Source organism: Mesorhizobium australafricanum (genome assembly GCF_033977265.1).
Classification (GTDB): Bacteria; Pseudomonadota; Alphaproteobacteria; order Rhizobiales; family Rhizobiaceae; genus Mesorhizobium; species Mesorhizobium australafricanum.
In genome coordinates this window covers 57,512-172,854 of sequence record NZ_JAVIIT010000011.1, presented here as the reverse complement: position 1 = coordinate 172,854, position 115,343 = coordinate 57,512, and the positions used below count along the sequence as shown (strand labels likewise).

At 59.3% G+C, this 115,343-nt stretch carries 92 protein-coding genes, 13 pseudogenes and 2 riboswitches (2 of these 107 running past the window's edge); of the genes and pseudogenes, 56 read left to right on the top strand and 49 right to left on the bottom strand.

Annotation, left to right across the window (positions count from 1 at the left end):
* The 7 genes and pseudogenes from RFM98_RS21470 to RFM98_RS21440 all read left to right on the top strand — a co-directional run.
* Nucleotides 1–136, top strand: a pseudogene (locus RFM98_RS21470) (transposase domain-containing protein) (its annotated part extends 113 nt beyond the left edge of the window); the annotation flags it as partial.
* A 384-nt stretch (nt 137–520) separates the two neighbouring features.
* Entirely contained in the window at nt 521–2,107 is a 1,587-nt protein-coding gene (locus RFM98_RS21465; protein WP_320310716.1) for an ABC transporter substrate-binding protein, read from the top strand.
* A gap of 22 nt (nt 2,108–2,129) precedes the next feature.
* Nucleotides 2,130–3,068, top strand: coding sequence for an ABC transporter permease (locus tag RFM98_RS21460; RefSeq protein WP_320310715.1), 939 nt, complete (start codon nt 2,130–2,132; stop codon nt 3,066–3,068).
* A gap of 1 nt (nt 3,069) precedes the next feature.
* Nucleotides 3,070–3,963: an ABC transporter permease gene (locus RFM98_RS21455; protein ID WP_320310714.1), complete on the top strand. Its 894-nt coding sequence runs from the start codon at nt 3,070–3,072 to the stop codon at nt 3,961–3,963.
* Nucleotides 3,960–4,976, top strand: coding sequence for an ABC transporter ATP-binding protein (locus RFM98_RS21450; protein WP_320310713.1), 1,017 nt, complete (start codon nt 3,960–3,962; stop codon nt 4,974–4,976). The genes RFM98_RS21455 and RFM98_RS21450 overlap by 4 nt, the downstream gene beginning before the upstream one ends.
* The gene (locus RFM98_RS21445) at nt 4,973–6,019 is read left to right on the top strand and encodes an ABC transporter ATP-binding protein (RefSeq protein WP_320310712.1); all 1,047 of its coding nucleotides are present in this window, start codon (nt 4,973–4,975) and stop codon (nt 6,017–6,019) included. Before RFM98_RS21450 ends, RFM98_RS21445 begins: the two co-directional genes overlap by 4 nt.
* 321 nt (nt 6,020–6,340) lie before the next feature.
* A pseudogene (locus tag RFM98_RS21440) lies at nt 6,341–7,153 on the top strand (IS110 family RNA-guided transposase); the annotation flags it as partial.
* 14 nt (nt 7,154–7,167) lie between these two features.
* Here RFM98_RS21440 and RFM98_RS21435 read toward each other — a convergent pair.
* Nucleotides 7,168–7,464: a hypothetical protein gene (locus RFM98_RS21435; RefSeq protein WP_320310740.1), complete on the bottom strand. Its 297-nt coding sequence runs from the start codon at nt 7,462–7,464 to the stop codon at nt 7,168–7,170.
* Nucleotides 7,465–7,546: 82 nt separating this feature from the next.
* Nucleotides 7,547–9,892, bottom strand: a complete 2,346-nt coding sequence (gene metE, locus RFM98_RS21430; protein ID WP_320310711.1) for a 5-methyltetrahydropteroyltriglutamate--homocysteine S-methyltransferase — start codon at nt 9,890–9,892, stop codon at nt 7,547–7,549.
* Nucleotides 9,893–9,988: 96 nt separating this feature from the next.
* Nucleotides 9,989–10,188: riboswitch (cobalamin riboswitch) on the bottom strand.
* Nucleotides 10,189–10,508: 320 nt separating this feature from the next.
* Between metE and RFM98_RS21425 the strand changes: the two are divergent.
* Nucleotides 10,509–10,724: pseudogene (locus tag RFM98_RS21425) on the top strand (IS630 family transposase); the annotation flags it as partial.
* A 128-nt stretch (nt 10,725–10,852) separates the two neighbouring features.
* Nucleotides 10,853–11,137, top strand: a pseudogene (locus tag RFM98_RS21420) (IS5/IS1182 family transposase); the annotation flags it as partial.
* A 35-nt stretch (nt 11,138–11,172) separates the two neighbouring features.
* Here the strand turns inward: RFM98_RS21420 and RFM98_RS21415 are convergent.
* The 3 genes and pseudogenes from RFM98_RS21415 to RFM98_RS21405 form a co-directional block, all read right to left on the bottom strand.
* Nucleotides 11,173–11,457 (bottom strand): annotated as a pseudogene (locus tag RFM98_RS21415) (transposase); the annotation flags it as partial.
* An 87-nt stretch (nt 11,458–11,544) separates the two neighbouring features.
* A complete protein-coding gene (locus tag RFM98_RS21410; RefSeq protein ID WP_320310710.1) occupies nt 11,545–12,639 on the bottom strand; it encodes a saccharopine dehydrogenase family protein in 1,095 nt (364 codons plus the stop codon).
* Nucleotides 12,636–13,874, bottom strand: coding sequence for an ATP-grasp domain-containing protein (locus RFM98_RS21405; RefSeq protein ID WP_320310709.1), 1,239 nt, complete (start codon nt 13,872–13,874; stop codon nt 12,636–12,638). Before RFM98_RS21405 ends, RFM98_RS21410 begins: the two co-directional genes overlap by 4 nt.
* Before the next feature lie 525 nt (nt 13,875–14,399).
* On the opposite strand from RFM98_RS21405, the gene RFM98_RS21400 reads away from it, so the two are divergent.
* The 3 genes from RFM98_RS21400 (at nt 14,400) to RFM98_RS21390 (ending at nt 17,005) form a co-directional block, all read left to right on the top strand.
* A complete protein-coding gene (locus RFM98_RS21400; RefSeq protein ID WP_320310708.1) occupies nt 14,400–14,780 on the top strand; it encodes a 50S ribosomal protein L11 methyltransferase in 381 nt (126 codons plus the stop codon).
* Between the two features lie 341 nt (nt 14,781–15,121).
* Nucleotides 15,122–16,183: an ATP-grasp domain-containing protein gene (locus RFM98_RS21395; RefSeq protein WP_320310707.1), complete on the top strand. Its 1,062-nt coding sequence runs from the start codon at nt 15,122–15,124 to the stop codon at nt 16,181–16,183.
* 36 nt (nt 16,184–16,219) lie between these two features.
* Nucleotides 16,220–17,005, top strand: a complete 786-nt coding sequence (locus tag RFM98_RS21390) for a class I SAM-dependent DNA methyltransferase (protein ID WP_320310706.1) — start codon at nt 16,220–16,222, stop codon at nt 17,003–17,005.
* A gap of 474 nt (nt 17,006–17,479) precedes the next feature.
* Here the strand turns inward: RFM98_RS21390 and RFM98_RS21385 are convergent.
* Nucleotides 17,480–17,875 (bottom strand): annotated as a pseudogene (locus RFM98_RS21385) (transposase); the annotation flags it as partial.
* Between the two features lie 4 nt (nt 17,876–17,879).
* Here RFM98_RS21385 and RFM98_RS21380 point away from each other — a divergent pair.
* Nucleotides 17,880–18,796, top strand: a pseudogene (locus RFM98_RS21380) (IS110 family RNA-guided transposase).
* 272 nt (nt 18,797–19,068) lie between these two features.
* Here the strand turns inward: RFM98_RS21380 and RFM98_RS21375 are convergent.
* Nucleotides 19,069–19,626 (bottom strand): annotated as a pseudogene (locus RFM98_RS21375) (transposase); the annotation flags it as partial.
* A gap of 290 nt (nt 19,627–19,916) precedes the next feature.
* Here RFM98_RS21375 and RFM98_RS31420 point away from each other — a divergent pair.
* Nucleotides 19,917–20,617: pseudogene (locus RFM98_RS31420) on the top strand (transposase); the annotation flags it as partial.
* A gap of 1,217 nt (nt 20,618–21,834) precedes the next feature.
* Here the strand turns inward: RFM98_RS31420 and RFM98_RS21365 are convergent.
* Nucleotides 21,835–22,755, bottom strand: a complete 921-nt coding sequence (locus RFM98_RS21365) for a LysR family transcriptional regulator (RefSeq protein WP_320310704.1) — start codon at nt 22,753–22,755, stop codon at nt 21,835–21,837.
* A gap of 130 nt (nt 22,756–22,885) precedes the next feature.
* Here RFM98_RS21365 and lysA point away from each other — a divergent pair, with 130 nt between their 5' ends.
* From lysA to RFM98_RS21285, 16 genes are all read left to right on the top strand, one after another.
* Nucleotides 22,886–24,232: a diaminopimelate decarboxylase gene (lysA, locus tag RFM98_RS21360; RefSeq protein WP_320310703.1), complete on the top strand. Its 1,347-nt coding sequence runs from the start codon at nt 22,886–22,888 to the stop codon at nt 24,230–24,232.
* A 13-nt stretch (nt 24,233–24,245) separates the two neighbouring features.
* Nucleotides 24,246–25,136 carry a diaminopimelate epimerase gene (gene dapF, locus RFM98_RS21355; RefSeq protein ID WP_320310702.1) on the top strand — a complete coding sequence of 297 codons (891 nt, stop codon included), beginning with the start codon at nt 24,246–24,248 and terminating at the stop codon, nt 25,134–25,136.
* A gap of 42 nt (nt 25,137–25,178) precedes the next feature.
* Entirely contained in the window at nt 25,179–26,171 is a 993-nt protein-coding gene (locus RFM98_RS21350) for a M14 family metallopeptidase (protein WP_320310701.1), read from the top strand.
* Between the two features lie 196 nt (nt 26,172–26,367).
* Nucleotides 26,368–27,618, top strand: a complete 1,251-nt coding sequence (locus RFM98_RS21345; RefSeq protein WP_320310700.1) for a sarcosine oxidase subunit beta family protein — start codon at nt 26,368–26,370, stop codon at nt 27,616–27,618.
* A gap of 9 nt (nt 27,619–27,627) precedes the next feature.
* Nucleotides 27,628–27,918: a sarcosine oxidase subunit delta gene (locus RFM98_RS21340; RefSeq protein ID WP_320310699.1), complete on the top strand. Its 291-nt coding sequence runs from the start codon at nt 27,628–27,630 to the stop codon at nt 27,916–27,918.
* Entirely contained in the window at nt 27,915–30,848 is a 2,934-nt protein-coding gene (locus RFM98_RS21335; protein ID WP_320310698.1) for a sarcosine oxidase subunit alpha family protein, read from the top strand. The genes RFM98_RS21340 and RFM98_RS21335 overlap by 4 nt, the downstream gene beginning before the upstream one ends.
* Nucleotides 30,841–31,401 (top strand): sarcosine oxidase subunit gamma, encoded by a 561-nt coding sequence (locus tag RFM98_RS21330; RefSeq protein ID WP_320310697.1) that lies wholly within the window; start codon nt 30,841–30,843, stop codon nt 31,399–31,401. Before RFM98_RS21335 ends, RFM98_RS21330 begins: the two co-directional genes overlap by 8 nt.
* Nucleotides 31,402–31,840: 439 nt before the next feature.
* On the top strand, nt 31,841–32,725 hold the full coding sequence (gene dapF, locus RFM98_RS21325) for a diaminopimelate epimerase (protein WP_320310696.1): 885 nt from the start codon (nt 31,841–31,843) through the stop codon (nt 32,723–32,725).
* A 101-nt stretch (nt 32,726–32,826) separates the two neighbouring features.
* Nucleotides 32,827–33,921: an ABC transporter substrate-binding protein gene (locus tag RFM98_RS21320; RefSeq protein ID WP_320310695.1), complete on the top strand. Its 1,095-nt coding sequence runs from the start codon at nt 32,827–32,829 to the stop codon at nt 33,919–33,921.
* 99 nt (nt 33,922–34,020) lie between these two features.
* Nucleotides 34,021–35,016 (top strand): succinylglutamate desuccinylase/aspartoacylase family protein, encoded by a 996-nt coding sequence (locus RFM98_RS21315; protein ID WP_320310694.1) that lies wholly within the window; start codon nt 34,021–34,023, stop codon nt 35,014–35,016.
* 445 nt (nt 35,017–35,461) lie between these two features.
* Nucleotides 35,462–37,231 carry an ABC transporter permease subunit gene (locus RFM98_RS21310; RefSeq protein ID WP_320310693.1) on the top strand — a complete coding sequence of 590 codons (1,770 nt, stop codon included), beginning with the start codon at nt 35,462–35,464 and terminating at the stop codon, nt 37,229–37,231.
* 10 nt (nt 37,232–37,241) lie between these two features.
* On the top strand, nt 37,242–38,312 hold the full coding sequence (locus RFM98_RS21305; RefSeq protein ID WP_320310692.1) for an ABC transporter ATP-binding protein: 1,071 nt from the start codon (nt 37,242–37,244) through the stop codon (nt 38,310–38,312).
* 499 nt (nt 38,313–38,811) lie between these two features.
* Nucleotides 38,812–40,242, top strand: coding sequence for a KamA family radical SAM protein (locus RFM98_RS21300; RefSeq protein ID WP_320310691.1), 1,431 nt, complete (start codon nt 38,812–38,814; stop codon nt 40,240–40,242).
* A 46-nt stretch (nt 40,243–40,288) separates the two neighbouring features.
* Nucleotides 40,289–40,612, top strand: a complete 324-nt coding sequence (gene fdxA, locus RFM98_RS21295) for a ferredoxin FdxA (RefSeq protein WP_320310690.1) — start codon at nt 40,289–40,291, stop codon at nt 40,610–40,612.
* 19 nt (nt 40,613–40,631) lie between these two features.
* The gene (locus tag RFM98_RS21290) at nt 40,632–41,972 is read left to right on the top strand and encodes an aspartate aminotransferase family protein (protein WP_320310689.1); all 1,341 of its coding nucleotides are present in this window, start codon (nt 40,632–40,634) and stop codon (nt 41,970–41,972) included.
* 262 nt (nt 41,973–42,234) lie between these two features.
* Entirely contained in the window at nt 42,235–43,338 is a 1,104-nt protein-coding gene (locus tag RFM98_RS21285) for a GlxA family transcriptional regulator (RefSeq protein ID WP_320310688.1), read from the top strand.
* A gap of 293 nt (nt 43,339–43,631) precedes the next feature.
* On the opposite strand, the gene RFM98_RS21280 is transcribed toward RFM98_RS21285, so the two are convergent.
* Both RFM98_RS21280 and RFM98_RS21275 read right to left on the bottom strand, forming a co-directional pair.
* On the bottom strand, nt 43,632–44,567 hold the full coding sequence (locus tag RFM98_RS21280; protein WP_320310687.1) for a LysR substrate-binding domain-containing protein: 936 nt from the start codon (nt 44,565–44,567) through the stop codon (nt 43,632–43,634).
* Between the two features lie 88 nt (nt 44,568–44,655).
* Entirely contained in the window at nt 44,656–45,087 is a 432-nt protein-coding gene (locus tag RFM98_RS21275; RefSeq protein ID WP_320310686.1) for an Lrp/AsnC family transcriptional regulator, read from the bottom strand.
* 126 nt (nt 45,088–45,213) lie between these two features.
* Here RFM98_RS21275 and RFM98_RS21270 point away from each other — a divergent pair, with 126 nt between their 5' ends.
* The 8 genes from RFM98_RS21270 (at nt 45,214) to RFM98_RS21235 (ending at nt 53,588) form a co-directional block, all read left to right on the top strand.
* Nucleotides 45,214–46,329: a saccharopine dehydrogenase family protein gene (locus RFM98_RS21270; protein WP_320310685.1), complete on the top strand. Its 1,116-nt coding sequence runs from the start codon at nt 45,214–45,216 to the stop codon at nt 46,327–46,329.
* Between the two features lie 290 nt (nt 46,330–46,619).
* Complete coding sequence (gene hglS, locus RFM98_RS21265; RefSeq protein ID WP_320310684.1) at nt 46,620–48,080, top strand: 2-oxoadipate dioxygenase/decarboxylase HglS; 1,461 nt, start codon at nt 46,620–46,622, stop codon at nt 48,078–48,080.
* A gap of 183 nt (nt 48,081–48,263) precedes the next feature.
* Nucleotides 48,264–49,820, top strand: coding sequence for an L-piperidine-6-carboxylate dehydrogenase (gene amaB / locus RFM98_RS21260; RefSeq protein WP_320310683.1), 1,557 nt, complete (start codon nt 48,264–48,266; stop codon nt 49,818–49,820).
* A 728-nt stretch (nt 49,821–50,548) separates the two neighbouring features.
* The gene (gene tnpA, locus RFM98_RS21255; RefSeq protein WP_320310682.1) at nt 50,549–50,986 is read left to right on the top strand and encodes an IS66-like element accessory protein TnpA; all 438 of its coding nucleotides are present in this window, start codon (nt 50,549–50,551) and stop codon (nt 50,984–50,986) included.
* Nucleotides 50,983–51,333: an IS66 family insertion sequence element accessory protein TnpB gene (tnpB, locus tag RFM98_RS21250; RefSeq protein ID WP_320310681.1), complete on the top strand. Its 351-nt coding sequence runs from the start codon at nt 50,983–50,985 to the stop codon at nt 51,331–51,333. Before tnpA ends, tnpB begins: the two co-directional genes overlap by 4 nt.
* A gap of 72 nt (nt 51,334–51,405) precedes the next feature.
* Nucleotides 51,406–51,999: an IS66 family transposase zinc-finger binding domain-containing protein gene (locus RFM98_RS21245; RefSeq protein WP_320310680.1), complete on the top strand. Its 594-nt coding sequence runs from the start codon at nt 51,406–51,408 to the stop codon at nt 51,997–51,999.
* 9 nt (nt 52,000–52,008) lie between these two features.
* Entirely contained in the window at nt 52,009–52,989 is a 981-nt protein-coding gene (tnpC, locus tag RFM98_RS21240) for an IS66 family transposase (RefSeq protein WP_320310739.1), read from the top strand.
* Nucleotides 52,986–53,588 (top strand): UPF0149 family protein, encoded by a 603-nt coding sequence (locus RFM98_RS21235; protein WP_320310679.1) that lies wholly within the window; start codon nt 52,986–52,988, stop codon nt 53,586–53,588. The genes tnpC and RFM98_RS21235 overlap by 4 nt, the downstream gene beginning before the upstream one ends.
* Before the next feature lie 107 nt (nt 53,589–53,695).
* Here the strand turns inward: RFM98_RS21235 and RFM98_RS21230 are convergent, their stop codons facing one another.
* On the bottom strand, nt 53,696–54,466 hold the full coding sequence (locus RFM98_RS21230) for an IclR family transcriptional regulator domain-containing protein (protein ID WP_320310678.1): 771 nt from the start codon (nt 54,464–54,466) through the stop codon (nt 53,696–53,698).
* 107 nt (nt 54,467–54,573) lie between these two features.
* Between RFM98_RS21230 and RFM98_RS21225 the strand changes: the two genes are divergently transcribed.
* The 4 genes from RFM98_RS21225 (at nt 54,574) to glmS (ending at nt 59,727) form a co-directional block, all read left to right on the top strand.
* Nucleotides 54,574–55,431, top strand: a complete 858-nt coding sequence (locus tag RFM98_RS21225) for a CoA transferase subunit A (protein ID WP_320310677.1) — start codon at nt 54,574–54,576, stop codon at nt 55,429–55,431.
* Nucleotides 55,428–56,231, top strand: coding sequence for a CoA-transferase subunit beta (locus RFM98_RS21220; RefSeq protein WP_320310676.1), 804 nt, complete (start codon nt 55,428–55,430; stop codon nt 56,229–56,231). The genes RFM98_RS21225 and RFM98_RS21220 overlap by 4 nt, the downstream gene beginning before the upstream one ends.
* Nucleotides 56,232–57,437, top strand: coding sequence for a 3-oxoadipyl-CoA thiolase (pcaF, locus tag RFM98_RS21215; protein ID WP_320310675.1), 1,206 nt, complete (start codon nt 56,232–56,234; stop codon nt 57,435–57,437).
* Nucleotides 57,438–57,903: 466 nt separating this feature from the next.
* Nucleotides 57,904–59,727, top strand: a complete 1,824-nt coding sequence (glmS, locus tag RFM98_RS21210) for a glutamine--fructose-6-phosphate transaminase (isomerizing) (protein ID WP_320310674.1) — start codon at nt 57,904–57,906, stop codon at nt 59,725–59,727.
* Between the two features lie 405 nt (nt 59,728–60,132).
* Here the strand turns inward: glmS and RFM98_RS21205 are convergent, their stop codons facing one another.
* Nucleotides 60,133–61,125, bottom strand: coding sequence for an adenosine kinase (locus RFM98_RS21205; protein ID WP_320310673.1), 993 nt, complete (start codon nt 61,123–61,125; stop codon nt 60,133–60,135).
* 264 nt (nt 61,126–61,389) lie between these two features.
* On the opposite strand from RFM98_RS21205, the gene RFM98_RS21200 reads away from it, so the two are divergent.
* Nucleotides 61,390–61,569 (top strand): hypothetical protein, encoded by a 180-nt coding sequence (locus tag RFM98_RS21200; protein WP_320310672.1) that lies wholly within the window; start codon nt 61,390–61,392, stop codon nt 61,567–61,569.
* A gap of 296 nt (nt 61,570–61,865) precedes the next feature.
* Here RFM98_RS21200 and RFM98_RS21195 read toward each other — a convergent pair whose 3' ends face one another.
* From RFM98_RS21195 to glyA, 3 genes are all read right to left on the bottom strand, one after another.
* Nucleotides 61,866–62,723 carry a sterol desaturase family protein gene (locus tag RFM98_RS21195; protein WP_320310671.1) on the bottom strand — a complete coding sequence of 286 codons (858 nt, stop codon included), beginning with the start codon at nt 62,721–62,723 and terminating at the stop codon, nt 61,866–61,868.
* Nucleotides 62,724–63,449: 726 nt separating this feature from the next.
* Complete coding sequence (gene metK, locus RFM98_RS21190) at nt 63,450–64,646, bottom strand: methionine adenosyltransferase (RefSeq protein ID WP_320310738.1); 1,197 nt, start codon at nt 64,644–64,646, stop codon at nt 63,450–63,452.
* A 56-nt stretch (nt 64,647–64,702) separates the two neighbouring features.
* Nucleotides 64,703–66,040: a serine hydroxymethyltransferase gene (gene glyA / locus RFM98_RS21185; RefSeq protein WP_320310670.1), complete on the bottom strand. Its 1,338-nt coding sequence runs from the start codon at nt 66,038–66,040 to the stop codon at nt 64,703–64,705.
* 901 nt (nt 66,041–66,941) lie between these two features.
* Between glyA and RFM98_RS21180 the strand changes: the two genes are divergently transcribed.
* The gene (locus tag RFM98_RS21180) at nt 66,942–67,082 is read left to right on the top strand and encodes a hypothetical protein (protein ID WP_320310669.1); all 141 of its coding nucleotides are present in this window, start codon (nt 66,942–66,944) and stop codon (nt 67,080–67,082) included.
* Here the strand turns inward: RFM98_RS21180 and RFM98_RS21175 are convergent.
* The 8 genes from RFM98_RS21175 to thiC all read right to left on the bottom strand — a co-directional run bounded on the left by RFM98_RS21175 (nt 67,063) and on the right by thiC (nt 73,334).
* Nucleotides 67,063–67,419, bottom strand: a complete 357-nt coding sequence (locus RFM98_RS21175; RefSeq protein ID WP_320310668.1) for a hypothetical protein — start codon at nt 67,417–67,419, stop codon at nt 67,063–67,065. The two genes, RFM98_RS21180 and RFM98_RS21175, sit on opposite strands and share 20 nt — an antisense overlap.
* Before the next feature lie 149 nt (nt 67,420–67,568).
* Nucleotides 67,569–67,763: a hypothetical protein gene (locus RFM98_RS21170; RefSeq protein WP_320310667.1), complete on the bottom strand. Its 195-nt coding sequence runs from the start codon at nt 67,761–67,763 to the stop codon at nt 67,569–67,571.
* A 406-nt stretch (nt 67,764–68,169) separates the two neighbouring features.
* Entirely contained in the window at nt 68,170–68,928 is a 759-nt protein-coding gene (locus tag RFM98_RS21165) for a hydroxymethylpyrimidine/phosphomethylpyrimidine kinase (RefSeq protein ID WP_320310666.1), read from the bottom strand.
* Complete coding sequence (locus RFM98_RS21160) at nt 68,919–69,524, bottom strand: thiamine phosphate synthase (RefSeq protein ID WP_320310665.1); 606 nt, start codon at nt 69,522–69,524, stop codon at nt 68,919–68,921. Before RFM98_RS21160 ends, RFM98_RS21165 begins: the two co-directional genes overlap by 10 nt.
* On the bottom strand, nt 69,521–70,294 hold the full coding sequence (locus RFM98_RS21155) for a thiazole synthase (RefSeq protein ID WP_320310664.1): 774 nt from the start codon (nt 70,292–70,294) through the stop codon (nt 69,521–69,523). Before RFM98_RS21155 ends, RFM98_RS21160 begins: the two co-directional genes overlap by 4 nt.
* 3 nt (nt 70,295–70,297) lie before the next feature.
* Entirely contained in the window at nt 70,298–70,495 is a 198-nt protein-coding gene (gene thiS / locus RFM98_RS21150) for a sulfur carrier protein ThiS (protein ID WP_320310663.1), read from the bottom strand.
* Complete coding sequence (thiO, locus tag RFM98_RS21145; protein WP_320310662.1) at nt 70,464–71,486, bottom strand: glycine oxidase ThiO; 1,023 nt, start codon at nt 71,484–71,486, stop codon at nt 70,464–70,466. The genes thiS and thiO overlap by 32 nt, the downstream gene beginning before the upstream one ends.
* 3 nt (nt 71,487–71,489) lie before the next feature.
* The gene (thiC, locus tag RFM98_RS21140; protein WP_320310661.1) at nt 71,490–73,334 is read right to left on the bottom strand and encodes a phosphomethylpyrimidine synthase ThiC; all 1,845 of its coding nucleotides are present in this window, start codon (nt 73,332–73,334) and stop codon (nt 71,490–71,492) included.
* A gap of 102 nt (nt 73,335–73,436) precedes the next feature.
* Nucleotides 73,437–73,553, bottom strand: a riboswitch (TPP riboswitch).
* 793 nt (nt 73,554–74,346) lie between these two features.
* On the opposite strand from thiC, the gene RFM98_RS21130 reads away from it, so the two are divergent.
* Nucleotides 74,347–74,934: a hypothetical protein gene (locus RFM98_RS21130; protein WP_320310660.1), complete on the top strand. Its 588-nt coding sequence runs from the start codon at nt 74,347–74,349 to the stop codon at nt 74,932–74,934.
* Between the two features lie 492 nt (nt 74,935–75,426).
* Here RFM98_RS21130 and RFM98_RS21125 read toward each other — a convergent pair whose 3' ends face one another.
* The 3 genes from RFM98_RS21125 to RFM98_RS21110 all read right to left on the bottom strand — a co-directional run bounded on the left by RFM98_RS21125 (nt 75,427) and on the right by RFM98_RS21110 (nt 80,876).
* On the bottom strand, nt 75,427–76,971 hold the full coding sequence (locus RFM98_RS21125; RefSeq protein WP_320310659.1) for a Fic family protein: 1,545 nt from the start codon (nt 76,969–76,971) through the stop codon (nt 75,427–75,429).
* A 720-nt stretch (nt 76,972–77,691) separates the two neighbouring features.
* Complete coding sequence (locus tag RFM98_RS21120; protein WP_320310658.1) at nt 77,692–78,846, bottom strand: porin; 1,155 nt, start codon at nt 78,844–78,846, stop codon at nt 77,692–77,694.
* A 1,073-nt stretch (nt 78,847–79,919) separates the two neighbouring features.
* On the bottom strand, nt 79,920–80,876 hold the full coding sequence (locus RFM98_RS21110) for an omptin family outer membrane protease (RefSeq protein WP_320310657.1): 957 nt from the start codon (nt 80,874–80,876) through the stop codon (nt 79,920–79,922).
* Between the two features lie 1,607 nt (nt 80,877–82,483).
* Here RFM98_RS21110 and groES point away from each other — a divergent pair.
* The gene (groES, locus tag RFM98_RS21105) at nt 82,484–82,798 is read left to right on the top strand and encodes a co-chaperone GroES (RefSeq protein WP_320310656.1); all 315 of its coding nucleotides are present in this window, start codon (nt 82,484–82,486) and stop codon (nt 82,796–82,798) included.
* A gap of 57 nt (nt 82,799–82,855) precedes the next feature.
* The gene (groL, locus tag RFM98_RS21100; protein ID WP_320310655.1) at nt 82,856–84,487 is read left to right on the top strand and encodes a chaperonin GroEL; all 1,632 of its coding nucleotides are present in this window, start codon (nt 82,856–82,858) and stop codon (nt 84,485–84,487) included.
* Between the two features lie 39 nt (nt 84,488–84,526).
* Here the strand turns inward: groL and RFM98_RS21095 are convergent, their stop codons facing one another.
* The 11 genes from RFM98_RS21095 to RFM98_RS21045 all read right to left on the bottom strand — a co-directional run bounded on the left by RFM98_RS21095 (nt 84,527) and on the right by RFM98_RS21045 (nt 95,805).
* Nucleotides 84,527–85,564 (bottom strand): MBL fold metallo-hydrolase, encoded by a 1,038-nt coding sequence (locus RFM98_RS21095; protein ID WP_320310654.1) that lies wholly within the window; start codon nt 85,562–85,564, stop codon nt 84,527–84,529.
* A 203-nt stretch (nt 85,565–85,767) separates the two neighbouring features.
* Nucleotides 85,768–86,220: an aspartate 1-decarboxylase gene (gene panD / locus RFM98_RS21090; protein WP_320252922.1), complete on the bottom strand. Its 453-nt coding sequence runs from the start codon at nt 86,218–86,220 to the stop codon at nt 85,768–85,770.
* 66 nt (nt 86,221–86,286) lie between these two features.
* Nucleotides 86,287–87,270, bottom strand: coding sequence for a 3-oxopimeloyl-[acyl-carrier-protein] synthase BioZ (bioZ, locus tag RFM98_RS21085; RefSeq protein ID WP_320310653.1), 984 nt, complete (start codon nt 87,268–87,270; stop codon nt 86,287–86,289).
* Nucleotides 87,267–88,532, bottom strand: a complete 1,266-nt coding sequence (locus tag RFM98_RS21080; RefSeq protein WP_320310652.1) for an adenosylmethionine--8-amino-7-oxononanoate transaminase — start codon at nt 88,530–88,532, stop codon at nt 87,267–87,269. The genes bioZ and RFM98_RS21080 overlap by 4 nt, the downstream gene beginning before the upstream one ends.
* Complete coding sequence (bioD, locus tag RFM98_RS21075; RefSeq protein WP_320310737.1) at nt 88,532–89,167, bottom strand: dethiobiotin synthase; 636 nt, start codon at nt 89,165–89,167, stop codon at nt 88,532–88,534. Before bioD ends, RFM98_RS21080 begins: the two co-directional genes overlap by 1 nt.
* A gap of 16 nt (nt 89,168–89,183) precedes the next feature.
* Nucleotides 89,184–90,332, bottom strand: coding sequence for an 8-amino-7-oxononanoate synthase (locus tag RFM98_RS21070; RefSeq protein WP_320310651.1), 1,149 nt, complete (start codon nt 90,330–90,332; stop codon nt 89,184–89,186).
* Nucleotides 90,332–91,270: a biotin synthase BioB gene (gene bioB / locus RFM98_RS21065; RefSeq protein WP_320310650.1), complete on the bottom strand. Its 939-nt coding sequence runs from the start codon at nt 91,268–91,270 to the stop codon at nt 90,332–90,334. The genes RFM98_RS21070 and bioB overlap by 1 nt, the downstream gene beginning before the upstream one ends.
* 135 nt (nt 91,271–91,405) lie before the next feature.
* Nucleotides 91,406–92,260 carry a carboxylating nicotinate-nucleotide diphosphorylase gene (gene nadC / locus RFM98_RS21060; RefSeq protein WP_320275857.1) on the bottom strand — a complete coding sequence of 285 codons (855 nt, stop codon included), beginning with the start codon at nt 92,258–92,260 and terminating at the stop codon, nt 91,406–91,408.
* Nucleotides 92,260–93,801: an L-aspartate oxidase gene (locus RFM98_RS21055; protein WP_320310649.1), complete on the bottom strand. Its 1,542-nt coding sequence runs from the start codon at nt 93,799–93,801 to the stop codon at nt 92,260–92,262. Before RFM98_RS21055 ends, nadC begins: the two co-directional genes overlap by 1 nt.
* Nucleotides 93,798–94,772, bottom strand: a complete 975-nt coding sequence (gene nadA / locus RFM98_RS21050; RefSeq protein WP_320255964.1) for a quinolinate synthase NadA — start codon at nt 94,770–94,772, stop codon at nt 93,798–93,800. Before nadA ends, RFM98_RS21055 begins: the two co-directional genes overlap by 4 nt.
* A 64-nt stretch (nt 94,773–94,836) precedes the next feature.
* Complete coding sequence (locus RFM98_RS21045; RefSeq protein WP_320229316.1) at nt 94,837–95,805, bottom strand: NUDIX hydrolase; 969 nt, start codon at nt 95,803–95,805, stop codon at nt 94,837–94,839.
* A gap of 167 nt (nt 95,806–95,972) precedes the next feature.
* Here RFM98_RS21045 and RFM98_RS21040 point away from each other — a divergent pair.
* Nucleotides 95,973–96,154 (top strand): annotated as a pseudogene (locus RFM98_RS21040) (3-methyl-2-oxobutanoate hydroxymethyltransferase); the annotation flags it as partial.
* A gap of 284 nt (nt 96,155–96,438) precedes the next feature.
* On the opposite strand, the gene RFM98_RS21035 reads toward RFM98_RS21040, so the two are convergent.
* Nucleotides 96,439–97,620, bottom strand: coding sequence for an ATP-binding protein (locus RFM98_RS21035; protein WP_320310648.1), 1,182 nt, complete (start codon nt 97,618–97,620; stop codon nt 96,439–96,441).
* Nucleotides 97,621–97,941: 321 nt separating this feature from the next.
* Between RFM98_RS21035 and RFM98_RS21030 the strand changes: the two genes are divergently transcribed.
* Nucleotides 97,942–98,157, top strand: a complete 216-nt coding sequence (locus RFM98_RS21030; RefSeq protein WP_320310647.1) for a DNA -binding domain-containing protein — start codon at nt 97,942–97,944, stop codon at nt 98,155–98,157.
* Nucleotides 98,158–98,399: 242 nt separating this feature from the next.
* Nucleotides 98,400–99,374: a hypothetical protein gene (locus RFM98_RS21025; protein ID WP_320310646.1), complete on the top strand. Its 975-nt coding sequence runs from the start codon at nt 98,400–98,402 to the stop codon at nt 99,372–99,374.
* 392 nt (nt 99,375–99,766) lie between these two features.
* On the opposite strand, the gene RFM98_RS21020 is transcribed toward RFM98_RS21025, so the two are convergent.
* Nucleotides 99,767–100,018, bottom strand: coding sequence for a helix-turn-helix domain-containing protein (locus RFM98_RS21020; RefSeq protein ID WP_320310645.1), 252 nt, complete (start codon nt 100,016–100,018; stop codon nt 99,767–99,769).
* A gap of 442 nt (nt 100,019–100,460) precedes the next feature.
* Here RFM98_RS21020 and RFM98_RS21015 point away from each other — a divergent pair, with 442 nt between their 5' ends.
* On the top strand, nt 100,461–100,709 hold the full coding sequence (locus tag RFM98_RS21015) for a DUF6074 family protein (protein WP_320310644.1): 249 nt from the start codon (nt 100,461–100,463) through the stop codon (nt 100,707–100,709).
* 600 nt (nt 100,710–101,309) lie between these two features.
* Nucleotides 101,310–101,465 carry a hypothetical protein gene (locus tag RFM98_RS21010; protein WP_320310643.1) on the top strand — a complete coding sequence of 52 codons (156 nt, stop codon included), beginning with the start codon at nt 101,310–101,312 and terminating at the stop codon, nt 101,463–101,465.
* A gap of 1,467 nt (nt 101,466–102,932) precedes the next feature.
* On the opposite strand, the pseudogene RFM98_RS21005 reads toward RFM98_RS21010, so the two are convergent.
* Together RFM98_RS21005 and RFM98_RS31415 are read right to left on the bottom strand one after the other, a co-directional pair.
* Nucleotides 102,933–104,079: pseudogene (locus tag RFM98_RS21005) on the bottom strand (IS1380 family transposase).
* 179 nt (nt 104,080–104,258) lie between these two features.
* Nucleotides 104,259–104,648 carry a hypothetical protein gene (locus RFM98_RS31415; RefSeq protein ID WP_430682332.1) on the bottom strand — a complete coding sequence of 130 codons (390 nt, stop codon included), beginning with the start codon at nt 104,646–104,648 and terminating at the stop codon, nt 104,259–104,261.
* 494 nt (nt 104,649–105,142) lie between these two features.
* Between RFM98_RS31415 and queC the strand changes: the two genes are divergently transcribed.
* The 4 genes and pseudogenes from queC to RFM98_RS20980 form a co-directional block, all read left to right on the top strand.
* Entirely contained in the window at nt 105,143–105,841 is a 699-nt protein-coding gene (gene queC / locus RFM98_RS20995) for a 7-cyano-7-deazaguanine synthase QueC (protein WP_320310641.1), read from the top strand.
* On the top strand, nt 105,841–106,197 hold the full coding sequence (gene queD, locus RFM98_RS20990; protein WP_041003134.1) for a 6-carboxytetrahydropterin synthase QueD: 357 nt from the start codon (nt 105,841–105,843) through the stop codon (nt 106,195–106,197). Before queC ends, queD begins: the two co-directional genes overlap by 1 nt.
* Complete coding sequence (gene queE, locus RFM98_RS20985) at nt 106,194–106,928, top strand: 7-carboxy-7-deazaguanine synthase QueE (RefSeq protein WP_320310640.1); 735 nt, start codon at nt 106,194–106,196, stop codon at nt 106,926–106,928. The genes queD and queE overlap by 4 nt, the downstream gene beginning before the upstream one ends.
* 98 nt (nt 106,929–107,026) lie before the next feature.
* A pseudogene (locus RFM98_RS20980) lies at nt 107,027–107,277 on the top strand (transposase family protein); the annotation flags it as partial.
* 201 nt (nt 107,278–107,478) lie between these two features.
* Here RFM98_RS20980 and RFM98_RS20975 read toward each other — a convergent pair.
* The 8 genes and pseudogenes from RFM98_RS20975 to hypF form a co-directional block, all read right to left on the bottom strand.
* Nucleotides 107,479–108,530: pseudogene (locus RFM98_RS20975) on the bottom strand (HoxN/HupN/NixA family nickel/cobalt transporter).
* Nucleotides 108,531–108,609: 79 nt separating this feature from the next.
* Entirely contained in the window at nt 108,610–109,515 is a 906-nt protein-coding gene (gene hypB, locus RFM98_RS20970) for a hydrogenase nickel incorporation protein HypB (protein ID WP_502572761.1), read from the bottom strand.
* A 164-nt stretch (nt 109,516–109,679) separates the two neighbouring features.
* On the bottom strand, nt 109,680–110,018 hold the full coding sequence (locus RFM98_RS20960) for a hydrogenase maturation nickel metallochaperone HypA/HybF (RefSeq protein ID WP_320217099.1): 339 nt from the start codon (nt 110,016–110,018) through the stop codon (nt 109,680–109,682).
* Nucleotides 110,019–110,024: 6 nt separating this feature from the next.
* Nucleotides 110,025–111,089, bottom strand: coding sequence for a hydrogenase expression/formation protein HypE (hypE, locus tag RFM98_RS20955; RefSeq protein WP_320310735.1), 1,065 nt, complete (start codon nt 111,087–111,089; stop codon nt 110,025–110,027).
* A complete protein-coding gene (gene hypD / locus RFM98_RS20950) occupies nt 111,086–112,234 on the bottom strand; it encodes a hydrogenase formation protein HypD (RefSeq protein WP_320310638.1) in 1,149 nt (382 codons plus the stop codon). Before hypD ends, hypE begins: the two co-directional genes overlap by 4 nt.
* Entirely contained in the window at nt 112,231–112,923 is a 693-nt protein-coding gene (locus RFM98_RS20945) for a D-sedoheptulose-7-phosphate isomerase (RefSeq protein ID WP_320310637.1), read from the bottom strand. The genes hypD and RFM98_RS20945 overlap by 4 nt, the downstream gene beginning before the upstream one ends.
* A gap of 11 nt (nt 112,924–112,934) precedes the next feature.
* Entirely contained in the window at nt 112,935–113,216 is a 282-nt protein-coding gene (locus RFM98_RS20940) for a HypC/HybG/HupF family hydrogenase formation chaperone (RefSeq protein WP_126092853.1), read from the bottom strand.
* A protein-coding gene (gene hypF, locus RFM98_RS20935) for a carbamoyltransferase HypF (protein WP_320310636.1) crosses the window boundary here: on the bottom strand, nt 113,186–115,343 show its 3' portion. It continues 299 nt past the right edge of the window; only the last 2,158 of its 2,457 coding nucleotides appear in the window; the start codon falls outside the window, past its right edge — the gene reads right to left on this strand; it ends in the stop codon at nt 113,186–113,188. The genes RFM98_RS20940 and hypF overlap by 31 nt, the downstream gene beginning before the upstream one ends.

Genomic DNA, 115,343 nt, shown 5'->3' with positions numbered 1-115,343 from the left:
GCATGGTTGCGCCACGTTCTCACCGAACTGCCTCAATATCGATACTGATATCGACGACCTGCTGCCCTTCAACTTCGCCAAAACCGCTGCAGCCTCGAGTGGAACAGAACGCGTCCGTGGGCGTGGCGGAAGCTGAGCCATGTTGCGCCAAGATGGATCGATCGACCGCGACGGCTTCTGCGCACTGGAAAATTCGGGGAAGAGGTTATCTGATCGACGCTCCTATATATATATATCGAAATTGGATTAAGGAACTTAACAATTTCCATTTCCGGAACGGAGATTTGATGGAAATATCCGGTGGGAACAACGAGTTGCACTGCAACAAGAACTCGTAGCCTGCGCTCAGGGAGAGCGCCCCGCCGCCATTGCCTCGGGCTGCTACCAGTGAAGTAAACTAACCGCGATAGAGGCAACACCAGGCAGATGCGCCGGTGCGCAATATAAGCATACGCAACCAAGACGAAAGCGGTCCTAACGAGTGGAAAGCGCGTCAACGGAATAACGGGAGGACCAGATTATGAATGATGCCGTGGGCGGCGTGACTCGCCGTACCTTTATTAAGACAGGCGCCGCGCTCGGCGGGGGCATTGTCGCTGCCGGCATGCCCTTGTCTCAAGCCATTTGGGCAGCCCAGGGCAGGGTACTCAAGGTCCGTTCCCTCACAGAACTCAGCACGCTTGACCCTGCTTGGTACTTAATCACGAGTGTCGACGTGATGAACTGCATCTATTCGAAGCTCACACACTACAAGTCGGGCACGGACTGGGGCTGGGAACTGGAGGCGGCAGAAAAGATCGAGCAGGTCGATCCCACCCACGTCCGCTTCCGTCTAAAAAAGGGCATCAAGTTTACTGGCGGCCATGGCGAGTTGACTTCGAAGGATGTGAAATTCTCGTTTGAGCGCGTCATCAAGCTCAATGCGCCATCCAAGCCCGATTGGGGTCCGCTCGATCGCGTCGAGATTGAGGATGACTACACGGGCGTGATTGTACTCAAAGCGCCGTTCGTGCCGCTCTGGAACGTCGCACTCCCCTTTGGTGTTGGCCACATCGTTTCTGAGCATGCAGTGATGGCGGCAACCAAGGATGGCGGTAACTTCGGCACCAAGCCGCCGGCTTTCTCCGGCCCATATGTGCTCGCCGACTGGCAGTTAAATCAATATATGCTGTTGACACGCAATCCGGACTGGTCTGGGCCAAAGCCGGGTTATGACGAAATACGCATCATCCCGATTAACGACGACAAGGCGGCGGAGCGCGCCTATCAGACGGGTGATATCGATTTCACTCGCATCAGTCTGGATTCGCTGGCGAACTTCAAGAGCAATCCGCGCGCCGACACCAAGGTTGAGGAAAAGCCCTCGCTCCGTTTCATCTGGATCGGCATGAATATGGATCACCCGAAGCTGAAGGACATCAATGTCCGAAAGGCTATTCAATGGGCGATCAATGTACCTCAGATCCTGGATGCCGCCTATGCGGGCCAGGCTGCCGTAGCCACAGGCGCTATTTCTCCAGGCATTGTCGGATATCGCGAGAAGGCGCTCGTCGCACCGGAAGGCGATCTCGAAAAGGCCAAGGAATTCTTGGAAAAGGCCGGTGTGAGCGATCTGACCTTGACCATCGATTGCCTGAACGAGACCACCTATTCGACCATAGCACAAACGGTGCAGGCGCAACTGTCGCAGATTGGGATCAGGCTCGAGGTCAATGTCCAGGATTCCGGCTCGTTCTGGACTCTCGGTATGGAATCGGAAGGCGATCGCTGGAAAGAAATGCAACTCACCGTCATGTACTTCGACAGTCTGCCCGATCCCCATTATGTTACGTCGTGGTTCGTACAAGATCAAGTGGGCATCTGGAACTGGGAGCGCTTCCGCAGCCAGCGTTTTGACGAGCTTAGCGCTAAGGGGAGCACCGTCAGCGATCCGAATGAGCGGGCGAAAATCTACCGCGAGTTGCAGGATCTCATGGAGGATTCCGGCGCGTACCGGTTCCTTACCCATGGTGCCACTCCGTTCGTGTATCGCACCACGCAGACCCAAGCCGCGACCCGTGCGGATGGTCGCCCCCTTTATATTGATTTCAAGCCGGTTTGGGCTTGAGCGACGTGGTCTGACTAAGAAGATGTGGCTCTACCTCCTCAGGCGAACCGCTCTCGCGATCGCAATTATTGCGGTCGCGGTGACGCTATTGTTTCTAATGATCAGGGCTGTGCCAGGCGATCCTGGCGCGGTCCTGCTCGGCCCGCGGGCGACGCCCGAGATGAAGGCGCTGCTGCATCAGCAGATGGGGCTAGACAAGCCACTCGTTGTGCAGATCGTTACGTTCTTCGGCGGGCTGCTCCACGGCGATCTCGGCTTCGACGTATTCAGCCAGAGGCCTGTTGCCCACATTGTCTTTGAGCAATTGCCATTTACGATCGAACTGATTTTGGTGTCAATCTTATGGGCGGTCGTGATAGCAGTGCCGCTCGGCTGCTACTCGGCGACAAGGCGTAACTCGGTGGTCGACCAGGTGGCCGGCGTAGTGACGGTCGCCACGATCGGAATTCCTTCCTTCGTGATGGCAGTCTTTGTGCTGCTGATTTTTGCCGTGACTCTGCGCTGGTTGCCAGCGATTGGAGCGGGTAGTGGCTTCTGGGACGGGCTTATCCATCTCATTCTTCCGGCCTTCGCCATCGGGATTGGCTGGGTTGGCTACATTTCCCGGCTGGTACGGGCATCCATGCTTGAAATCTTGGCCGAAAATCACGTGCGCATGGCTCGTTCCTTCGGGATCTCAGAATGGCGTATCGTTGCGCGCTATGCGCTTCCGCTCGCGATCCTGCCGACCGTGACCATACTCGGGGTGGGCATCGCTTGGCTTCTTTCGTCTGCGGTCTTTATCGAGGTGGTCTTTGCGAGACCTGGCGTTGGCGCTTTGATTGTGAACGCCGTCAATACGCGCAACTACCCGATTGTGATGGGTGTTGTGCTCGTCACCACCTTCCTTATTGTTTCTGCTACGATGCTCTCGGATCTTGTCAACGCATTCCTCGACCCTCGAACGCGGGAAAAGCTTTGACATGGTCAGCACTGAAGCCATCCGATCCGAACCCAACGATGCAATGGGTACAGGCGCCTTTCGCAGCTTTTTGGGGCAATTTCGCAAAAACCGCCTGGGCGTGCTCGGAGCAGTGCTTGTCATTGTCATAGTCGCAACTGCGATCTTCGCTCCGCTGATTATCACGCACGATCCGACCCAAATCATGATGGGGCCGCGTCTGGCCGCACCTTCAATCGATTTTTTGCTGGGGACAGACCAACTGGGCCGTGACACGTTTTCTCGCATTATTATGGGCGGTCGCATCCCGCTCCTTGTTGCTTTCGCGGCGCTCGGTAGTTCGCTGGCAGTCGGCCTCGTACTTGGTTTGATTGCAGGGTTCGGTCCTCGCTGGCTCGACAATGTACTCTTGTTGCTCTTCGATACGATCCGCTCGTTTCCAGGTATCATTTTCGCGCTGGCCATGATCGCGCTTCTGGGACCAAGCTTGACGAGTGTCATTTTAGTTATCGCGATAACGTCTATGCCGATTTACGCGCGTGTCGTGCGCACCCAGACAGAAGCGCTGCGTAGCAGTGAGTACATCGCCGCGGAGCGCAGCATGGGTGCCGGCACGACACGCATCCTCGCCGTGCACGTGCTGCCAAATGTTGTCAGCCCGCTTCTAATTCTGGTGAGCATGGACGTTCCGGCCGTCATCGCCGTAGAGGCGGGTCTCAGCTTTCTCGGCATGGGCGTGCGACCACCAACGCCTGATTGGGGAGCTATCCTAAACGATGGCTATAGCTACATCGGTCAGACGCCCTGGCTCGTCATAGCCGGCGGCATTCCCATCGTTCTCGCAACACTCGGCTTCACGTTCCTCGGGGAGGCGCTGCGCGACATATTCGATCCCAAACTACGGAAAGACCTATGAGACACGACCGTCTGACACAGCATACGTCCGCCCGGCCGCTTCTTGAGATCCGTGATCTGAATCTCGATTTTGGCACACCACGTGGGCACGTCCACGCCCTGCGTGACGTTTCGCTCGTAGTTCCGGCGGCACAGGTGGTCGGCATAGTTGGCGAGAGTGGATCTGGGAAATCCACGCTTGCATATACGGTGATGGGCCTGCTTCCCGAAAATGCCGATGTCACAGCCGGCAGCATCGTGTTCGAAGGTCGAGAACTGCTCAAAATGCCCGCTTCCGAGCATCGGAGCCTGCTCGGCGACCGTCTTTCGATGATTTTCCAAGACCCGATGACCGCACTCAATCCGGTGCGGACCATCGAGAGCCAGATGATCGATATTCAGCACCACGAACAAGGAAGCCGAAGCGAAAAGCGCGCTCGTGCCCTCGAAATGCTTCACCGGGTCGGAATTCCTGATCCGGAGAGCCGTATCGGCGTCTATCCTCATCACTTCTCGGGCGGCATGCGTCAGCGCGTTTGCATTGCCATGGCGCTTCTTGTGAAACCCACGCTCCTCGTCGCCGATGAGCCAACCACCGCGCTCGATGCAACCCTTGAGGTGCAGATCATCCATCTCCTCAAGGATCTGCAAAAGGAGATCGGCTGCTCGATTCTGTTCGTCTCCCACCACCTCGGAGCGGTGGCCGAGTTGTGCGACCGGGTCGCCGTCATGTATGCGGGCGAAGTGGTGGAGCAGGGCGCCGTTCGGGACATCTTCCATAATCCCGCTCATCCCTACACGCGCGCGCTGCTTGAGTGCGATCCCGGGCGTATCAAAAAGAGCACGCGCACTTTGCCGACTATTCCCGGTGAGGTGCCTAGTCTCCTGGGCAGCAAGGTGGGATGCATCTTCCGCGCGCGGTGCCCACAGGCATTTGATCGGTGTGCGCACGACAATCCGGTTGAGTATCGCATCGGCCTGGACCAAGTCGCGCGATGCCATCTCCTCGACGAAGAACGGTTGGTGTCGGCATGAGCGCGCTGCTTCGGGTTGAGAACCTGCGCGTCCGCTTCCGCACCATGGGTCCACTGAAGGCGCTGGCAACCGGGACGAAAGCGCCTTTTTTCGACGCGGTATGCGGTGTGACCTTTGAAATCGACAAGGGCGAGACACTCGCCCTTGTCGGTGAAAGCGGCTCAGGCAAATCCACCATCGCGCGCACGATAATCGGCTTGCAGCGAGCTGTGAGCGGCAGCATCAATTTCGACGGACAGGAGATTGAGGATATCACGGGGGCTGATCGCAAGCCGTACCTGCGCCGGATGGCGATGACGTTCCAGGATCCGGTCGGCTCGCTTTCGCCAAGACTGACAGTGCGATCGCTGTTGATGGAGCCTTTTCGTATCCATCAGCTAAAGGATCGCGATGCCGGTGCCGAGGCGGCGCGCCTGCTGCGCTTGGTCGGCTTGCCAGATGATTTCGCTCGCCGCTATCCCCATCAGCTTTCCGGCGGTCAGGCCAGGCGCGTAGGCATCGCGCGAGCCCTTGCGCTGAATCCGGACTTGATTATTGCCGATGAGCCGACCGCAGGCCTCGACGTCTCGGTGCAGGGCGAGGTGCTCAATCTCCTCGCGCGGCTTCAGGACAAACTCGGCATGGCGATCCTAATTATCACGCACAATCTCAATGTCGTACGCCACATGACCGATCGAATGGCGATCATGTATCTCGGCCGCTTTATAGAGGTCGGCTCGACCGAGCGTATCTTTGAACACCCCTGTCATCCCTACACCGAGGCGCTGCTTGCGGCCAATCCTGAGCCTGACCCGGATGCTGTGCTCAATAGGATCGAGCTCAAGGGTGAGGTGCCGAGCCTGATGCGGCGGCCATCCGGCTGTGAGTTCCACACCCGTTGTCGCTATGCACAGGATATCTGCAGCCGCGTCTTCCCCGAACCTTCGATAAACTCGGATGACACGAAGCACAGCTTCAGATGCCATCTCCCGCTTGGGCGGCGCGAGGCCGACCCGCCATTAGAACAGCGACTGCATCTCCAGTTGCACCAACTCCCACGATAACGAGTCGTGATCGCGCCGGTGCGTCTCACGGCTATCCATAAAGTGGTACTAGAACCCTGTAGCTTCCATTCCCTTCGTACGGTGACGCGTGTGTCGGACAAGCATAGTGAGTCGCCCGTGAGGTATCGGCAAGCCATTGATCTGGCTTTCTGATTGAGGAGGATTGCGGATTTGGTCTTGCAAGATGTTCTGTATTGGGCCGCTGTTTTCTTGCAATTCGATTTTCTCTGCTGCTGCCGGGCGTGATTATGAGATGGCCCGCCCCTCTCTGGAGCGATCGGTTAAGATCGCTCTGTTTTGGAATGAGAGAGGAACGGACCGATGTCGATTTTCGTGCTTGGAATTGATCTTGGCAAGAACGTGTGCAGCCTCGTCGGGCTGGATGAGGCTGGCGCCGTCGTCCTACGTCGACGGCATCGTCGCGACGGCGTAGCGGATTTTGTCGGCTCCTTGCCGGCTTGCATTGTGGCGATGGAAGCCTGCTGCGGCGCGCATCACTCGGCCGGGTGCTCGGCGCTGCTGCTGGTCACACTATCCGGTTGATGTCGCCGTACGATTCGCCCCTACGTGAAGGCCAACAAGAATGACGACCGCGATGCCGAGGCGATCGCGGAGGCAGCCACGCGGCCGGCGATGCGCTTCGTGCCGGTAAGAGCGCGGCGCAATCGGACATTCAGGCCTTGCATCGGGCGCGCTCGCGTCTGGTGGCGGAGCGCACGGCGCTGATCAACCATCTGCGCGCGCTATTGTTGGAACGCGGGATCGTGGCTCCGAAGGGACGGAAGCAATTGGAAGCCCAGCTGGGGGTGTTCGCGGACGAGGACGATCCCCGACTATCGCCGTGTATGCGCCTGCTGGTCGAGGACCTGCGTGCCGAATGGCGCAACCTTGATGAGCGGATTGCCGCCTTTGATGCGGAGTTCATGCAGATGGCGCGCACGGACGAAGCAGCGCGTCGGCTTGCGACGATCCCCGGGATCGGTGTCATCAATGCCACTGCGCTTGTCGCGGCCGTTGGTGACGCGCGCAGCTTCCGGGCGCGGCCGTGACCTCGCCGCCTGGCTGGGCTTGGCGCCTCGACAGGCGACCACCGGAGGCAAGCCGCGACTGCTCGGCATATCCAAGCGCGGCAACCTGCGGCGCGGCAATCAACGTGAGAGCGCGTACCAAAACGACGACGACATCCTGCAGGGTGGTATCGACCAGCCTATTAGATCAGTAGCGCATTGCAGTATCGTCTCAGTCTGCGCCCGATCGGGAGAACTCACCACGACTCTGCCCATAAGGTCTCGAAAATCGCCCTTCCTGACGATCGGCGTATTGGGCGTAACGTACATTTGGACTTCGGCGACACCTGGCAAGGCAGCCGCCTCATTTACGCCGCTGATCCATTCCAGGATGCCATCATCATTAGGGACCAGATTTCGCGAGGCTGCGGTATGCAAATGCGTTCTGCGAACCGAGGCGTTTTCGCGAAATTAGCGGCAGCAGTAGCTGTCGACTAGCCACGCGAGAATTCGGCAAGCGTCAGACCTGCACTTTCTCCCGGAGCGCGCGTGCTGCAGCGACCATGTTCACGAGGGCAGGGCGGGCCTCCTCCCAGTTGCGTGTTTTGAGACCACAGTCGGGGTTTACCCATAGTTGAGCGTCAGACAAGCGCTCGCGGGCAAGCATGAGGAGGGCCGAAATCTCGGCGACTTCCGGAACGCGCGGTGAGTGGATGTCATAGACTCCGGGACCGATTTGGTTCGGATATTTAGAGTTCGTAAAGGCGTCAAGCAGTTCCATTGCCGAGCGCGATGTCTCAATCGAAATTACATCCGCGTCCAGCTCAGCGATCGCGTCGATGATCTCGTTGAACTCCGAATAGCACATGTGGGTATGGATCTGAGTCGAGTCCTTTACACCTGTTGAAGCGATCCGGAAGCATTCGACCGACCAGTCGAGATAGAACTTCCAGTCGCACTTGCGCAGTGGCAAGCCTTCGCGAAACGCGGCCTCGTCGATCTGGATCATCCTTGCGCCGGATCTTTCGAGGTCCGTCACTTCATCGCGAATAGCGAGCGCGATCTGGCGGCAGACCTCGGAGCGGGGTACGTCGTCGCGAACAAAAGACCAATTGAGAATGGTCACTGGGCCTGTAAGCATTCCCTTCACAGGGTTTTGCGTAAGCGACTGGGCGAATTGCCACCAGCGCACCGTCATCGGATTGGGGCGCGATACGTCGCCGAAGATGATGGGGGGGCGCACGTAGCGCGACCCATAGCTCTGCACCCAGGCATGTTCGGTGAAGGCGAAGCCGGAAAGTTGCTCGCCGAAATGCTGTACCATGTCGTTTCGTTCGAACTCGCCATGCACCAGCACGTCCAGCCCGATCTCCTCCTGCCAGCGAATAGCAGCCTCGATCTCCTTCTTCAGAAAGGTTTCGTAATCGACATAGCTGAGCTGGCCCTTCGCGTGAGCGGACCGCGCCTTGCGCACCTGAGGCGTCTGCGGAAAGGATCCAATGGTCGTCGTCGGGAACGGCGGCAGGCCGAGCGTGCGGGCCTGGACCCTGGAACGCTCGGCAAATGCGCTCTTTCGTTGCTTCATAGCGCCGTTGATGTCGGCGATCCGCCCTTCAACGAGCGGGTCATGGACCTTCGTGGATGTTGCGCGAGTCGAAGCAGCCTCGTCAGAAGCTTTCAACTCGCCAGCCACGGCATCTCTACCTTGGGACAAGGCCCGAGCCAGGATGACCAGTTCGTCGGTCTTCTGGGCCGCGAAGGCGAGCCACGACCTGATGTTCGCATCCAGTACCGTCTCCATACGCAAGTCCATCGGCACATGCAGCATCGAGCACGAAGGCGCGATCTCGACTCGGTCCAAGGGCCAGCCCGCGACGATCGGCTTGATGCGGTCGAGAATGGCAGTGAGGTTCGCGCGCCAGACGTTGCGGCCATTGATCAAGCCAAGCGATAACACCAGATCCTTAGGCGCGAGCCGACCAGCCGTCTCCAACTGTTCGGGAGCACGCGAGAGATCAAGATGCAGGCCGGCCACAGGCAGCGATATCGCCGTCTCGAGATTGTCCCCCAGCGGTCCGAAATAGGTAGCCAGCATGATCTTCAGCTCGGGCGCGGCCTTCGACAGCTGCCCATAGGCAAATTCAAGTGCGGCTCGTTCGTTCGGGTTTAGATCGAGCACAAGGGCTGGCTCATCGATCTGCACCCAATCGGCTCCCGAAAATTTCAACCTCCGCAGGAGTTGTTCGTAGACGGGCAGAAGCCGCGGCAGGAGCGCGAGGGGATTGAAACCTTCGGCAGGTGACTTAGCCAGCTTGAAAAAAGTGACCGGTCCGAGGATGACCGGGCGTGTATGAATGCCCAGGGCTTTAGCCTCGAGGAAGTAATCAACCGGTTTCGTCGACGAGAGTGTGAACGCCTGATCGTCGTCAAGTTCCGGCACAATGTAATGATAGTTGGTGTCGAACCATTTGGTCATTTCCATCGCGGTTAGAGCAGGGCAAGCCGCATGCTCCCGACCAGAGTCGCAGTTCCCCGTCTGACCTTGGTTGCCGCGGGCCATGGCGAAATAGATGTCGAGTGGGACCTCGCCGCCATTCCATGCGTAGCGGGACGGCACGGCGCCGACCATGGCGGCGGTGTCGAGTACATGGTCGTAGAGCGAAAAGTCGTTCGACGGGATTTTCGACACACCGCGATCGCGCTGCTCCTCCCAGCTCGCGGCACGGAGCGCCTTTGCCGTCGCGAGAAGCTCGGCAGCGCAAGATTTTCCGGACCAATAGCTTTCAAGCGCGAATTTCAATTCCCGCCCGCGACCGATACGCGGCACACCAAGCGTTGCTACAGGAATTTGCTGAGAGAGAGACATGCGATACCCCGATGGTTGGGGCGTGGGGGACAACGAAGGCGCCAGTAGGCCGGTACGAACGCCGGGCTGCAGCGGCCACCGAGACACCCCGCCCGTGGACAATAGCTCGCCGTGGCAGGTCTCCTGGCTCGGGGGTCATAGCCGCTACCCGTCTTCCCAAGGCTGTTCGCCTCAGTGACATGAGTGGGGTCGGCTCGCCTCTAACAGTTGCGGGGGCAGCGCCGGCATCGCACCGGCTTCCCTCTTAGCTCCGCTGCGGCAGCGCCGTACGGAGAACCATGGCTTAGACACAATCACAGCAGCCCGCTCTTTTGTCAACCTTGCATAAAGAAATCTTTATGTCATTATGTGAACACTTTGTACTATCGCAGTGATTTCCAAGTCGCGTGGAGGGACGAACAAGGGGCGTTTGGATCGTGAATATATTTAATTCGGCACGCGGTAAGGCAGATTGGCTACATGAAGCCAGACCTTGGCTGCTGCTGGGCCCGGGCCAAATCGGACAAATGGGCGCGCTGTGCAGAACTGTGACAGACGGCGGTTCGGCCCGGCTGCGCAAGAGTTGTTAACCGCGCCTTTGGTCGAACGGATTGGGGCGCGAAGGCAGGGTGTCTGGCTCGACCCCGTCGAGGGCTTCTTCGCCGAGCTGTCGAGCGACGCCTCAAGCGAGGCGGCTTTCATCCTGTCGTCGACCTGCAGGCGGCCATCCGTCGCTTCCTCGCCGAGCACAATCAACAACCCAAATCCCTGAATCGCCGACCCCGACAAAATCATCGCCGCCGTCAAACGTGGGCACCAAGTGCTAGATTCAATCCACTCTCATGATTGCTGACAACGGCCTTTGGCGTAGAAATTGGCCCGCCGAACCCGATCGGCGGTCGAGGTAGTGTACGGCGGATGTGAGGTGCAAGAGGCGGGACTTGAACGTTGGTCAACAATCTCTCATCCGCGGGTCGGGCCACCGTGCAGCCGAAGAACGTCATGTTCCCGACCGACGCCAAGCTCATCTACCGGGCGCGCGAGCGGCTGGTGCGGCTGGCCAAGCGGAAGGGACTCTATTTGCGCCAGAGCTATGTGCGGGTCGGCAAGCTGGCGCTGATCAGCCATCAGCGCTATGCCCACGCCAAGCAGTTCAAGCGGGCCAACAAGGCGCTGCGCAGGCTCAAGACCTATCTCGGCCGGACCATTCGCGACATCGCTCGCCAGACCGCCGGCGATGCGGGGCTGGACGCGCTCTTCAAATGGGACTGTCAGGAATTCTGTGCGCGAGGCCGGTTTCGTCACTGGCTGACGAACCTTTCGCCGAACACGACGGCGAATTGAGTCTTGGCCTCGAACCACTCGCGCGGCGGTCGTTTCCATTCCTCGGCCGCGTGGTTGAGCACCAGATATAGCAGTTTCATGGCCGCGTCGTCATTGGGGAAGTGGCCGCGCGTTCGAACGGCGCGACGCAGCTTGGAGTTCAATGCCTCGATAGCATTGGTAGTATAGATGATGCGGCGCACGCTCTCGGGATAAGCGAAGAATGGCACGACGTGCTCCCAGTTGCGCCGCCAACTCTGGGATGGATTCGTCGTGACCACAGCATTCTTACGGGCGCCGGGCTGGTCATTTCCATCACGATATCTTCCAAAATGTCGGGGACATTGTCGCTATCGGCCGGATCGGTCTTTCACCCGGTAACAAACCCCAAAGCGATTCCCCAAGAACGCATCCAGTTCGATGTCTTCCTGCCGCACGAAGCCCTTGGCGGGAATTTTACCCGCGGCAAGCAGGTCGAGCACCGCGCAGATGCTCGAGGCGGTGGTAGCTTGGATCGCGCTAGTGATACGCCCGCCAATTTGGGTGCTGTAGATCTTGTTTGCGTACGTCTCCTGGGTGAGGCATCCATTCTTGCTCCCGGAGACGGTTACCAAAACGACGACGACATCCTGCAGGGTGGTCGGCAGCGCGTATTCCAGGACGTCTTTCAAGACGTCGCGACGGTGCCGCAGTCCTAGGTCATCCAAGAGCGCCTTCATGATTACCGCGTGTCCAGGATAGCGTATGGTTCGGTAGTTGAGTGTATTGACCTTGCCCTCCAGCGTCTCGCAGAGTGTTCCAAGGCCTCCAGAAGTGTTGAAGGCCTCGTAGGCGACTCCATCAAGGGAGAACTCTTCGCGTTGTTCCATAGCCTGAACTTCGACCAGTTTGCCATTGATAACGGCTTCGCAGGGCTGGCAATACTCGTTGATGACTCCGTCGGTGCTCCAGGTAAGATTGTAGTTCAGGGCGTTGCTTGGAAACTGCGGAAGTGCACCAACGCGGAGGCGTACGCTATCAACGCTATCGAACCCACGCACAAGGTCATTTGCGACGATTGAAACGAAACCGGGTGCAACCCCGCATTGTGCGATGAATGCAGTTTTGGCCATGTTTGCGATCCGTTTCACTTGCCGCGTGGACGCAACATCTTCCGTGAGGTCGAGATAATGCGCGCCGGCGCTAGCCGCGGCCGCAGCAATCGCCACGGTGACCTGAAAAGGTGCCGCGCTTAAGACCGCGAACTTGCCCGACAACCTAGCGGTGAGAGCCTGCTGGTTGGAAACATCGAGGCTAGCTGTCGAAAGTGTCGGACTAAGCTCGATCTCCGCCAGTTTTTCGGCGCTACGGTCGAGAACCGTAACATGATAGTCACCCGTACTCGCCAACAATCGCGCGATCGTAGGACCAATTTTGCCCGATCCGATTACAACGACGCGTTTCATTCGCTGACCACCGGCATTGGCTTGATCGACCAGCCTATTAGATCAGTAGCGCATTGCAGTATCGTCTCAGTCTGCGCCCGATCGGGAGAACTCACCACGACTCTGCCCATAAGGTCTCGAAAATCGCCCTTCCTGACGATCGGCGTATTGGGCGTAACGTACATTTGGACTTCGGCGACACCTGGCAAGGCAGCCGCCTCATTTACGCCGCTGATCCATTCCAGGATGCCATCATCATTAGGGACCAGATTTCGCGAGGCTGCGGTATGCAAATGCGTTCTGCGCAAATCCCATTTATCGCCGATTATGAGTTTGACGTGCTCAGCAATGAGATCGACACCGAACGCCAACTGGATTAGCTGAGGATCTGGTGCCCCAGCAAGACGGGGATTTACTTCGATGACGACGGGACCACGATCGGTCCACCTCAGTTCAATGTTTGTTGGCCCCCAGCCAAGGTCGAGAGCTCGCAGACAGCTTCGCGAAACCTCGGTGATATGTTTCCCACCATAATCAGTCAGCGCAGCCGGAACAGTCGTGTCCCGGTATACGAAATGTGGTGGGGGACTAAACTCGGCCGCCGCAACCCCAACTATCTCATGCCCCATAAGGTTGACGCAATAGTACGGCCCTTGCGCGAACTCTTCGACTAGAACCTTCGGCAGAGAGAGTGCCTCGCGGTTTCCGTCAAGAAGATCCGTCTTGTGGTTGGCCACCTCTTCCATGGTCCTGCAAAGGCGAACGCCGATGCTGCCAATCCCGATGGCTGGCTTAAGTACTACCGGCAGCCCAAGTTCTGCAACTAACTGTTCTATTTCCTCCGGGTTATTTGCGACGCGGAACGCGGGTACTGGAACGCCCGCCTGCTCCAGTAAACGCCGTTGAACACTTTTGTCATAGCACGCTAAAACGGATGTGGGATTGGGTCCCGGCAGATCGAAATATCCACAAAGCTTCCCGACCGTCGCATAGACCGACTCGTCGTCTCCCGAAAAGCCGGTAATTCCCGCAATGCCGTGGGCCACACGAACCGCATTGCATTTGCTGATCAGCGCATCAATGTTGTTTGTGTCAACTCGGATTACCTCACTTCTCTCCGCTTCAAGATAGCGATATTTAGTCGGATCATTCGATAGAGTGACTGGATAAAGACCAAGACGACGGGCCGCTTCCACGTACCGGGGCCCGTTGCCTCTCGCATGGCCTTCAATCAGGATGAGCGCTCGCGCTAGCATTTGCGTTTTGAACCTCCGTCGTTCTGTTTTGGGGCGCTACCAACTGAACCAGCGTCCCTCGCTTCCGATCCAGCCAACGTCCGATCCAGCCAACGTCTCTTTCCGTCACTCTAGCATTGGATCATCAGCAGCAAGGTGACGTTTCCGCAAAATATCTTTGCAGCATTGTTACAATTGACAAGCGCACGCGGACGTCACCCGTTCCCAGTCCTCCCTCCCCAGGATGCCCTCAAAGAGCCTTCATATGCTACTCAACCGTCGCGCCATTCGTCGAGTTACACGAGTTCGCTGGCGCGTGTTTATGTAACGCGATGCGGCCGTAGCATCCTATGAGGCGTCGTGAAAGACTTGTTATATTTAGAAACCAAATCTTCTTATTTATGTAACTTGACGCCGCGCCTCGGGTGGAGCACGGTAACCGCCAATTAAAGACGATTTCAATATCGATCGAAATCCAGGACCCGGTAGGCATGCTTGCAAGTCGTTAGTGAGAAGGTAGCCTGAGGCATCGGCGCGAAAGTGACTATGATGGAGCTTAACGCCATAAGGGAAAGGCTGACGCTCAGCCAAAATAAGACTTTTCCGGTGTACATCCGGGAATTTGGATTGGACATCACTGTAAATGAAGGCGTGTTACCTCCGCAGGAGTTCGAGAACTGGCGGTGGCTTACAGTGAATTTTCTTCCCGTTGGAGGCAAACTTGTGCTCGAATTTGGCTGCGGATTCGCTCTTCCGAGGCTGTACCTCGCGAAAAGCGCCGCATTGTCAGTCCTAGCTTGCGACATTGATCCGAAAGCCGTAGAAAACTCTCTCGAGAATGCGGTAAGAAATCGAATTCACAATATCGAAGTTATTCAAAGCGACATTAATAGAGAGACGCCATCGATCCTGGTTACGGGTTACTAAGCCGCTTCCTGTCGGAAGGACCGCTCTTCCTCAAAGAAGCTGGCAGCATTCTCCTTGGCTCGCAGGGAGCGGTCGTGACGATCTCCTCTGGCGAACGATCTTGACCGCGCCCTTCTGAGAGCCGGCACCAACCGCCAGAGGAACTATATATACGATGTTTGCACTTCGGAAGAAAACCCCCGCGTGAAGCGCGGTGTGAAATGCTCCACATTAGTTCACTGATACGCGATCGCGCGCGCTGACAATATAGATGTCGTTGGCAATGCTGGTCAATTTAGATCACGCTTGAACAGGGCTCCACTATGCCTCGCACTATGTCATTTCTTTTCGGCGGAATTTCTGTGGAATACGACGGGTCCGTCTCGTCGTTGACGCACATTATATCATCTTATCTGGCCCTAAATGATCTTGAACGCCCTTTCATAGCTAAAAACTTGTACCACCTGAGCCGCGACGACGGCTTGGTGCGCACGATACCATTGCATGACGCATTTACAATTGCGGATCTCCAGTCATTTATATTTGACCACAAAGAACACATCGGGCACCCTCTGATCTCCGCGCTTGACAGCAATGTTTGTCGCGGCGAATACATTGTGAACTTGTTGCACGGGCAGTTTGGGGAGGACGGAGGTGCGCAGACGCTCGCGACACTTTTAGGTCTAAGAGGAACGTTCGGAGATCCGAACGTTGCATCTTTGACCATGGACAAGTACGCCATGTCTGCGTTTGTCTCCTCACACTTTACTGGCGAAGGCTTGAAAGTACCTATAACGAAGTTTCTACCAGAACGAAATGGTGACAACTGGCGTCCGTTTGCGAGGGCGATCAAAGGTCCTATCGTTGTAAAGCCTAATTCGCTTGGCTCCTCCCTGTTTGCTAAGCTGTTCGACAATGCGACTGACTCAGAGGCGGAAATTGACGCTCTTCTTCGCACGATATTTAGGTACGATAGCGCGGCATTGATACAGGAATTTGTTCCCGGAGATGAATACACTTGCGGCTGTATACTCAGCGCCTCCGAGGTAATCCCGCTTCCGGTCGTGAAAATTGATGCCGACATGCAATTTTTTGGGCGGGACCAGAAGTATTCTGGGAAGATCGCACGAAAGTGCATAGTTCGTTCCGAGGACGCTCTCTCGAAGCGGCTGCAGGCCATCGCCAAGTCGCTTGCATCGTCGCTGCCTTTTTATAACATGGTGCGTTTCGATTTTCGCGTCTGCGATAACTGCGATGTTTGGTTTTTGGAGTGCAATTATATTCCTGGATTGGACAAAGACGGTTCATTCGACAGAATGCTAGGTCATTTTGGCATGTCGGTCGTCGATTTGATATCCTGGATCGCGGTCAACGCAACGCCGTTCGCGAAGAAGGACCATTATATTGAATACGAGAGCCTCTGATATTGAGAATGATTTCTGAAACTCAGGGGCGGCTCCATGCCACTTGGCGCAGCCGTAGAAACCAGCTTTAGATGGATAAGCAAGGTGACAAATTTCTTCAGCTATGGTGAGACTTGGGCTCCATTTTATGATAAATTTAGCAGGGTCCGAGGGAAGTGCGCTGAGGCGCCGGCGACCGCAGCGTTTCTTGAGAGATATTCCGGCGGAGGAACTGCTCTTGAGCTTGGTATCGGAGACGGACGTGTGGCGGTGCCGTTGAATGAATTCGGTATCAGGGTCGAAGGGATAGATAATTCCACCAGTATGTTGGAAATGCTGGCGAAGCGCACCAGTGCTATCAAGGCTTGGAGAGGAGACATTGGCAATTTCAAATCAAATAAGCGCTATGCCTTGATTTATTGTGTTTTTAACACTCTCACTTTGCTATTCACCAGGGAGAGGCAATTAGGCTGCCTACGATCGGCCGCGGATGCGATGGACGAGAACGGGATGCTTGTATTGGAATTGGGTGTGCCTGTTTTTGATGGTTTTGTTGACGGCGAGAAGACAACTACGGTGTTCGTGGACGATGAGAATACCATTTTGAATGCGAGTGTGCACGATTCGGTGAATCAGACGTTAGTTTCATCTCTCCTCTGGTTTTCTGAAACATCCGTCAGACGTTTGCCCTATCAGGTTCGCTACCTCTATCATCAGGAACTCGATACCATGGCCGAAAGCGTCGGCTTGCAGCTGGCGGAGCGTTGGGGCGATTGGGCCAAAGGGGCGTTTACGGGAAGTTCCAAGCGCCATATTTCTGTTTATCGCCGTGTCGGTGCGTAGGCGCCCCAGTCTTGCCATCGCGCCGATGGTTGGGCGAGCACGAAGCTGGCGAGCGTCGTTGATGGAAACCCGCGGTCAAGATTTCCATGGCGCGACAACATGGAACGGACAATGGAGCGTAGTTGCAACGTTGCAACAGGTGTCGCTGTTTGCACAAAAGTTCGACCGGTCACCGGACTTGGTTGGCCACGAAGATATTCGGACCTAACCTATCTATGTGTCTATCTGCTCAATGAGAACGGCAGATCGCCGAAACGCCCACGTGGATCGATCCCGGCGGGACCTTGTGCGGAAAATACGGCGCTAGCCCGCTTCTCTCACCGCGCCCAGGCTCGAGGCGCATCTTGACTGGCGCGGGTCGGTGCTGCTCATCCCCGTTTTGAGGACGAGCGCAGCCAGCGCCGCGGAGAGCCGCGGTGCTGGGCTCTGCAATTTTCCTCTGTCGTTTGCGGGAAGGGTTCAGGTTCGGCGGCGTCAGCGGGCCGCGGCGCATATTCGAGCGTGGGCCAGGGCAAATTCGTCCGCGTATGGACAGGCTGAAGCCATTGCGACCTTGATCCGACGCACCGAGACACGGACCTGCGCACCGATCTTCAGTAGCTTCAGCCTGATCGTGCCGCAGGTGGCGTTGGCGAGCCTGGTGTGGGCGAGGCCAAGGCGGCGCAAGGCGCAGATCAGGACGTAGGCAAACGAGGCGAACCAGAGCCGCAGCTGATTGGCGCGCATGGTGTGAGCGCTGGTGCGGTCGGCGTAGAGGTCGAGCTGGCACTCCTTGATCCGGTTCTCCATGTCGCCGCGGGCACAGTAGAGATCCTCGTAAAGCCCCCGTGCCGCCCAACGCTTTGGCTTGAGCGAGGTGGAAAGGAAGCGCAACATGAAGCATTTTGTTGGCCTCGATATCTCGGTGAAGGAAACCGCCGTTTGCGTTGTCGACGAAACCGGCAGGATTTGTCGTGAGGTGAAGGTGGTCAGCCACCCTGACGATATCATTGCGGTGCTGAAGGACTCGACTTGGAACGTCAAACGGATCGGGCTCGAAGCCGGGCCCTTGTCGCAGTGGCTATTCGAGGGGCTCGCCAGGGCCGGGCTGCCGGTCATCTGCATCGAAACACGTCGTGTGAAAGCATTCCTGAAGGCGCAGCCGAACAAGACAGATCGCAATGATGCGCGCGGCATAGCCCAGATGATGCGGGTCAACCTATTCCGCCCGGTGCATATCAAGACGCTGACGAGCCAGAAACGTCGGGCGCTGCTGACGGCCCGCAAGATCTTGCAGGAAAAGGCGATCGCGATCGAGAACGACATGCGCGGTCTTCTGCGCAACTTCGGGCTCAAGGTCGGCGCCGTGGGAACGGCGAAGTTCGAAGACCGCATCCGTGAGCTTGTCGAATGCATGCCCGATCTCGAACAGATCATGGAGCCACTGCTAGCCACCAGGCGGAAGCTGCGCGAGGAATTTGCGCACCTGCACAGACAAGTACTGGCGATCACCAGGGACGACGCTACCTGCCGGCGCTTGATGACGGTCCCAGGTGTCGGCTCCATAGTGGCGCTCGCGCACACCGCGACGATCGACATTCCACAACGGTTCAGAAACTCCAAGGCCGTGGGGCCGATCCTGGGGCTGACGCCGAAGCTCGACGAGTCCGGAGAAAGCAAGCGCGTCGGGTGCATATCCCCAAGAAGGCGATCGTCGCGCTCGCACGTCGCCTGGCGGTCATCATGCATCGCATGTGGCTGGACGGCACCGCGTTCCGCTGGCCGCGGGAAACCACGACGTCAGCCATCTGATCCAGACGGCCGGGAAGGAGAGAAACCGAGAGTTCCGCCAGCCGGCGGAAAGACGTCCTTCGCAGGACGATGGATGGGGCGAGTTCGCATAACTGCTTGTGCCGACCGCAATGCGCAGTCAGGACGCGCAGTAGATTGGGCCACCCCATTCCACTGATCCCATGGAGGGAGGGCGAAACGCCGATCCCGGAGAGAAGCAAGGCCTGCGAAAGACGTCAAATGCCGGAGACACGGAAAACTCAATTGCGCTTGACCCCAACACGCCGAATAGAGAAGCAGTTGTAGTAGCCGTGGAAGAACCGGCCTTCTTGGTGACCGTGCAGCGGGTCATCGGTGGCGTCGAGATCGAGCACGATCTCGCCCGGCGACGTGTCGTGGGCTTCCAGGAACAGGTCGACGAACAGAGCTTCGATCGCCTGCGTCTCGTGGCCGATCTTGTGGTAGCGCGTCGGCTCCCCGACCCGGCTAAGCTCCAGCCGGTTGAGCGTCGACTTGCCGGCAAGCACCGCGCAATCCTCCCGCTTCGGCGTCAGGCTTTCCGACACAAGGGCCAGAACGGGATCGTGGCGGAGCGTGTCGTGGTCGTCGACGTCCTCATATCCCAGCGCGATCGCCGCGATGCGCTGTCCCACCAGCGTCTGTACGCTGTGCACCGTGTAGTCCGGATCGCGTCGGTCGATGAAGCAGGCAGCCACCCGGCGGAACAGCCCGACGATTTTGTCAACGTGGCGCACAAGCAAGGCACCGGCATCTGAGGTGATCGCTCCGCCGTCGAAACCGGCGACCACTTTGTGGCCGTCGAAGCCTTCAAATTCGAGCTGGTCGGAGATACAGTGTGTGCATCGGACCCCGTTCCTGAATCTGGTAACTCTTTGTCACAAAAGCGGTTTCTCAGATTCTTGGGGCCGATGCACCCCTTACCTTGAGATATTCAGGCTAGCCCCGCCATCTGACCAGCACTTCGCGAGGCTGCGCGCATATCTTGCCATATCCCGCGAGGATAGGACGGCTGGGCTGTTTGCAGCCCTTATTCCATCGGGCAGAGGGGACTCAACTGTGCCGGCGCATGTGCGGCGAGAAATTTGTCGCAAAACTCAAAGAGCGGCGGCTCAAACTGGGTGCCCGTGAGGTGATCGGCCTCGGTCATGAGGTGAAGCTGATTGCGCCGCATTACGTGAAGCCATTTGTGAAGCGGCAAAAGAAAAACGCGGCAGAGGCCGAGGCTATCGTGATCGCGGCCCAGCGGCCGGAAATGCGCTTCGTCGAGCCAAAGTCTGCTGAACAAGAAAGCAGAGCCATTTTGTTTTGCGCCCGAGAGCGGCTCGTCCACCAACGTACCAAACTCGTCAACGCGCTCAGGGCGAGCCTCTATGAATATGGCCATGTTGTTCCGCAGGGATCAAGGCGCTGGCGGCTGAAGCTGACAAGGCGTGACCGCTTGCAGACCATTCCCGGGGTCGGCCCATTGACCGCTTTGGCAGTTGAAGCTTTTGCCCCCTCGATGGAGTGCTTTAGCTGTGGTCGCGACTTTGCGGCTTGGCCTCGTTTCACGCCAGTTCTCCTCAGGTGGTAAAGAGCGACTTGGTCGCACGTCCAAGGCGGGGCAGGCTGCTGATCATCGGCGCGATGTCACGTCTTAAATTAACTGGATGGGCCATAAATCAATCCCGCAGGGTTCGTGGCTGGCGCGCATCGCAGCGCGAAAGCCGCGTATGCTTGTAGCCATCGCTTTAGCCAAGATGGCGCGGACTATGGACTATGCAGGCTACGCTGACGAAGAATGAGGATTATCGAGTTCCGGCGCAGGTGGCAGCAGCATGAACAACATGCTGCAAAATCTGCCTGAGGCCGAATATAAAGGGGGGTGTAGGAAGGCGATGACCCGAACGGGCACAATGATCCAACAGATCTGGGTCAGAAAAACCAGTTCAGGACTCTGAGCGTTACAGCTCGCCAATGAGATTTGGATCTGATCCGCAGATCACCATGCCGGCCAGCGGCCTATGACAATGCCGCATCCAAAGGCCTTACAGAAGACCGCACTCGATCACTCGCAAACTCGGATCAAAAACTTCTTGAACCACGGGCGGCAACCACAGAATCGCCCAGGTGCAGCAGGGTGAGATCGATTTCGCCGACGCTATTTCACCCAAACAGGTTGGCCGGCTTTCGTAACTAGTTGAAGTCCAAACGGCGCGCAACATGAACGGCACGAACTTTTTGCATCTGAACAACCGCAGCAACAGCGTGCTTAGCGATGTGCGCATCCGGCAGGCGGTCGCGGCGGCTATTAATCGCTAACAGATTAATCAAGTCGATTATGCGGGGCGGAATCAGCCTGCGCTTTTGCTAGCTCCTCGAAGTACTATACCCAATTCCTATCCGCAGATCCCAGCATTAACCGAGCCAGGGAGCTTCTCGTCGGCACTCGTTGTGCCAATGGATGCGAGGGCAGGCTCATCGTTAGTAGCGACAGTGAAGAGGGGGTGACACCGCGATTGTGGTCCAACAAAACTTGAAGGCGATAGGCATCTGCTCCGATACCATTCTCTGGACCGCTGGAAGGTGGAGTTTCCCGGCTTCCAGGCCGATATCGAGCGGGCCGATTCAGCCACGACACTCAAATGGAGTGAGGACGGAAATTTCGACGTTTATGTCACGGGTTCTTACGAGTTCAGCGATAGTCCTGGTCTATACAAAAGCAGTGACTGGGTGCTCGGTCCCGGCCACACTGGCTATGCAAATCCCGAAATGAAAGATCTGATCCGTCAGCTGGGAATCGCAACAGGGCCCTCGCGCCACGTTGCGGCTGCTACAGTCAGCGCACTGTTCGAGAAGGATCTACCATATATCCCGACTGGAGAATATGCTGAGATTTCGGCCGGTCGTATCCCCTACGAGCGTTTCCACACTGGTTCAACATATCTATACTACGTCAAATGGCAGTCGAGTAAAACGCGCCGCTGGGCCGAAGCGCGGCTCATCCAATGCCTGCCCAGCGGCCGTGGCTCGAACGATGGATGCGCAATGGTCTTCATTTATTTCGTCAACAGTACCTTAAATTCCTGCTTTTTTTCCTCCGTTACTTGGCGGAGCACTCGAACGAACTGATCGGCTTGGGCTGACCTAAGTCCCCTTGCTGGTCTCCAAAGGTATATATGGTAGGGCACCCGAACGCTTAGCTTTCGCAATACGATTCCGCGCTTGGCATAGTGGGCGGCGGTGAACGGGTTCACGACCGAAACGCCTACTCCGGCGGCGACCATGGAGCAAAGTCCCGTGGCGGTGGTCGTCTCGACGGTATAGTGACGCGTCACACCGGCAGTATCGAAAACCTCGTCTAGCTTGCGCCTGTAGGGGTCCTCCTCGGAATAATATACGAAAGCGACTCCCTCGAAGTCTTTCGGCTCGATAATGGGCACTGCTGCCAGACGATGTCCCGCAGGAAGAACGCAGAGGAGTTCGCCGACGTCAATTTTCTCGGTGGTGGCGTCGTCGTAATCATAGCTCCCCTCCGTCAGACCGATGTCGAACAGTTGCGTCGTCATGTCATGTCGCAGCGCCACCTCTCCCAAGGAATGCACCAACAGGTGGACCTGCGGCCGGGTTTTCAAGAACCGTTGCGCTACATCTGGCAGAAACGCTTCCGCATAGGCCGGTAGGCACGCAATTCGTAGATGCGCGGCGTTTCGGCCCTTAATGGCCGTGGCTACGCGACTGATTTCTTCCATTCCGACGAACGATCGTGCAACGACTGTATGCAGGAGCTGAGCCTGGCTGGTAGGGGTTAGTCGTTTGCCGAACCGATTGAACAGGTCAAATCCGATCTGCTTCTCCAGGTCACGCAGCTCGCGGCTAACGGTCGGCTGCGACGTCCTCAATGAAGCAGCCGCTGCCGTGACGCTCTTGTACACCATGATGGCGTTGAAAATCTCTATTTGGCGCTGGTTGAGACGCACGGTGCCGCTCTCCCATATATCAAATCTAAATTAGACCACTACGACAATCTATTTTTCTGACCAAGCGTTTTCTGAAATTCTCGTGTTCAAGAGATTGGGAAAGTCTCATCCTCAAGCGACAGGATCGCGGATGGCTGCGCATGCGACGACAATGAATGCTGCTTCACGGAAGAGTGCCGGCTCAGGTCCGCTCGTTTACCGCGGTCAAGCTCTTCATTTCGAGCAGGTTTGCCTCGAGTCGATCGCGAGGGCGGTCCCCACCCCTTTTTATTGCTACTCCGCTGATGCGATAAAAACAGCCTACGGCACTCTCGCTGAAGCCCTCAAGTCGGTCGGCGTCTCAGTGTGCTTTGCGGTGAAAGCGAACGGTAATGTCTCCGTTCTTAGACTGTTAGCCGAGTTAGGAGCCGGCATGGATATCGTGTCGGGCGGCGAATTGGCACGCGCCCTGGCGGCAGAAGTCCCAGCTTCAAAGATTATTTTCTCCGGCGTTGGGAAAACGCGCACTGAGATAGCCCGCGCACTGGACGCTGGCATCCATCAGTTCAATGTTGAATCCGAAGCTGAACTTGCCGCCGTAATTGAAGTGGCGGCATCCCTGGGAGTGCGTGCGCCCGTAGCGCTGCGCGTAAATCCCGATGTTGATGCTGGCGCGCATACCAAAATCAGCACGGGGAAGAAGGACGACAAATTCGGCATTCCGTTCGAGAGCGTGCCAACACTTTATGCCAAAGCATGCGCTGCACCGGAGCTCGATCCGGTGGGGCTTGCCGTGCACATCGGTTCACAAATTCTTGACTTCTCCCCCTACCGCGCGGCGTATTCTCGTATCGCTGACCTCGTAAGATTGCTGCGTGCGCAACGCCTGCCCATTCGTCGCCTTGACCTGGGCGGCGGCTTCGGCATTCCGTACGCTGGCGGACCGACCCTGGATATTGGCGAATACGCCAACATTGTGCGTGAAACCGTTGGCGATCTTGATTGCGCTTTGACGGTCGAGCCGGGACGCTGGTTGGTCGGGCGAGCCGGGCTTCTCGTGACTGAGGTTCTCTACTTAAAAGGAACTGCGGAAAAGCCCACAGCGATAGTCGATGCTGGCATGAACGACCTTATGCGCCCAGCACTCTATGGAGCCGTTCATCCTGTTTTCCCTCTCAAGCAGCACGGACGAGGCGCTCACACTTATCAACTTGCCGGCCCTGTGTGTGAGAGTTCCGACATCTTCGGCACTTACGCAGGTCTGCCCCAACTGCAGTCCGGCGATCGTGTCGCGTTCGGCTGCGCCGGTGCCTATGGCGCCTCAATGGCATCAACATACAACGCGCGCGATCTGGTGGCCGAGGTTCTCGTCTGGGGGGACAAGTTTCGCGTCATCCGCCGTACCCAAACCGTTCAGGACCTGCTGAAGCTGGAAGAAGCAGGGGAGTGGCAGGGCTCTCTTGATCACGCTGCGACTGAGCTTCGAAGCGCATCTTAAGATGGAAGCAGACATGAAGCACACGGATCTTCTCTCGCTAACTTCTCCGCTCGGGCCGTTGCAATGGCCGTTCATCAAGATGCACGGATTGGAGAACTATTTCGTTATTCTTGATCGTCGCGACGGCAACAAGCCTCTAAGTGTCGATGACATTGTGCGCATATGCAGCACCAACATCGGCGTTGGAGGCGAGCAACTGCTGACCATTGAACAGCCTTCGCACGAAGGCTCGCGCGCCGGCGCCTACGCCGCCATAAGGATTTTCAACATCGACGGAAAGGAAGTTGGCGCGTGCGGCAATGCCACGCGCTGCATGGCGCATCTGTTGCTCGAGGAAACCGGCAAGGACGAGCTCGCGATGGAGTTGGCGGGCGGCATCGTCCACTGCCGCAGGGCAGGGCCAATGGAGGTCAGCGTCACGCTTGGACCAATCAGCATGGATTGGCGCAAGATCCCGTTGTCGCGAGAAGTTGATACGGCTCACCTGCCCATTGCAAGCGGTCCGCTCAGCGACGGCGTGGGCCTCTACATCGGCAACCCACACGCGGTCTTCTTTGTCGACCAAGTGGATTGCATCGACATGGCCCACTTTGCGCCTGCCGTGCATAACGACAGCCTATTCCCAGAGGGTGCTAACGTCGGCGCAGCTGAGATCCTGGATGAGCAATCGCTTCGCCTTGAGGTGTGGGAGCGGCAAGGCATTGTAACCAGGGCATGTGGAACGGGGGCCTGCGTTGCCGCTTATGCAGCGCTCAAGCGAGGTCTGGTCACCTCCAAGAAGATCGCCGTTCATCTCCCCGCCGGGAAGCTCGATGTTGAACTTCTCGAGGACGACAAGGTCCGCATGACCGGGCCTGTGGCATTTTGCTGTCACGGCTTCTTTGACGCCGGGGCGAAACACTAAGTTGGTAGGCCAGCAGGGCAAGGGTCAAGCCAGGAGCAAGTGATGGAGATCAGTCCTTCAAACAACAGCTGCGCGTATGGGCAACCTGGGATTTTCCGAGGGTACCTGCGTTTCGACAATCCTTGTCTTGCCGACTACAGCTGGCCACTTTGCGAGATCCGCGGCAGGAGGCCCGGCCCACGACTGTGTGTATCCGCCGGCGTTCACGTTAACGAAGTATCCAGCATCGAAGCCGCTGTGCGCCTGCAACGACTAATCGATCCGGAAACGATCGTAGGATCGGTGTCAATCATTCCGCTTATCAACCAGCCGGCGTTTTACAAGTATACTCAACTAGTCTGTCCTATTGACGGGCGAAACATTAACTTCACCTTTCCGGGTAACAGGCACGGAACGTTTTCAGAGGCTCTATGTGACTCCGTAATGAACGAATGGTGCGAAGGCGCCGATTGCTACGTCGACATGCACGGCGGCGATCTCCGCGAGAAGGTGTCCAAGTTCTCGATGTTCCAGCATACCCCTAACGCGGAGCTCGACGCTCTGGGACGGCGAATGGCAATGTGTTTCGACGCCGAAATAGTAATGGGTCTGCCTGCCGCAGACATGGAACACCCCGGCCGTCCTCCCACAGGCTTTGCTCGCTATAACCGCCTCGCGTTGATGTCGGAAGCAGGCGCAAACGGGTTGCTCGATGAGGGGTCCATCTCCTTCCATGTCGAAGGAGTGCTCAACATCGCCCGCACCCTTGGCATCATCGAAGGCTCCGTTACTCCATTCCTCAACGCCCGCATCCCCTGTGATAAATATTTGTGGCTCGAAAGCCCCGCCGATGGGGAATTCCACGCTGAGGCCGAACCAGGCGATCGGGTGGCAAAGGGACAGCGTCTCGGCACAGTAAGCGATCTGTTTGGTCAGACGCTGGCAGAGGTCAGGGCACCGAGGGCAGGATTCTTTCTGTGGCGCATGACGCATCCCACAATTCCGAAAGGGTCGCCCATAGGAGCAATCGCGGTCGAGGAAAAACAGGCAGGCTAGCGTGACGATGCTTCAAGCCGTTTGAGACCGCCCTTGCTGCGTCTGGCCTAAGCGCCGAAGACAACAAATCTAGCGCAATGGTCAAATCGTCTCTCAGCTGGGCTGACCAGGCTGACCAAACAAGCGTCCTGTTTGTGCCGACATCAGCTCTTCCGGCCGACGTAACTTGAGATTTTGTCGAGAAAGGATTTCGAAAATGAAATTTTCGGGCTTCCGCGTGGTTGCAGAAGCGCTCAAGGGCAACACCGGCTGGCGTCCGCTTTGGCGCAATCCGGAACCCGAAAACGAATATGATTATCTGATCGTGGGCGGGGGCGGGCACGGTCTGGCTACCGCCTACTATCTGGCTAAGACCTTCCGTCAGTCCCGTATTGCGGTTTTGGAGAAGAGTTGGCTTGGGTCCGGGAATATCGGCCGGAACACAACCATCATCCGCTCGAACTATCTGCTTCCCGGCAACCAGCCATTCTACGAATTCTCAATGAAGCTTTGGGAAGGCCTAGAGCAGGAGCTGAATTTCAATGCGATGGTGTCTCAGCGCGGGGTCATCAACCTTATTCACTCGGATTCGCAACGCGATGCATTTCGGCGCCGTGGAAATTCAGTCATGCTTAGCGGGGCCGGCGCTCGCCTCTTGAGCCGCGAGGATTTGCGTTCGATCGCGCCATTTCTGAATTTCGATGATGAACGGTTTCCAATACGTGGCGGTCTGTTGCAGCCCCGCGGCGGGACAGCGCGGCATGACGGCGTTGCATGGGGGTACGCGCGCGGTGCCGACTTGCATGGCGTTGACCTGATCCAGAATTGCGAAGTGACGGGCTTCCGAATTGTCGACGGTAGGATCCGCGGGGTCGAGACCACCCGTGGCTATATCGGCGCTGGTAAGGTCGGAGTAGCGGTTGCTGGATCTTCCGGGCGCGTCATGGCGATGGCCGGGATGCGGCTTCCAATTGAGAGTCATGTCCTTCAGGCCTTTGTCTCGGAAGGCCTGAAGCCCACGCTTCCAGGGGTAATAACGTTTGGTGCCGGGCATTTCTACATAAGCCAGTCGGATAAAGGCGGACTCGTCTTTGGCGGCGATATCGACGGGTACAATTCCTACGCCCAGAGAGGCAACCTTCCAGTGATCGAAGGTGCGGCCGAATGTGCCATGGCGCTAATGCCGTCGCTCGGGCGTGCGCGACTTCTGCGCATGTGGGGCGGCCTTATGGACATGTCGATGGATGGCTCGCCTATCATCGACCGCACCGACGTAGAAGGTCTCTATTTCAACGGAGGCTGGTGCATCGGAGGCTTTAAGGCAACGCCCGCGAGCGGTTACGCCTTCGCGCATCTTCTGGCGACCAACACCCCTCATGAGACCGCGCGTTCGTACCGGCTGGACAGGTTTGCGAGGGGATATGTGATCGATGAAACCGGCACTGGCGCGCAACCAAACCTTCATTGAGATCGACCGATGCTGATCCCCCATCCAATTTTAGGTCCGCGCGATGCGCAAGAATTCACCTACCTCGGCGACGCGCGTCTGATTGATCGTCCAGACCCGGCACGACCAGATGCAGAGGCCGCAATTTGCGACTACGTGTATCTGCGCGACAACCCGGCGGGCGTGCACCGCGAATTGTGGTTTCATGAGCAGGGTGATCGGTCATGGCTCCTGATCACGCGCAACACTGTAACCCACGAGATCCTTCACGCTGAACTAGCACGTGATTTCGCGCTGGCGCGGAAAGGGAATAGCGAATGACGCGGCTGTCCGGCGGGTTGATCGACCGTTCGCAAACCCTGACATTCACCTTTGATGGCAAAAGGTACCAGGGCCACCCGGGCGACACGTTGGCGTCCGCGCTTCTGGCCAGTGGCGTGCGCCTCATGGGCCGCAGCTTCAAGTATCATCGTCCGCGCGGGCCCCTCTCGGCGAGCTCGGAGGAGCCGAACGCCCTGGTAGAGTTGCGCACCGGCGCGCGGCAGGAGCCAAACACACGCGCGACCGTGGTGGAACTGTTCGAAGGGCTTGAGGCGCGAAGCCAGAACCGGTGGCCCTCACTGCGCGTCGATGCGATGGCGGTCAACGACCTGCTGTCGCCCTTCTTCACCGCCGGCTTCTACTATAAGACGTTCATGTGGCCCAAAGCCTTCTGGGAAAAGCTCTATGAGCCAGCGATCCGCAAGGCGGCAGGTCTCGGCAAGCTGTCGATGCTGCCCGATCCCGACTCCTATGACAAAGGCTTTCTCCATTGCGACCTTTTGGTCATCGGCGGTGGCGCAGCCGGCCTCGTTGCTGCCCTCACCGCAGCGCGTTCAGGCGCTCGGGTCATACTTGCGGATGAGGATTTCCGTTTGGGCGGCCGGTTGCTGGCAGAGACGGATATTCTGGACGGAGCGCCCGCCATTGATTGGGTGTGCGCAGCGGAAGCCGAACTAGGGAGTCTGCCGAACCTTCGCGTGATGCGTCGCACCACCGTATTCGGTGTATTTGATCATGGCATCTACGGGGCGGTGGAACGTGTGTCAGATCACCTTCCTGAGCCTGGGGATCAGGTTCGCCAAACCTTGTGGCGCATCACCGCTAAACGGGCGATTTTGGCGGCCGGCGCTACAGAACGTCCGATTGCCTTCGCTGACAATGATCGTCCCGGCATAATGCTGGCTGGCGCAATGCGGGCCTATGCCAATCGATGGGCGGCATGCCCCGCAGAAACGGTCGCGGTGTTTACCAACAACGATGACGGCCACCGAACGGCGCGTGATCTCATCGCGAAGGGCGTCAAGGTTGCGGCAGTGGTTGATGCGCGGACCGAAGCGCCGGCCGGAGGCGACTATCGTGTGATCAGAGGGGGAATGGTAACCGGCACTCGTGGTCGGCTGGGACTGACCGCGATCGAGGTGGACGTGAACGGCCAACGTGAATGGATCGAATGTGGTGCGCTAGGCGTTTCCGGCGGCTGGAATCCCAATGTTCATCTCTTTTCGCATCATCGCGGTCGACCTGTTTGGGATGAACCGCTGCAAGCGTTCCTTCCTGGCAATGATGGACCCGTCGGCTTGATCCCTGCCGGTGCAGCGGCGGGCAATTTTTCCACGGCAAAGACCCTGCGGTCGGGAGTTGATGCTGCCCTGCTCGCTCTGGAGAACCTTGGAATTTCAGGCGCCGCGCCTCTTCTCCCATGCTCGGAGGAATCAGAATACAGGATCTCACCGATCGTCCATGTGCCATCCAGAAAACGTGCTTGGGTGGATTTTCAGAACGACGTGACCGTTAAGGACATCAAGATCGCCCATGCGGAGAACATGTGGCCGGTAGAGCATCTTAAGCGCTACACCACGCTGGGAATGGCGACCGACCAGGGCAAAACCGCCAATGTCACTGGCCTGGCGGTTATGGCTGAACTTAGCGGGAGAACGATCCCTGAGACAGGAACAACCATCTTTCGTCCTCCCTACACGCCCATAACCCTTTCGGTGCTGGGTGGCGGCAATATCGGTTCGCGCTTCCGGCCGCACCGCCTGACGCCCACACATGACTGGGCGCAGGCGCAAGGCGCGACATTCGTCGAGACCGGTCAATGGATGCGAGCAGAATATTTTCGCCTTCCCGGGGAAACGCACTGGCGCCAAAGCGTGGATCGGGAAGCTCAGGCCGTGCGAAGCGCTGTTGGCTTGTGCGACGTTTCCACGCTCGGCAAGATTGACGTTCAAGGCGCGGATGCCGGCGAATTTCTCAACCGGCTCTATAGCAATGCAATGGACACGCTGAAGGTAGGCCGTGTCCGCTACGGGCTGATGCTGCGCGAAGACGGCTTTGCCTATGATGATGGTACCTGCGCGAGGCTTGCCGAAGACCATTATGTGGTGACCACCACGACCGCCAACGCCGGGGTCGTTTATCGCAATATGGAATTTGCCCGGCAATGCTTATGGCCGGAGCTCGACGTCCAAGTCATCTCCACGACTGATGCATGGGCGCAAATCGCAGTCGCTGGTCCCAAATCGCGCGCATTGCTCGCCCGCGTCGTTGATGGCTTCGATCTCTCGAACGAAGCTTTCCCCTTCATGGCTTGCGAAAAGCTGACCGTTTGCGCCGGCCTTCGCGCCAGGCTCTTCCGCATCTCCTTCTCAGGCGAACTGGCCTACGAAGTTGCGGTTCCCGCCCGCTACGGTCAAGCTTTGATGGAACGCCTGATGCAGGAGGGTGCCGATCTGGGAGTAACACCCTATGGCGTCGAGGCGTTAACAGTCCTGCGGATTGAGAAGGGCCATGTCGGTGGTGCCGAATTGAATGGGCAGACCACAGCAGCGATGCTTGGGCTCGGCAAAATGGTCTCGCAGAAAAAGGACGCCATCGGCGCAGTCATGTCCCGCCGGGAAGGATTAGTTGCTGACAGCCGACGCCTCGTGGGTCTCCGGCCTGTCACACCCAACGGGAGCGTAGTAAGCGGCGCCCACCTTTTCGACGAACGGTGCCTGCAAAATCTGGACACCGATCAAGGCTGGATTACTTCAGCCTGCTATTCCCCTCATGCAGGCTCAATGATCGGGCTTGGGTTTTTGGAAAATGGCGAAGCGCGGATAGGGGACATAATCGTCGCCGCTAACCCGCTTGAAGGCCAAAGCGAACGCCTGCGCGTTGTGGCGCCACATTTCGTCGATCCTGAAGGAGTACGTCTCCGTGGCTGACCTGAAGACCGTCACAGCGCTCGGCGCCGCAACTCCGCACCTGGTGTCGTTCGGGCCATTGGAGGTCCGCGAGAACCATGATCAGGCGATCGCGTCATTGGCATTGCGTCGAGGCGCAAGTAGGCCCGTCCCTTACGGTCTGGATCTTCCAGGTCCGGGCAGCTATCTCTCAGCCGACGGAGTGTTTGCGCTGTGGACCGGTCCGGGTCAGTGGATGCTAGGGGCCAAGGGGCGCGCCGCAGAAGACTTCGAAGCCGATCTGAAGCAAATGGCGCCTGACTGTTCAGTGACCGAGCAGACCGACGGCTGGATCACGTTTGAGATCGCCTCTCGGGCCGGGCCAAATCCAATCCACGCGCTGCTGTCGAAGCTCGTCAACATTGACCTGGCTGATTTCGCAGTGGGCAGCGCGATGCGGACTGGCCTTGAGCACCTGAGCTGCTTCGTGATCCGGCGCAGCGAAACCAATATCGCTGTCCTCGGGGCACGCTCTTCCGCCAGATCCCTTTGGCACGCTCTGGAAACGGCGGCGAAACGAGTAAAGCCGCGGTAGCTTCCGAGCATGCCAAAAGCGCGTTTCTGCTTTTCGTTGCCGCCCGCAGGTACCAAGCTCTAACTGCTCTGAGCCCTTGGGAGAGCGGCGCTATGAACCTTGCACGATCGGGCCGGTGCCTGCGGCGGGACGGGAATAGCCGCGGTCCGCATATATCCAGATTGGATTAAAGCGCGCCTAGATTCTATTTTCCTACCTAAGGGATCTGTGGAATTCCTTAATGCATGAATGTGCCAGCCGCAGAACTCGAATGGTCCAATCTCATTTGCCCGGGATTTGCAGCTCAAGGGGTCTGGCGACCACTTGGTCCCGCGTTTTCGGGGAGGCGAGTGTCTTCGGCGACCGTTGCCGGTGAAGCTGGAAGAAGCAGGGGAGTGGCAGGGCTCTCTTGATCACGCTGCGACTGAGCTTCGAAGCGCATCTTAAGATGGAAGCAGACATGAAGCACACGGATCTTCTCTCGCTAACTTCTCCGCTCGGGCCGTTGCAATGGCCGTTCATCAAGATGCACGGATTGGAGAACTATTTCGTTATTCTTGATCGTCGCGACGGCAACAAGCCTCTAAGTGTCGATGACATTGTGCGCATATGCAGCACCAACATCGGCGTTGGAGGCGAGCAACTGCTGACCATTGAACAGCCTTCGCACGAAGGCTCGCGCGCCGGCGCCTACGCCGCCATAAGGATTTTCAACATCGACGGAAAGGAAGTTGGCGCGTGCGGCAATGCCACGCGCTGCATGGCGCATCTGTTGCTCGAGGAAACCGGCAAGGACGAGCTCGCGATGGAGTTGGCGGGCGGCATCGTCCACTGCCGCAGGGCAGGGCCAATGGAGGTCAGCGTCACGCTTGGACCAATCAGCATGGATTGGCGCAAGATCCCGTTGTCGCGAGAAGTTGATACGGCTCACCTGCCCATTGCAAGCGGTCCGCTCAGCGACGGCGTGGGCCTCTACATCGGCAACCCACACGCGGTCTTCTTTGTCGACCAAGTGGATTGCATCGACATGGCCCACTTTGCGCCTGCCGTGCATAACGACAGCCTCTTCTCAGAAGGGGCAAACGTTGGAGTAGCTGAGATTGTCGACCACGCGACACTTCGACTTAAGGTTTGGGAGCGGCCAGGCGTGTTGACCAGGGCATGTGGAACGGGGGCCTGCGTTGCCGCTTATGCGGCGCTCAAGCGAGGTCTGGTCACCTCCAAGAAGGTCGCCGTGCATCTCCCAGCCGGGAAGCTCGATATTGAACTTCTTGACGACGACAAGGTCCGCATGGCCGGACCAGTGGCATTTTGCTGTTACGGTTTCCTGGAAGCGGGCAGGTAGCGACCCCCGAGATGCACCGCAGGTCAGGGCTCAGGTCCTGCGGCGCCGACACCAGTGAGAGCCAGTGTCTCAAGAAAAAGGGGAATTGTATCATGAGACCAATGAGCGCCTATATTGCATTCGGTGCACCGCTGCTTATGGCAGCGTGGCCCTTCGCAGCACTATCGCAGAACATTCCGGACAACCTCAAAGGCAGCGGTGAAATCGTCATAGAATCGAGCGGCGGAACCCTTGAGGCCGCTGAGAAGAAGGCCTTTTTCGACCCGTTCACCCGCGATACCGGCATTAAGGTGGTCCTGGTTGCAGAGGATCACGCAAAGCTGTTGGCATCGGTCAAGCTAGGACAACCCGCGAACGATATCGCTGACCTCGCCGGCGGTCAGCTGGCAAGCTGGATCGCCAACAATGGCCTTGAGAAGATAGACTACAGCTATTTCGCCAAGGAGACCTTGGCCAGCATTCCAGAGCAGCTGAGGAACGACTTCGGCATCGGCAACTTCACGTATTCGGCTGTGATCGGCTACAACACCAAGAAGTTCCCTGAAAACGGCAAGCACCCCAAAAATTGGGTCGACTTCTACAACGTGAAGGATTTTGCGGGAAAGCGCGCAATCTCCAAATGCGAAAAGATGGTCGAGGGGGGGTTGCTCGAAGGGGCTCTTTTGGGTGACGGTGTCCAACCGGAAAAGCTGTATCCGCTCGATACAGATCGGGCATTCGCCAAGATCAAAGCTCTTATGCCGGATGTAGGCCGCTGGCTCGTGGCGGGGGCAGACGGGCCGCAGAGCCTCATCGACGGTGAGGCTGACATGGCGTCGACCTACAATGGGCGAATGGCGGCCGCCAAGGCAGAAGGTGCACCCGTGGCATTTTCCTGGGAGCAGTCGTTGGTTCAGTATGACTACTGGGCGGTCATGAAGGGCTCGCCCAACAAGGAAAACGCCTTCAAGTTTTTGGCGTATATCTCCAGGCCGAAACCCCAAGCGGTATTCGCCGAGGCGATCCAATACGGCCCAGTTAACGAGAAAGCCTTCGCGCTTCTTCCAAAGGAATTGGCCGGAAATCTGCCAGGTGCGCCTGACTTGGTGAAGAAGCAGATTTTTCAGAACTACCAATGGTGGGGCGCAACCGGTCCCGATGGCCGCACGAACTACGAAGTCGCAATGGAACATTGCGTCGCGCTATTGTCACAGTAAGTGGCTCGCCGCTGCAGGCTTGGCCTGCAGTGGCGATCACGCAACCGCGCAGCTCCCTCGCAGGAGTGAGCTGCTTTCCTCGACATCAAAGGAAACAACATGGAAGTCACCTCACTCAGCAATAGCTGCGAACATGGCCAACCAGGCATTTTCCGTGGTCACCTACGATTTGAAAGCGCACGGCTCGCAGGCTACCGGTGGGAGATTTGCGAAATCCGAGGAAAAAAGCCGGGTCCGCGCCTTTGCATTGGCGCGGGTATTCACCCCAACGAGGTGTCCGCGATTGAAGCGGCTGTGCGACTTCAACGACTATTCGATCCCGAAAGCATGGCAGGAAGCGTTTCGATCATTCCATTTATAAACCAGCCGGGACTCTTTGAATATCCCGACTATGTTTGCCCTCTCGACGGCAAAAACATCGAACATACGTTCCCGGGCAAAAAGGACGGCACATTCTCAGAAGCTCTCTGCGATGCCATCATGAAGGAATGGTGCGAAGGCGCCGATTGTTTCATAGATATGCATGGTGGCAACTTGCGAGAGAACGTCTCCAAGTTCGTGATCATCCAACAGGCGCCCGACACCCAACTCAATGACCAGGCGCGGCGACTAGCGATGTGCTTCGATGCCGAGTTTGTTCTCGCTTTGCCGACGCGCTTTCTAGACAGGTCAGGAACATATTCTCCCTCCGCATTTGCTCGCGAAGGTCGACTGGCTGTGCTTCCTGAGGCAGGTGCGAACGGATTGGCAACCGAAGATACAGTTTCCTTTTTTGTCAACGGGGTTTTGAATGTAGCTCGCACTCTCGGCATTATCAGCACTCCGCTAGCAGACATTAGAAACGCTCAGGTGGTGTGTGACGACTACCTCTGGGTTTATTGTCCGGTCGGCGGCGACTTCCACTCCGAGGTAGAGCCCGGCGACAGCGTAATAGAGGGTCAACGTCTCGGGACGATCACCAATCTGTTTGGCGAGACGCTGGCTGAGGTCAGCGCTCCTGCCTCGGGCTGTGTCCTGTGGCGTGTCACGCATCCTTCAATCAAGGAGGGCTCTTTCATGGGAGCAATCGGCACCCAGGAACAAAGAGCCTCGTGATCCGTCGGCCACCACATCTGCACGCCCAACTCCGCCCGCGATTTGGTGGCCATATCCGATCGACCCAGAGGCGCCCAATAGCGCGCCTGCCGCAGACCCTCTCGGAGGAATGGCGGCCCCACGCTCATGGGTGAGCCCATGCGATTGAGCCGGCGCGACTCTGGGCCATTATCGTCGGGGACTGCTCACTCGATGTTAGAATGGGGTGCGCTATGAGGGCGCGGATTGGCTGACGATAGGCATGGAGCGAACTCAATCAGGGCATGATGAGGGCCAGAGCGAGAGGCGGCGGCCTTTCAGCCCATAATGGCTCGACCAAGGGCCGCAAGCAGATCGATGTGAGCCTAGCCGGCGCAACCAGGAGCCGGTATCTTCGTGGAGAGTGGTATTGACAACGGCAATGATGACAGGTTTAGCCGCACCCACGGGAAAGAGGCGGGTTAGCATGAGGACTTTTCTGGCAAAGCGCTGGATAAATGCCAGTATCATCGCCGGTCCGCTTGTCGTGCTCTTGGTCGGCTTTCTGGTCATCCCCCTCTCTTTTATCTTGTGGGGTAGCGTCGAAGGCACGAACATGACCTTTGCGCATTATGCGCGAATATTCTCTAACGAAACCAATCTCAAAGTCCTGTTGTATACCCTGAAGATCGGCCTAATCGTGACGGCAGTGTCGCTGGCGGCTGGCTACCCGGTTGCCTATTTACTTACGAAGATAGGCCCACGCGCATTATCTGTCCTTACGGTCTTCATTCTCATTCCACTGTTCACCGCCTTTCTTATTAGAACCTATGCCTGGATTATAATATTAGGTAGAGAAGGAATAATTAATAACATGCTTGTGCGGCTTGGATTGGTTAGCCAGCCTCTGCCGCTCCTCAACACCACATTTGCTGTGATTGTGGGCATGGTCCATGTTTTAATTCCTATGGCCATCTTCACGATGTATTCGGCCATGGCGCGAATCGACCACGATTTTGCTCGGGCGGCGCAGATCCTCGGTGCGAAGCCGATCCAGGCATTCCTTCGCGTCTATTTCCCCATGTCGCTCCCAGGTGTTTTTTCCGCAGGCGTTCTAAATTTCATCGTTGCGATCGGCTTCTATATCACGCCGGCCCTTCTCGGCGGGCCGAGTGACACCATGATTTCGCAACTCATCGTTACTCAAATGACGACGCTCCTGAATTTCGAACTTAGCTACGCGTCATCGATCGTTCTCCTGCTTGTAACAATCGCCACGCTTTTCTTTGCAAGCCTCTTCATCCCGCTTGAGATGATCTGGTCTTCGTCGGTTGCCCAGGTGCCGGGCCGAAGCTCCGGCTCGCAATCCTGGGCCTTGATCAGCGCCAAGCGCTTGTCGCAACCGGTGCTCATCGCCGTTGAAGGCCTGATTCACATGGCTACCAAACCGCTCTTGACCGGCAAATCGCGCTGGCTTTGGGCTTATACGATTGTCATGTTAGTGTTTCTGACGGCACCCTTAGTCGTTGTCGTGGTGCTTTCATTCAGTTCGTCTCCCTTCGTCGTCTTTCCTCCTCCAGGATTTTCATTGCAGTGGTGGCAGAAGCTGGGCAATGCCACGGACTGGCATATGTCGTTCATCTTCTCGGCTCAACTCGGCCTCAGCTCTGCGCTAGTCGCGACGATAATCGGTACTATGGGTGCCTTCTGGCTCGTCCGCACGCAGCTGCCGATTAAGCGTTCATTGTTCTTGTTTTCGCTGTCCCCACTTATGGTGCCCGTGGTGATCATCGCGACCTCACTCTACGTATTCGAAGCTCGCATCCACGTGCTTGGGAGCTTTATTGGGCTGGTAATTGGCCATGTTCTTCTGTCGGTACCCTACGTGATTGTGGTGATGGCAGCTGCCCTGCGTGGTTTCGACGAGTCGCTGGAGAAGGCTGCTGCAGTCCATGGGGCGAGGCCCATGCAGGTCCTTCGTTTCGTGACTTTGCCGATCCTGAAGCCGGCGCTGCTTACCGCTGGTCTTCTGGCTTTTTTGACATCGTTTGACGAACTGCTTGTGAGCATCTTCCTGCTTGGACGGCAGACGCCGACGCTGCCCATGAAGTTCTGGGGTGACATCAAGTTCCAGGTCAATCCGCTTCTTAGTACCGCGTCGACCTTCATCGTCGCCCTCGTCGTCCTGTCGATCCTGCTCGCTCAGTGGATCAGAGTACGGCATGAGAAGCGTTTGTCGAACACCGCCCGCACGTGAGAGGCAGACAATGTCAACCAGTCTTGAGATGAGAGATATCCAGAAATGGTACGGGGCGCTTCACGTTGTTCGAGACTTCACACTCTATGTCGAGCCAGGTGAATTTCTGACGTTCCTGGGCCCTTCCGGTTCTGGCAAAACCACGGCGCTGAAAATGATCGCCGGATTCGAATCACCGAGCTCAGGCGACATGTTGCTTGGTCCCCGCTCGATTGTTGACGTGCCCCCTTATGAACGGGGGATCGGCATGGTTTTCCAAAACTATGCCCTGTTTCCCCACATGACAGTGGCTGAGAACGTCGCCTTTCCGCTCACGGTGCGCAAGGTCGCGCGGGACGAGGCGAGCGTAAATGTGAAGCGCGCTCTGGAGCTGGTAAAGATGGCTGAGTACCGGGACCGCTATCCTAATCAGCTTTCGGGGGGACAACAGCAACGCATTGCGCTTGCACGTGCAATCGTCTTCAATCCAAGCGTTCTTCTCATGGATGAGCCGCTGGGTGCGCTCGACCGTAACCTGCGCGAGCATATGAAGATCGAGATTATGCGAATTCAGAAGGAACTGAACATCACGGTGGTCTTTGTCACACACGATCAGGACGAGGCCCTCACAATGTCCGACCGGATTGCGGTCATCAATGAAGGTAAACTCGTCCAGGTCGCCGATAGCAAAAATCTCTATTACAAGCCGCAGGATCGCTTCGTGGCCTCGTTCGTCGGCGAATCCAATCTTCTGCGCTGCCGCGTCGACACGGCTGAGAACGGGGTGGGAAAGGTAACGATCGCGGACGGCGTCTCTGGTCTGGCACGGTTGTCAGGGCAATCAAACGGGGCCGCAGGATGGCTCTTCGTACGGCCCGAGCATGTAGATATCAGCCTAAGCGGAGAGCAGACCTCGGCGCAAAATGCTCTAGATGGCGTCGTAGATAATACACTATTTCTTGGGGAGACCACTCGTTATTCGATACGCTGCCAAAGTGAAATGATAACAGTCAAGCGTCAGAATCGGGGGCAACCCCAATTTTCTCGCGGAAGTTCAGTTACTGTTTCTTGGAATGTCGACAGTTGCACTGTTTTGAGTTGAGTGGTGCTTCGAGAGGCAGGGTGAACACAGGGCCCGTTCCTAGCCAATTCCTTCCAGCGGCCCACTGGCATCGACAATAAACTCGTCGGAGCGCCGACCACCGCCTGCGGCGCGAGTTGCACGCAACAAAGGCAAGCCTCGAAGCGCTGGCCATAACTGACACCCTGGCGCCCGTTTGACCGCTGGCGATTGGCTTTTCTGCCCGCGGATGGTCAGGCATTCGAGGCCGAAATCTGTGAAGGCGGGGATCCGCTGTTCGCCGGGCCCATAGACCCACAGCAGTTCGGCACACGCAGCGGACATTCCTGCGGCGAGCAGGAGCGTGTAGATCGGGGATCGCACTAATGGTCGAGCCGCCAACCCATGAGTACTGCGCACTGAATAGTGACTATTATACGTTTGTAAGTCGGCGTGACCCATCTGACAATAACAACGAAGTCAAAAGGTTAACGCGAGTCCAGCGCTCTGGCGCCGGCCTCGCATACAGGAGGTGCGCGCTGTGAATTCCGTCGAAAAGTACATCCCCTCGCAGCGCGAACAGGCATTCATCGACAAGGTCGCGAACGGAAAATACGATCGTCAGATCATCACCGGCATAGCCAAGTTTGCCAGCGGTGACGTGTCCCAGGACATGCACGGTTTTTATTCGCGGGAAGAACTTGACAGGATACTGGAGCTGAAAGGAACCCAGAGGGATCTGGAGGCTCGGATGCCGGTCAAGATCACGCGACATTATTTCGAGCAGGCGCAATACAGCCGCCCCATGCAGACGCTGGTCAAAGCTAGCCCGAAGGAAACCTACGACCTCGACGGAGCCGAAGATCCGGGCAAGCAGATGACCTACAGCCCGCGCGAGGGGCTGATCCATAAGTACGAACTTGGTCTGCTTTATGTGGCAACGACCTGCTCTGCTCACTGTCGCTTCTGCTATCGCGAGGAGCTTATCGGCCGCAAAGAGATCACCCGTGAGGACGGCACGGTGGCTCCAAAGGGATTGGCGCAGCTGGGTGAGATCGTTGAATATATTCGTGAGCACAGCAGCCAGGTAGCTGCAAATGGCGGCCGTCATCCGGAAACCGGCCGCGAGAAGCTTCGCGAGATTCTGATGTCGGGTGGCGATCCGATGGTTCTCGGAAACAAGAACATCGCTGCGTGGCTGGCCGGGCTCGCCGAAGCAGGGATTGAGAACATCCGCATCGGCACGAAAGAGTTGGCGTTCCATCCTCAACGGTTCGACCTGACCTTCTTTGCAATGCTCGACGCTTTTCACGAGGCCTATCCGGAAGTGAGCCTTCGGATGATGGTGCACTTCAATCACCCGGATGAATTTCTACGCAAGACTCCGGACGGCGGCTACATTGACAATCGCGGTGGCGGCCTCGAGTGGATCGCCGATACACGCGTGGCGGTCAAGGAGTTCGCCCGGCGTGAATGGATAACCATTCACAATCAGTCGCCGATCATCCGGGACATTAACGACGATGCCGAGGCCCTGCGGATAATGCAGCGAGAGATGCTGCGCAACGGGATCAACAATCACTATTTCTTCTGCGGCCGCGACATCATTGGGCACAAGGCCTTCAACGTGCCGATCGAGCGCGCCTGGCAAATCCTGAACGAGTCGCAGAAGGGCTTGTCTGGCGTCGAAGCGCATGCGCGGCTCTCGATCACCCACTACAAAGGCAAGACCGAAGTGGCAGCGGTCACCAATGACCCAATACCGGGGTTGCCCGGCGCCGAAAACGGCGTCGTCATTTTCAAGCTACTGCGTTCGGCCGCAGATGCGAGAGATCGCTGCAAGGTGACCATCGTTGGTCGAAATCCGGATGCAATCTGGTTCAGCGGCTATGACGATCGCGTCCTCTTCGACGAGGCCGGGCTCTACTCGATGTATGGGATTAAGCCTGTATTCCTTCAAGCCGCGGAATAGGAGCTCGGCTGCGCGCCGACATTGAAAATCAGGTGGGAGCTTAGCTGTGACCTTCGTAGTCACCGAGAACTGCATCAAATGCAAATACACGGACTGCGTCGACGCTTGCCCGGTTGATTGCTTTTATGAAGGGCCGAACTTCCTTGTGATCCACCCCGACGAATGCATCGACTGCGACGCTTGTACGCCGGTCTGCCCGGCAAAGGCCATATACCGAGACACGGACCTACCGGTCAACATGGGGCACTTTCTTGAGCTAAATGAAGAGCTTTCGCGACAGTGGCCCAGTATCACTGACTCCAAAAATCCGCTGGCCGACGCTGCAGCATGGGACGGAATGGCGGGCAAATTGACCCATCTGGAGCGCTAGTCGCTGTCTGGAGATCCGCATGGACACGAAACTTGACGTCGCAACCTCCAAAAGCGCACCGATTTTCGAGCGTGCGAAGTCATTCTTACCAGGGGGATGCAGTCGAAACACCATCCTGCGCAAGCCGCATCCGATCTACGCTGAGCGAGGGCAGGGCTGCTACGTCTACGACGTGGAGGGCGTTCGCCGCACTGATTTTGCCAATAATGTGGCCTCCCTGATTCACGGGCATGCGCACCCGGCAATCGTAGCTGCTGTCACTCAGCAGTTGGAGAAAGGCACGGCCTTCTCTATCGGAACGGAAGCCGAGATCGATTTTGCCGAGCAGCTTTGCGGCCGAAATCCCAGCTTCGAGCGCGTTCGGTTCGTCAATTCAGGGACCGAGGCGGTGATGGCGAGCCTCAAGGCTGCCCGCGCATATACAAAGCGGCCGAAAGTCGCCAAGGTGGAGGGCGCCTATCACGGGCTTTACGACTATGCCGAGGCGAGTCAAACGGCTAAGCCGGAAAATTGGGGCCGGGCAGAGCGTCCGGCGAGCGTTCCAGTGTCTCGTGGAACACCGCAGCAGGCTCTCGATGATGTCGTGGTGATCCCATTCAATGACGTGGAACGAGCGCTAGCAATACTGGACACCCATCGGGACCAATTGGCCTGTGTGCTCATTGATCTACTTCCACATCGGGTTGGTGTCGTTCCGGCGTCCGCCGAATTCGTTCAAGCTCTGAGGCGCTGGGCCTCCCAAAATGGGGCGCTTTTAGTCTTCGACGAAGTGATCACCTATCGGTCCAATTTCGGTGGGGCGCAGGAGTGGTATGACGTACGGCCGGATATCACCGCGTTAGGCAAGATGATCGGGGGTGGGTTTCCGGTCGGCGGCATAACCGGGCGCGCCGAGGTCATGGAGGTCATGAATCCGCTAAACGGATCGGCAGCTTTTCCGCTTTCGGGAACCTTTTCGGCGAACCCGATCACAATGACTGCCGGCCACACGGCGATGAAACTATTTGACCGTGAGGCCGTAGAGAGGCTCAATGCCTTAGGCGACCGCGCTCGCCGTTCGATCGCCGAGGCGATCAGCGTTGCCGGGGTGCCTGCGTGTGTTACCGGCCGAGGCTCGATGTTTCGAATACATCTGTCTGCCGAGGCGCCCAAGAACTACCGAGAGGCCTACCTCTCGCCCGAGAAGGCGGCGCTCCTTTCGGCTTTCGTCGGCCATCTCTTCGACGGTGGCCTTCTCATGGTCGAAACGGGCACCGGTTTCCTGTCCACGCCCATGTCGGAACAGGACATCGATGACATGGCAGCCGTGGTCCTTGCGGCGCTGCGGAAGATCAAGCCCCCCCTTTCTTCACCAACATGAAACAGCCGCTGAAGGGAATGGAGGAGACGATTGGTCTCTTCGCCTTGTTTGGGCGTAGCACCGGGGATGCACTGCAGCAACTGGCTCGTCCGGCGCACTCCCCCACTCTTCTCGCCATCAATCTAGCGATATCGAAGTGGGATCCGGAGATCTCTGTTCACCACGGCGTCACACCACTGCAGGCGAGAACGGAGCTCGCAACGCTGCGCTTCCTGACAGGACGAACCGAACTTGGCCGCGTGCCGCGGTCGACGGCCTGATCATGGCAGAAGCCGTGACAAAGGGCTCTTTCTTGCCGGCAGTCGGCCTGGCCCATGGCGCTGGAGGTGAAAGAGGTACGGGGCCGGGCAAGTCCCTGAGACTTGACATCCTTCTTCTGCCTGGATTTTCGCCCCTTAGCCTCGCTTCATTTGTGGAGCCGTTCTACCGCGCCAACTGGAGCTCCGGCGAAATGATGTTTCGTTGGCGCATTCTGGGAACGGACCAGGGACCGACGGAAAGTTCGAGCGGCATCGAAATGATGCCGGAACGCGACATCAAATCTTTTCTTGACTGCGATGCTTCATCACCTTTTGTCATTATAGGTGGCGAGCGAATAGAGCAACAAAAGACATCTGACATTTTAACACTATTGCGCACGAGTAGCCGACAGAAGCGGCCGATTATTGCGATCGGAACCGCTTCGTGGCTGCTGGCAGATGTCGGTATATTGCGGGCCGGAATGCGATGCACCATCCACTGGTCAAAAATAGCTGCTTTCGCGGAAAAAAACCGGGACCTTGTGGTAGAAGACTGCCTGTTTGTGCGCGACGGCGTAATTACAACATGTGCTGGCGAACTTGCGGCACTCGATCTTGCCGCTGATTTGATCTCCCATAGGCACGGCCAAGATCTGGCGCGGCGCATCTGCTCTCAGCTGAGTTCGGACAGGTTGCGTGCGGGAACACATTGTCAGTCGTTACCGCCTGAGCTTCGGTACACCGCTGCGGCGGAAAAGCTCATCCGGGTGATAAAGGTCATGGAACGGCACCTGGAAAATCCGCTGCCCCTTGGCAAGGTTGCGCAAACCGTCTCGCTGTCACGTCGCCAAATCGAACGTCTCTTCGCAAAACATCTCAGATGCACGCCGATGCAGTATTATTCCGGTGCGAGGCTCAGGCATGCGCGGCAGCTTCTTCAGACGACAGATATGCCGGTCATCGAAGTAGCCATCGCTTGTGGTTATGTTTCGTCGTCACATTTCACCAAGTCCTTTAAAGCTCATTTTGGCATTCTGCCCAGCCGTGCTCGGCTCTGGGCCGGCACGGTTATGCCTCTATGTGATGTACAAAGATCAACAGCGGAAGTTCGCAAAGTGATACCGTAGATGTTTGCGGGTACTCAAATGATGCGGCACCTGCGAGCGCCGGCTGTATGCTGTATCCGTGAGGCATGTAGGAGCCACGGCCGTCATGGATCCAGTCCCCCGAGCGCCTTGGCGATTCTCACAGCGGCTCATATTTTTGTCCGATCGCTTAGGAAGGACCTGCATTCCATCGACCGCGGCCAAAGCTCACAACTCTTCGATTTGCCGCATGTCGCCGGGTAGCCGCGGGTGGTTGATTGCAGTGCGGCAGAACAAGTTACCCGGACGGCGCGCGTCTGATCGACCGGGCCGCGCTACGGCAAGGAAACAGCAAGGGGAGGGTGCCGAGCGGCGGAGGTCAGCCACCGGGTAAAGGCGTTCACCTGAGGGTTAACGTCACCAGCGGGGCTGACCACGAAGTAGCTGTTGTGAGTCTTCAGGGCAGCCTCACTTAGCGGGATCAAAACCTCGCCTTCAAGCTCTGTTTCGATCAAGTATCTAGGGAGAAGCGCGGCACCGATTGACGAAACGGCCGCCGATATGATCATGGAAAACTGATCGAAGTGTCGTCCGCTCAGCAGCCGCTTGTCGCTGATTCCGTTCAACGCGAACCAATCGATCCAAGCGCTCTCGCGAGTAATAAGATGCAAAAGCGGAGCTTCCAGAAGGCGAGCGGGCTCCGTCAACATGTAGGCATCGCGAAATTTGGGGGAGGCGACAGGCACCATTTCCTCGTCGAACAATTTCGTCATGCGTGCATCTGGCCAATCCGCTTTTCCGAAATGGATCGCGACGTCAAAGCGCTCTCTTGTGAGATCGAAGGGCACGGTTCGAGTCTCCAGCCTGATTTCAATGTTGGGATGATTGCTCAGGAAGGTTGGTAACCTCGGGATCAGCCAACGGCTGGCAAAGGTCGGCAATATCCCGACACGCAAAGTGAGATTTCGCTCGCCGGCGGCGATTGCCCGCACCACAGACTGTTTGAGATTTTCAAGGTCAATCGCTAGATCAGCAGCAAAACGCCGCCCTGCCTCCGTCAAAGCGACGCGGCGTCCCACCCGTCGGAATAATGTCGCGCCGATCATCTCCTCAAGCTCCTTCACCTGGCGGCTGACGGCGCTCTGCGTGAGATGGAGTTCTTCGGCTGCCTGCGTGAAGCTGTCGTGCCGCGCAGCCGATTCAAAGCTACGCAACAAGGCGTAGGACGGCAGACTACGATGCCCTACCGATTGCACCGGCATACCTTTCATGAGTGGAACTCACCGTTTCGACCATAGGAGGTCGTGGGATGCAGTTCAACGGTGCGCGCCGGCCACCTTCCTGCGCCGCTGCACTAAACTAGCGTTTGAACCTGGTTGATAAGATGATTGACGACTGAGTCTTCTCTACGCCTTCCACTTCGCCGATGACGTCAATTGTTCGATCCAATTCGCTGATCGAAGTGGCGGCCACCTCAGCGATCAGATCGAAGCCCCCGCTTACCGAGTGCACAGACATGACTTCTGGAAGCGCGCGAAGCATCTGAACGACCCGGCCCAAGGCCTTGGTCTTCAGCACGATCATTACATGAGCTCTCACCAAGCCGTGTTCATAGCTGTCGGACAGCCGAACACCGTAACCGGCGATGACCCCTTCCTGCTCCAAGCGTTCAATCCTGGCCTGAACGGTGGTGCGCGAGAGGTTCAGCTTGCGAGCAATCACAGCGGTGGGGGCGCGGGCATTTTCCGACAGCAGCGCCAGAAGTTGTCTATCTTTGTCCGAGATGTGCACTTCGTCGAAAAGGCCCTGTGATCTGCCAAAAATGGCTGCTCATTTTATGAAATTCACCGCTACGAATCAACCGCTCAACCTGAGAAACCTGCGCTACCAAAGGCCGTGCTCTCGCAGGAGGAAATGATGAAGGAGGTCGTCGTAGTGGGTTCAGGAAAGATCGGTTCCACCATCGCCCGATTGCTCGCTGTGACTCAAGACTATCGCGTAACGGTAGTCGACCGCAGCGACGAACAATTAGCGGAAATCGAAACCGGTCCCGTCGTCTCGACCGCCAAACTCGATATCGATGATCAAGCAGCACTTACGGCCCTCCTGGTCGGCAAGTTTGCAGTGCTAAGCGCAGCTCCTTACCAACTCACCGTCGCCATCGCTACCGCGGCTGCGAAAGCTGACGTCCACTATCTCGATCTCACGGAAGACGTGGAGTCTACCCGGCAGGTTAAACGCATCGCTACGGCCGCCAAAACCGCCTTCATCCCGCAGTGCGGGTTGGCACCCGGCTTTATCTCTATTGTCGCAAGCGACCTTGCGCGGAAATTCGAGGGTCTCGAGAGCGTTAGACTGCGCGTGGGCGCACTTCCCCAGTTTCCAAGCAACGCCTTGAACTACAACCTGACCTGGAGCACCGATGGAGTAATCAACGAGTACATTCAGCCCTGCGAGGCGATTGTGAATGGCGCGCTTGTCGAGGTGCCTGCCCTGGAGGAACGCGAAGAGTTCTCGCTCGACGGAGTTACCTATGAGGCGTTCAACACCTCGGGGGGGCTCGGCACACTTTGCGAGACGTTGAAGGGCAAGGTCAACACCCTCAATTACCGGACCATCCGCTATCCCGGTCACGCGGCCATCATGAAGGCTCTCCTGCAGGACCTCGGATTGCGGCACCGCCGCGCTGTGCTCAAGGACATACTAGAGCACGCATTGCCGACTACGCTGCAGGATGTTGTGATCGTCTTTGTAACTGTTTCCGGGCGGAATGGCGGTCGGTTGATCCAGGAAACTTACGCGAACAAAATTTATAGCTCTGACGTTGGTGGACGCACCATGAGCGCCATTCAGATCACGACAGCCTCAAGCATTTGCGTGGTTCTCGACCTGCTCGCCGAAGGTAAGATCCCGACCCAAGGATTTGTACGCCAGGAAGACATCGGGCTCCAATCGTTCCTGGGGAATCGGTTCGGCGTCTACTATGGCCAGGAGATAGCTGCGAAAAACCATGGTGTCGCGGCCGCCGCCTAAGCAACGGTTCCGCGTTCCCGTCTCACACACCTGCGACCGATGCTAGAGAGCGCCTTTTGCGCTCCCCAGCATGAACCTCAATGCAGTGGTCTCCCCCTTCAAGAGAGCGTCAACATTGCGGGCATGCCATGCAAATGAAGAAAGGTCGTACGCCGACTCATTCCAATTCGGAATGAACTTCTGAATAGATGTCGATATCGCAATCTGCCTGACAATGCTTTGATCTGCACTGTTAACACGGCGTCCGTGAGGCCGCTGCCTCTGAGCTCTTCGTTCTTCGGGAGATTTGGATGGGCTTTGTTCCGCAAATGAGACCGCCTCCAGCATTCTCTGGTAGCTCTCGCGCCGACGCGATTCGATCGCTCTTTTCGGCTGCCATGTCGAACATGTACCGGGCTGAGGTGCCTCAGTACGGGGACCTCCTTGATCTCGTTGCCGAGGTCAATGGGTCCGTACTGGCCAATGATCTGGAACTGGCGCGGGCAATGTGGCGGAACGGAGAGATAGATCGGTTGGGACTTGAGCGGCACGGCGCCATTCGTCTTGGCACGGCTGACGAACTCTTCAACATTCGGCGGGTTTTCGCGGTGTTCGGGATGCAGCCGGTTGGGTATTACGACCTTTCAGTCGCCGGGGTTCCGGTCCATGCCACCGCCTTCCGCCCTGTAGAAGATAGTGCTCTGCAGGCAAATCCGTTCCGTATCTTCACGTCCCTTCTTCGGCTCGATCTCATAGAGGACAAGGCGCTCCGCAATGAGGCACTGCGCGTTCTATCAGGACGACAGATCTTTACCCGTCGCGCCCTCGAGCTCATCAGCGTCTTTGAGGCGGAGGGCAGCCTAGACGAAGATGAGGCGCAAGAGTTCGTGCGAGAAGTGCTGGAGACATTTCGCTGGCACAGCGGCGCGACCGTCACGATGGCGACCTATTCTCGACTGCACGACGTGCACAGGCTGATAGCCGACGTGGTGTGCTTCCGCGGACCCCATATTAATCACCTGACGCCGCGCACACTCGATATCGACGCCGTTCAGGCCGGGATGCCGAGGTGGGGCATCAGCCCAAAGGTAGTTATTGAGGGGCCACCCCGTCGCAGATGCCCGATCTTGCTTCGCCAGACCAGCTTCAAGGCGCTCGAGGAGCCTATCGCATTCAGGGCGGAAATCGATGCCTCCATCGAGGGTTCTCACACGGCACGCTTCGGTGAGATCGAACAGCGCGGCGCAGCACTCACCCCCAAAGGGCGGGAGCTCTACGATCGCCTCTTAGCTTCCGTCCGCCGAGAAACGCAGGTCGGCGCCAGGGGTTCTCTTGCGGATGAATACTCGACGGAACTAGCCGAGAGATTCAAGGACTTTCCCGATAGTTGGGCTGAGTTGCGCGATCAGGGGCTCGCCTATTTCCGTTATTCCCCGACGCCGAAAGGACTGAGCGCCGCGACCCGAGAAAAGATCGTGTCGCCCTTCGATCAGCTGGTCCGCCAAGGGCACTTGCGATTCGAGCCGATCATCTATGAGGATTTCCTGCCGGTTAGCGCGGCCGGCATCTTCCAGTCCAATCTTGGAACCGACGAGCAGCAAAACTACGCCGGGCGCTCGAACCGGCAGGCTTTCGAGAAAGCCTTGGGTGCGAAGATCACTAATGAAGACGATCTCTATGCAAACGCACAGCAGGATTCGATCGAGTATTCGTTGGCTCAGTTGAATGAGGCCGCAGGCAGAAAAATGCGCGATGACAGCTTGGTGGGTTGATACGGCCTCGCTCTCATGCGCAGTGAACGCGCGGAGCTGCGACTGCGGTGTACTTAGCCGCGGCCTGTGTCGGGCAACCTGGCTCTCTGCTCCGCTCACTGCTCGGTCCGCTGTGCTCAAAAGTCGGAACAAGTCCCGCGCCGCTGAACGGACGGCGCTTCAAACTCACACAGGAGGAATGCCATGACATCCCAGCACCGCAAGTTCAGCGCGCCGTCGCTAGCAGAAGAGGTGGCGGGAATTCTCGACCGCTGTGGCGTTAGTATCAGTGCGTTCAACTCTGGGGAACACGTGGTCAGATCTCCAATTTCGGGCGAGGTGCTTGCGCGGCTAAGCACGGTTGACTCTTCAGCAGTCAATGCGGCTGTTGAAAAGGCGCACGCGGCCTTCCTCGAGTGGCGATTGGTACCTGCTCCCAAGCGGGGTGAACTAATCCGGCTGCTTGGCGAAGAGCTTCGGGTAGCCAAAGACGATCTCGGCCATCTCGTTTCAATCGAAGTAGGAAAGATTCCTTCCGAAGGCCTTGGTGAAGTTCAGGAGATGATCGACATCTGCGACTTCGCTGTTGGGCTGTCACGTCAGCTTTACGGTTTAACGATCGCTACCGAGCGCAATGAGCACCGGATGATGGAATGTTGGCACCCCCTCGGTGTCACCGGGATCATTTCCGCTTTCAACTTTCCCGTCGCTGTCTGGTCGTGGAATGCAGCGCTGGCCATCGTTTGCGGGAACTCCGTCATCTGGAAGCCATCGGAGAAAACCCCGCTCACCGCACTAGCTGCTGACGCTCTCCTGGATCGTGCCATCAAGCGTTATCGTGAACAGGGGGGCATCGTCCCGGATGGGTTGTCGAGCGTCGTCATCGGGGCCTGCGACGTCGGCGAGGTGTTGGTTGATCATCCGAAGATCCCGCTGATCTCGGCCACTGGCTCAACGGCCATGGGGCGCGCCATCGGACCTCGGGTCGCATCCCGCTTCGGCCGGGCAATCCTGGAGCTGGGAGGGAACAATGCTGCTATCGTCACTCCAACTGCAGATCTCGACCTGACACTCCGCGGGGTCGCATTCGCCGCGATGGGAACAGCAGGGCAGCGCTGCACTACGCTCCGGCGCCTGTTCGTGCACGATAGCGTTTACGACAGCTTCGTTCCTAGACTGAAGAAGGCCTATGGATCCGTTTCGGTCGGCAACCCTCTCGAAGCAGGCAATCTCATCGGCCCATTGATCGACAAGTCGGCATTCACCGCGCAGCAGGCCGCGCTGTCGGAGGCTAAGGCAGCTGGCGGCAGGGTGTTCGGTGGTGAGCGGATCAATGCCGGGTTCGGCGACGATGCGTTTTATGTCCGCCCAGCGCTGGTCGAAGTCGATGCGCAGACGGTGACCGTTGAAAGGGAAACCTTCGCACCAATCCTATATGTGCTGCGCTATAGCGATCTCGAGGAGGCGCTCAGGTTGCACAATGATGTGCCGCAAGGGCTCTCGTCATCAATCTTCACCAACGACCTACGGGAGGCGGAAACCTTCCTGTCCGCCCGGGGCTCTGATTGCGGCATCGCCAATGTAAACATTGGTCCCTCCGGTGCTGAGATAGGTGGGGCGTTCGGCGGCGAAAAAGAGACCGGCGGCGGGCGGGAATCAGGCTCGGATGCGTGGAAGGTCTACATGCGACGCGCTACCAACACGATCAACTATGGACGCACCCTGCCGCTCGCCCAAGGCGTCATATTCGAGGTAGCATGAAGACGAAATGAAAACTCACGTTGGCTATTAGGATTTTCAATCTCAGCTGAACGAGACCGGTACCGCTCCAACATATGTCGCAGAAATCCGGTCCCAGTTCGGCCGTGATTTTTAAGCGGCACACCCTGCCGGCGTCCCTCCCCGCCGGCAGGGTGCTACCACGTCATTCGGGCTTCGATCGTCATATCGGGCTCGCCTCGACCGGGAGCGTGCGCGGCCCTGAAGACAATAAGATACTGCGACCGGGCGTGTAGATCAGCTGGGTGAGTATAATCACGCGCAGCGCCCGCGCTCCGAAGTGTCGGCTACCCCCCTTCTGCGTTGAACGAGTATATGCGCACTGCGCGCCACTAACTTCGTCATGATAGCGTCGTTGACGGACCTGTTGCGATTGCCCATTAGGAAGACAGTGCGCGGGAGCCTCTGGCACACGAGCAAGTCCTTAGCGGGCAGCCTGAGCGCAGCATGCTAACGCTTGGTTCAGATTATTGGGCGAGTTTGCCTGACATTCTTCGCGAGGTAACGATTTACTGTGGCAGAGGGATGCTGCTGCCGCAACCTGAGATGGTAGTCTGGTGGCCCAAGGGGCTGACCTGACCGGCCGCACTTCTCGCGAGCGGTTTTTCGGGCATCAGCCCGAAATAGGATAGTTCCTTAAACGCCCTCGCAAGGTAAGCGGTGCACCAAGGCACCTTGCAATAGGCCGATGAACATGGAGCTTTCGCGCCATGACATTGGAACATGCAAAGGGCGATGTTGTCGCCGATATCAGCCGCACCGCAGCGGCTGAAGATGGTGCAACGATGCCCGGCCGCGTACGGCAACGGAGGCTGTGGAGTTGCGCGGAGAAGCGCGCGTTGGTCGACCTTGCGAGCGCGGCGGGGTCGTCGGTGACCGAGGTTGCGCAAGCGTTCGGCGTAGCTCCTTCGCAGCTCTATGCTTGGCGCAAGCAGATGGCCGGCGGCGAGCTCGATGCCGATCAGGCGGTGGCGACCTTCGCGCGGATCGAGGTGAACGATCTGCCGGAGGTCGAACGCGCCGTCGCCGATTGCCCGGGCCCGGCCGGCAGGATCGTCGTGGCCTTTGCGAACGGCGCGCGATTGCGGATCGATGGGACCGCCGATCCGACAGCGCTGCGCATCGTCCTGGCGGAGTTGAGCAGGTGATCACGGTGGTGCCGACCGACCAGATTTATCTGTGCTGCGGCGCGACCGACATGCGCCGCGGGATCAACAGCCTGGCGCGGATGGTGCAGCAGGTGCTCGCGCTCAATCCGCACACTGGCGCGATCTTCTGCTTCCGTGGGCGCAAGGGTCATATCATCAAGATTTTGGCGCATGACGACCAGGGGTTCTGCCTGTTCACAAAGCGGCTTACCGACCGCTGTTTTGCCTGGCCGACCACGAAGGATCAGGTCGCCGTTTCGCTCACCAAGGCGGAGCTTTCGCTGCTTCTGGAAGGGATCGACTGGCGCCGGCCGAGCAAGACTTATCGGCCGCGTCTGGCTGGCTGATTTTGCTCGTTTGTTATTGATTTTGTGTCGATTTTGCTTCCTTGAAGGAGCTCTTTCGGGTATGTAGTTTGGGTGTCGGAACAAGCTCCCTCAACCGCTGATTTCCTCGCCCGGATCGCGCTTCTGGAAGCGGCCGTTTCTGCCCGTGACATCACCATCGCCGAACGCGACGAGCAGCTGCGCAGAGAGCGCGCCGAGACCGCACTTCGCATTCAGCGCCTGCAGCTGCGGATCGATCGCTTCAACCGCAAGGCCTTCGGCCGCTCCTCCGAGAAGCTCGGTCAGATGCTGCTCGAACTCGAAGATCTCGAGACCGATTTCGCCGCCGCCGTGCCCGATACCCAGCTGTCCATCGTCGCCGACACCGACAAGGTCCGGGTGCTGCCGGTGCGCAAGCTCAACCCCAACCTGCCGCGCAAGCGGATCGTTCGCGAGCCGTCCGGCGCATGCTGCCCGGGCTGCGGCGGCGCTCTGCGCACCATGGGCGAAGATCACGAGGAGATGCTCGACCTGGTCGCCCAGGCCTGGCAGGTGATCGAGACCGTTCGACCCAAATACAGCTGCCGGACCTGCGATAAAATCATTCAGGCGCCGGCACCGATTAAGGCTATTGCACGCGGCAAACTCAGCTATGCCGCGCTCGCCCATATCATGATGGCGAAGTGAGGTTATCATCTGCCCTACTACCGCCAAATCCAGATGATGGCCGCCAAGGGCGTCGATATCGAGCGATCCACGCTGGCGCGCAGCGCCGGCTATGCCGCCGCCTTGCTCGATCCGATCTACAATCGCCTTCGTGAAATCGGCCGTACCCGCACCAAGCTCCACACCGACGACACGCGGCTTCCGATCTTGGCGCCCGGCACCGGCACGACGCACAAGGGCGCGCTCTGGGTTTACGTCGCCGACGACCGCAATTCAGGTTCGCAGGAGCCGCCGATCGCCTGGTATCGCGCCACCATGGGCCGCGCCGGCGAGAGCGTGATGAGCGAGCTCGCCGGATTTGCCGGCACGCTGCAGGCCGACGGGTTCACCGGCTACAATCAGCTCTACAGGGGCGGCGCCATTCGAGAAGCCGCCTGCCTGGCCCATCTGCGTCGCAAGATATTCGACGTTCACGACAGCCAGCCGACCGAGCTCAGCACGACGGCCATGGCCGGTATCCAGGCGATCTACCGGATCGAGGAAGAGATACGGGGGCTTCCGCCGGCCGAACGATTGGCCGCACGACGAGGGCGAACCCGACCACTGGTGCGGGCTCTGCGACGACAGCTCATGCGCCAGGCCAACGGTTTGTCGCGCCATGCCGATATCGCCAAGGCTTTCGCCTATGGCACCAAGCGATGGCGCGCGTTCAACCGGTTCCTCTACGATGGCCAGCTCGAGCCCGACAACCTGATCGCGGAGCGGGCGATTCGTGGATTTACGGTCGGCCGGCGCAATTGGCTTTTCTCGGGCAGCTTCGCCGCGGCAGAGCGGTCCGCGGTCGTGCTCAGCATCATCGAGACCTGCAAGCTCTGCGGCGTCGATGCCGAAGCCTACATGGCCGATGTCATCGAGCGGATCCAGAGCGACTGGCCAGCCTCGCGCTGGGACGAGCTGATGCCCTGGAACTGGGTGCGCCGCCAAGAGATGCCGCTCCCCTTGGCGGCATGAGCGCGCTCGATGACATGGCGCTGTCGGACGAGGCGCTCGAGGCCTGGATGGCCGCCAAGACCAACCCCCGCCCGCTGGTGCGCACCATGTCGGCGCTGGATGGCTTCGTAACGGCGGCGGTCACCGGGCCGCGGTTCGCGGATCCGCAAGACTGGATGTGCCCGCTCATGGGATTGCCGCGCGACGTCCTGGCCAAAGGCTCTGCAACCGATCACGCCGTGTTCGCCAGCCTCGCCAGGATCCACAACCGGATCAGCGAGACGCTGTTCGACAGACCGCAGGATTATGCGCCCCGCTTCACCACCAAGCCCAGCGGCGGCATCGACCCGCGGCCGTGGTGCCAAGGGTTCTACGCGGCCATGACTCTCAACATCAAACGCTGGAAACGGCTCCTCGACCTCAAGAACCCCAACCATGGCCTGCTGCTGCCCATCCTGATCTACTGCGTCGACAAAAAGGGGCGGCCCGTCCTCGGCAAACCCAGGCCGGGACCGGAGACCGCGCACTTCATCGAGCACGAGGCATACAAAGACATCACCCTTGTCATCCCCGCCCTTCGCGAACTCCACTACGTCACCCGCTATGATAACCCGCAATGATCGCCGCCGGCGCGCCGACTAACGGCTGACCGCCATACACGCATCAGGCGACTTCGGGAAAGGTGCCTTGGTGCACCGCTTACCTCGCAAGTCGCGACGGTGCCGGATCAAACGAAGAAAAATTCCTCCACGCGCTGCTTGGCCTTGCGCAGCACCGGCAAGATATCGCGCTCCATCGCCTCAACCGAGAAACGCGCCGACTGCGTCGAGACGTTGATGGCCGCGACGGTGCGGCCGGCGCGGTCGACGATCGGCACCGCGATCGAGCGCAGGCCGAGCTCGAGCTCCTCGTCGACGATGGCAAAGCCATCCGCCTTCGCCTTGTCGATGGCCTTGCCGAGCGCGGCGCGGCCGGTGATCGTCTTCGGCGTCCGCCGCGCGATGGTCACTTGCGTCAGGAAGGTCTTCAATTCATCCGCCGCCAGGCCGGAAAGCAGCACCCGCCCCATCGACGTGCAATAGGCCGGCAGCCTCGTGCCGACATCGAGCGCCACGCTGAGGATGCGCCGCCCGGGAATGCGCGCGACATAGACGACGTCCTCGCCCGACAGCACCGCCGCATTGCAGGCTTCGTCGAATTTCCCCGCAACCTCGCGCATGATGGGCGCCGCGAAGGTCCAGAGCGATGCTCCACCGAGCCAGGTTCGCGCGACGGTCAAAAGACGCGGCGAGAGCGAAAACAGCCGGCCGGATTGCGTCGCGTAGCCAGTGGCAACCAATGTCAGCAGAAAGCGGCGGGCGCCCGCGCGGGTGAGATCCGCCTCCTCGGCCATCTCGGTCAGCGTCATGCCACCCGGATGGCGCGCGAGGATTTCCATCACCGCCAGGCCACGTTCCAGCGAGCCGACATGATCGCGTGAAGTAGCTTCCTCTACCACGGACGTCTCCAGGCCGGCGTTGACTCTACGCAAAGATTGGAGCTAGAAGTATCTCATATAAAACATATGTTCGCAATACGAACTTCTTCAATCGACGGAGCCTTGAGATGGTCAAGTTCCTGCCCCTCAAAGAAGCGGTCACGGAAAATCTGCATGATGGCGATACGGTCGCTTTCGAGGGCTTCACCCATCTGATCCCGACCGCCGCGGCGCATGAGGCGATCCGCCAGGGCTTTCGCGATCTGACGCTCATCCGCATGACGCCCGACCTGATCTACGACCAGATGATCGGCATGGGCATGGCGAGGAAGATCGTTTTCTCCTATGTCGGCAATCCAGGCGTCGGCCTGCTCAGGCGTGCCCGAGACGCCATCGAGAACGGCTTTCCCCGCACCATCGAGGTCGAGGAACACAGCCACGCCGGCATGGCCAATGCCTATGAAGCGGGCGCCGCCGGCCTGCCCTGCGCGGTATTCCGCGGCTATCGCGGCGCCGGTCTGGCTGAAGTCAATCCGAACATCAAATCCGTCACCTGCCCGTTCACCGGCGAGGTTCTGGCTGCTGTCCCGGCGATAAGGCCGGACGTCACGTTCATCCATGCGCAGAGGGCGGACCGGAAAGGCAACGTGCTGGTCGAAGGCATCATCGGCATCCAGAAGGAGGCCGTGCTGGCGGCAAAGCGCGCCGTAGTGACGGTCGAGGAAGTGGTCGACAATTTCGACGACCTCCACCCCAACCTCACCGTGCTGCCGAACTGGACGATCGCGGCGATTTCGGTCGTGCCGGGCGGCTCGCACCCCTCCTACGCGCATGGCTATTACGAGCGCGACAACGCCACCTATCTCGAATGGGACGAGATCGCCGCCGACCGCGACCGCTTTCAGGCGTGGATGCGGAAGAACGTCATCGAGAGCAGCGCGGACGACTTTGCTGGCCGCGTCGAGCATCTGAGGAAAGCCGCATGAGCGACGCTGACAATCTGGGGTTCACCCCCAACGAGATGATGACGATTGCCGCCAGCCGCGCCTTGAAAAGCGACGATGTCTGCTTCGTCGGCATCGGCGCGCCGTCGGCCGCCTGCAACGTCGCGCGGCTGACGCATGCGCCAGACATCACGCTGATCTATGAGAGCGGCACCATCGGCACGGCCCCGAACGTGTTGCCGCTGTCGATCGGCGACGGCGAATTGTGCGAGACGGCGGTCACCACCGTCGCGGTGCCGGAGATGTTCCGCTACTGGCTGCAGGGCGGCCGCATCTCGATCGGCTTCCTGGGTGCCGCCCAACTCGACAAGTTCGGCAATATCAACACCACCGTCATCGGCGACTATGCGCATCCCAAGACCCGCCTCCCCGGCGGTGGCGGCGCGCCGGAGATCGCCACCTCGTCGAGACAGGTCTACATCACCATGGCGCAGTCGAAGCGCGGCATGGTCGAGAAGATCGACTTCTTCACCTCCTTCGGCCATGGCGACGGCGGCGATCACCGCAAGCGGCTCGGCATCGACACGGCCGGCCCGACGCTTCTCATCACCGACCTCGCCATCTGGAAGCCGGACCCGGTCACCAAGGAATTCACCGTGGTGTCGCTGCATCCCGGCGTCTCGCGCGAGCAAGTGCAGGAGACTTGTGGCTGGGTCGTAAAATTCGCTGAGGCCCTTGACGAGACGTCGGCGCCGACGGAACTCGAGCTGAACACATTGCGCGACCTGCAGGCCCGCACCAAGGCGGCGCATGCTGGAACCGCCAAAGGGAAAGCTGCATAAATGGCTGAAGCCTTCATCTGCGATTACATCCGCACACCGATCGGCCGCTTTGGCGGTTCGTTATCCTCCGTGCGCGCCGACGATCTTGGCGCCATCCCGTTGCGAGCGCTCGTGGAGCGCAGCAAGAGCGTCGACTGGGCCGCCGTGGACGACGTCGTCTATGGCTGCGCCAACCAGGCGGGCGAGGACAACCGCAACGTGGCGCGCATGGCGCTTCTGCTTGCCGGCCTCCCGCAGGACATTCCGGGTTCGACGGTAAACCGCCTGTGCGGCTCGGGCATGGACGCCGTCACCATCGCCGCGCGCGCCATCAAGGCCGGCGAGGCCGAGCTGATGATTGCCGGAGGCGTCGAATCGATGAGCCGCGCGCCCTTCGTCATGCCGAAGGCCGACACCGCCTTCTCACGCAATGCCGAGATTTACGACACCACCATCGGCTGGCGTTTCATCAACCCGCTGATGAAGAAGCAGTATGGCGTCGATTCCATGCCGGAGACCGGCGAGAACGTCGCCGAGGATTTTTCCGTCTCCCGCGCCGACCAGGATGCCTTCGCCGTGCGCAGCCAGGACAAGGCGGTTAAGGCGCAAGCCAATGGCCGGCTGGCGAAAGAGATCACGCCGGTGACGATCCCTCAGAGAAAGGGCGAAGCCACCGTCGTCACGAAGGACGAGCACCCCCGCGCCGGCACGACCATCGAAGCGCTGGCCAAGCTGCCGACGCCATTCCGCCAGGGTGGCACGGTAACCGCCGGCAACGCCTCCGGCGTCAACGACGGCGCGGCCGCGCTCATTATCGCTTCGGAAGCAGGGGCGAAGAAGCATGGCCTGACGCCGATCGCCCGCATCCTCGGTGGTGCAACCGCCGGCGTCGCGCCGCGCATCATGGGCATCGGCCCGGCGCCGGCCACGAAGAAGCTTTGCGCCCGTCTTGGCCTGACGCCGGATCAATTCGACGTGGTCGAACTCAATGAAGCCTTCGCCTCGCAAGGCATCGCGGTGCTGCGCCAGCTCGGCATCGCCGAGGACGCCGCGCACGTCAATCCAAACGGCGGCGCGATTGCGCTTGGCCACCCGCTCGGCATGTCGGGCGCGCGCATCACCGGCACGGCAGCGCTTGAGCTGCGCGAACGCGGCGGCAAGCTGGCTTTGGCCACCATGTGCATCGGCGTCGGCCAAGGGATTGCGATCGCGCTGGAGCGAGTGTAGGCGCTACGGCCGATCGATAGGAAACAGAAGCAGCTTCGAGCACCTCATGCTCGCGGTCGCTCAGATCGTCCTATTAGGTCAGCGTCGTAGGCGCCGAAAAGTTAGTCTAGTTCTAACCGAAGCCGAAGAACAGCGCGAGCGAGGGCAAGACCTTCGCGTGCGCTGGCATCGATGAGTTCCTCTAGCCGGAAGCCAGAACGCAGATCAACCGCTTCGGCCAGCTTGGATCGAAACGGTCCTCGCGCAACAAAGTGACGCAACCCATACCCGCGCAATTGGCACAAGGCGAAGGCTCTGTTGGAATGCCGTCGCGCATCTTTGGTCCATTTATCGGGTGGATGATTGCTATTCCAACAATCAATTTTACCGTCCTAATAAAATCGTATTAGAGGATCCTGAATTGCAGCGCGTTGGGTATCCTCGTCGTGAAGTCGACTGAGGCTGCCGGAAAGAAGTCGGCGACGGCATGTGCGGGATTGTTGGTATCGTTGGGCAACAGCCCGTGTCGGAGCGGTTGGTCGACGCGTTGAAGCGTCTGGAATATCGCGGCTATGATTCCGCCGGCGTTGCGACGATCACCGGGGGTGCCTTGCAGCGTAGGCGCGCTGAGGGCAAGCTCGTCAATCTCGAGACGAGACTGAAGGCAGAGCCGCTGAACGGCACCATCGGCATCGCCCACACGCGCTGGGCAACCCACGGAGCGCCAACGGAAGGCAATGCGCACCCGCACTTTGCCGGCGGTGTGGCCGTCGTTCATAACGGCATCATCGAGAATTCTGCCGAGCTGAAGGAGGAATTGACAGCGGCGGGAGCCGAGTTCCAGACCGACACCGACACGGAGGTCGTCGCGCATCTTGTGGCAAGACACCGCCAGGAGGGCATGGGGCGGGGCGAAGCGATGCATGCCATGCTGAAACGCATCAAGGGCGCCTACGCGCTCGCCATCCTTTTTGAGGATGATCCGTCGAGCATCATCGCAGCGCGCAACGGACCACCGCTGGCAATCGGCCACGGCGACGGCGAGATGTTTCTGGCATCCGACGCGATCGCGCTTGCCCCCTTCACGAATGAAGTCACCTATCTCATCGACGGCGATTGGGCCGTAATCGGCAAGGGGGGTGCCGATATCTTCGATTTCGACGGCTACCCCGTAGAGCGTCCGCGTCAGACCTCCATGGCCGCAGCTTATCTGGCCAACAAGGGCAAACATCGCCACTTCATGGAGAAGGAAATCTACGAGCAGCCCGAGGCCATCGGCCATGTGATCGCCCATTATGTCAGCTTGATAGAGAATCGCGCCGATCCGGTTCCTGGCTTCGATTTTGCCAGCATTCCGAGCCTGGCGATCTCTGCCTGCGGCACCGCCTACCTCGCCGGACTGATCGGAAAATACTGGTTCGAGCGCTATGCTCGCCTGCCAGTCGAAATCGACGTTGCGTCCGAATTTCGCTACCGCGATATCCCGTTGTCGCCCCAGTCTGCTGCTCTTTTCATTTCGCAATCTGGCGAAACCGCCGATACGCTGGCCTCGCTTAGATACTGCAAGAAGCTTGGACTGAAAATCGGCGCCGTCGTCAATAGCGCCGAATCGAGCATCGCTCGGGAGGCCGACGCGGTCTTCCCAATCCTTGCCGGCCCGGAGATCGGCGTCGCCTCCACCAAAGCCTTCACCTGTCAGCTTGCGGTTCTTGCCGCACTTGCCATCAGCGCCGCCCGGACCCGCGGAACGGTAACCGAAAATGAGGTGCAGGCGCTGGTCCGAAACCTTGCTGGAATGCCGCGCATTATGGGCCAGGTTCTGAACAGCATCCAACCTAAGATAGAGCTTCTTGCGCGCGAATTATCCAAGTATCATGACGTCCTGTATCTTGGCCGTGGCACCAGTTTCCCTCTGGCGATGGAAGGTGCGCTGAAGCTCAAGGAGATCTCCTACATCCACGCCGAGGGCTATGCTGCGGGTGAATTGAAGCACGGTCCGATCGCATTGATAGACAAGAACATGCCGGTGATCGTCATCGCGCCGTTTGATCGCTTTTTCAACAAGACCGTCTCCAACATGGAGGAAGTCGCCGCCCGTGGAGGGCGGGTTATCCTCATCACCGATGAAAAAGGAGCAACCGCATCCAAGCTCGACACCATGCACACGATCGTGCTGCCAGCTGTCGACGAGATTATCGCGCCGATGATCTTCTCGCTGCCCATACAGCTTCTTGCCTATCACACAGCGGTCTTCATGGGCACAGATGTCGACCAGCCGCGCAACCTCGCAAAATCAGTCACCGTCGAATGATTGTGACGCGCTCATAGCTGGGGCCGTCCATCGGAAATGCATTCCAAGTGACAAAGCGCGTCGCACCGGCACTTGGATGTCGACGAGATGCAGATCAGGGTTCGCGGCCGATGGATATATCTTATTGCTCTATCGATTGGGGCGCGAGGGCGGGGTGGTGTGCCAGCAGAACTGCGAGGCTAGTCTCTTGCTGGAGTACGCGAATGTGGGCGTCCGCGCGCCGACTGATATCAAGATCACCTGAAACCGGTAAGTGGCGCCAACCCGTTTCCGAGTTCCGGTAACTAGACTGGGACGCCAAGGGGAAAACCGCCCTCAACGGGATGCACATGCGACATTTCGATTTGCCCGCGCTTTCCTAAACAGCTTTCACCAGGAGGAAGGAAGCTAGTCCTTGGCACGCCCCTACAGCAGCCCGGCTTGCTCGGCCTCGCGGCGCAGGTTCTGGCGCGGGCGCGGGCCGATCTGCTGGATCGCCAGGCCGGCGGCCAGCGAGCCGAGATCGCCGCACTCCTTGAGGCTGCGTCCGGTCGTGTAGCCATAAAGGAAGCCGGCGGCATAGAGGTCGCCGGCGCCGGTCGTGTCGACCAATTCCTCGATCGCCGTCGCCTGGATGGTAACGGTCTCGTCGCCGCGCACGATGACCGAGCCTTTCTCAGAACGGGTGACGGCGGCTATTCTGCAGTCCTTGCGGATGGCGGCCAACGCCTCCTCGAAGGAAGAGGTCTGGTAGAGAGACTTGATCTCGTGGCTGTTGGCAAAGACGATCTCGACGGTGCCCGAGCGCATCAGATCGAGGAACTCATGGCGGTAGCGGTCGACGCAGAAGGAATCCGACAGCGTCATCGACACCTCGCGCCCGGCCGCATGCGCCAGCCTCGCCGTCTGCCGGATCGCTTCCTTGGCGCGCGGCGGATCCCACAGATAACCTTCGAAATAGGTGACCTTGGCTCCGGCGGCCTTGTCGGCCTCGACGTCTTCCGGCCCGAGCTCGACGCAGGCGCCGAGATAGGTGTTCATCGAGCGCTCGCCGTCCGGCGTGACGAAGATCATCGAGCGCGCCGTCGGCGGTTCGCCCTGGAGCGGCCTGGTGTCGAAGGCCACGCCCTGGGCGTGGATGTCGTGCGTGTAGATTTCGCCCAGCGAATCGTTCGACACCTTGCCGAAGAAGGCGGTGCGGCCGCCGAAGCTTGCCACGCCCGCCGCCGTGTTGCCGGCGCTGCCGCCCGAAGCCTCGATCGCCGGCCCCATGCGGCTGTAGAGCAGTTCGGCGCGCCTGGTGTCGATGAGGTTCATCGCGCCTTTGATGATGCCGTTGGTTTCGAGAAAGGCCTCGTCGCACTGGGCGATGATGTCGACAATGGCATTGCCGATGCAAAGCACGTCATATTCCGGCATCGATATCTCCAACGACTGCGGGCCCACGCCGGCCGGGCGCGATCAGTTGGGATGGCTTTCCGCATGCCAATCTATTCGGCACGAGTCTCGCGGCGCTGCCAGCCTTGCATCGCGCCATAAGTGCCAGCCTCTCCCAGGTAGACTCAGGCTCTTCGCACCCGAAGTGCTCATAGGTCGCGGCTTTATGACCGGAAATAGATGCAACCGGCTTGACCTCGCTGACCTCAAACAGCCTTTGAGATCCCTACCATTTTTGGCGATTTGGTGTTGCAAAGCATCTGTGAATTTTCTGGAAGGATTTGTTACAATGCTCAACCGAAGCGCAACGCTGTGCCGGAAATGATCCGAGGTGGTAGCGGCCTGATGGTGCCGCGCGACGAGGCGGTACAAAGCGGCTATTTGACCGGGCTGCACTCCGCCGTCTGGCTGGTCTCAGTTGATTAATCGTGTCGGTGAAGCAGATAACAGGTGCCCACCTTGCCCCCGTTCCACAGGGCGCGCGGAGGCGCGAGAGGGATTGCTGGCTTGACGGTGCAGCGCCGGCAAAATCACGCGACTGCGCGACCATTTCCGGTCAATCTCGCCAATGCGGCAGCGCGATAGGAAAATCTGCTGCCGCTCAGGCGCAACAGTCCTTGTTACGCGGAGGTTTGTAGGGCGTCTGTGGGATGTTGTAGATGTGCATTCATCGATGCCTTTGTGGCCTCGACAGTCAGATGCGAGCGTAAGCCTCCACTCGTCTAATCCCTGGCCTCCACAGCATTTCCGACCTTGGGTTTACGCCAGCGACGTCGATCGAATGGGAACATAATGTAATCCCGCACAGTCAGCGGCTCGGGCTGGTTTCGCATGCCAACCTCCGGCCACTCATTCTTTTTTGGCCAGTATGCCGTTAGAAAAATCGTATCCCAGAGCGTTGTGAAAAATCCATAGTTTCGGTGCCGGTGATGCGGATCCATCGAGTGGTGGATGCGGTGGAATTTGTTGTCGCCAATGATGTATCGAAGCGGCCCAAGATTGATGCGGGTACTAGAGTGCGAAAGATGGGCCTGGAACGTAATCAGCGTCATGGCAACGATGGGCACCACGCCAGATTCAAAATGGATCAGAGCGAGTGGCAGTGCTACCAGCGCTGCGTAAACGAGTGGTTCGGAGATGTGATGATTGCAATTCCATGCCGTCAATTCGCGGATCGAGTGGTGCGTAGCGTGAAGGCGCCAGAGGAATGGAAAAGCATGCTGAGCGCGGTGCATCCAATAGTAAAAGAAATCGCCAGCAATCGCGACTAAAACCCCGGAAAGGACCGCCAATCCACTGCTGACGATTGCGTTGTCAGAGTGGAGCAACGTTGCGAAATTGATCGTTACCAGCGGCTTTACTCCTAGCCAGGCCAGACCAACAGCGAAGAAGTGCCAGATAAAGGCACCCAATCCGAGCCGAATAAGCCAATTCCGCACGCCTCGAGCGTATGAGGCAAGACTGTATCGATAGGCCGGAAAGGTGAACTCCAGCGCGGCGCAGATGGTGGCGAAGACCACCACCAGCTCGAGCGAGTTCACGAAGATCTGCGATATATGATTAAAATCGAGAATTTGCATTTGTTTGGTCCGGTGAATCGTTCAAGCTGCGCCAGCTTCAGGTCGGAACATCGAGGGAGTCTTTTTCGTCATCAGGGCGAATCCAATCGTTAGTAGATCTCCGGCGCGGCCCGATAAATTCGAGGTCGGCACCCGAATTTGTATCCGCGCAGAAAGTGCCAATTGCACATAGCGGTCATGCAATTTGCTTTCGTGCGCATTCAGCGGTGATTATTCCGTCGGTACGCGGGGCATCGCGGGAGCGGACTATGCGGAGTTCTCCTGGATTGGTAAAATCGATTGTTTGGATGAGACGTATCCGTTTGCTAAATGGTCGGAAAAGCCCTTGGGCGAGTTGGCTTACCCGAGGCGACAGAGTATGCGTCAGTGTTGCGGCGGCAACTTGCCACGGCAAAAGAGCGTTGCAAAAATCAAGCGTCACGAGCACCGCACGGCTGGGTATTTGGTTGACAGAGGCAGGTCAGATGCGGGCTGCGTCGTGACGCTCACAAATCAGCAGCTCGGCGCGCAGGGGTCGACGAGGGTCATCGCGACTTGCTAATGCATTGCTTTTCGGGGAAGTCCGCGTCGTGCGCGATGATTTCGACAATGGCATCGCCGATTTAAAGCAAGTTCACCATCAATGGCTTTCTTGGTTCGCCAAAGGACCCCGGCTTTCTTCCATGCCGACTGGCCGTAGTCTGGTCATAGCCTAGAAGGGTGTTGCGCGTCCTTTGGCGCCGGGTTTCAAGGTGCGGCGAGCCCTGCCTCGCGCCGCAAGTCGTCGGCTCTGTCAGTCCTCTCCCAGGTGAACTCGGGCTCTTCGCGACCGAAATGCCCATAGGTCGCAGTCTTGCGGTAAATCGGGCGTAAGAGATCAAGCATCTTGATAATGCCCTTCGGTTTGAGATCGAACAACTCAGGAATGAGCTGCTCGATCCTTCTTTCCTCAATCCTTGCTGTCCCAAAAGTGTTGACCATGACAGAAACCGGACTGGCCACGCCGATAGCGTAAGCAAGCTGCACCTCGCAGACGTCCGCGAGTCCGCTAGCCACTATATTTTTAGCGACATATCGGGCGGCATAGGCAGCCGAGCGGTCAACCTTGGATGGGTCCTTGCCTGAAAAGGCGCCACCGCCATGACGCCCCATTCCACCATAGGAATCGACGATGATCTTGCGTCCGGTGAGGCCGCAGTCGCCGCGGGGCCCGCCGACTACGAACCGCCCTGTTGGATTGACCAGAATTCTGATGTCTTTCGTTTCCAGGTCGGTCGGCAGGACTGGCTTTATTATTTCCTCAATGACCCCCTCGCGAATCGTCTCTTGCGAGACCTGCTCATTGTGTTGCGTCGACACGACGATGGTATCCAGGGCGACGGGACGCAAGCCCTCATAACGCACGGAGACTTGGGATTTCACGTCAGGGCGCAACCAGCTAAGATGACCTGCCTTGCGAACATCCGCCTGTCTTTTCGTCAAGCCGTGGGCGAGCTGGATCGGCAACGGCATCAGAGTATCGGTCTCGCGGCATGCATAGCCGAACATGAGGCCTTGATCTCCCGCTCCTTGTTCGAGATCTTGTCCCCGACCTTCGTCAACCCCTTGGCTAATGTCGGGTGACTGCTCGGTGAGGGCATGAATGACGGAGCAACGCCGGCCGTCAAAGCCAACTGCCTCATCGTCGTATCCAATATCAACAATCGTATCGCGGGCAACTTGGCCGTAGTCGACCGTCGCATCGCTGGTAATCTCGCCAGCCAGAACGACGGTTCCTGTCTTCACCAAGGCTTCACATGTCTTCACCAGGGCTTCACAAGCGACGCGCGCCTTCGGATCGAAGCGCAAGACTGCGTCGAGGATTGCGTCCGAGATGTTGTCGGCGAGCTTATCCGGGTGTCCCGCGCCAACCGATTCGGAAGAGAAAACGAACTGCCTAGCCATGAAATGCCTCGCTTCGGGTGTTGGAGTTTGCATGGTGCATTTTTGCTTAGCCCGACTTACCTGCGGGTGATGCCCGGGACCTCGAACGCAGCGCATAAGTTGGCAACGTCTTTTCGCACACAAGCATGAACATCCGGATCGTTGGGCTGGCGACAGACCAGGTCAATAAAGGCGGCGATTTGCACCATTTCCCCCTCGCGCATGCCCATCGACGTCACTGCTGGCGACCCCAAGCGAATTCCGCTTGTAACCGCCGGATCGCGCGGATCCCCCGGCACCATATTGAAGTTCGTAATGATGCCTGCCTTTGATAATCGCTCGGCATAGGCCTTGCCCGACAGTGGTCGATCGCGCAGGTCAAGAATGAGCATGTGATTGTCGGTCCCCCCGGTAACCAGGTCATAACCTCGCTCAAGCAACGCCTGGGCCAAAGCCTTGGCATTCTTGACGGTCTGTTGCCCGTAGATTTGAAATGCCGGGGTCGCCGCTTCCTGCAAGGCGACTGCTAGCGCAGCGATAACATTCATATGTGGCCCGCCCTGCAGGTGAGGGAAGACCGCACGATCAATCCGCCTGGCGAGGTTGTATTTGTTTTGCGGATGATAGAGCGCCTGATAACGATCCTCATTCCTCGACAAAATGAAGCCGCCGCGGGGGCCGCGGATCGACTTATGAGAGGTGCTGCTGACGACGTCGCAATGGCGCACGGGATTCGGATGCGCTCCTGCCACAATCAGGCCGCTGATGTGCGCAATGTCGGCCACGAGATAGGCGCTCGCCTCCCGAGCAATTTCTGCCATTGCCGCGTAATCAAAGACACGCGGATAAGCAGTTCCGCCGATCCAAATGAGCCGCGGCCGTTCCCGCTTAGCTGTCTCGCGCAAGAGGTCATAGTCAATTTGCTGGGTCTTTTCGTGTAGCCCATAGGGGACCCGTCGGTAGTCGGTTCCGGAAAAGTTGATAGCCCAACCATGGGTCAGATGACCCCCTTCCGGAATGGGCAAGCCCATGACTTTGTCGCACGGCTTCAAAAGCGCGCGATAGACAGCCTGATTGGCCGGCGAGCCGGAATAGGGCTGGACGTTGGCGTGCTCGCTTCCAAATAGCTTCTTCAAGCGCTCGATGGCGAGGTTCTCAAGCTCATCGACGATCTCGTTTCCTGCATAGTAGCGCGCACCGGGGTACCCCTCGGCATACTTGTTTGTGAAAATCGACCCGGTCGCTTCGAGCACTGCCGAGGAGGCAAAGTTTTCGGAAGCGATGAGTTTGAGCGTCGTGCGCTCCTGTCGCTCTTGTCTCAGGAGCAGTTCGTGAACGCAGCTATCAACCGAGGCCAAGGAAGAGCGTCCGTAAGTGTCGGGCTGCGCGATAGCGCGTTCGCCAGAGTTGTCCATCGTGGGCTCGCGCTCCAATTGGATCGATCTATTTCACGATCAAGCAGGCCGTCCCCTTCGGCTGCTCGTTTCGTATCGCTTCGAGTCGTTGTAAGTCTCGTTCATGATGGCCATCGCAGTGGGGCAGGAGATCGACTAGCAATTGGACCAGACCACCGTGCTTGTCTCCTGGTTTGAGATGATAGGAGCGCCACGGGCGCTGTTCGTCGCAGCAAAGAAAGTCGGCTCTGGCGAGTAGCCGGACGTGTCGCACAACGCGATCGCGACGCAGATCCAAAATGTCTGCCAGCTCGCAGACTGTTAGATCCGCATGCGCGCACAGGCCCAGGATTCGAAGGCGATCAAAATGCGCTGCCGCCCGTAGGCGACTGACCAGTGTCATCATTGTTCAGCATCATACCACGTGAAAAGAAGGGACGCTCTTTGAACTGAATTTGTCATTTGGCGTTCTCCGCAGATGTTGCAGCTTTCGAACCAATTACCTCGTTGCCTGGATCACCAACCAGACGCTCTGAGCGGTCGCGTAGATACGTACTTATTTCCAAGCATGTAATTGTTTCGAACCGACAGTGATTGAGTTCAAGCAACCATGACGGGGACTCTTCTCGCTATTGCTTTCGTCCTAGATTTCGTTCTAGATTTCGTGCGGTACGGCGGTCGCAGAATAGGAAGGACCGCGGTTTTGAGTCCTCTGGCTGACCTGATACGTTGAGATAAGCCTACCATTCTCAGCGATTTCGGGTTGCTAAGAGTCTATGAATTTCTTTGAAGAAATGGTTGCAATGTCTGCTCGCCGAGATTCCCGGTCAAGATGGGCCGAGCCGCATAGTTTCAAACCAATGGGGCAACATGGTAGGGATGGAAGAATGCCAAAACATCCTTGCGTCGAAGCGCACCGATCGTGGTACGCATCCTGCGGCTTTTGGACTTTGAAGACGTGCTCGACAAGATCAAGGCCAGCAGTCGCAACAGCGCCGAGATGAACTCACGGGGCGTGAAAGCGCTTGATGGTGGTGCCTTGGTTACGCTCCAGGCAGCGTGACCGTCGACGCCACTTCGAAGACGTCAAGCAGAATTGCCAGCCCGACGCCGCAGGCGGTCAGGATGAGGCCGGACATGAAAATGCGGTTGGCGCGTTCGTAGACCTGGCGTCGCAGCGAACTGATGTCGAGCAACAGCGACAGCGCCCGCATCTGCGAGGCTATGCCGGCCAGGATTGGGACCACTGCGAACAGGTCGTAAAATTGCCACGGAACCGGGTTTGCCGCCCAATGTGTGACGAACCCCAGCGAAAACGCCAGCAATATGCCGACGACGGTGATCGTGCCGTTGCGGAAGACGGTCTCGATCGGTTCTTCCTTCGGGTTATGCTCGTCCAATTTCCTCTCTCTGCAGGTCTGCCCAGTCGTTGCCCAGATGCGAACTGATCCCTAAGATCCTTCGAAGACTGGAGTTTGCCGACTTCGGGCTGGTCGCGTCATTGGGATTGATCAATGAGTCCACCTCTTGATACAGGAAATGAGCAAAACTAAGTCGGCATCGGCGCGCGATGCTGAGGAAGGGTGCCAGTTCCGATCGGGCCGCTGTTGGCGCGCGGTGCGGAGGGGAACGACATGAAGTTCCGTCTGACCGTATCCTGGTCAGCGGCATTGAGGCCGACGAGAAAGCCGCAGGCGGCATCATAAAGGATACGGCTCGATTGATAGTCTTTGAGCGTGGCCATCTTTGATCAGGAGGGCCCGCACACTCGGTGCCAGCAAAGCAGCTCAAATATGCGTCCGCCACCTTGCTCATATTCTGCGAGCCTCAAGGATCGCCGCCACTTTTGCATCGTTGAGGACAGCGATTGCGCTCGGCTCGAAGACGCGGCGTCTTACGGGCGCTGCTGCCGTGAAGAACACTTGTACAGGACATCCTCATCCTGACGACTGAGGTTTGATGATGAACCATCACACTCGGGGACTACACCTAGCTCCCGCCGCTTATTGTCGGCCGAACCGAAAATCATTTACCAATCGACGAACCAGAGCCACAAAAGCGGTCAGGATCCTGATGCGTTCGTCATGAGGCACCGGCCGGCGAACATGATCCTTCGAGCCGAAGACGGTCGACTATCGCGAGCCCGATCCTCACATGGAGTTCTTCGAAATCTTTTCGAAGACTAGGAGCTTGGCCTGGAGCACGGCTTTCTCAATGGAATCCCCGATTGCCAGATACGCCGCTATCGCGCTGGCCAGGATACAGCCAGTGCCGCGCACCGATCTGGCAAGCCTGGGCATGTCGAAGCGGATGGGTTCCCGGCCGCGGCTCAACAGGATATCTGTGGACCTCGGCCCTTCCGCGTGGCCGCCCTTGACGAGCAGCGCCTGCGGCCCTTCCGCAAGCAATCGCCTTTCCTGCCGCAGCGCATCATCGTCGACCGCGGCCAATTCCGAGCCGGTCAGCACCGCCAGTTCAATGAGGTTGGGCGTGACCAAGCGGCAAAGCGGCATGAGATCACGCTTCATGACGTCGATCGCACTCGATTCCAGCAGCGGCCTGCCCGACGAGGAAGCCAGCACCGGATCGAGGATTGCCGGTATCCGCGCATTTTCGCGCAGCACGGCGGCGACGGCAGCGATGATCTGCGCATTGGCGAGCATGCCGATTTTGATGGCCGCCACCGCGTTGGCCTGCAACGCCGCCCGCATTTGATCGGCCACCAGGCCGGGTTGCATGTGACGGATATCCCCGACGGCGTGGTGCGTCTGCACCGTTACCGCGGTGACAGCAACGCAAGTGCGCAGGCCGATTGAAGAGATCGTCTCGATATCGCGCGCAATTCCGGCACCCCCACTGGAGTCCGATCCGCCAACGACAAGCACATTCAGGTTTTGACTCAGCGCCATTGCTCCGTCTTTTCGATCCATTCCCCGGTGCGCGCTTCGGGATCCGGGTTCAGCGTTATGTCCGTCACCACTGCCGCGCTGTCGGCTCCGGCCTCGAAAACACCATCAAGCCGCTCTGGGTTGAGACCGCCGATGGCGACCAGCGGGATGGGTGCGACGGCGTCCTTCCAGGCGCGAACCCTTTCGAGCCCCTGCGGCGCCCATTTCATCTTCTTCAGGATGGTTGGATAGACCGGACCCAGCGCAACATAGTCGGGACTGGCGGCCATGGCCATCTCCAGTTCGTCATGATCATGGGTGCTCAGCCCGAGCCTGATGCCGGCCGCCTGTATCTCGGGGAGGTTTGCGGTCCGCAGATCCTCCTGGCCGAGATGGACGAAGTCGCAGCGCTCCTCGATCGCGAGGCGCCAATGATCGTTGACGATAAGCTGGCAATCGTGTCGGGCGCTCAGGGCTTTCGCCTTGCGGATTTCCGCGCGCAGCCCGTCCTCGTCCATATTCTTGATGCGCAGTTGCACCAGCCTGACGCCGAGCGGCACCAGCCGCTCGATCCAGGCGGCGCTGTCGACGATCAGGTAGAAGGGATCGAGCTTCATGAAAAAACCGCCCTGCCGATTGTAGGCGTCGATGGCACGGCGACGTCGCGCGGCTCGAGCAGTCCCGAACCATAGGCCTCGCGGCCGGCATCGACCGCCTTGCTGAAAGCGCGCGCCATGCCCACCGGATCGGCCGCCTTGGCGACCGCCGTGTTGAGGAGCACGGCGTCAAAGCCGAGCTCCATCACCGTCGCGGCGTGCGACGGCCGTCCGAGCCCCGCATCGACGATCAACGGAACGTCGGGGAAATGCCCGCGCATCGAGCGCAGCGCCATGATGTTGACCGGCCCGAGGGCCGAACCGATCGGCGCGCACCACGGCATCAGGACCTTGCAGCCTGCCTCCACCAGTCGCTCGGCGACGACGAGGTCGTCCGTGGTATAGGGGAATACGCTGAAGCCGCCCTCGCACAGGATGCGTGCGGCCTCGACCAGGCCGAAGACGTCGGGCTGCAGCGTGTCGTGGTTGCCGATCACTTCGAGCTTGATCCAGGACGTGTCGAAGACCTCGCGCGCCATCTTCGCTGTCGTCACGGCTTCCTTGACCGAATGGCAGCCGGCGGTGTTGGGCAATACCTTCACACCGAGCGAGCGGATCAGCGACCAGAATTGTTCGCCGGCCTTGCCGCCGGCCATTTCCCGGCGCAGCGAGACGGTCACCACCGAGGTCCCCGACGCCTTGACCGCATCGGCAAGGATCGCCGGCGAAGGATATTGGGCTGTGCCCAGCAGCAGGCGCGACGCCAGCTTTGTCCCCAAAAGATCGAACATCGGCTAGCCTCCCTGCATGGGTGACAGGATTTCGACCCGGTCGCCATCGCTCAACCGGAATTCCGCCCGTCCGGCCGCGGGCACGACATCGCCGTTCAGCGCGGTGGCGAGCCAGCCGCCCTCATAGTCCAGCTCCTTCAAAAGGGCGTCGAGCGTCGCCGCCTTGGCTTCAAGCGCTTTGCCGTTGACGATCAGCTTCATTTTTAGACTCCAGGCCGGCAGATGAATTATCGGCAGATGAATTGAAGAGAAGGCCAGCAGCCTGTTCGGCCATGGCCGGTGAAAGCAGGAAGCCGTGCCGGTAAAGGCCGTTGATCGTGATCGTGCCGTCCTTCCAACACTTCGCCCGCGGCAGATTGTTGGGATAGGCCGGGCGCACTCCCACGCCTGTCTCGACGATTTCGGCCTCACCGAACGCCGGATGAAGTGCGTAGGCCGCATTGAGGAGCTCCATCAGCGAACGGGCGGTGATCGGTCCGTCGTGGTCGTTCTCTATCATCGTCGCGCCAACCATGAAGTGATGATCGGCCCGCGGCACGACATAGATCGGATGACGCGGATGAAGCAGACGCACCGGGCGGGCAAGCGAGACCTCACGCGTGTGGAGGATCAGCATTTCGCCGCGCACACCGCGCAAGTCGTCGTCGGCTCGCGCGATGCCCGTGCAGTCGATCACCTGATCGAAGCAGGAAAGGGCCACCTCGCCCACCTCGAAAAGGAAGACGACTCCCATCGCGCGCAGTTTGTCGGCCAGCGCTTCGAGAACCCGACGGGGATCGAGATGAGCCTCGCCGGCAAAGAACAGGCCCTGGCGGAAGCGACCGGCAAGATCGGGTTCGAGGGCGGCAATCGCCTCTTCGTCGACGGATTCACAATTGCGCGTACGAGCCGCAAAACGGGCGAGCTCGGAGGCGTCGCGCGCATGGGCGACGACGAGAGTGCCGGCCCTCGTCACGAGCCCGGGCAGCGTCCTTTCCCACCAGTCGGCCGAAACTTTGCCGAGCGTGACAACCGCCTCCTCGGCGCTTTCGCGTTCGCACCAGGGGGCCAGCATGCCGCCGGCGAGCCAGGAGGCATTGCCGCCTATCTGGCTTTGAATTTCAGCAACGGTGACGGACGCACCCCGAGCGGCTAGTTCATGGGCGACGGTGAGGCCTGCCACACCGGCGCCTTTGATAAGGACACGGCCCATGGCTCAGTGCGCCCCCTGATCTTTCTGCGCCAAAGCCTGTTTTTCTGCCCCGAGCGTTTCGACGGGCATATAGAGATCGCCGCCCGCGCGATATTTCTCTGCCATCGCCGCCATCCCCTCCTTCTGGGCTTCGGCGCGGATGTCGTGGGAGATGCGCATGGAGCAGAATTTCGGTCCGCACATCGAGCAGAAATGCGCCACCTTGTGCGCTTCCTTGGGCAAGGTTTCGTCATGCATCGAGCGCGCGGTTTCGGGATCCAGCGACAGGTTGAACTGATCTTCCCAGCGGAACTCGAACCGCGCCCGCGAAAGCGCGTCGTCGCGGATCTTCGCCGTGGGATGCCCCTTGGCAAGGTCGGCGGCATGCGCGGCTATCTTGTAGGTGATCACGCCGGTCTTGACGTCGTTGCGATCCGGCAGGCCGAGATGTTCCTTCGGCGTCACATAGCAGAGCATGGCCGTGCCGAACCAGCCGATCATGGCGGCGCCGATTCCCGAGGTGATGTGGTCATAGCCCGGCGCTATGTCCGTGGTCAGCGGCCCCAGCGTGTAGAATGGCGCTTCGCCACAGACGGCGAGCTGCTTGTCCATATTCTGCTTGATCTTGTGCATGGGAATATGGCCAGGGCCCTCGATCATCACCTGGCAGTCCTTTGCCCAGGCGATCTTCGTCAATTCGCCAAGCGTTTCCAACTCGGCGAACTGGGCTCGGTCATTGGCGTCTGCGATCGAGCCGGGACGAAGCCCGTCGCCGAGCGAGAAGGAGACGTCATAGGCTCTGGCGATGTCGCAGATCTCCTCGAAATGCTCATAGAGGAAGCTTTCGCGATGATGGTGCAGGCACCATTTCGCCATGATCGAGCCGCCGCGAGAAACGATGCCCGTGACCCGGTCGACGGTCAGCGGGATGTAATGCAGCCGCACGCCGGCATGGATGGTGAAATAGTCGACGCCCTGCTCGGCCTGCTCGATCAGCGTGTCGCGATAGACTTCCCAACTCAGATCCTCGGCGACACCGCCCACCTTCTCCAGCGCCTGGTAGAGCGGCACCGTGCCGATCGGCACCGGCGAATTGCGCACGATCCATTCGCGGATGTTGTGGATGTTGCGGCCCGTCGAGAGGTCCATGACAGTGTCGGCACCCCAGCGGATCGCCCAGACCATCTTTTCGACCTCTTCGGCCATCGAGGAAGTGACGGCGGAGTTGCCGATATTGGCGTTGATCTTCACCAGGAAGTTGCGGCCGATGATCATCGGCTCGCTTTCGGGATGGTTGATGTTGGCAGGAATGATCGCGCGGCCGCGCGCCACCTCGTCGCGCACGAACTCCGGTGTGACGAAATCCGGGATCGATGCGCCGAACGCCTCGCCATCCTGTTGCAGCTTGCTCCGCAGCATCTCGCGGCCAAGGTTCTCGCGGATGGCGACGAATTCCATCTCGGGCGTGATGATGCCAGCGCGCGCATAGGCAAGCTGGGTGATGGCCTTGCCGGCTTTGGCTCTCAGCGGACGGTTGCGGATCGGAAATTCCTGCGTCAGGCGCTCGCCTGTCGCAAATCCGTTGTCCTCCGGCCTGACATGGCGGCCGTCATAGGGCACGACATCGCCGCGCGCCACGATCCAGTCTTGGCGAAGCCGGGCAACGCCCTTTTCGATGTCCGTTTCGATCGCGGGGTCGGTATAGGGGCCTGACGGATCGTAGACCGTCACCGGCGGCTCGCCGGCAGTCGGGTGAACGGCGATCTCGCGCATCGGCACCCTGATCTGCGGATGGAGGACGCCGGACTTGTGGATCTTCCGCGAGGCCGGCAGCGGCCCGGTCGATACGGTGGGGGTCAAGGCATTCATTTGAGGCTCCTTTGCTCGTTGCATTGGAGACCCAGTTCTGTGCCGGAAGGATGAAAGGACGCTTCGACCTGCTGCATGAGACAGGTCCTCGGGCATGATCTCCCGCAAGCGCTTGCACCGTCCCTACGCCAGTATGAACTGGATCAGGTTCAACGGGTCACTGCGCCGCAAAAGCCAGCAGTATCTCAGCCCCTTGCCGGGACTCCCCTGGTGAATGCTTTCAAACTGACCGGGCCGGCGCCGCTTTGTCAAGCGCCTTCAGGCCGCAGCGCTGATCGTCTGCTGATCAAACTGCGGGAAAAGTTCGCGCACATGGCTGCGACAAATCGCACGCCCGAGACCAGCCACGGGGACGCTTGCCTACGCAGCAGAGATGGCATGGCGTGAGGACAACCGCCGTTGTAAGCAATGGCGAGCAGTATCTCGCCGTCGCATGAAGATAGCGACCGCTGACTTGATGATGGGTGCCGATCTCAGCGCGTCGCAGGCGGGGAGAAGAAGCTTTCGGCCACGCCTCGCTTAATCACCCAATCAGCCGAGTGTGGACTGGATATTGGCAGCGAAACGTGGACAAAATTTAATCGCTTTTCGCATCGATAATCGTCGAAACGGCAACCAAATGACGGCCAACGCATTTCAAATGCGTCTAAATGCACGTTGCATATTTGCCGAAAATTGACAAATATGTGCGTTGCTTGTATGGCGCCGCCACGACAGACGGCCCAAGCTAGGGACAGGACCGGGAGAACGATGATGCCAGAGAGAGGCTTGCCGAAGAGCGCTGAACGGTGCGCCCTTCCGCGCGACATTTCCAGATTTAAAAAGCTGTACGAAAATGGTCGCGCCGTTATCAAATCGGATCCTGACAAAACCCTCGGGTATGTGTCTACCGTCGAATTGGTAAACGAGACGGTGAAAACCGCCGCGTAACCCCGTTTTTTTATTTCCTTTTAGAGGGCGAAGGTTTACCAACCTTCGCCCTCTTGCTTTGGGGCTTGGAGTTCTCGCCTGTATGATTCCGTTCGATGAAAATAAGTTGGATGAATGGCTCGCCGACTACGAATCTTTCAACTACGCTTTCCGCGAGTTCTGTTACGCCAATTTCAAAGTGCATGGACTCGAAGCCCATTTCATTCCGAACGTCACAAAGCAGATTCACGCTCAGTGGGTGGCCGACAACCAGCAATGGCTTTCAGAGGAAACCTCTGAAAAAACGACGCGGCTGTCTCACGTAAAAATTTGTGCCCTGCTCCTTTTTAATCTGAATTCAGAGCCCTTCTTGGGCAATTTCTTCGACCACGAATATAATGAGGACGTGCCGTACGATTTCAAAGGAAGCGACGAGCAGAAAGCCACCGCTAGGCAGGACCTAATCGACGGGAGGGAATCTATCCTTGCGCTCGATTTTTGCCTCCTAATTATTAATTGGTTCGAAAGAAATCGTACGGACCGAGCCATCCCATACCGCCAACCGATGACGGCCGATATGCGCCACGATTTGCTCAATTACCTATTGGGCGGTGCCGTCGACCGAAAGGGGCTCTATCTGATATTGAAGGCTATGTATTTGCGACCGAACAGGGGCGGCGCAGCCAATTAAAGGGCGTTCATTCTTCGGCGACGGTCCCAATTCTTGGAACTTCTTATGGCACTCGCCACCTTAGCGACCAAAGTGCGGTCGCCGGCATCCCATCCCTTCGCCTCGATGACGCGCAGGGCGATTTCCCGGTTGGTTCCTTGCGGTCCGACTTGCGCCATGAGGCGCGGCAGCTCCCGCCGCTTGAAGATATAGAGTGCTTGCCCTTGGGCTTGATGTCGCGCGGATCGCCGCGATATCCGAACAGGAACAGCACTGCGTCAACGTGTGCGATCTGGGCGCCGATCGCTTCGGCCTTGGCTTTACCAGATGTGAGAGCTGCACCCGCCAGTTCAGCACGATTTGCTACCAGTGCGGATATGACGTGCGGCTCACCCATACCGCACCATACGTACGCCATTCGTTGACCCGATTCTTTTTAGGTGTGAGCTAAATAATGCCGGAAGACTGTCAAATCACCGAGCTGAAAGTTCGATTCTTGCGATGATCACGCCGTCAATCGGCACCAAAGGTTTGCGCGTAGATCGCTTCGATCCGCCTTGCCTCATCATTAGTCAGCGCGGCGAATTCCTTTTGGCGGGCGCGGTTCGATAGCTGGCCGCCATTCTGGTGGAGGAAACGGAAGAGCAGATCGATCAGCCGCTCGGGCATGTCGATAAAGGCATCCACCTGTTGCCGGAACTGATCGTAGCGCTTCAGAAACGCGGTTTCGTTGGGAAGATCCCGTTCGATGGTTCGCTGAACGCAGGCATAGAGGAATTCGGCGTGCGGGGTTGCATCAAAGAAGCGGTAGAAATCCCCGGTGTCATTCAGTACCCGGACGTTGAATTGCGGCGTCGCTTCCCAGTGGACCAATGGCAGAAGGCGCCGGGAATAGCTCTCGAGCACGCGCCGGTACTCGTCTAGCTGGTCCAGGATCGCGGCCGAGACGGGAAACACAATTCCCGGCGGATTGAATCCGTGCGTGGCAAGGATGTGATGGATTAGATAGCGGTGAATACGGCCGTTTCCGTCCTCGAATGGATGGATGTAGACAAAGCCGAAGGCAAGGATAGCGGCGGCGATGACTGCATCAAGGTTTTGCGCGGGGCCTTGATCGAAGGCCTCCATCCCATCAATCAGCCGCGGCAGGTCCTCAGGCCGAGCGCTGATGTGATCGGGCAGGGGCATGCGATCCTCCCTGTCATGCTCACCGACGAAGCCTCCCTCCTTTCGAAAGCCAAGTCTAACGAATCGGGCATCGCCGAGGACAATTCTTTGCAGTCGAAGCAGCTCATCGCGATCAATCGGTTGCCGACCAGCTTCGGCGATAGCGCGGCCCCAGCGTTGGATGCGATCTTCCGGCGGGCGCTCGCCCTCGATCGCGTAGCTTGATCGGGAGTCTTTGAGCAAAAGAAAGGCGGCGGTCCGAGCAAGGAGGTCGCGCGGCACGTCCGCTACGATTGCCTCCGCGCGTCGCGGCAGCTCAAGGTCGATGAATTTTTCGAGCGTCTTGGTGCGGAATACCAGAGGGCAGAACTCAGGCGTACCGGGGAGATTGTCCTTTACGCGGTAGCGCGAGACGGTTTTCTCGGGTCCGGACCACTGCATCTCGGGATCGAGGACCGGAACATAGCGTCCGGCATCAGCATCTGGGAGATCGAGACGGGCGCCTGTCAGCCATTCATATAAAAACCAGATCCGGCGGGCATAACTGCCGCTCGGGCTTTCACGGACCAGCGCCTCGATCGGCGCGGGACCGGTCACCTGGAAGAGCCGCTTGAGGACGGCAAGGTCGAGCCCTTCGTACTTAAGCGCGAAGGTCAGGTGGCCTTCGAGGGTTGCATGTGGAGCATGGCGGGGCGTCATGATCCGCCAGCCATTCCGTTCGCTGATGCGATGATGCTGGCCGGTGGCGGACAACGTTCGCGGCAAGGGCACGGCGAGATCGTAGGCTCCGATCAAGGCGCTGTAGCCGGCCGGCGTCGCCGTCTCGGGAAGCCGAATTTCCTGAAAAACGATAACAGGGCCTGAAAATTGGTTCTGCTGCGCCGCTGCCACGAAAATTGGGGTCCCCTTCTTGTCCAAAGCGACTAGCAGTCTAGAAGTCTATAACCTATTCCCTGAAAATTGATGCTGCAAGCCACACTTTGCCGAAAACGGATTCTGCTGAGTGTCTCGCTCAAAGATTTCCGCCTACTCGGGCGACGACTGGCCGTCTCAGCACAGGTGGCAGCGGCCGAACGTCATTGTCGGAGCGAAACGACCGCCGCGATGAGTAACGTCAATCCCGTTTCGGCGCCGCATTTGCGGGATCGTGAAATCGTCATCGACAAACGGTCACCTCGCGACCCATTGCCTGGACCGGCGGGAGAAACCGCCATCGCCTCAAGGAACTGGGCTACGAGGGCGGTGCTTGTCTGGGTAGTCGCTCACGGCAACTCGGTCTCAGTAATGCTGGACGCGTCGGGATTCCCCACGGCCGAACGCCGCCATGCGGCGGATCGGTGATGAAGCCGCTGCTCGGCCGCGTCCAACGACGTTGTATCTGAGCCGACGGCGAACCCAGGACTTCCTTGCAGGACCGAAACAGGCTCATGCGTGCCGCAGCTATGAGCGCCCGAGCATGAATGTCGCCTGCACATTCGCCCATGTCCGGATCTCGAACGTCATCCGGTCTGTGATCGAGGCTTCCAATCTCGCCTCGCTTCCATGCGATGCTCTCTTAGAGTGTTGCGGGATTGATCCCCGCTCAATTGCCTGGATGCAACTCTTCATCCGTTAAAACGAGCGTTGGAAACGCAGAATGCCGCCGACGCTGTCGTTTTTGTCGGCGTTAGTCCAGTTCACGTTGGAAGGGTTCACCATGCCGACGCCGAAGTCGCCGCAGTGGTCATAGTCGACCTCGGCTGTTACCGTGAAATCTGGAATGAGCGTATAGGCGACGTTCATGGCGACACCATAGTTCTTGAGCTGATCACCCGAGACCTGAAGGTTGAACACAGTTGTCTCGTTGAACTGGTAGGTGGCGCCAGCCCAGAAAGCCCAGTTGCCGCCCCAAGTTTTGTAGAAGCCGCGGCCGTGAGCGTCGATTGCGTTAGTGGAATCATCGTTGAGCTTGCCATTGGAGCCGTAGCCTAACATTCCGAATAGCGACAGCTCGTTGGTGACATTGACCTCGACGCGGACTTTGCCGGCCACCGATCCGTAGTTGCTTTCATAAGCAGCAACACCGGTGATCGCGCCCCACTGTTGTGTGTATTTCAGGCCGCCGACCACGTGCGGAACGTAGCTATCGATGGTGCCGGCCACGCCTTCGCCTTCTTCAAGCGAGACCACCGCCGAAAAGCCATCACCGGCGTCAAAGTAGTACTGGATGACGTTGGTTTCGAAATCACCGTAGGGAACGAGCATCGGATTGAGCACGTTGCCGGGATAGCCAATAAACATGTCGAAGGCCGACCAGTCCTTGCCAATTCGAAGGTTGCCAAGCTGAATCCAGGCGAAAGTCAGGCTGAGGTCTCTATTGGAGGCATAGTTTGGAGGACTACCCGGATCCGTATAATCGTTGCGGTTACCAAAGTTCATGCGGGTTTCGGTGTAGGTCTTCAACGTGCCCAACTCGGTTTCCCGGTTCGTCCAGGTCTTCACCGTGAAGCGGGCATTCTTCTTCCAGGTTGCATTGGTGCTGCCGCCCTCGTGGTCGGTTGCCTTTGCCCCATCCAACGAGCCGACGTCACCCAAGGCGATGTCATAGCGGACATAGCCGCCGATGCGCAGGCAGGTTTCGGTGCCTGGGATATAGAAGAAGCCTGCGCCATAGACGTCGCAGATCTTGACGTATTCGCCCGAGTCTGGCTCGGCGTCGACGGCGCGGGCATCGGAAACGGCAATCAGGGTCGCAGCTGAACCGAGAAGAAGACTCGTGAAGTTCATTTGATCTCCGTTCAAACATATAAAAGAGGAAGGACGTCGAAGAGCGGACCCTTCGCTTATCCCCGCGATCTAAAAGTGAGGCGCAATGCGCTGCGCCTTTCGCAGCGCGACGAACCCGTCATGACAACGGTTCAACAACAAAGGCGATGAAGATAAATCATGTGGTCAACAGATAGGGGCATTTATAAATATGTGAATTGCTGCAATACAGCACTGTGAATTCCCCCTTTTGAGCCAACCGCCAAAGTGATGTCCGCCAGTTGTGGGCAGATCCTCACAACGACTTCCACAGTTGCATGCGCAAGTGACGTGCCAACCTGGCGACGCCGCTGTGGCTTGACACTCAAGTTTGCCGGCGGACCTTGGTTCGCGCTCCCTTCTCATTTTGCCTTGAGATCAAGCCGCGCCCGAAACGCCAGGTTTTGGACATGGTTCGTGTGTTCGATACGCGACAGGTTTCGTTCAAAGGCGACATCTTTTGTTTGTTGTGAGCCTCGATATTGAGACATCATGCGGCGGCACCGCTCGGTACGTCAGGCGGGTGCCGCACGACGCTGACATAATGGTCATGAGCGAGACTGGGCATGTGATCCTTGCAGCATGGCCCAGGCCGTAAGCGTCATTTCCGTTTTCTCGATTCAACTGAACGCTTGGCGATTTTGGCCAAGGACGGGATAGTGGACTTCGAAAACGGTCTTGTTCGCATACGGCGGCAGCATCGTTTCGCGATTCGCGCGGTTGGTGTCGCATTCGATGCTTTTCTCGACCGAGCTCCCCCTAACGAGGCGTAAGTGCGAGGGCAACCAGCACGACCGCGAACGCCCGAAACCGGGCGCCGCCAACGTGTCGACCACCTTTGACTTCGCAGAGCATGGCGTGCTGCTTAGGTGATATAATCCTTCGTCCGGCTACGGTGATTGGGGTTTAAAGGGCGTGTGCGTTGCACACGAGCCTCACGGCTGCCGTACCCGCTCGCGAGACTCAGCCATGTTGTGGTAGTGGCCGAGTCCGATCATGCAGCTTGTCTCAGGCCTGCGATTGTCCAACGGCAACTTGGCGCTGGCGCTGCTTTCTCAGTTGAACTTGATGCTCGCCTGCCCGAACACGCCATAGCGTTCAATCTCCCAATGCAGGATCTGCGGGCTACCACCGCCCGGCGTCTCCTCGAAATGAGCGGCGCCAGCAGCTGCCGCGCGCCAGTAGCGGCCGCCGACGCCGATGTTGAACAAATCCGTGACTTTGTAGTTCAACATCGCCTCGATTTGGACGCCATTCCCGTTCCCATCTTCGGGTTGCGGATTGATCTCTGGGCGCAGATGGTGCTGATCCTTGCCGTCAAGCTGCGTGAACAGCACCGCGACGTCACCCGAAAGGCTGAGTCGTTCGGTGAGTTGCGTCTGTCCGGCAAGGCCGAGGCGCAGCGAATGCCAATCGTTATCCTGGCTGATGACGCCCATATTGTTCGTAATGGCTGGCACGCAAATCCCCGGATTGGCCGCCTGCTGCGCGCAATGGATGGCGTGGTAGCTTTCGTTCCAGAAATTGTATCCGACATAAGCACCCAAGCGGTAGCGCGGCGTGTCCCAGAAATTATATCCGAGGTCGGCGGTGAAATACGTGATGCGACCGCTGTGCTGATCGGACAACGTGCTCGAATAGGATTTCATGGACAAAGAGGGGTTAACGAAATCCTCGTCGGTAAGAGAACCCTTGGGGATCCCGCCCGCACTGAGGAAGCCCTTGACGAAGATGCCAGTCGGATTGTGGGTCGCGTTGAGGAAGACTTCGCCCGATAGGGCACCGAGATCGTTGTATGTGAGCCGCGAGACCATCCCCGCGACGTCGGCGTTGTAAAGTTCCTTCGATGCTTCACCGCTGCTGTACCAGTAGCGTAGCCCGCCCTCGAACGAAAAGACCGGGGAGACCGCGCTGGCGACTGCCGCCGGCTCGGCCACCACCGGGGTGTCGGCAGCGGCGGCGCCCGCCGACAGATCGCAAAGCGCGACATAGGTTATAAGCACTCGCCGCATCGGCAGATTCTCCCTTGTGTTGATTTTCGGGTTCCGTCGCGGACATCCAGAAATTGGCTAGGTTGGACCGACTGCGGAGCGGGCTCCAGGCAAGAGGATCATCGTGGCAAATTGCCTGTACAGCCCTTGGCCCGGCTATTGCTTGCAGTGCGGGCGCTTGCTTCTTCTGCATTGGGAGGTCCTACGGTACGGCCTGATCCCGGCAGACAGCATGGTGCGAACATTGAAACACTCTGCGCGAGATGCGTTTAGCGACACTCGAAGCAACATGCGTGCCAAAGAAAAAGCTCTTTAGACGCATGCCAATCGATTGCCGCATGTCCGGCATTTGTCGCGCTTCGCACAATGTCAAAGCATCCTGCCGCAAATTGTCGGTGAGAGGGTTGCGGCATGAAAACTCTTCAATTTCTGAGGAGCTCGTGACCTTCAAAGTCCGCCTGTTCGACCGATCCGCGAATGCCACGCAGGCAGACTTCCCGAGGTCGGGCCACGGCGCGGAAACCCCTCGCGTAAGCCGGGCGTCCCCACTGTGAAAACGCCCGCTGGGCGCGACCAGCGGCTCCGGCTCGTTTGTCTGGATCGAACCGATGGGGTGTCGGCCGGGTCAAGTTCTGGTTCCGATTGATTCGCGCGCAACGGAATCGCCGGTTGGCTTGGTCTTGATCCGCATCAGTCCACGTCGGTCACCATGCTTGAGCATGGCTGTTGCCACTCGCGTCGCCAACCGTGACTTCCGGCTCGCGAACGTGCAATGAGGCATCCCGCCCCTTCGGCGTCCCGACAGCTAATATATGAAGAACTATCGACTGGTTTGCTTCAAATTCCTGCAAGGAATTCGACAAAATAGCGACGCCGCTTTACCCGCAAGGCGCGGAGAATTGGTAACTGATTGAAATTTAAGCCACCGCTGCATCTGGCATGACGTTTGCTCTCTGCCTGTTAACATGTGAAGACGTTATACAAAATATGAAGACATTATAAAAAATATAATGCGTGCTCGATTCGATTTATTCGAAAGGCACGAAAATGAACATTCGCCTTTAGGAATGGAGCAAGACAAATGACAAGCATCATAGCGACAGCAGCTTTGCTTATGGCATCGACGTTGGCGTTCGCATTGGAAATAAAACAAACCAACAATGTGCTAAGTATTGATGCTCGCAGGGATGCCAAGACGTATCCGTGCAGCCGGCAGAAGGCACTCCCCTCTGTTAAATGGGAAAGCGGATGCGTCTTCGTCAATTACTTGCCGCAAGTTCTCCAGCCTGCCTGAAGTGACGTGCATCTGACAACTATGCCAGACGCAATGCGCGCCAAACACCCTTTTGCGCGGTGCCTAGCATGGTGCCGGCCCGAACCTTGGTCCCGCGCTTACGCGACAAATCACAAGCATCCCATTGGGAAATCACAAGCGTCACTTTGGGAAATCACAGGGGCCATGACGTTCGGAAATTCTCCTAAGTCAGTCCACCTCTTGAAACGTGAAAGGAGCAAACCAGTTCGGCATGCACGCGCGATGCCGCAAATTCGCGCGAACCCCATTCTGGCCCTGAAAGGCCCGGATCCGGGGAGGCTCTCGCAATCTGTTTGTCCTAAAGGAGAACGATATGAAGTTCCGTCCATTGCACGACCGCGTACTCGTCCGTCGCATCGAGGCCGAGGAAAAAACGGCCGGCGGCATCATCATCCCCGACACTGCCAAGGAAAAGCCGCAGGAGGGCGAAGTCATCGCCGTCGGCGCGGGGGCTCGCGACGAGAGCGGCAAGCTCGTGCCCCTCGACGTGAATGTCGACGACCGAATCCTGTTCGGCAAGTGGTCCGGCACCGAAATCAAGCTCGACGGCGAGGACCTGCTCATCATGAAGGAAAGCGACATCCTGGGTGTGATCGAGGTTTCGGCCTCGGCCAGGCAAGCCGCGTGACCGAAACCGCGTGACACAAACACTCAACAAGAACTGCCTATTCACAGGAGTGAACGAATGGCTGCCAAGGAAGTGAAATTTCATTCCGACGCCCGCGAGCGCATGCTGCGCGGCGTCGACATTCTCGCCAATGCGGTGAAGGTGACGCTCGGTCCGAAGGGCCGCAACGTCGTCATCGACAAGTCGTTCGGCGCTCCGCGCATCACCAAGGACGGCGTCACCGTCGCCAAGGAGATCGAGCTCGAGGACAAATTCGAAAACATGGGCGCGCAGATGGTGCGCGAGGTCGCGTCCAAGACCAGCGACATCGCCGGCGACGGTACCACGACCGCCACGGTGCTGGCGCAGTCGATCGTGACCGAGGGCGCCAAGGCAGTCGCGGCCGGCATGAACCCGATGGATTTGAAGCGCGGCATCGACAAGGCGGTGGAAACGATCGTCGCCAATCTGAAGGCCAATGCGCGCAAGGTGACAAAGAACGACGAGATCGCCCAGGTCGGCACCATCTCGGCCAATGGCGATGCCGAGATCGGCCGCTTCCTGGCCGAGGCCATGGAAAAGGTCGGCAACGAGGGCGTCATCACGGTCGAGGAAGCCAAGACTGCCGAGACCGAGCTCGAAATCGTCGAAGGCATGCAGTTCGACCGCGGGTATCTCAGCCCCTATTTCATCACCAACCAGGACAGGATGCGCGTCGAGCTCGAAGAGCCATACGTGCTGATCCACGAGAAGAAGCTCGGCAATCTGCAAGCCTTGCTCCCGGTGCTGGAGGCCGTGGTTCAGTCCGGCAAGCCGCTGCTGATCATCGCCGAGGACGTCGAAGGCGAGGCGCTCGCGACGCTGGTGGTCAACAAGCTGCGCGGCGGACTGAAGGTGGCCGCCGTCAAGGCCCCCGGCTTCGGCGACCGACGTAAGGCGATGCTGGAGGATATCGCCGTCCTGACCGGCGGCACGTCGATCAGCGAGGATCTCGGCGTCAAGCTCGAGAATGTCACGCTGGAAATGCTCGGCCGCGCTCGCAAGGTGGAAATAGAAAAGGAAAACACCACCATTGTCGACGGTGCCGGCCATAAGGACGAAATCAACGGCCGCGTTGCTCAAATTAGGGCCCAGATCGAGGAGACCACTTCCGACTATGACCGCGAGAAGCTGCAGGAGCGTCTGGCCAAGCTCGCCGGCGGTGTCGCGGTGATCCGCGTCGGAGGCTCGACCGAAGTCGAGGTCAAGGAGCGTAAGGACCGCGTCGACGACGCGCTGCACGCCACTCGCGCGGCGGTCGAGGAAGGTGTCTTGCCGGGTGGCGGCGTTGCACTACTCAGGGCAGCAAGGGCGCTCGACCATGTCGTTCTCGACAACCCCGACCAGAGGACCGGTGTCGAGATCGTGCGGCGCGCCATCGAGGCTCCCGCTCGCCAGATCGCCGAAAACAGCGGGGCGGAAGGCTCCATTATCGTGGGCAGGGTTCGCGAGAAGCCTGAGTTCGGCTACGGCTGGAACGCCCAGACCAACGAATTTGGCGATCTCTTCGGCCAAGGCGTGATCGACCCCGCCAAGGTCGTGCGCACGGCGCTGCAGGACGCCGCTTCCGTAGCCGGCCTGCTCGTCACCACCGAGGCGATGGTGGCCGAGAAGCCGAAGAAGGAAATTCCCGCCCCGGCGATGCCGGGCGGCGGCGGCATGGATTTCTGACGAGGCCCCCTTTCTTTCTTGTCGTGGGAGAGGGCGGAGCTACCTTACCAACGGTCCATTCGCCCTCTTCCAGGCGTCGATTCCGCCCTCGATGTGGCAGGCTGATGTGAGGCCCTCATCCTGGGCGGCCTGCACCGCCATGGCCGAACGCTCGCCGAAGGCGCAGTAAAGCACAAGCCGCTTGCCGGTCGAACGGACGAGCTCGTGCAACACGCCGCCGGGAGCGATGTTTTCTTGCAGCCTCGCGTAAGGCACATGCAGCGTACCCGGAATAATGCCCTGGCGTTCGCGCTCGGAGCGCTCGCGCAGGTCGATCAGCGCGACATCCGGCTTGCCGGCCAATGCCAACGCCTCGTTGGCATTGGCCGCCCAGCCGCGCCGCGCGATCTCGTCCTGGTGTAGCCCGACCTTCATATTGGCGGGCACGGCGACATCCATCATTTTCGGATTGGCGAGCTTCAGATTGTTCATGATCTCGACATACTCCTCGACCGACCTCACCTGCAGGCGCGGATTGAAGGCCTTCTCCTCGCCGATGGTGGAGACCGTGTCACCCTTGTAGTCGTGCGCCGGGTAGACCAGCGTGGAGTCCGGCAGCTTGAGCAGGTGGCCGAAGATCGACTCGTACTGGCGGCGCGGGTCGCCGTTCGGGAAGTCGGTGCGGCCGGTGCCGCGGATGAGCAGCGTGTCGCCGCTGAACACCCGGTCGGGCAGGACGAAGCTGTAAGAATCGTCGGTGTGGCCGGGCGTGTAGACGACGTCGAGCACCAGTCCCTCGATGGTCAGCCTGTCGCCGTCGGCAAGCCGCATCGACACCACGTTGGCCTTGGTCTGCTCGCCCATCACCGTGATGCATTGCGTCTTGTCGCGCAGCGCGCCAAGGCCGGTGATGTGGTCGGCATGGAGATGCGTGTCCACCGCCTTGACCAGCCTCAGGTCGAGCTCACGCACGAGCCGGAGATAGCGGTCGACCTTGTCCAGAACCGGATCGATGATCAGTGCCTCGCCGCCTTGGCGACTGGCAAGCAAATAGGAATAGGTGCTCGAAACGGAATCGAACAGCTGACGGAAGATCATGATTTGCTCCATATCATCTGGTCGCGATCTTTTTTTGCAGCATGTCATGCGGCTCTACCGCTACCCCGAGGCGCCACACCCTCAGCGCTCGCCGACTAGGATGGCCTCGAGGTTCGTCACAGCCGCCTCACGGCGGGTCAAGACACTACGTCGTGGACGGGGACGGGGACGGCGCATCAGCTCACGCGTGCGCCAGGGACAAGTCACGCCCGGGAAACAAGCGCAGGAATCGCTAAAGCCTCATTGGCCTCGTCATGGATCGAGAAACTGTAACGGCCACATGCGTCGAGATCGACCGAGTAGCTCAGGCGCTCGCGTATGTGGTTGTCTTGGTCGAAGGTGACGATCCGCGGCTTCAGCGCTGTGATATGCGCTTCGTTCAGGTAGATGGAGTTGCAGACGATGATCGGGTCGCCAGGCTGGCAGGTGCGGGCGGCAGCACCATTGAGGATGCAGCATCGTGATCCGCGCTCGCCGAGGATGACATAGGTCGAAATCCGCGCGCCGGAATTCTTGTTCCATATCTCCACGAATTCCATGGGCAGGATCCCGGCTGCCTCGCAGTGGTCAGGGTCGAGCGTTATCGACCCATGGTAGTTGAGATTTGCTTCGGTGACGTGGATGCCGTGAAGCTTGCCGGCGACTATTTTTCGCATTGGTCTGTTGTCCTTTTTTGCGTCTAGCATGAACAATCTTCATGTCTTGTTGGGGCCGCCGCGCGGCTAAATTCCAACCACAAGAGCCCCGCCGCTGAGACCGGCACCCGCCGCCGCCAGAAGGAGTTTCTCGCCCGGCCGGAGTGGCTGCGTCCGATTGGCGAGCGACAACGAGAGCGGGATCGTTGCGGCCGAAGAGTTACCGTATTCGGCGATCCTCTTGACGATTGCCTGGTCCGCAATGCCGAGGTTTCGGCCGACGGCATCGAAAATGCGGGCGTTGGCTTGATGCGGGACGAACCGGTCGATGTCTTGCGGCCGCATTCGAGCTATGGCGAGCGCTTCCCTTGAACATGTCGTCATCATCTCCACGGCCTTGGCGAACACTTCGCGGCCGTCGACGATCGTCATCCGGGTCTGTGCGAGATCGAGGTCGTTGCGAAAAGGCGTGTTGCTTCCTCCGGCGGGGATCTGGATCAATCCGTAGCGCGAACCGTCCGAATCCACCGAAGCGCCGAGAATGCCGCGTTCGGCATCCTCGCTGGGACCGATCACGACCGCGCCGGCGGCATCAGCAAACAGCACGGCGCTGGCGCGCTCGGCGGGGTTGATGCGGCGGCTCAAAATGTTGGCGGCTATGACAAGGGCGGGTCTGCCGTGCAGGCGGGTGAACCCGTCGGCGAACATCAGCGCATAGATGAAACCTGCGCAGGCGCCGGTCAGGTCGATGGCGCCAGCGCGGCCGAGGCAGAGCCGATGCGCGACCAGTGGCGCGCTCGGTGGCAGAAGGTGATCCGGAGTGGACGTGGCGAGCAAGAGAAGACCGATGTCGCTCCGATCGATATCCGCATTTGCCAGCGCCATGTCGCCGGCCCGCGCGGCAAGTCCCGAAAGCGTATCTTCATCAGTCGCCCAGAAGCGCGAGCGAATTCCGGTGCGCCGTTCGATCCAGCCTGGCTCGAGGCCGAGACTGTTCTCGATCTCGGCGTTCTCGACCTTGCGCCCAGGCACTTGGTGGCCAAGCCCGAGGATGCGCGACGACCTGCTCATGGTTTGGATCCGAAGCGTTCACCGGCCCCCTCGATGGCGTCATAAAGCCGATCGAGCTCGGCGCCGGTGACGCAATAGGGTGGTAGAAGATAAAGAACATTGCCGAGCGGGCGCACCAGCAATCCCTGATCGAGGAAGAATGCCCGCAGCTTTGGGCCGATCTCGGCCAGATAACCGAGGGATGCGGTACCCAAATCGAGCGCCGCGATCGTGCCGGTAATCCGGCAGTCCCTGAAGACCGGATTGTCGCGAAAGCGCCGAAGGCCAGCGGCCTGCAACGCGCCCAGGGCCGCGATCCGTTCGATAACAGGCTCGTCGTGCCAAATCTCGACGTTGGCCAGTGCGGCCGCGCAGGCAATCGGATTGGCCGTATAGGAGCTCGAATGAAAGAAGGTCTTCTTCCGGTCGACCGAATAATGGGCCTGGAAGATGGCGTCGGTCGCCAGCGTTACGGCGAGCGGAATGGTGCCGCCTGTCAGGCCCTTCGAGGTGCAAAGGATGTCGGGCGAGATATTCGCCTGCTCGCAGGCGAACATGGTTCCGGTGCGTCCCCAGCCGGTCATCACTTCGTCGGCGATAAGCAGCGTGCCCGAAGCCTCGGCGATCCTCTTAAATTCAGCCAAAACCCAGGCCGGATACATCAGCATGCCGCCGGCGCCGAGCACCAGCGGCTCGACAATCAGCGCAGCTGCGCGCCGGTCGCGAGAGACGACCTCGAACCGATCGAGCGTTTCCTGCTCGCGTCCTGCGGCCGGGAAGGGGATGGTGTCGACTTCGAACAGCAAGGGTTCGTAGGCGGCGTTGAACACACCGCGGGCGCCGACGCTCATCGCGCCGATCGTGTCGCCATGGTAGCTGTGCTCCATGACGACGATGCGCGAGCGCGGCGCGCCGATATTGCGGAAATAGCCGAGCGCCATCTTCAGCGCGACCTCGACCGAGGTCGAGCCGCTGTCGGAATAAAACACCCAGTCGAGTCCCGGCGGCGCGAGATTCACCAAGGCTCTGGAGAGGCGCTCGGCCGGCTCGTGCGTGAAGCCGGCGAAGATGATCTGGTCGAGGCTTGCCGCAGTCGTCTCGATCGCCTTGACGATGCGCGGATGGCGGTGGCCGTGGGTGACGACCCACCACGACGAAATGGCGTCGAGGATGCGGGTACCATCGGCCTTGTGAAGATAAGCGCCTTCAGTCCGGACAATTTGAGGGATCGCCGGCTCGAGCGCGTGCTGGGTGAAAGGGTGCCAGACGCGGGATTGCGACATCATTGACCCCGTGCAATCGGCGAGAGATCGAAGCCCGAAACCATCGCTTCCCTCAAGGTTTTAGAATTCAGCGGGTCAAGGTACGGCAGCCTGCCAAGTTGCGGCACGCCGCCGAATTCGACGATGGTCCTTTGCGTATCGGCTACCTCTTCGCCGATGAAGGCGATGCCGATGAGCGGGATGGCACGGGCCCTGAGCGCCTCGATCGACAACAATGTGTGATTGATGGTGCCGAGCGCGGTGCGTGCGCAAAGAATGACCGGCAGTTGCCATTCCCGGAATATGTCGATGAACCTTGTCTGCCGATTGAGCGGTACCATCACTCCGCCAGCGCCTTCGATGATGAGCGGACCTGGCAAGTCCGGCAGCGAGAGCTTTGCCGCCTCGATTGCGACGCCATCGACCTCGGCCGAACGATGCGGCGACAGTGGTCTCTTCAGACGATAAACTTCCGGCAGGACGCGCCCGGCCGGCAGACCGGAAAGCCGGGCAACAGCCTCGCTGTCGGTCTCCTCGTCGAGGCCCGATTGCACCGGTTTCCAGTAGAAGCCGTCGAGCAGGCCGGCGAGGCCTGCCGAAAACACCGTCTTGCCGATGCCGGTATCCGTTCCGGTGATGACTATGCCTCTGCTGATGTCGCTTCGGGTCATGTCACCTTTGGTCATTCTGGGCCAACGCCTCGACAAGCGCATCGATCATGGCGGATATGGCGGCTTTATCGACGTTGAGAGTCAGCGATATGCGCAGGCGCGAAGTCCCTTCCGGCACAGTCGGCGGACGAATACCACGTATGTCGAAGCCGCGCGCCTGCAGTGTCGCCGCCGCCGTCATGGTGCGCCGATTGTCGCCGATGACAACTGGCTGGATCTGCGAACCGCTGGGCGCTGTGCCGAGGCGCTCGGCCAGCTGGTGGCCCGCAAATGCAATAATTTCATGCAACCGGAGACGACGCTCTGGTTCGTCGGACAATATCGCGAGCGCCTCGCGCGCGGCAACCGCCATCAGCGGCGACGGCGCGGTGGCGTAAATGAACGGACGGCTGCGGTTGACGAGATAGTCGCACATTGTCCTTGGGCCCGTGACGAGCGCTCCTGCGGCGCCGAGCGCCTTGCCGCATGTGTGGAGCGCGAGGATGTTGTCGCGCCCCTCGAAATCGACGGCAAGGCCGCGGCCGTCCGGTCCCCACACCCCGGTGGCGTGCGCCTCGTCGACAATGATGAACGCCTCGTGCCGTTCGGCGAGCGCCACAAGGCTCTCCAAAGGCGCGCAGTCCCCACCCATGCTGTAGAGGCTTTCGACCGCGATCCAGACGCGTCCCATGCCGCCTTCAGCGCGCCAGCGCGCGATCTGATCCTCGACGGCGTCGACGTCGTTGTGCGCAGCCAGAACGAACTCCGCGCGCCCGGCGCGCGCACCCTCGTGCATGCTGGCATGGGCGAGCTCGTCGAGGACGAGTAGGTCGCCCTTCTGCGGCAGCGCCGTCAGCAGGGCGAAGTTGGCGATGTAGCCGCCGCCGAAGAAAAGCGCGCGCTCGGCCCCGAAAAACGCCGCAGCGTGGGCTTCCAGTTCCTCGTGCTCCGGCGCGTTGCCGCGCAGCAGCCGCGATCCTGTTGCGCCGACCGGCGTGCCGCGTGCAATCGCGGCAGCAACCGCATCGCCAAGCCTCTTGCAGGCGGCAAGGCCGAGATAGTCGTTCGACGAGAAGTCGAGGCCGGCGCGCGGCGCAAGCCGCCGCAGCCGGTCCTTGCGCGCCAGTCCCTGCAAGGTCGCCTCGTAGCGGGCAAGCAGTGCCTCGTTCACTACGACTCCAGTTCCATCCGCTCGATGCCGAGACGCCGGAACAGCAGCGTATCCTTGTCCTCGCCGGGATTGTCCGCCGTCAGCAGCGTATCGCCGACGAAGATCGAATTGGCGCCGGCAAAAAAGCACAGCGCCTGCATCTCGTCGGTCATGGCGGTGCGGCCGGCCGAAAGGCGGACATGCGATTTCGGCATCATGATGCGGGCGAGCGCGATCATGCGCACGAACTCGATCGGGTCGATAGGGCTGGCGTCGGCAAGTGGGGTGCCAGCGATCGGTATGAGCATGTTGATCGGAACGCTTTCTGGATGCTCCGGCAGATTGGCGAGCGTCACCAGCATGTGGATCCGGTCCACCGGCTCTTCGCCCATTCCGACAATCCCGCCGCAGCAGACCTTGATGCCGGATTGGCGAACGTTCTCGAGCGTATCGAGCCGATCGGCAAAGCTGCGCGTGCTAATGACCTCGCCGTAGTAGCGCTCCGACGTGTCGATGTTGTGGTTGTAATAATCGAGCCCCGCTTGCTTCAGCCGACCGGCCTGCTCGAGATCGAGCATGCCGAGCGTCATACAGGTCTCCATGCCGAGCGCCTTGACGCCTTCGACCATGGCGACCACCGCATCCATGTCGCGCGGCTTGGGATTGCGCCAGGCAGCACCCATGCAATAGCGGGTGGCGCCGGCATCGCGCGCTTTGGTCGCCTCAGTGATGACTTGCTTGACCTCCATCAGTTTCGAGGCCTTCAGGCCCGTTTGGTGATGCGCCGACTGGCTGCAATAGCCGCAATCCTCCGGGCAGCCGCCTGTCTTGATGCTGAGCAACCGGCTGAGCTGGACCTTGTTGGGATCGAAATTCTGGCGGTGAACGGTCTGCGCTAGGAAGAGCAGATTGTTGAAAGGTGCGTCGTGAAGTGCCCGAGCCTTCTCTAGGGTCCACATCCCGCCATCAGCGCATTGCGTCCGTGGTATCGTGTTAGTCGGATTGGTGTCGTGCATATCCGTCATGTTTCCTAGCACTTCGCATTGTCCTCGCGCTTCGAATGACCGTCGATCCCCGACCGTTTCGTTGGCCGATCACGGCGCGTAATAGTCCAGTCCGATGTCGAGAATTGGCGCGCTGTGGGTCAACCAGCCGACGGAGATAAGATCGATGCCAGTGGCCGCGATGGCTGGCGCCGTCGTGGCAGTGATCCGGCCCGACGCCTCCGTGATCGCCCGGCTGGCGACCATGGCCACCGCCTGGCGAAGCTCATCGAGCGACATGTTGTCGAGCAAGACAGCGTCTGGGACAAGCGAGAGGGCTTCTTCCAACTGGACAAGCGTGTCGACCTCGACTTCGATCTTGACGAGGTGGCCGACGCTCTGTCGCGCGCGTTTGATGGCGGAACGGATGCCGCCGGCAGCCGCGATGTGATTGTCCTTGATCAGGACGGCGTCGTCGAGGCCGAAGCGGTGATTGGCGCCGCCGCCAGCGCGCACGGCATACTTTTCGACAGCCCGCAATCCGGGCGTCGTCTTGCGGGTGCAGGTGATCTTGGCGCGGTGCTCGCAAACCGCTGCGACAATCGATGCGGTTGCCGTGGCAATGCCACTCAAATGGCACAGGAAATTCAGCGCCGTCCTTTCAGCGGTGAGAATAGCCCGGGTCGGGCCAGTCACTGATGCAATTATCTCCCCTTGCGCAACTTTGCTGCCGTCTGCTCGGTTCACATCTATCTTGATATTTTGGTCGATCAACCTGAACGCGAGGCTCACCAGATCGAGCCCGGCGACAACCCCGGGCTGGCGTGCGGCCAGCACGGTCGTGGCGTGATGATACTTCGCTACGGTCGCCTCGCTGGTGACGTCACCGGCTCTGCCCAGGTCTTCGAGAAGGGCGGACCGAACCAGCGGCTCGAGCATGATTGCGGGAAGTGGTAACAGGCTCATCAGGTGGCGCTTTCCAGCGTTGGCGAGTGCGCTAGTTCCCGAGCCGCGGCGAGGGCGGCTTCGAGGGTGATCTCGGAACGACGCGCAACAGCCGCATGATGGGGAAAGTCCTCGCGGTAATGAGCGCCGCGGCTCTCTCGGCGCCGCAAGGCGGAAATAGCAAGCATCAGACCGACAGCCGCCGGATCCGATGCCGCGTCCTCGCGTTCAGCGAGCGGCAACAACGCCCGTGCGGCTGCTTTCAAAGCTTCGCCATTGCGCACGATACCGAGTGCGCGCGACACGAAAGGACGTGCGGGTACCGGATCGGGCGATGGGTAATCGTCCGCAAACACTGGCTTTGTTCTGCGAGCAGGCGTTCCGCCCACGCTTTCAGCGACCCAGCGCGCGCATACGACGGCCTCGGTCAAGGAATTGCTAGCGAGCCTGTTGGCGCCGTGCAGTCCGGTCGAGGCGGCCTCGCCACAGGCCCACAACCCCTTGACCGACGTCCTGCCCGAGGCGTCCACGGCAACGCCACCCATGTGATAGTGCTGGGCAGGACGAATGGGAATGAGATCGTGCACGGGATCAATCCCCAGTCCACGACAGGCACATGCGATTGTCGGGAAGTGTCGAACAAATTCCGGGCCAGGCCGTTTCCGCGCGTCGAGGAAGACTTGATGGCCACCTGCCAGATGACTCCAGACTGCGCGCGCCACGACGTCGCGAGGCGCGAGTTCGGCGCCCGGAACGCCATCGAGGAAGCGCCGGCCTGTCTCGTCGATCAGGGTGGCGCCTTCGCCGCGGACAGCCTCGCTGACCAGCGCCATGGGGCGTTCGGGACCCTCAAGCGCGGTCGGGTGGAACTGGATGAACTCGAGGTCGGCAAGGACAGCTCCCGCGCGAGCCGCAAGTACCAGGCCCTGTCCGCAACTGCCCGAAGGATTGGTGGTGTCGAGAAATAGCCCGCCGATCCCACCGGTGGCAAGGACGACCCGCCGTGAGCCGAAGAAGACAGGTCCTAGCGCACAGCTCGCCCAGACGCCTCGGATCGCATTCCCCCTGACCGCTAGTCGGCGCGCTTCCACGCCCTCCACGACAACGATCGAGGGGGTGGAGCGCACGGCATCAATCAGTGCGCGCATGATCTCACGCCCGCTGCCGTCGCCATGAGCATGGACGATGCGACGCCGGCTGTGTGCGGCCTCTAATCCGAGGCACAGGGGTCCTTTCAGCGTACGGTCGAAGCGGACCCCAAAGCGCGCAAGCCCCTCGATCGCGCCAGGCGCGGCCTGAAGGATGCGGTTCGCCATATCCGTATCGCAAAGCCCGTCGCCGGCGGCGAGCGTATCAGCCAGGTGCAGTGTCGGATGATCGTCATGGCCGAAACTCGCAGCCAGCCCCCCCTGAGCCGAGGTACTCGAAGTGTCGGCTCCCAGAAGCGTCCTGGACAAAATAAGCACCGGCTCCGGCGCCAATTGAAGCGCGGTCATCAATCCGGCGATGCCGCCCCCGATGATGATGGGCCGCCCGAAGAAGCTGCGGACATCGGGGTTCAAATTGCCAGCATCCGTTCGACTGCGAGTCGGGCGCGCCCCGCGATCCCGGGCTCAATGGTGACGACATGGCGGTTCTGCTCGAGCGCCATGCGGATGTTGCCAAGCGTGATCCGCTTCATGTGCGGGCACAAATTGCAGGGCCGGATGAACTCGACATCCGGGTGCGCTAACGCGACGTTGTCACTCATCGAGCATTCCGTCATCAGCACGACACGTGGCGGCTTTTGCCGTTCGACATAGTCGGACATGGCTGCGGTCGAGCCGGAAAAATCGGCCTCGGCCACCACGTCGGGCGGGCATTCGGGATGGGCCAGCACCGTCACGCCGGGATGGTTTTCGCGCAATTCGCGAATATCGGCCGGCGTGAAGCGCTCATGCACCTCGCAATGGCCTTTCCAGGCGATGATCTCGACGTCGGTCTGCGCGGCGATGTTCTGGGCCAGATATTCGTCCGGCAGCATGATCACCCGAGGGACGCCAAGCGACTCGACGACCGCCTTGGCGTTGCCCGATGTACAGCAGATATCCGATTCGGCTTTCACTTCGGCCGACGTGTTGACATAGGTGACAATCGGCACGCCGGGATAACGCTGGCGCATCAAGCGCACGTCTTGTGCCGTGATCGAATCAGCCAGCGAGCAACCGGCGCCGAGATCCGGAATGAGCACGATCTTGTCCGGATTAAGGAGCTTGGCCGTTTCGGCCATGAAATGCACCCCGGCCAGCACGATGACTTTCGCCTCGACCGTCATAGCCTTGCGGGCCAGTGCCAAGCTGTCGCCGACGATGTCGGCAATGCAGTGGAAGATCTCGGGTGTTTGATAGTTGTGAGCCAGGATGACGGCATTGCGCTCGCGTTTGAGCGTCAGAATGGCCTCGATGTCATCGCTGAAAGCCGCCCATTCCCCCGGTGGAATAACGCGCCAGACGCGCCGATACAGAGACGCGGCCGAAGGTAACGCCCCGCTCATCGGCGCCTCCAATTATAATCCGTTTGACTATAAGGGATATATATCTATGTCGACTATAAGAGTGTCAACCCCGAGCGACCGGCAATTTTGTGCCGACTATCGCCGTTTCGTCGAGGACCGCGTGCCGGAAGCGATAGAGCCTTGCCGGTCGCCCGCCCGTGTCGACAGAAGTCTCGCCAGTCTCCTCGACCAGCTCCTGCTGCTCTATGAGGCGACGAAAGTTCGGCTTGTTGATTAGCCTGCCGGCGAGCGCTTCGACGGTTCGTTGCAGCTGGAGCAGTGTGAAAGACTGCGGCATCAGCTCAAAGACGACCGGCCGGTATTTGATCTTCGAGCGCAGTCTCGCAATGCCCGTCGCCACGATGCGCCGATGATCGGCGACCATGGGCTTGCTGGGCACCAGCGAGGCCCTCGTGGTGTCGCGTCCGCTCCCGGCCTCTTGGACCAGGCCTGCTTCGTAGACTAACTCATAGCGTTGAAGCGTGAGTTCCTCGTTCCAATGGCGGTCGTCAAAGCCGAAGGCCATCGCCGCCCGTTGCCGACGTTCGCGTCGCATGGCCGCGTCGCCCACGCTGTTTGCCCATTCAATCAGGCGCGGTCGCAGGACGTCCAGCAGCACCGGCGGCGTGCCGGAGCGGTGGTCCTCCCATGGAAAATATTCATACCAGCTTCGCCAGCCGCACTTGGGCGAGCCCGATGCCTTTTCCATGCGAGTCAGTGCGAGATAGCTGATGGAGATGGCGCGCTGCCGACGCTCGGCGCCGACGCGGTCCCGGTCAGCGAAAGTGTAGAGCTGCTCAATATAGCCCAGCGGATGGCCGGTCTGCTGCTCAACCCAACCCCTCAACCCGGATTGCAGCGATCTGTGCTCAAGCGCAAATGGTCCGGAAGGGAGAGTGTCCGCCTGCCCGATGGTGAGGACACAGGGTTCACCGTCGTTTACGGCGACGACAAAGGCGATCAGGTCCACTTTGACTTCATCGCCCGTGACGGCGGCTCGGTCTTTGCTGGCTCCCGTTTCTTGATCGTCCATGTTCGCGAAAGTGGTTGGTTGGTTACGGCGCCTGAATCGATTTAATTTAAGCGCAGCTGTCTGCACGTCAACATCGCGCAGCCGCACGGCTTTTTTAGCTCTTCGCACTTGCACAAAGACGTGCCAAACGCGACACCTGCGGGGGGTGACGCCGGGGAAGGAGGCACTTGAGCACTGCTGGTGGTTCGAAGGCGATTACACCGCCCGATATCCAGGCGCGTAAGGGTGCGTCCCCGTCGTCTGGCTGACGGCCTATACGACGCCGATTGCAAAACTGGTCGATCGACATTGCGACATCGTTCTTGTCGGCGACAGCGTCGGCATGGTCCTGCGCGGCGCTCCGCAAACGACCCTTGTGTGCATCCGCCACAGGCGGCGCCTGAGCGGACCGGTACTGTGGCAATCGGTTCTTGGCCGTTCGGCATAGCTGATTGCGGATGCCAAACGCGGCACTTGAAGTTCCATGTCGCTGCCCTTCAGTTCGGCATTAGGTAGCTGCCGCCACCAACTTTACCGCAAACCGTTGTCGCTAAACGCGAAACATCGGGATTCCTCCCAGCGATCAATTCCCGGCCACGCTTCTGTCACAAGCGCGCGGCCATGGCTCGGATCTCCATACGACAGCTCTGAAAATCACTCACCCGAAAGGCGATGTCGCCTGATGAAATCGGCGAAAAGCGGAACGGTGAAGTCGAGATAGCCGTGATCGGTGCTGTAGATCATCCCCTTAAAGATGATGCTCGCGCGGGCCGGACCAATGGACTTCTGCGTTCGGCCCATCGCCTTCGCGATGTCAGAGACGGGATAGGGGCCGTTGCCGAGGGCCGCCATCGACGTGACGAATTGGACCTCGGCCTTGGTCAGACGATCCAGACGGACGCGGAAGAAGCCGTCGTCCAGGGATTTGATCGTTTCCGTGTAAGATGCTTGGACATCGTTCTCGTTGATCTGCGGGCCCTGCGCGTTGTTCCAGGAGAAGGAGGCGAGTTCCTGGAGAAAGAACGGATAGCCCTTTGTCATGTCGAAGACGGTCGTCAGCGCCTCTTGGGAGATGGTCGCCTTTTGATCATTGATCGGCTTCTCGATCGCCTTCGAGGCAGCCTCCTTATCGAGTGCGCCGACGGCAGGATAGCTGAAGAGCCGTTCTGCGTAGGATTTCGCGTCGCCGGCAAGACGCGCCACCTGGGGCAATCCTGCGCCAACGAAGACGATGGGCAACCCATCCTGGGACATGCGATGAAGAGCGACGATCAGGCCGGATAAATCTTTTTGCGAAAGATATTGCACTTCGTCGATCAGAAGAACCCAGCCCTTGTTAGCAGCTTGGGCGGCACGACCGATCTGGCCGAATAGATCGGGAAGGTCGTGCTGTATATCACCGCTTTCGGCGAGGCCCGGCTCGGGCGTCGGGTCGACGCCGACATTCACGCCGGCGACCTCTATGTTGAATACGGAGGCGAAGTTGCGCAAACCGCCGAGGGCGCGCGAGGCGAAATGCTTTGCCGCTTCGATGCCGGAAAGCGAACGAGATACCTTGCGCATTTCAGGATAGAGAAGGTTCGCGAGATTGGTTTCTTCGGGAGCCTCGACCTTCGAAACAAGAAGGCCTTCAGCCTCGGCGATCCGGCCGATCTCGCTCAGGAGAACCGTCTTGCCGGTGCCGCGAAGGCCCAAAAGCATGAGCGAACGGGCTGACCGCCCATTGATTGCGCGTCCGCACGAGATCTTGGCGGCTTCAAGGATCGCGTCGCGACCGGCAAGTTCGGGGGGACGGCTTCCTGCGCCGGGTGCAAACGGATTAGCGAACGGATCCATCGGGGTCTCCAGAACAAAGTCTACCGATAGATAGGAAAGTCTAGTGGAAAACGCTAGTCTCTTTTAGAGTTTGATAGATAACGCCGGGCTGCCGGAAATCCAAGTACGCTCTGGGCTCACTAGCGATCAGCCAGCCGGAAGTCCCCCTGAGCGGCAGACGACGCTCCAAATGCAGTTCGTTCTCAAGGGACGCTTCGCTCAGGCCCTTGCGGACTGCGCGCGTCAGCACTTGACGGGACGCGCGACGGCGGATCCGGGGATCAGGCACAGGTTAACCGTGAGTTGGTGGTGGTTGCTGCCGAATAGCGCTTCAGTTCCTCAATGACATTAAGGATAGCGGCCGGCTGGCACCCGTTTGCTTTCCGCCGGAACCGCGCGGAGGGGGTCCGCGTGCTCCAGGTTTTGGATGGCTCGCTTGCGGCGGCATCCCATCAAGAGATCGCCATTGCCCTGTTCGGGCGAGGGCGTGTCCAAGAAGACTGGGCTCATCCGGATGGCCATCTTCGCGATCGGGTGCGTCGCGCCCATCCAACGTAGCCGCCACCCAATGGGTGGCGGCTATAGACAGTTCCTGATGTAATTAAGGTGACAGCTTTGCAAGGCGTATTCGAAAGCGCGCAGCGATCTAACTGCATTTGCTGGCGAAGGAAATTGTGCGTTGCACAAAATTTGACGTGTGGCTAGCGTTCTTCCGCTGCGGGAATCGGGTTTGGGTAATACGTGACGAAGCACTGAGAACCGATGCTTCGTCGATAGTGCATTCATACCTGAGGACCCTGATGACCGTTACGAATACCGACAAAGCCGGCACTGCAAGCCTCGAGGAAATCGCGCGAAATGGCAGTATGCTACGTCGCATGGCCGTACGCATTCCGACATATCTGTCGGATCTTCGCGAGAATCCAGCGTGGCTGCCGATGTTCGTGCTCGCCCGCACTATGCCGGCACGGAGAATGCACTGGCGTGGTGCAAAGCCTGTTCGAGCGTCGCAGAAAGGCCGGGAAACAATGTTTGTCGGCGTCAATCGCCAGGACGTTGTCGATGCGCTGAAGTCGGATGGACTTTTTTCCGGACTCGTTTTGCCGAAATTTATCCATGAGGAAATCGCATCTTTCGTCCGGTGCACACCTTGCTTTGGCAATTTCGATCGCCGTCTCGAATTCATGCCGGCGGATCATGCGGAGGCTGAGGCTCGATTCGGCCGTCCGTTGCTCAGCGGCCACTATTTCGAACGCATTCTCGGCTGCAAGGCGGCACTCGCCGTTCAAAACGATCCGCTGCTCATGGATATCGCTGCACACTATCTCGGTGGCCAGGCGAAACTGATCACCACGCGTGTTTGGTGGAGCTTCCCCACCGGCCAGGCCTCAGACGCCGACAAGAACCTGGCATCGCTCGGCAAATACCACTTCGACCTCGACGACTGGCGAATGTTGAAGTTCTTCTTCTACCTGCTGCCGGTCGACGAGGGCACCGGTCCGCATGTCTATGTCCGCGGCAGCCACAGGCGCCGCGCGCTCAAGCACCAGCTGACGCTTCTCGTCGGCCACCCCGCGGAAGAGATCCTGGACGTCTATGGCGAGCAAAGCCCCGTGACCCTTATCGGAGAGGCGGGGCTTGGCTTCGTAGAGGATCCGTTCGGCTTCCACATGGGCACCGTGCCGGCGCACACGCCGCGGCTGATGATGGAAGTCGGGTTCGGCGTTTCGCCACCCTCGCGGCGACGCTTCCACGGCGAGCCGGTTATTCGCTGATTTCCAAGAAGTCCCGAAACACCTTTTCCCAGACCGAAGACCAGTGCTCGTAGGCCGATAAGCAATGGCACCATCCCGGAACAATCGGCGTCCACGGACGGCGTTTTCCGCCACATGGTGCCATTGCAACTATTTTCATCTGTCTACGCAGTCCACCCTCGCGGACGGCGCGCCTAGGAGGAACGGCGTCACGGAGCTCAATCATCTGCTAGAAGCTCCGGTTTTCCTCCGCTTTCTGGGGAGCTGACAAAAACATTTATCCACAGATCTTGCTCGAGTTTGTACTTTGCACCTGCCTCAAGCTGCAATAATTCGGTCTGCCCTCCCTCGTCGGCGATCCCGACTCAGATCGGGCTGCCAGAGACTGAGAACGGAAGCGCGCAACCAGGCGATCACGTAGCGCCCAATAAGTCTGCCTCCGCAAGAATTCCCACAGGTAGGGATAGCGACCTCACGATGCGGTCCCGATAGCCCTTGTTGTACCTCAGACCCGACTCGATGTTTTGGATTTCCTCGGCGGATAGTCCGCTCGTCACCGCCAGGTCCTCGATCGAATATCCAAGGTGTTCACGAAAAGCGCGAATGATGTGGGTTCCCTCTGACATAGCCATCAAAACCGGCTCGGGAATGCGCGAATCCTTCATAGACACCTCCAAGAAGACCAAGGGCGCCCTGATAAATCGGTAGACTTGTCCCCGACCTGGCGCTCCAGCAATTCGAAAAAACGGACGTCGAATAGGCCCGATCGGCCTCGTCCATGAAATGGGCCGCCTGAAATTGGCGGGCAGATCGGGATATGGCGGTTCACTCGATTCTGATCAAGTCCAAGAACCTGCCTGCCCTCAGTTGCCCTGGTCGGCTGTACCCGCATCACGCAATATGGCCAGCGGCTCATCATGGCTGACGGCCCTCTTGAACAGGAACTCGAAACTCGCCCCTGTCGCCGTGTCCAGTGCTATCGCGGCACCGTCCACCGAGCCTGGCCGACGCTTTTATTCCATTGCGGATCACCGGCAAAAAAGCGCTGTTAACCAGATTTTCTAAGCCGCCAATACAAACTCGCCGGCTCAACGGGTGAGGTGATGGATGTTTGATTCGAACATAAGCGCCTTTCCGCTGCACCGGCGGCGGAAGTTGGTCGAAGGTATCGCCCGGATCCTGGAATCCAAGAACGGGGAAGACGCGAATGCCTTCTGGCGCAACACCGCCAAGCAAATTCTCGTTCAACTGTCCGAATCAGGGATTTCACCCAGGCTGGCCGAAAAGGAAGTTGGAACGCTTCTTCATGCAGTCTTAAGCAATATAGCCATCCGGAGTGCTTCGACGCTTGCATGATAGCATCGGCTCGCGACAAAGGACTACCGACGGCGCGCTCGGCAAGGCGATACTGGCTGGAGCTCACATTGGCCGGGCCAGAGCGGCCCGACCCACCAGCCACAATCGGCCGACACGGCCGACATCGCATCGCTGTTACAACAGCACAGCGGGCACCCGGACGCTGCTGGGTTGACTATGGGTGTCGGAACCGCAAAAAGGGGGCGCTCTTCGTGAGTGGCGTGCGCCGGCAGTCTCGCCCCAAGCCCCCGCCCAGGCTGCCGGCGCGCTTCTAGGAATGTCGAGGTAGGCCGCGCCCAACGCCTTGTCCGACTTATGCGTCGATCAGATCCTCGAGCAGGCAGCGGGTGTAGGCATCGCATGCGCCTCCGCCTGGCGAGAGGCCTTGCACTTCCTCCAGCGAGGAAAGCCGATTGCCATCGGTGCGCCAGTTTTGGTGTTTGGCCAACTGCCATCTTGCGATCTCGTGTCGACTCGCCGAGTGAGCTGTGGAAGCTCCTCCTGATTGCAAAAGGGTAGGGCGGCTAAGAGGCGATCGTGATCGATCCTTACGCCTCCGATTCGGCGCGGTAGGCTCCATTCGCGTGAGGGGAAGACGCGGTGCATTCGCGTTTTGCGAAATCGCCGCAGCCGTTTTCGAGCATGACACTCATGCCGGCGATGTCGGCACCGATGCAGGATATCAAAATCGACAAGCTGCATTCTAGCCAAATGCTTGCCCGCTTGATGCACGGCGATGAGCTTTCGGCGGCCTGAAGCGGCGATCTGGTTTCCTTTGCGCTGCGTTTTCCCAAACCTCATCAGGCGCCGGCGGTGATCCGTCGTGGATGAAGGCGAGGGTTTGCGGGTTGAGGTCAGCGGGTTTGTTCCGGGACGTCTGCGCCCCATCGTTTATGTCGCGAGTTGCGGGATGCGACTGAGGACGATGCGCAAAATGCGCTGATCCGGGCAGGATGTCGTCAGGTGCAGGCGAATTTGGGTTTTCAACTCTACCACGCGCCTCTCACTGTGACCTCGATCACGCGCGATCAGTGATCGCTAGATGGGTCGCCGGATGCAGCGAACGGCGTCAGCATTCGGCGCTCGGATCACACCTGCGGCCCTCTGCCGCCACGCTGACAGCAACACACGGCTGCGCAATTCTACCGGCCCCGGCGATCGCCTGTTGCCCAATCCGCTACCAGGCGCGCAATTCTCAACCGAGGACTCTGGCGTCAGCCCGGTGCCCAGTTGGTCACAGCATTTTGTCCGCGTCCGATAGACGACAATCTGTGTTCAGGTCCAGACATCCTAAGGGTTAGGATCAAGCCGGCCAGGGGCGACTCCTCCGATTTGTGGTCGCTGCTCACAACCTTTTTGGTGGCATGCCAATTGCATATTCATAGCCATGATACGTGTTCCGACATGGCTCGTCGCGCAGTCTTTAGCCCAGGAGTTCACATGACATTCGTCCGAACGCAATGCAGGCTGCGCATCCCGTGGGACGCCCCAGCTCCGTTGGATCTCGCTGCGATCGGCAGACAGGATCGCTGTCCCGCAGATCGCTTTCAGGCTGTCAGCTAGGGCTGCCATAAGGGTTCTCGTAAAACAAACATTCAGGAGAACTTATGACTCGACCACATGAATAACTGCTTCGCCGGCTCTCCCAATGGCACATAACACCAGATACTCTTCAAATCCGTGATGATCCAAAAGGAAAACGAAAAATGCCTACCTCAGAAAAAGACGCTGTGGCGCGCTCGAGGCTCCTGAAATTGCGGTCTCATTGGCCACGAACGATACTTGCTGCCACGGCATTGGCCATTGTAATGACCGCTCCAGCTCCAGCCGTCACCCAAGACGCTGACAAGCACTACTCCGACCAAAGCTTATTGGTTGGTGAAGACTGGATAAGTTGTATACTTGGGGCATTGTGCATTGGCGATCCAGAGGTCCTCGAAGACCTGCCGGCCACCTAGCCCGCTTGATGCACGGCGATGAGCTTTCGGCGGCCTGAAGCGGCGCTCTGGTCACCATTGCGGTACGTTTTGACAAGCCTCGTCGGGCGCCGGGGTTGATCCGTCGGTGATGGCAGGCGGGGTTTTGCGGGTTGCGGTCAGCGGGTTCGTTTCGGGGCGTCCGCGCGCCATCGTTTATGTCGCGAGTTGCGGGATGCGACTGAGGACGATGCGCAGGATGCGCTGGTCCGGGCAGGATGTCGGCAGGTGCAGGCGAATTGGGTCTTCATCTCGACCACGCGCGCGGCGATCTTGATGAGGCGCAATCGCAACGTGTCGAATTGGGCGACGGCAAAGCTCGTTTCGGCATCGCGGTGCGCAGGCCCCACATAAGCCAGTAGGCGCCGGCATGCAGGAATAGCCGGAACTGGTTAGCCGTCGCTCTTGCGCAGGATGTGCGGTCGGCAGCGAGACGCGTCTTCCAGGACTTGATGTGGTTCTCGGCCGCGCCGGCAGTAGACATCCTCGTAGAGCGCCTTGGGCTTGCCACCGGCAAGGTTGGTGACGATGAAGCGGGTATCGGCACCTTGGGCGCCGACCTCGACCCGCGCGATGATGTGCTCGACGCGGCTCCAACTGGCGGCCCCATCAGGAACTCCGTGAAGCGGCGGACCTTGCCCGTCTTCGCCGACGCTTCAAAGCGCGCCATCGTGCGGGTCTCCAGCTCCGCGACATGCTTGCGCAAGGTCGCGGCGGGCGCCAACGCCGAGGATGAAGTCAACATCGTTGGCGCGGCACCAGTCGATGACCTGTGGACTGCAATAGTGGCTGTCGGCGCGGATCAGGATCCGGGTGTTCGGCCAGTTGCTCCGGATCGCCCGCACCAGGCGGCGCAGGTGGGGGCGGATTTCTGCCCCACTCGGCCGCCTCGCCGCGACGAAGCGGCCATCGCCATCGAACACCACGATCGGCTGGAAGCCGTACTCGTCGTGATGGGCATTGAACAGACGAAGCTGCTGGTCGCCGTGCACGGCATCAAAGGTGTCGTCAATGTCGAGCACGATCCGCTTCGGAACCTGCCGGACGGAGGCGCAGTAAAGATCGACCATCGCCCGGCCCATCGCGACCAGTCCCCGCACGCCGGGCAGGTTCTCCAGCCGACACATCGTCGATTGCGACGCCAGATCCCGACCGGAAGGGGGTGCATCCTGGGCCATCTTGAAGATCGGATCGGAGCGCTGCCGGTTGGCATCATTGCCATCCTCATAACCGGCGGCAATCACCTTCATGCGCAAGCCGATCATATCGGCCAGGCTGTGGACGACCTGGTCCGGGCAGCGCGGATCATCGATGCAGCGCGCCAGACGCTCCGCCACCCGCAGCTGTTTCTCCACCTCGGCCAGAGCCAGAACGCCACTGTTGGACGACAGCATGCCGCCGTCGAAACGGGCAACGACGGACTTGCCTCCGACAGATGACAAACCGCTCAGCGGCGGCGTAGGATCGTGCATGGCGGGTGTGGTCTCCGGAAATGATTAGGATTGGCGCAAGCAACCAAATCCTACGGCGTTTCAACGGCTTGCACCACATCCGCCAACCCTCATGAATCAGGCTAGCTGACCGGCATATGTCCGGCCTCCCGCAAGGCGCCTAGGAAGAGAGCGGCATGGTCGTCGACATTAATCTTGGCCTGCATCGACAGGGGCATGCCGGTCCAATTCTCCAGTGGCGCGGTCAAACCCGAGAAAATTCCACCGACAATGCAATGGCGGATAACAACGCCTTGTATGTCCAAAGCCAGCACGCCGATCCGGTCACTTGGATATCGGATGGCCGCGATCCGCTGGACCGCCGTGTCACCGCCCACCCGCACGTCGAAAAGCAGGATACCGCGGCTCCTGGCGGCTACCGCCGCGGCTTTTTCAGTGAAGCCTATGGAGAGCGCGCCGACACTTTCGACCGCCATCTGGAATACCAGCGAATCCAGTTCATCCGCAGCCATGGGAGCAATTGCGCGCAACAGAGAGGTGATTGCAATGACGCGCACGGCTTGTTCACAGATGTCGGCCCACGCCCGATCGTTTGGTTTGGGTTGCCGGTCGGCAACTGACTGACGGCGTGCTCCGATTCGAGCCAATCCTGAAGTTGAAGGCGCGGGCTGTTAATGACGTTGGGCTTCCGCTCGAGGCCCATTAACCAACTCGGTTCCTTCAGTCCTCGAAGCTCGGCCACTTGGCGCTTGATCGAAGCGTCGAGAAGCTTGTTTCTGAGGTCGGCCTCTTTCAGAGCCTATTTTGTTATGCCTGGATCTTGGACATGCAGTGAAGTGGGCCGTCTATCAGGTTGGTGTTTCTTGCAGGCTCAGCCCGCTTGAGCACAGCGGCACGTCAGCGCATCAAACTCGTCCTCAGTTCACAAACGAGGCTCCCTGGGGTACTGGGAGAGCAGAGAAATCTCCGGTCGCAGCCTACCCGGTCAAAACAGGAAACCCCAACGATGAAGACTCTCGTCGTCTGCTCCGGCGGATTGGACTCCGTTTCCCTTGCTCACAAGGTTGCAGCGGAGCAGGAACTCGCCGGCCTCCTATCCTTCGACTACGGCCAAAGGCACAGCAAGGAATTGGACTTCGCCGGCCTTTGCGCGGAGCGTCTGAACGTCCCGCACCGCATCATCGACATCCGCGAAATCGGCCGCGGCCTTTTCGGCTCCGCGCTGACCGACAATGTGGAGGTACCCGATGGGCACTACGCCGAAGACATGATGAAGGTCACGGTGGTGCCCAACCGGAACGCCATCATGTTGGCTATCGCCTTCGGCTTCGCTGCCGCGGGCAAGTCCGAAGCGGTGGCGACGGCCGTGCATGGTGGCGATCACTTCATCTATCCGGACTGCCGGCCAGCCTTCATCGACGCCTTCCAGATGATGCAAGACCGTGCGCTCGAAGGCTACGCGAATATTCGCCTCTATACGCCTTATGTGAATCTCACAAAGGCGGACATAGTTGAAGATGGAGCCCGACACGGCACGCCATTTGCGCAGACCTGGTCCTGCTACAAGGGCGGCAAGCGTCACTGTGGACGGTGCGGGACGTGCGTCGAGCGGCGCGAGGCGTTTTATCTATGTGGCCACCCAGACCCCACCGACTACGAGGACGCCGACTTCTGGCTCGTCGCGTTGCGCAGGAGGAGCGTGTAATGTTCCGCATCACCAAGGAATTCCACTTTTCGGCCTCTCATCAACTCACGTCCTTGCCGCCTGACCACCAGTGCGCGCGCCTGCACGGGCATAACTACATCGTCGAAGTGGAGCTATCGGGCAAGGAACTGAACGAGCACGGCTTTGTCCGCGACTATCACGATTTGGCACCGCTCAAACGTTATATCGACGATAAATTCGACCACCGACATCTCAATGACGTGCTGGGACATGAAAAGGTTACCGCGGAATGTCTGGCCAGACACTTTTATGAATGGTGCAAGGCACGCTTGCCCGAAACCACGGCCGTGCGGGTTAGCGAAACGCCGAAAACATGGGCCGAATGCCGGCCATGACCGATACGCATCCCGCGATCCGCGTGAGTGAGATTTTCGGGCCGACGATCCAGGGCGAGGGCGTGCTCATCGGTCTGCCGACGGTCTTCGTCAGAACCGGCGGGTGTGATTATCGCTGTTCCTGGTGCGACAGTCTGCATGCGGTGGACAGGCAATTCCGGCATGATTGGGAGATAATGTCCTCCGACGCGGTGTGGCAAAACGTGGTCGCGCTTTCCGGCGGCCGCCCGTTGATGGTTTCGCTATCAGGCGGCAATCCGGCTATCCAGCCTTTCGGTGCTCTCATCAAGCGAGGCCATGATGAGGGCTACCGATTTGCGCTGGAAACCCAAGGTTCCGTGGTCAGGGAATGGTTCGCCGAACTTGACGTGCTGGTCCTCAGCCCAAAGCCGCCGTCAAGCGAAATGAGGACCGATTGGGCCACTATCGAGGCATGCTTCCAGGCGGCGCAGGACAAGCCGCAAGTCGTGCTGAAGCTCGTTGTTTTCGACGAAAATGACTATGCGTTTGCCAAAGAGGCCGCCGCGAGATTTCCGCGACTTCCAGTCTATCTGCAACCCGGCAATCACACGCCGCCACACCCCGGAAATGAAGACGCGCCTGTCGCCGTTGATGGAATAATGAAACGCATGGAGTGGCTGGTTGATAGCGTAACCCGCGACAGGTGGTTCGAAGCCCGCGTGTTACCACAGCTGCACGTTATGCTCTGGGGTAACAAACGAGGCGTCTAGCCAGCATTCGCCGGGGCGACAGCCTTCGGCATCCCATAGGGTCTTCCTCAATTTGTGTGGTTCATTCGCCGTTAGAGATGGTGCCGCTATGGGCGGGCATGCGAACGAAAACGAAATGGTCGCCCGGCCCAGGGGTCAAAATTCTGGGTGTCGCGCTCACTGATGATGACAGTTGGGTTGTTCCGCTGCTGGACCAGCGTTCGGCATCTGCCCCGATTGCGGACGGCGGACCCGAAATCGGCATGGCTGGTTCAACCGCAGCCTTCAGGATCTCCCGGTGCAGGGCAAAACCGTGACGGTGAAGCTTCGGCTGAGTCGCTGGCGGTGTACGCATCAGAAATGTCGACGATAAACGTTCGCCGACCGGCTGCCGACGGTCGCTTACCCTTACGCGCGCCGGACAGACGGCACGCGCATCGACAATCGAGGCAAGCGGTCTTCGATATGGTCCATGCGTTGCGGAAACAGGGGCTATCGTTTTCTGCGCGCCGACGCGGATTCGGTTGCTGGCTTTGGTCGGAGAGCGATTGGGCGTAGTTTTTTTCGCCAGTCACGGAGAAGTCATCGCTTCCGCTCTGTCGTAGCCATTGAGCTTGTAGACAAGGGTCGAGATCAACCAGCTGAGGACAAATATTCCGGCAACAATGTAGCCGAAGATGGTCAGGTCGCCATTGACGTTGCCAACGACATTCCACACCCCCCTTGTAAGCTCAGCCTGTCGGCAATCAGTCCAAGCGTCTCGATACCGCCGATGAAGATGGCGATCACCACGGATGCGGCCGTAATCGTCATGTTGTACCAGAGTTTGCGTATCGGATTGACAAATGCCCAACCGTAAGCGCGGGTCATCAGCACGCTGTCGATCGTGTCCAAGAGCAACATGCCGGCGGTGAACAGAGCCGGAAAGACCAATATCGTCCAGAACGACGTACCGGCTGCTGCCTGCGCCGCCGAAATGCCAAGCAGGCCGATTTCGGTTGCGGTGTCGAAGCCGAGCCCGAACAGAAAGCCGACCGGGTACATATGCCAGGAGCGTGTGACGACACGAAACATTGGCCGGAAAATGCGGGCGAAGAAGCCGCGTCCGGCCAGCAGCGCCTCCAGATCCTCCTCGACCATGGGCTCACCGCGTTGAGCCTTCGAAAAGGCCTGCCAGATGCCTTTTAGGATGAAGAGGTTCGCGATGCCAATGGCGAGCAGGAACAGGGCCGAGATGCAGGTTCCAATCATGCCGCTTAGATCGTGAAACCTTTCCAGCCGGCCCTGAAGTGCTGCGGCCGTGCCGGCGATCGCCAAGGATGCCAGCACGACGATCGTGGAATGACCAAGCGAAAAGAACAGACCGGCCGAGAAGGGAGCCGTCTTCTCCTGCATGAGCTTGCGCACCACATTGTCGATCGTAGCGATGTGGTCGGCGTCGAAAGCATGCCTCAGCCCAAACGTATAAGCGAGCGAGGCCGTGCCGAGCAGGGCAGGGTGATGGGAAAAGGCAAACCACGCTCATGCCCACGCGGCAATGTTGGCCGCGATCAGAAAAACGCAAGTGAGCACCGCCTTGGAGCGCAGATGGTCGGGCCGGTCGTCGAACAGGCTGGCGATCATGATTTAGTCCCACTCGCGTAGCGCGCAGCCTCGGCCAAAGATGACCACTCACCTGCGTCATCTTTTTTTGGCTTTTTGCCTAGCTTTTGTGTGCAGCGGACCTTTGCGGCGCAATCAAAGAGGGATGGCCAAGGGATCGCCGATGGCTGCGTAGCCAGCCGTACCACTGGTCGACGCCTTCGCCGTTGCGCACCGACAGAGCTATCGCCTCGATTGCTGGGTTGACTGCACGTGCATTGGCCAGTGCGACATCCATATCAAAATCGACATAGGGCAAAAGATCGGTCTTGCTGACGATCATGAGGTTGGCGGCCTGGAACATGTTCGGATATTTGAGTGGCTTGTCCTGTCCCTCGGTTACCGACAGAACGATGACCTTTGCATGCTCGCCCAGATCGAACAGCGCGGGGCAGACGAGATTGCCGACATTTTCGATGAGCACCATCGCACCGCTGGATGGTCTCAGCTCCTCGAGAGCCTGCGCGACCATGTCAGCCTCGAGGTGGCATCCCGTTCCAGTGTTGACCTGAACCGCCGCTGCCCCCGCGGCGCGAATGCGTTCGCCGTCATTGGCGGTGGCCTGATCGCCCTCGATGACGAAGATCGGGATTTCGTCCTTGAGGTCCTGAATTGTCCGTTCCAGCAACGTCGTCTTGCCGGCGCCGGGCGAGCTGACGATGTTCAATGCCAGGATTTCTCGCCCCTCGAACCAGCCTCGGTTGCGCATGGCGAGCTTGTCGTTCTTGGCAAGCAAGCGGGCCTCAAGCTCGACAACCGTCGTTCCGCGGCCATGCCCATGATGATCATGATGGTCATCATGATCATGATCATGATCATGAATGTGGCCGTCTCCCTCTTGGTGATGGGAATGGTCGTGGCTGTGCGTGTGATCATCTCCGTGCCCGTGCCCGTGCCCGTGCCCGTGGCCATGGTCGTGGTCATGATCATGATCATGATCATGATGTCTGTGCTCATGGTCGTGCATATGCCCATCGCCATGGCCATGGGAATGCAAATGGCCATGATCATGCTGATGATCATCGTGATGGTGTTCAGGGTGCTCGCGATCTCCCAACGGCCGGACAAGGCCCGTCTGTAAATTCAGCATCCTGGCGTCGGAGTTTGATCCGCATCCGCAGGTCGCGCACATCAGGCAGCCTCCTCCAGTTCCATTTCCCTGATCTTCAGTTCCTCGCCGGCCAGGCGCTCGAGCAATCGCGAGCCGCAGCCACATGCCTGGTAGAGCGTCGAGGTTTCGAATTCGGCGCCGCAACCGCGACAGCGGCAGCGGCCCGTGATCTCTCTGATCTCGAGCAAGGCGCCTTCAAGCGCCGTCCCCTTCGACACGACATCGAAGCAGAAGGACAGTGCATCCGGCACGACCCCGGAAAGACGCCCGACATCGAGCGTAACGCGTCTGACACGGCGGCCCTTCGCCGCCTCCTCGACAATCGAAACGATGTTTCGGGTGATGCCGAGTTCGTGCATGGTTCCTCAACAAATCCGCGGCAATTGTTCGCCAACCAGCATGTCGACGATGCGCTTACCGCCGAAAGTCGTCTTCATCGTCACGCGACCGGCTTCCCCGGCATAAGCATGCCCGATGAGCATGGCGCACGCGCCGTGCGGGTGCTCGCGCATCGCTGCCAGCGCCGCGTCGATCTCGGCTGGCGGAACCGCGATGACGATCTTACCTTCATTGGCGAGATAAAGTGGGTCGAGACCAAGGATCTCGCAAAAGCCGCGGACCTCTTCACGTAGCGGCGTCGCGGCTTCCTCGATTTCAATCGCCACGCCCGATGCCTCGGCCATCTCGTTGAGCACAGTGGCGATGCCGCCGCGTGTCGCATCTCGGATGGTGCGCGTTCCGGGAGCCGCTTCCAAAATCGTATCGATCAGCCCGTGCAGCGGCGCGCAATCGCTCTCGATCTCCGTTTCCAGGGCAAGATCGCCGCGCGCCGCCAGGATCGCTGCGCCGTGGTCGCCGAGAAGCCCGTTGACCAATATGCCGTCGCCCGGCCTGATGGCGCTGATTGCAAGATCAATGCCTGCCGGAATCACACCCACGCCCGTCGTGGTGATGAACAGTTTATCGCAGGCGCCGCGCTGCACGACTTTCGTGTCCCCGGTAACGATCGCGACGCCCGCCCGCCGCGCTGCGGCGGCCATCGACTGGGCGATGCGACGCAGCTCGTCGATCTTCATGCCTTCCTCGATCACGACCGCGCAGGACAGGTAAAGCGGCTTGGCGCCGCCGACGGCAAGGTCGTTGACAGTGCCGAAGACCGCCAGCTTGCCGATGTCGCCGCCGGGAAAGAACAGCGGATCAACGACGAACGAGTCAGTCGTGAAGGCAAGCCTGTCGCCCTGGGCAGCCAGCGCGGCAAGGTCGAAACGCGCCTGGTCTTCAAGCGCTTGCGGTTCGGCAAAGGCAAAGGCGCTGACAAAGACGTCGTCAATCAAGACCTTCATCGCCTTGCCGCCACCGCCATGGGCAAGCGTCACGGAAGGCACGTGGATACGGCCGAGCTTGCGGGGAGGGGGAGACATGACATTCATGGCGCAGCCGGCACCGTTTCGGGCCGTTCCTGCCGCTTCACGCCGCCATATTGGTAATAGGCCGCGCAGGCGCCCTCCGGCGAAACCATCAGCGCACCAAGGGGCGTTTCGGGCGTGCAGAACGTGCCGAATACCTTGCACTGCCAGGGTTTGAGCACACCTTTCAGAACCTCGCCGCACTGGCATGATTTCGGGTCGGCGATCTTGATGTTGGGAATGGCGAACTTGCGCTCGGCGTCAAAGCGCGCATATTCATCGCGCACCCTGACCCCGGAATGGTCGATGGAGCCCAGCCCGCGCCATTCGAAGAACTCCCGCAGCTCATAAACCTTTGCCACGGCCGCCAGCGCAGGATCGTTTCCTGCTTCGGGCACGATGCGCGTGTACTGGTTCTCGATCTCGGCGCGGCCCTCCTTGATCTGCTTTAAGATCATCCAGATCGATTGCAGCACATCGAGCGGTTCGAAGCCGGCGACAACCATAGGACGCCTGTAAAAATTGGCGATGAACTCGTAAGGGGCTGTGCCAATCACCATCGAAACATGGCCGGGCCCGAGAAACCCATCGAGATGGAGATCGGGGCTGTCCAGGATCGCTTTGATCGTCGGCACGATGGTAATGTGATTGCAGAAAACCGAGAAGTTCTCGATGCCATCGGCTTCCGCCTGCAGCACGGTAAGGGCAGTGGAGGGCATGGTGGTCTCGAAGCCGAGGCCGAAGAACACCACCTCGCGGTCGGGGTTCTTGCGCGCCAGCGCCAGCGCGTCCATCGGCGAGTACACCATGCGCACGTCGGCGCCGTCGGCCTTGGCCTGCATCAGGCTCTTGCGCGAACCAGGCACGCGCATGGCATCCCCGAACGTCGTGAAGATGACACCTGGCTGTTCGGCGATGGCAACGCAGTCATCGACCCGTCCCATCGGCAGCACGCAGACCGGGCAGCCCGGCCCGTGGACGAGTTCAATTCCCGGCGGCAGCATGCCCTCCAATCCGTATCGAAAGATCGAGTGCGTATGCCCGCCGCAGACTTCCATGATGTTGAGCGGTCTCTGCTTCGTCACCTCAATCTGGTCGCACAACTTCTCGATCTCACGCACAAGCGTTGCGGCCTTGTCGCGATCGCGGAATTCGTCGGAAAATTTCATTGGACTTTTTCCTTCCTGGCCGCAGAGCCACGATCGTCGGCGAGCAGCGTGTGCACGAGGTCCCACATGATGTGGTACGCCGCGACGTGGCACTCCTGGATGCGGTGGATCGAGGTCGACGGCACGATCAGACAATAGTCGACGGCGCCGGAAGACTTCATCTTGCCGCCGTCGCCGCCCGCGAGTCCGATCGTGGCAGCGCCCATCTCCTTGGCCTTCACGAAGGCGGCAATGAGGTTTTGGGAATTGCCGCTGGTCGAGATGCCGATCAGGGCATCGCCCTTGCGCGCATGCGCGACGAGCTGGCGCACGAAGACATGGTCGAAGCCGAGATCGTTACCGACGGCCGAGATCATGGCAAGGTCGGCGACAAGATTGGTCGCGGCCAGCGCCGGCCGGCCCGCCGTGACCGGATGAACGAACTCCACCGCGACATGGCTTGCATCACAACTTGAGCCGCCATTGCCCATCGAAAAGAGCTGGCCACCACTGGAGTAGACGTCGGCCAGCGTGCGCGCGGCGGCCACAAGACTCTCTGCCTGACCGCCGAAGAATGCCTCATTCGTTTCGCGCGAATCGCGTGCCTTTTCGGCCACCGAATGCAGCAGGGCCGTCTGCAGCTTGGCGAGATCCTGTGTCTTGCCATGAAGAAACGGATAGAGCCCGCTTAATGTGCCTTCATTCGACATAGCTGATCTCCCTAGTGAAGGGCGGATTGACGCATTGCCTCAATTTCTGCCTGCGCCTCGCCAAGTTCTGTGAGGATCTTCAACGTCTCAGCCGCCTCGTTCTCATCGATACGGCTCATCGCAAAGCCGACATGGACAAGCACCCAGTCGCCGACGCAGCTCTCCACGGGGTGCTCGGCGTCGACGATGCAGGCGATGTTGATCTGGCGCCGGACGCCGCTCACGTCGACGGTTGCAAGCTTACGCCCGGCATCGTCGATCCTTATGATCCGTCCCGGAATACCGAGGCACATGGGCTTCCTCCTTCTGGCCGGATTTTCCCGGCGACCATAGAATGCGCGGCAGCGATTGCCGCCTGGCCGAGCGCGACGCCACCATCGCCGGCGGGCACCTCGGCGTGGGTGAGGACTTTGAAATCCATCTCCTCAAGCCGGCGCAGGGTCTCCTCGAGCAGGATGCGGTTTTGGAAGCACCCGCCCGAAAGGACGACGGTGTCAAAGCGCGGACCCTGCTCTTCGTCGCGGCGCGAAAGTTTCAGCGTTATCGCCGCGAGCGTTTTGGCCAATCCCTTGTGAAAGCGTGCCGCCATCACGCCCGCGGGTGTCTGCAAAATCAGATCCCCAAGCAGCGCGTTCCACATCGCGAGCGGCTCGATATAGGGCAGGCCGCTGTCTTTCAGATTGGGGATAGTGAGAGGATAGGCGAGTTCGTCGCCCTCTACGGCCATGGCTTTTGGACAAACGATCGCCTCCAGCCGCATCGCGGCCTCGCCTTCATAGGCCTGGCGCTCAAAACAGACGCCGAGCGCGGCCGCGACGGCGTCGAAGAGCCGGCCGCATGAAGATGCCGGCGCGGAATTGACGCCACCCTTGATCATGGCATCGAGCGTGGCGCGCGGCTTGCCGGCAAGCAATTGGAAGACTTCAAGCTCGCTGAAATTCATCGCAAGATGGGCCCAGCTCATCTCGGCCATGAGGTGCGCGTAAAGATTGCGCCAGGGTTCGCGCGAGGCTTGCGCGCCGCCGGGCATCGCCACGGGTTTGAACGTGCCGAGCCTGTCGAAACCGCGATAATCGGCAAGCATGAACTCACCGCCCCAGATTTCGCCCGCAGCTCCCAAACCGAGGCCGTCGAGCGCGATGCCGAGGACAGCGGGTGCATCCAACGGCCGGTCGTTTTCGGCCAGACAAGCGGCTATGTGCGCATGGTGATGCTGCACCTCGACAAGCGGAAGGCCTTGTGAATGCGCGCTCTCACGGGCCAGCTTGCTCGGGACATATTCGGGGTGCCTGTCGCAGGCCAGCGCGTCTGGCCGATGATCGAACAGATCGCGAAAAATCGCGAGGTTCTTGCAGTAGTCGTCGAAGGTCGCCGCGTCCTCCAGATCGCCCTGGTGCTGCGAGAGCACCGCGCGGCCGTCCTTGATCATGCAGAATGTTGCCTTCATCTGCGGGCCGAAGGCAAGGATCTGCGGTGCGGACTCGAAACCGCGCGGCAGGCGAATCGAGGCCGGCGCATAACCGCGCGCGCGACGAAGCATCCGCACCTTACCAGCGGCCAGACGCACCACGCTATCGTCAACGCGATTGGCGATCTCGCGGTCGTGGATCAGCGCGAAAGACGCGATTGCGCCCAGTTTTGACGCCGCTTCGGCATCATCGGTCACCTGCGGTTCTTCGGAAAGATTGCCGCTGGTCATCACCACCGGACGCGTCATGCGGCGGAACAACAGCACGTGCAGAGGCGTCGACGGCAGCATGAAGCCGTAGGTCGCCATGCCCGGCGCGATACTTTCGGGTAGACGCAGCGGCGCCGAAGCAGCAAGCAGCACGATCGGGGCGGCGGCGGAGCGCAGCGCCTGTTCTTCCCCAGGCGAGACCCCGCAGTATTTGCGGATCACGTCCATGTCGCGCGCCATCAGAGCGAAGGGCTTGCGCTCGCGCCGCTTCAATTGCCTTAGCCGGTCCACGGCATCGGCGCCCGTAGCGTCGCAGGCCAGCTGGTACCCACCGAGCGCCTTGATGGCGACGATCTCGCCTTTCTGCATAAGGCTCATCGCGGCATCGACGTCGTCGAGCATGGAGTGCTGCTCGTAACTCACCGCGCGTCCGTCGAAGCGGATCAGCCTCGCCTTCGGTCCGCAGGCGTGACATGCGATCGGTTCGGCGTGAAAGCGCCGGTCAGCCGGGTCGGCATATTCAGCGGCGCAATCGGCGCAAAATGGAAACGGCGCCATCGTGGTTGAGGGACGGTCGTAGGGCACGCCTTTGACAATCGTCAGGCGAGGGCCGCAATGGGTGCAGTTGGTAAAGGGATATCGGTAGCGCCGCGCGAAGGGGTCGAGCACCTCGGCCGCGCAAGCGGCGCAAATGCCCGCGTCCGGCGAGATTTCCGTGCAAGCTTCGCCGGTCGTGCTTGCG

What these genes read in the sequence shown, in the direction of transcription:
- hypB (WP_502572761.1), bottom strand. Translation starts at nt 109,515, where the DNA reads ATGCACGACCATGAGCACAGACATCATGATCATGATCATGATCATGAC.
- hglS (WP_320310684.1), top strand. Translation starts at nt 46,620, where the DNA reads ATGGGCTTTGTTCCGCAAATGAGACCGCCTCCAGCATTCTCTGGTAGC.
- RFM98_RS21270 (WP_320310685.1), top strand. Translation starts at nt 45,214, where the DNA reads ATGAAGGAGGTCGTCGTAGTGGGTTCAGGAAAGATCGGTTCCACCATC.
- groES (WP_320310656.1), top strand. Translation starts at nt 82,484, where the DNA reads ATGAAGTTCCGTCCATTGCACGACCGCGTACTCGTCCGTCGCATCGAG.
- thiS (WP_320310663.1), bottom strand. Translation starts at nt 70,495, where the DNA reads ATGAAGCTGATCGTCAACGGCAAAGCGCTTGAAGCCAAGGCGGCGACG.
- RFM98_RS21225 (WP_320310677.1), top strand. Translation starts at nt 54,574, where the DNA reads ATGGTCAAGTTCCTGCCCCTCAAAGAAGCGGTCACGGAAAATCTGCAT.
- RFM98_RS21280 (WP_320310687.1), bottom strand. Translation starts at nt 44,567, where the DNA reads ATGAAAGGTATGCCGGTGCAATCGGTAGGGCATCGTAGTCTGCCGTCC.
- RFM98_RS21120 (WP_320310658.1), bottom strand. Translation starts at nt 78,846, where the DNA reads ATGAACTTCACGAGTCTTCTTCTCGGTTCAGCTGCGACCCTGATTGCC.
- RFM98_RS21035 (WP_320310648.1), bottom strand. Translation starts at nt 97,620, where the DNA reads ATGGATCCGTTCGCTAATCCGTTTGCACCCGGCGCAGGAAGCCGTCCC.
- RFM98_RS21340 (WP_320310699.1), top strand. Translation starts at nt 27,628, where the DNA reads ATGCTGATCCCCCATCCAATTTTAGGTCCGCGCGATGCGCAAGAATTC.
- metE (WP_320310711.1), bottom strand. Translation starts at nt 9,892, where the DNA reads ATGTCTCTCTCTCAGCAAATTCCTGTAGCAACGCTTGGTGTGCCGCGT.
- RFM98_RS21400 (WP_320310708.1), top strand. Translation starts at nt 14,400, where the DNA reads ATGATGGAGCTTAACGCCATAAGGGAAAGGCTGACGCTCAGCCAAAAT.
- RFM98_RS21130 (WP_320310660.1), top strand. Translation starts at nt 74,347, where the DNA reads ATGATTCCGTTCGATGAAAATAAGTTGGATGAATGGCTCGCCGACTAC.
- RFM98_RS21080 (WP_320310652.1), bottom strand. Translation starts at nt 88,532, where the DNA reads ATGTCGCAATCCCGCGTCTGGCACCCTTTCACCCAGCACGCGCTCGAG.
- RFM98_RS21455 (WP_320310714.1), top strand. Translation starts at nt 3,070, where the DNA reads ATGGTCAGCACTGAAGCCATCCGATCCGAACCCAACGATGCAATGGGT.
- RFM98_RS21155 (WP_320310664.1), bottom strand. Translation starts at nt 70,294, where the DNA reads ATGTTCGATCTTTTGGGGACAAAGCTGGCGTCGCGCCTGCTGCTGGGC.
- RFM98_RS21235 (WP_320310679.1), top strand. Translation starts at nt 52,986, where the DNA reads ATGAGCGCGCTCGATGACATGGCGCTGTCGGACGAGGCGCTCGAGGCC.
- RFM98_RS21160 (WP_320310665.1), bottom strand. Translation starts at nt 69,524, where the DNA reads ATGAAGCTCGATCCCTTCTACCTGATCGTCGACAGCGCCGCCTGGATC.
- RFM98_RS21110 (WP_320310657.1), bottom strand. Translation starts at nt 80,876, where the DNA reads ATGCGGCGAGTGCTTATAACCTATGTCGCGCTTTGCGATCTGTCGGCG.
- RFM98_RS21315 (WP_320310694.1), top strand. Translation starts at nt 34,021, where the DNA reads ATGGAAGTCACCTCACTCAGCAATAGCTGCGAACATGGCCAACCAGGC.
- RFM98_RS21405 (WP_320310709.1), bottom strand. Translation starts at nt 13,874, where the DNA reads ATGCTAGCGCGAGCGCTCATCCTGATTGAAGGCCATGCGAGAGGCAAC.
- RFM98_RS21095 (WP_320310654.1), bottom strand. Translation starts at nt 85,564, where the DNA reads ATGATCTTCCGTCAGCTGTTCGATTCCGTTTCGAGCACCTATTCCTAT.
- RFM98_RS20960 (WP_320217099.1), bottom strand. Translation starts at nt 110,018, where the DNA reads ATGCACGAACTCGGCATCACCCGAAACATCGTTTCGATTGTCGAGGAG.
- queD (WP_041003134.1), top strand. Translation starts at nt 105,841, where the DNA reads ATGTTCCGCATCACCAAGGAATTCCACTTTTCGGCCTCTCATCAACTC.
- RFM98_RS21335 (WP_320310698.1), top strand. Translation starts at nt 27,915, where the DNA reads ATGACGCGGCTGTCCGGCGGGTTGATCGACCGTTCGCAAACCCTGACA.
- RFM98_RS21460 (WP_320310715.1), top strand. Translation starts at nt 2,130, where the DNA reads ATGTGGCTCTACCTCCTCAGGCGAACCGCTCTCGCGATCGCAATTATT.
- RFM98_RS21350 (WP_320310701.1), top strand. Translation starts at nt 25,179, where the DNA reads ATGGAGATCAGTCCTTCAAACAACAGCTGCGCGTATGGGCAACCTGGG.
- RFM98_RS21290 (WP_320310689.1), top strand. Translation starts at nt 40,632, where the DNA reads ATGGACACGAAACTTGACGTCGCAACCTCCAAAAGCGCACCGATTTTC.
- RFM98_RS21305 (WP_320310692.1), top strand. Translation starts at nt 37,242, where the DNA reads ATGTCAACCAGTCTTGAGATGAGAGATATCCAGAAATGGTACGGGGCG.
- RFM98_RS21205 (WP_320310673.1), bottom strand. Translation starts at nt 61,125, where the DNA reads ATGCCGGAATATGACGTGCTTTGCATCGGCAATGCCATTGTCGACATC.
- RFM98_RS21285 (WP_320310688.1), top strand. Translation starts at nt 42,235, where the DNA reads ATGGCAGAAGCCGTGACAAAGGGCTCTTTCTTGCCGGCAGTCGGCCTG.
- RFM98_RS21450 (WP_320310713.1), top strand. Translation starts at nt 3,960, where the DNA reads ATGAGACACGACCGTCTGACACAGCATACGTCCGCCCGGCCGCTTCTT.
- thiO (WP_320310662.1), bottom strand. Translation starts at nt 71,486, where the DNA reads ATGGGCCGTGTCCTTATCAAAGGCGCCGGTGTGGCAGGCCTCACCGTC.
- tnpA (WP_320310682.1), top strand. Translation starts at nt 50,549, where the DNA reads ATGACATTGGAACATGCAAAGGGCGATGTTGTCGCCGATATCAGCCGC.
- RFM98_RS21030 (WP_320310647.1), top strand. Translation starts at nt 97,942, where the DNA reads ATGACATTAAGGATAGCGGCCGGCTGGCACCCGTTTGCTTTCCGCCGG.
- nadC (WP_320275857.1), bottom strand. Translation starts at nt 92,260, where the DNA reads ATGAGCCTGTTACCACTTCCCGCAATCATGCTCGAGCCGCTGGTTCGG.
- bioZ (WP_320310653.1), bottom strand. Translation starts at nt 87,270, where the DNA reads ATGAGCAGGTCGTCGCGCATCCTCGGGCTTGGCCACCAAGTGCCTGGG.
- RFM98_RS21015 (WP_320310644.1), top strand. Translation starts at nt 100,461, where the DNA reads ATGTTTGATTCGAACATAAGCGCCTTTCCGCTGCACCGGCGGCGGAAG.
- lysA (WP_320310703.1), top strand. Translation starts at nt 22,886, where the DNA reads ATGGCTGCGCATGCGACGACAATGAATGCTGCTTCACGGAAGAGTGCC.
- thiC (WP_320310661.1), bottom strand. Translation starts at nt 73,334, where the DNA reads ATGAATGCCTTGACCCCCACCGTATCGACCGGGCCGCTGCCGGCCTCG.
- glyA (WP_320310670.1), bottom strand. Translation starts at nt 66,040, where the DNA reads ATGGACAACTCTGGCGAACGCGCTATCGCGCAGCCCGACACTTACGGA.
- RFM98_RS21310 (WP_320310693.1), top strand. Translation starts at nt 35,462, where the DNA reads ATGAGGACTTTTCTGGCAAAGCGCTGGATAAATGCCAGTATCATCGCC.
- RFM98_RS21345 (WP_320310700.1), top strand. Translation starts at nt 26,368, where the DNA reads ATGAAATTTTCGGGCTTCCGCGTGGTTGCAGAAGCGCTCAAGGGCAAC.
- RFM98_RS21195 (WP_320310671.1), bottom strand. Translation starts at nt 62,723, where the DNA reads ATGCAAATTCTCGATTTTAATCATATATCGCAGATCTTCGTGAACTCG.
- RFM98_RS31415 (WP_430682332.1), bottom strand. Translation starts at nt 104,648, where the DNA reads ATGGCTGCGGATGAACTGGATTCGCTGGTATTCCAGATGGCGGTCGAA.
- nadA (WP_320255964.1), bottom strand. Translation starts at nt 94,772, where the DNA reads ATGAGCGGGGCGTTACCTTCGGCCGCGTCTCTGTATCGGCGCGTCTGG.
- RFM98_RS21320 (WP_320310695.1), top strand. Translation starts at nt 32,827, where the DNA reads ATGAGCGCCTATATTGCATTCGGTGCACCGCTGCTTATGGCAGCGTGG.
- RFM98_RS21390 (WP_320310706.1), top strand. Translation starts at nt 16,220, where the DNA reads ATGCCACTTGGCGCAGCCGTAGAAACCAGCTTTAGATGGATAAGCAAG.
- pcaF (WP_320310675.1), top strand. Translation starts at nt 56,232, where the DNA reads ATGGCTGAAGCCTTCATCTGCGATTACATCCGCACACCGATCGGCCGC.
- metK (WP_320310738.1), bottom strand. Translation starts at nt 64,646, where the DNA reads ATGGCTAGGCAGTTCGTTTTCTCTTCCGAATCGGTTGGCGCGGGACAC.
- RFM98_RS21020 (WP_320310645.1), bottom strand. Translation starts at nt 100,018, where the DNA reads ATGAAGGATTCGCGCATTCCCGAGCCGGTTTTGATGGCTATGTCAGAG.
- RFM98_RS21220 (WP_320310676.1), top strand. Translation starts at nt 55,428, where the DNA reads ATGAGCGACGCTGACAATCTGGGGTTCACCCCCAACGAGATGATGACG.
- RFM98_RS20945 (WP_320310637.1), bottom strand. Translation starts at nt 112,923, where the DNA reads ATGTCGAATGAAGGCACATTAAGCGGGCTCTATCCGTTTCTTCATGGC.
- groL (WP_320310655.1), top strand. Translation starts at nt 82,856, where the DNA reads ATGGCTGCCAAGGAAGTGAAATTTCATTCCGACGCCCGCGAGCGCATG.
- bioB (WP_320310650.1), bottom strand. Translation starts at nt 91,270, where the DNA reads ATGTGGACCCTAGAGAAGGCTCGGGCACTTCACGACGCACCTTTCAAC.
- dapF (WP_320310702.1), top strand. Translation starts at nt 24,246, where the DNA reads ATGAAGCACACGGATCTTCTCTCGCTAACTTCTCCGCTCGGGCCGTTG.
- amaB (WP_320310683.1), top strand. Translation starts at nt 48,264, where the DNA reads ATGACATCCCAGCACCGCAAGTTCAGCGCGCCGTCGCTAGCAGAAGAG.
- glmS (WP_320310674.1), top strand. Translation starts at nt 57,904, where the DNA reads ATGTGCGGGATTGTTGGTATCGTTGGGCAACAGCCCGTGTCGGAGCGG.
- RFM98_RS21410 (WP_320310710.1), bottom strand. Translation starts at nt 12,639, where the DNA reads ATGAAACGCGTCGTTGTAATCGGATCGGGCAAAATTGGTCCTACGATC.
- RFM98_RS21445 (WP_320310712.1), top strand. Translation starts at nt 4,973, where the DNA reads ATGAGCGCGCTGCTTCGGGTTGAGAACCTGCGCGTCCGCTTCCGCACC.
- RFM98_RS21165 (WP_320310666.1), bottom strand. Translation starts at nt 68,928, where the DNA reads ATGGCGCTGAGTCAAAACCTGAATGTGCTTGTCGTTGGCGGATCGGAC.
- panD (WP_320252922.1), bottom strand. Translation starts at nt 86,220, where the DNA reads ATGCGAAAAATAGTCGCCGGCAAGCTTCACGGCATCCACGTCACCGAA.
- queE (WP_320310640.1), top strand. Translation starts at nt 106,194, where the DNA reads ATGACCGATACGCATCCCGCGATCCGCGTGAGTGAGATTTTCGGGCCG.
- RFM98_RS21045 (WP_320229316.1), bottom strand. Translation starts at nt 95,805, where the DNA reads ATGGACGATCAAGAAACGGGAGCCAGCAAAGACCGAGCCGCCGTCACG.
- RFM98_RS21465 (WP_320310716.1), top strand. Translation starts at nt 521, where the DNA reads ATGAATGATGCCGTGGGCGGCGTGACTCGCCGTACCTTTATTAAGACA.
- hypD (WP_320310638.1), bottom strand. Translation starts at nt 112,234, where the DNA reads ATGAAATTTTCCGACGAATTCCGCGATCGCGACAAGGCCGCAACGCTT.
- hypE (WP_320310735.1), bottom strand. Translation starts at nt 111,089, where the DNA reads ATGAATGTCATGTCTCCCCCTCCCCGCAAGCTCGGCCGTATCCACGTG.
- RFM98_RS21025 (WP_320310646.1), top strand. Translation starts at nt 98,400, where the DNA reads ATGACCGTTACGAATACCGACAAAGCCGGCACTGCAAGCCTCGAGGAA.
- RFM98_RS20940 (WP_126092853.1), bottom strand. Translation starts at nt 113,216, where the DNA reads ATGTGCCTCGGTATTCCGGGACGGATCATAAGGATCGACGATGCCGGG.
- queC (WP_320310641.1), top strand. Translation starts at nt 105,143, where the DNA reads ATGAAGACTCTCGTCGTCTGCTCCGGCGGATTGGACTCCGTTTCCCTT.
- RFM98_RS21170 (WP_320310667.1), bottom strand. Translation starts at nt 67,763, where the DNA reads ATGGCCACGCTCAAAGACTATCAATCGAGCCGTATCCTTTATGATGCC.
- dapF (WP_320310696.1), top strand. Translation starts at nt 31,841, where the DNA reads ATGAAGCACACGGATCTTCTCTCGCTAACTTCTCCGCTCGGGCCGTTG.